This is a genomic window from Acinetobacter tandoii DSM 14970 = CIP 107469 (genome assembly GCF_000400735.1).
In the GTDB taxonomy this organism is placed as follows: domain Bacteria; phylum Pseudomonadota; class Gammaproteobacteria; order Pseudomonadales; family Moraxellaceae; genus Acinetobacter; species Acinetobacter tandoii.
Map to the genome: position 1 here is coordinate 1 of NZ_KE007366.1, position 115,343 is coordinate 115,343.

General features: G+C 39.7%; 128 protein-coding genes, 1 tRNA gene and 1 pseudogene (1 of these 130 running past the window's edge). 65 read left to right on the top strand and 65 right to left on the bottom strand.

Going from position 1 to position 115,343, the window contains the following annotated elements:
- Positions 1-120: 120 nt before the first annotated feature.
- From I593_RS06450 to I593_RS06520, 15 genes are all read right to left on the bottom strand, one after another.
- Complete coding sequence (locus I593_RS06450) at positions 121-348, bottom strand: hypothetical protein (protein ID WP_016165276.1); 228 nt, start codon at positions 346-348, stop codon at positions 121-123.
- 142 nt (positions 349-490) lie between these two features.
- The gene (locus I593_RS06455; protein WP_016165275.1) at positions 491-904 is read right to left on the bottom strand and encodes an antiterminator Q family protein; all 414 of its coding nucleotides are present in this window, start codon (positions 902-904) and stop codon (positions 491-493) included.
- A gap of 10 nt (positions 905-914) precedes the next feature.
- Positions 915-1,349: a hypothetical protein gene (locus I593_RS06460; protein WP_016165274.1), complete on the bottom strand. Its 435-nt coding sequence runs from the start codon at positions 1,347-1,349 to the stop codon at positions 915-917.
- Entirely contained in the window at positions 1,342-1,704 is a 363-nt protein-coding gene (locus tag I593_RS06465) for a hypothetical protein (protein ID WP_026440883.1), read from the bottom strand. The genes I593_RS06460 and I593_RS06465 overlap by 8 nt, the downstream gene beginning before the upstream one ends.
- A 4-nt stretch (positions 1,705-1,708) precedes the next feature.
- Positions 1,709-1,969 (bottom strand): hypothetical protein, encoded by a 261-nt coding sequence (locus I593_RS06470; RefSeq protein WP_016165272.1) that lies wholly within the window; start codon positions 1,967-1,969, stop codon positions 1,709-1,711.
- Positions 1,966-2,427, bottom strand: a complete 462-nt coding sequence (locus I593_RS06475) for a hypothetical protein (protein ID WP_016165271.1) — start codon at positions 2,425-2,427, stop codon at positions 1,966-1,968. The genes I593_RS06470 and I593_RS06475 overlap by 4 nt, the downstream gene beginning before the upstream one ends.
- Positions 2,424-2,786, bottom strand: coding sequence for a DUF7694 domain-containing protein (locus I593_RS06480; RefSeq protein WP_016165270.1), 363 nt, complete (start codon positions 2,784-2,786; stop codon positions 2,424-2,426). The genes I593_RS06475 and I593_RS06480 overlap by 4 nt, the downstream gene beginning before the upstream one ends.
- Positions 2,783-3,577: a hypothetical protein gene (locus I593_RS06485; protein WP_016166770.1), complete on the bottom strand. Its 795-nt coding sequence runs from the start codon at positions 3,575-3,577 to the stop codon at positions 2,783-2,785. The genes I593_RS06480 and I593_RS06485 overlap by 4 nt, the downstream gene beginning before the upstream one ends.
- Positions 3,574-4,449, bottom strand: coding sequence for a replication protein (locus I593_RS06490; RefSeq protein WP_016166771.1), 876 nt, complete (start codon positions 4,447-4,449; stop codon positions 3,574-3,576). The genes I593_RS06485 and I593_RS06490 overlap by 4 nt, the downstream gene beginning before the upstream one ends.
- Before the next feature lies 1 nt (position 4,450).
- On the bottom strand, positions 4,451-4,804 hold the full coding sequence (locus I593_RS06495) for a hypothetical protein (protein ID WP_016166772.1): 354 nt from the start codon (positions 4,802-4,804) through the stop codon (positions 4,451-4,453).
- On the bottom strand, positions 4,801-5,094 hold the full coding sequence (locus I593_RS06500) for a hypothetical protein (RefSeq protein ID WP_016166773.1): 294 nt from the start codon (positions 5,092-5,094) through the stop codon (positions 4,801-4,803). The genes I593_RS06495 and I593_RS06500 overlap by 4 nt, the downstream gene beginning before the upstream one ends.
- Complete coding sequence (locus I593_RS06505; RefSeq protein ID WP_016166774.1) at positions 5,091-5,387, bottom strand: hypothetical protein; 297 nt, start codon at positions 5,385-5,387, stop codon at positions 5,091-5,093. The genes I593_RS06500 and I593_RS06505 overlap by 4 nt, the downstream gene beginning before the upstream one ends.
- Positions 5,384-5,704 carry a hypothetical protein gene (locus I593_RS06510; RefSeq protein ID WP_016166775.1) on the bottom strand — a complete coding sequence of 107 codons (321 nt, stop codon included), beginning with the start codon at positions 5,702-5,704 and terminating at the stop codon, positions 5,384-5,386. The genes I593_RS06505 and I593_RS06510 overlap by 4 nt, the downstream gene beginning before the upstream one ends.
- Positions 5,705-5,755: 51 nt before the next feature.
- Entirely contained in the window at positions 5,756-6,244 is a 489-nt protein-coding gene (locus I593_RS06515; protein ID WP_016166776.1) for a phage regulatory CII family protein, read from the bottom strand.
- Positions 6,245-6,299: 55 nt separating this feature from the next.
- The gene (locus I593_RS06520) at positions 6,300-6,488 is read right to left on the bottom strand and encodes a hypothetical protein (protein ID WP_016166777.1); all 189 of its coding nucleotides are present in this window, start codon (positions 6,486-6,488) and stop codon (positions 6,300-6,302) included.
- Between the two features lie 102 nt (positions 6,489-6,590).
- Between I593_RS06520 and I593_RS06525 the strand changes: the two genes are divergently transcribed.
- The 18 genes from I593_RS06525 (at position 6,591) to I593_RS06605 (ending at position 17,750) form a co-directional block, all read left to right on the top strand.
- Positions 6,591-7,334, top strand: a complete 744-nt coding sequence (locus tag I593_RS06525; protein ID WP_016166778.1) for a S24 family peptidase — start codon at positions 6,591-6,593, stop codon at positions 7,332-7,334.
- Between the two features lie 71 nt (positions 7,335-7,405).
- Positions 7,406-8,578, top strand: a complete 1,173-nt coding sequence (locus I593_RS06530; protein WP_016166779.1) for a type I restriction endonuclease — start codon at positions 7,406-7,408, stop codon at positions 8,576-8,578.
- A gap of 54 nt (positions 8,579-8,632) precedes the next feature.
- Positions 8,633-8,971: a hypothetical protein gene (locus tag I593_RS06535; protein ID WP_016166780.1), complete on the top strand. Its 339-nt coding sequence runs from the start codon at positions 8,633-8,635 to the stop codon at positions 8,969-8,971.
- Positions 8,972-9,249: 278 nt separating this feature from the next.
- A complete protein-coding gene (locus I593_RS06540) occupies positions 9,250-9,501 on the top strand; it encodes a hypothetical protein (RefSeq protein WP_016166781.1) in 252 nt (83 codons plus the stop codon).
- Entirely contained in the window at positions 9,498-9,788 is a 291-nt protein-coding gene (locus tag I593_RS06545) for a hypothetical protein (RefSeq protein ID WP_016166782.1), read from the top strand. The genes I593_RS06540 and I593_RS06545 overlap by 4 nt, the downstream gene beginning before the upstream one ends.
- 11 nt (positions 9,789-9,799) lie before the next feature.
- Positions 9,800-10,933, top strand: coding sequence for an ATP-binding protein (locus I593_RS06550; RefSeq protein ID WP_016166783.1), 1,134 nt, complete (start codon positions 9,800-9,802; stop codon positions 10,931-10,933).
- A complete protein-coding gene (locus tag I593_RS06555) occupies positions 10,930-11,604 on the top strand; it encodes a putative quorum-sensing-regulated virulence factor (protein WP_016166784.1) in 675 nt (224 codons plus the stop codon). Before I593_RS06550 ends, I593_RS06555 begins: the two co-directional genes overlap by 4 nt.
- Before the next feature lie 4 nt (positions 11,605-11,608).
- Positions 11,609-12,658, top strand: a complete 1,050-nt coding sequence (locus I593_RS06560; RefSeq protein WP_016166785.1) for a hypothetical protein — start codon at positions 11,609-11,611, stop codon at positions 12,656-12,658.
- On the top strand, positions 12,655-12,801 hold the full coding sequence (locus I593_RS20615) for a hypothetical protein (protein WP_016166786.1): 147 nt from the start codon (positions 12,655-12,657) through the stop codon (positions 12,799-12,801). Before I593_RS06560 ends, I593_RS20615 begins: the two co-directional genes overlap by 4 nt.
- An 82-nt stretch (positions 12,802-12,883) precedes the next feature.
- A complete protein-coding gene (locus tag I593_RS19740) occupies positions 12,884-13,372 on the top strand; it encodes a hypothetical protein (protein WP_016166787.1) in 489 nt (162 codons plus the stop codon).
- Positions 13,365-13,637: a hypothetical protein gene (locus I593_RS06570; RefSeq protein ID WP_016166788.1), complete on the top strand. Its 273-nt coding sequence runs from the start codon at positions 13,365-13,367 to the stop codon at positions 13,635-13,637. Before I593_RS19740 ends, I593_RS06570 begins: the two co-directional genes overlap by 8 nt.
- Positions 13,630-13,905 carry a hypothetical protein gene (locus tag I593_RS06575; protein WP_016166789.1) on the top strand — a complete coding sequence of 92 codons (276 nt, stop codon included), beginning with the start codon at positions 13,630-13,632 and terminating at the stop codon, positions 13,903-13,905. Before I593_RS06570 ends, I593_RS06575 begins: the two co-directional genes overlap by 8 nt.
- A 2-nt stretch (positions 13,906-13,907) precedes the next feature.
- Positions 13,908-14,465, top strand: coding sequence for a hypothetical protein (locus I593_RS19745; RefSeq protein ID WP_016166790.1), 558 nt, complete (start codon positions 13,908-13,910; stop codon positions 14,463-14,465).
- Positions 14,465-14,662: a helix-turn-helix transcriptional regulator gene (locus I593_RS06585; RefSeq protein WP_016166791.1), complete on the top strand. Its 198-nt coding sequence runs from the start codon at positions 14,465-14,467 to the stop codon at positions 14,660-14,662. The genes I593_RS19745 and I593_RS06585 overlap by 1 nt, the downstream gene beginning before the upstream one ends.
- 235 nt (positions 14,663-14,897) lie before the next feature.
- On the top strand, positions 14,898-15,269 hold the full coding sequence (locus I593_RS06590) for an MCR_0457 family protein (RefSeq protein WP_016166792.1): 372 nt from the start codon (positions 14,898-14,900) through the stop codon (positions 15,267-15,269).
- Positions 15,270-15,447: 178 nt separating this feature from the next.
- Entirely contained in the window at positions 15,448-15,831 is a 384-nt protein-coding gene (locus tag I593_RS06595) for an MCR_0457 family protein (RefSeq protein ID WP_016166793.1), read from the top strand.
- Between the two features lie 118 nt (positions 15,832-15,949).
- The gene (gene dacC, locus I593_RS06600) at positions 15,950-17,098 is read left to right on the top strand and encodes a D-alanyl-D-alanine carboxypeptidase PBP5/6 (protein WP_016166794.1); all 1,149 of its coding nucleotides are present in this window, start codon (positions 15,950-15,952) and stop codon (positions 17,096-17,098) included.
- Positions 17,099-17,198: 100 nt separating this feature from the next.
- A complete protein-coding gene (locus I593_RS06605; protein ID WP_016166795.1) occupies positions 17,199-17,750 on the top strand; it encodes a gamma carbonic anhydrase family protein in 552 nt (183 codons plus the stop codon).
- 101 nt (positions 17,751-17,851) lie between these two features.
- Here I593_RS06605 and I593_RS06610 read toward each other — a convergent pair.
- A pseudogene (locus I593_RS06610) lies at positions 17,852-18,388 on the bottom strand (isochorismatase family protein).
- A 454-nt stretch (positions 18,389-18,842) separates the two neighbouring features.
- Here I593_RS06610 and I593_RS06615 point away from each other — a divergent pair.
- The 5 genes from I593_RS06615 to I593_RS06635 all read left to right on the top strand — a co-directional run bounded on the left by I593_RS06615 (position 18,843) and on the right by I593_RS06635 (position 23,389).
- Positions 18,843-19,328 carry an NUDIX hydrolase gene (locus I593_RS06615; protein ID WP_016166798.1) on the top strand — a complete coding sequence of 162 codons (486 nt, stop codon included), beginning with the start codon at positions 18,843-18,845 and terminating at the stop codon, positions 19,326-19,328.
- Positions 19,329-19,332: 4 nt separating this feature from the next.
- Positions 19,333-20,469, top strand: a complete 1,137-nt coding sequence (gene mnmA / locus I593_RS06620; protein WP_016166799.1) for a tRNA 2-thiouridine(34) synthase MnmA — start codon at positions 19,333-19,335, stop codon at positions 20,467-20,469.
- Between the two features lie 14 nt (positions 20,470-20,483).
- Positions 20,484-21,215, top strand: coding sequence for a high frequency lysogenization protein HflD (gene hflD / locus I593_RS06625; RefSeq protein WP_016166800.1), 732 nt, complete (start codon positions 20,484-20,486; stop codon positions 21,213-21,215).
- Between the two features lie 61 nt (positions 21,216-21,276).
- Complete coding sequence (gene purB / locus I593_RS06630; RefSeq protein WP_016166801.1) at positions 21,277-22,665, top strand: adenylosuccinate lyase; 1,389 nt, start codon at positions 21,277-21,279, stop codon at positions 22,663-22,665.
- Between the two features lie 73 nt (positions 22,666-22,738).
- A complete protein-coding gene (locus tag I593_RS06635; protein WP_016166802.1) occupies positions 22,739-23,389 on the top strand; it encodes a DUF2238 domain-containing protein in 651 nt (216 codons plus the stop codon).
- Between the two features lie 247 nt (positions 23,390-23,636).
- Here I593_RS06635 and sohB read toward each other — a convergent pair whose 3' ends face one another.
- The 7 genes from sohB to I593_RS06670 form a co-directional block, all read right to left on the bottom strand.
- Positions 23,637-24,599 carry a protease SohB gene (gene sohB / locus I593_RS06640; protein ID WP_016166803.1) on the bottom strand — a complete coding sequence of 321 codons (963 nt, stop codon included), beginning with the start codon at positions 24,597-24,599 and terminating at the stop codon, positions 23,637-23,639.
- Positions 24,600-24,796: 197 nt separating this feature from the next.
- On the bottom strand, positions 24,797-25,708 hold the full coding sequence (pstB, locus tag I593_RS06645; protein ID WP_016166804.1) for a phosphate ABC transporter ATP-binding protein PstB: 912 nt from the start codon (positions 25,706-25,708) through the stop codon (positions 24,797-24,799).
- Positions 25,709-25,721: 13 nt separating this feature from the next.
- Entirely contained in the window at positions 25,722-27,113 is a 1,392-nt protein-coding gene (pstA, locus tag I593_RS06650) for a phosphate ABC transporter permease PstA (RefSeq protein WP_016166805.1), read from the bottom strand.
- Positions 27,110-28,489, bottom strand: a complete 1,380-nt coding sequence (gene pstC / locus I593_RS06655) for a phosphate ABC transporter permease subunit PstC (protein ID WP_016166806.1) — start codon at positions 28,487-28,489, stop codon at positions 27,110-27,112. The genes pstA and pstC overlap by 4 nt, the downstream gene beginning before the upstream one ends.
- 99 nt (positions 28,490-28,588) lie before the next feature.
- Entirely contained in the window at positions 28,589-29,614 is a 1,026-nt protein-coding gene (locus I593_RS06660) for a substrate-binding domain-containing protein (protein WP_016166807.1), read from the bottom strand.
- Positions 29,615-30,082: 468 nt separating this feature from the next.
- Complete coding sequence (locus tag I593_RS06665; RefSeq protein WP_016166808.1) at positions 30,083-31,462, bottom strand: amino acid permease; 1,380 nt, start codon at positions 31,460-31,462, stop codon at positions 30,083-30,085.
- 133 nt (positions 31,463-31,595) lie between these two features.
- Positions 31,596-33,320, bottom strand: a complete 1,725-nt coding sequence (locus tag I593_RS06670; RefSeq protein ID WP_016166809.1) for an alpha-keto acid decarboxylase family protein — start codon at positions 33,318-33,320, stop codon at positions 31,596-31,598.
- Between the two features lie 132 nt (positions 33,321-33,452).
- Here I593_RS06670 and I593_RS06675 point away from each other — a divergent pair, with 132 nt between their 5' ends.
- Entirely contained in the window at positions 33,453-33,944 is a 492-nt protein-coding gene (locus I593_RS06675; protein WP_016166810.1) for an Lrp/AsnC family transcriptional regulator, read from the top strand.
- A gap of 65 nt (positions 33,945-34,009) precedes the next feature.
- Here the strand turns inward: I593_RS06675 and I593_RS06680 are convergent, their stop codons facing one another.
- Complete coding sequence (locus I593_RS06680) at positions 34,010-35,542, bottom strand: pyridoxal phosphate-dependent decarboxylase family protein (protein WP_016166811.1); 1,533 nt, start codon at positions 35,540-35,542, stop codon at positions 34,010-34,012.
- Positions 35,542-36,918 carry a diaminobutyrate--2-oxoglutarate transaminase gene (locus tag I593_RS06685; RefSeq protein WP_016166812.1) on the bottom strand — a complete coding sequence of 459 codons (1,377 nt, stop codon included), beginning with the start codon at positions 36,916-36,918 and terminating at the stop codon, positions 35,542-35,544. The genes I593_RS06680 and I593_RS06685 overlap by 1 nt, the downstream gene beginning before the upstream one ends.
- Before the next feature lie 470 nt (positions 36,919-37,388).
- On the opposite strand from I593_RS06685, the gene I593_RS06690 reads away from it, so the two are divergent.
- The 3 genes from I593_RS06690 (at position 37,389) to I593_RS06700 (ending at position 41,226) form a co-directional block, all read left to right on the top strand.
- Complete coding sequence (locus I593_RS06690; protein WP_016166813.1) at positions 37,389-38,093, top strand: SIMPL domain-containing protein; 705 nt, start codon at positions 37,389-37,391, stop codon at positions 38,091-38,093.
- Between the two features lie 187 nt (positions 38,094-38,280).
- Positions 38,281-40,500: a TonB-dependent receptor family protein gene (locus I593_RS06695; RefSeq protein WP_016166814.1), complete on the top strand. Its 2,220-nt coding sequence runs from the start codon at positions 38,281-38,283 to the stop codon at positions 40,498-40,500.
- A 129-nt stretch (positions 40,501-40,629) separates the two neighbouring features.
- Positions 40,630-41,226, top strand: coding sequence for a phosphatase PAP2 family protein (locus I593_RS06700; protein ID WP_016166815.1), 597 nt, complete (start codon positions 40,630-40,632; stop codon positions 41,224-41,226).
- A 52-nt stretch (positions 41,227-41,278) separates the two neighbouring features.
- Here the strand turns inward: I593_RS06700 and proB are convergent, their stop codons facing one another.
- The 9 genes from proB to uvrB all read right to left on the bottom strand — a co-directional run bounded on the left by proB (position 41,279) and on the right by uvrB (position 51,680).
- Entirely contained in the window at positions 41,279-42,412 is a 1,134-nt protein-coding gene (gene proB, locus I593_RS06705) for a glutamate 5-kinase (protein WP_016166816.1), read from the bottom strand.
- Positions 42,413-42,445: 33 nt separating this feature from the next.
- Complete coding sequence (cgtA, locus tag I593_RS06710; RefSeq protein WP_016166817.1) at positions 42,446-43,663, bottom strand: Obg family GTPase CgtA; 1,218 nt, start codon at positions 43,661-43,663, stop codon at positions 42,446-42,448.
- A gap of 265 nt (positions 43,664-43,928) precedes the next feature.
- Positions 43,929-44,303, bottom strand: coding sequence for a winged helix-turn-helix transcriptional regulator (locus tag I593_RS06715; RefSeq protein WP_016166818.1), 375 nt, complete (start codon positions 44,301-44,303; stop codon positions 43,929-43,931).
- A gap of 102 nt (positions 44,304-44,405) precedes the next feature.
- On the bottom strand, positions 44,406-45,080 hold the full coding sequence (locus tag I593_RS06720; RefSeq protein ID WP_016166819.1) for a hypothetical protein: 675 nt from the start codon (positions 45,078-45,080) through the stop codon (positions 44,406-44,408).
- A gap of 13 nt (positions 45,081-45,093) precedes the next feature.
- The gene (locus tag I593_RS06725) at positions 45,094-45,813 is read right to left on the bottom strand and encodes a hypothetical protein (protein WP_016166820.1); all 720 of its coding nucleotides are present in this window, start codon (positions 45,811-45,813) and stop codon (positions 45,094-45,096) included.
- A 289-nt stretch (positions 45,814-46,102) separates the two neighbouring features.
- On the bottom strand, positions 46,103-47,560 hold the full coding sequence (locus tag I593_RS06730; RefSeq protein ID WP_016166821.1) for a glyceraldehyde-3-phosphate dehydrogenase: 1,458 nt from the start codon (positions 47,558-47,560) through the stop codon (positions 46,103-46,105).
- 277 nt (positions 47,561-47,837) lie between these two features.
- On the bottom strand, positions 47,838-48,773 hold the full coding sequence (gene rarD, locus I593_RS06735; RefSeq protein ID WP_016166822.1) for an EamA family transporter RarD: 936 nt from the start codon (positions 48,771-48,773) through the stop codon (positions 47,838-47,840).
- Between the two features lie 141 nt (positions 48,774-48,914).
- Positions 48,915-49,511 carry a lipocalin family protein gene (locus I593_RS06740; RefSeq protein ID WP_016166823.1) on the bottom strand — a complete coding sequence of 199 codons (597 nt, stop codon included), beginning with the start codon at positions 49,509-49,511 and terminating at the stop codon, positions 48,915-48,917.
- 123 nt (positions 49,512-49,634) lie between these two features.
- Positions 49,635-51,680, bottom strand: a complete 2,046-nt coding sequence (uvrB, locus tag I593_RS06745; protein ID WP_042069012.1) for an excinuclease ABC subunit UvrB — start codon at positions 51,678-51,680, stop codon at positions 49,635-49,637.
- 222 nt (positions 51,681-51,902) lie between these two features.
- Between uvrB and I593_RS06750 the strand changes: the two genes are divergently transcribed.
- Positions 51,903-52,694, top strand: a complete 792-nt coding sequence (locus tag I593_RS06750) for an A1S_2505 family phage non-structural protein (protein ID WP_016166825.1) — start codon at positions 51,903-51,905, stop codon at positions 52,692-52,694.
- 179 nt (positions 52,695-52,873) lie between these two features.
- Positions 52,874-54,316: a sensor domain-containing diguanylate cyclase gene (locus I593_RS06755; RefSeq protein WP_016166826.1), complete on the top strand. Its 1,443-nt coding sequence runs from the start codon at positions 52,874-52,876 to the stop codon at positions 54,314-54,316.
- A gap of 40 nt (positions 54,317-54,356) precedes the next feature.
- Here the strand turns inward: I593_RS06755 and I593_RS06760 are convergent, their stop codons facing one another.
- Entirely contained in the window at positions 54,357-54,536 is a 180-nt protein-coding gene (locus I593_RS06760) for a hypothetical protein (protein WP_016166827.1), read from the bottom strand.
- A gap of 220 nt (positions 54,537-54,756) precedes the next feature.
- Here I593_RS06760 and I593_RS06765 point away from each other — a divergent pair, with 220 nt between their 5' ends.
- The gene (locus I593_RS06765; RefSeq protein ID WP_016166828.1) at positions 54,757-55,992 is read left to right on the top strand and encodes a pyridoxal phosphate-dependent aminotransferase; all 1,236 of its coding nucleotides are present in this window, start codon (positions 54,757-54,759) and stop codon (positions 55,990-55,992) included.
- 84 nt (positions 55,993-56,076) lie between these two features.
- Here the strand turns inward: I593_RS06765 and I593_RS06770 are convergent, their stop codons facing one another.
- Positions 56,077-56,484 carry a GFA family protein gene (locus I593_RS06770; protein WP_026440878.1) on the bottom strand — a complete coding sequence of 136 codons (408 nt, stop codon included), beginning with the start codon at positions 56,482-56,484 and terminating at the stop codon, positions 56,077-56,079.
- Between the two features lie 213 nt (positions 56,485-56,697).
- Between I593_RS06770 and I593_RS06775 the strand changes: the two genes are divergently transcribed.
- Complete coding sequence (locus I593_RS06775; protein ID WP_016166830.1) at positions 56,698-56,943, top strand: hypothetical protein; 246 nt, start codon at positions 56,698-56,700, stop codon at positions 56,941-56,943.
- 97 nt (positions 56,944-57,040) lie between these two features.
- Positions 57,041-57,475: a PaaI family thioesterase gene (locus I593_RS06780; RefSeq protein ID WP_016166831.1), complete on the top strand. Its 435-nt coding sequence runs from the start codon at positions 57,041-57,043 to the stop codon at positions 57,473-57,475.
- A 44-nt stretch (positions 57,476-57,519) separates the two neighbouring features.
- Here I593_RS06780 and I593_RS06785 read toward each other — a convergent pair whose 3' ends face one another.
- On the bottom strand, positions 57,520-57,966 hold the full coding sequence (locus tag I593_RS06785; RefSeq protein ID WP_016166832.1) for a hypothetical protein: 447 nt from the start codon (positions 57,964-57,966) through the stop codon (positions 57,520-57,522).
- Positions 57,967-58,213: 247 nt separating this feature from the next.
- Here I593_RS06785 and I593_RS06790 point away from each other — a divergent pair.
- Positions 58,214-58,289: transfer RNA gene (locus I593_RS06790), tRNA-Asn, on the top strand.
- 90 nt (positions 58,290-58,379) lie between these two features.
- On the top strand, positions 58,380-59,435 hold the full coding sequence (locus I593_RS06795) for a hypothetical protein (protein ID WP_016166833.1): 1,056 nt from the start codon (positions 58,380-58,382) through the stop codon (positions 59,433-59,435).
- A gap of 57 nt (positions 59,436-59,492) precedes the next feature.
- Here the strand turns inward: I593_RS06795 and miaE are convergent, their stop codons facing one another.
- The 11 genes from miaE to I593_RS06850 all read right to left on the bottom strand — a co-directional run bounded on the left by miaE (position 59,493) and on the right by I593_RS06850 (position 68,793).
- Positions 59,493-60,149, bottom strand: coding sequence for a MiaE family protein (gene miaE, locus I593_RS06800; protein WP_026440877.1), 657 nt, complete (start codon positions 60,147-60,149; stop codon positions 59,493-59,495).
- A 22-nt stretch (positions 60,150-60,171) separates the two neighbouring features.
- Positions 60,172-60,897: a pyridoxine 5'-phosphate synthase gene (gene pdxJ, locus I593_RS06805; RefSeq protein WP_016166835.1), complete on the bottom strand. Its 726-nt coding sequence runs from the start codon at positions 60,895-60,897 to the stop codon at positions 60,172-60,174.
- Between the two features lie 13 nt (positions 60,898-60,910).
- The gene (recO, locus tag I593_RS06810) at positions 60,911-61,621 is read right to left on the bottom strand and encodes a DNA repair protein RecO (protein ID WP_016166836.1); all 711 of its coding nucleotides are present in this window, start codon (positions 61,619-61,621) and stop codon (positions 60,911-60,913) included.
- 10 nt (positions 61,622-61,631) lie between these two features.
- A complete protein-coding gene (locus I593_RS06815; RefSeq protein WP_016166837.1) occupies positions 61,632-61,829 on the bottom strand; it encodes an NF038104 family lipoprotein in 198 nt (65 codons plus the stop codon).
- A gap of 34 nt (positions 61,830-61,863) precedes the next feature.
- The gene (era, locus tag I593_RS06820; RefSeq protein ID WP_016166838.1) at positions 61,864-62,892 is read right to left on the bottom strand and encodes a GTPase Era; all 1,029 of its coding nucleotides are present in this window, start codon (positions 62,890-62,892) and stop codon (positions 61,864-61,866) included.
- Between the two features lie 6 nt (positions 62,893-62,898).
- Positions 62,899-63,591 (bottom strand): ribonuclease III, encoded by a 693-nt coding sequence (rnc, locus tag I593_RS06825; protein ID WP_016166839.1) that lies wholly within the window; start codon positions 63,589-63,591, stop codon positions 62,899-62,901.
- Positions 63,563-63,937, bottom strand: a complete 375-nt coding sequence (locus tag I593_RS06830) for a DUF4845 domain-containing protein (protein ID WP_016166840.1) — start codon at positions 63,935-63,937, stop codon at positions 63,563-63,565. Before I593_RS06830 ends, rnc begins: the two co-directional genes overlap by 29 nt.
- A 23-nt stretch (positions 63,938-63,960) precedes the next feature.
- Positions 63,961-64,788 carry a signal peptidase I gene (gene lepB / locus I593_RS06835; protein ID WP_016166841.1) on the bottom strand — a complete coding sequence of 276 codons (828 nt, stop codon included), beginning with the start codon at positions 64,786-64,788 and terminating at the stop codon, positions 63,961-63,963.
- A gap of 21 nt (positions 64,789-64,809) precedes the next feature.
- Positions 64,810-66,627 (bottom strand): translation elongation factor 4, encoded by a 1,818-nt coding sequence (lepA, locus tag I593_RS06840; RefSeq protein ID WP_016166842.1) that lies wholly within the window; start codon positions 66,625-66,627, stop codon positions 64,810-64,812.
- Between the two features lie 172 nt (positions 66,628-66,799).
- Positions 66,800-67,252 carry an acyl-CoA thioesterase gene (locus tag I593_RS06845; protein ID WP_016166843.1) on the bottom strand — a complete coding sequence of 151 codons (453 nt, stop codon included), beginning with the start codon at positions 67,250-67,252 and terminating at the stop codon, positions 66,800-66,802.
- Between the two features lie 161 nt (positions 67,253-67,413).
- Entirely contained in the window at positions 67,414-68,793 is a 1,380-nt protein-coding gene (locus I593_RS06850) for a Do family serine endopeptidase (RefSeq protein WP_016166844.1), read from the bottom strand.
- Positions 68,794-69,022: 229 nt separating this feature from the next.
- On the opposite strand from I593_RS06850, the gene nadB reads away from it, so the two are divergent.
- Positions 69,023-70,663 (top strand): L-aspartate oxidase, encoded by a 1,641-nt coding sequence (nadB, locus tag I593_RS06855; protein ID WP_016166845.1) that lies wholly within the window; start codon positions 69,023-69,025, stop codon positions 70,661-70,663.
- An 83-nt stretch (positions 70,664-70,746) separates the two neighbouring features.
- Here the strand turns inward: nadB and I593_RS06860 are convergent, their stop codons facing one another.
- From I593_RS06860 to pabC, 4 genes are all read right to left on the bottom strand, one after another.
- A complete protein-coding gene (locus tag I593_RS06860; protein ID WP_026440874.1) occupies positions 70,747-71,172 on the bottom strand; it encodes a PaaI family thioesterase in 426 nt (141 codons plus the stop codon).
- An 89-nt stretch (positions 71,173-71,261) separates the two neighbouring features.
- Entirely contained in the window at positions 71,262-71,861 is a 600-nt protein-coding gene (tmk, locus tag I593_RS06865; RefSeq protein WP_016166847.1) for a dTMP kinase, read from the bottom strand.
- Between the two features lie 3 nt (positions 71,862-71,864).
- On the bottom strand, positions 71,865-72,929 hold the full coding sequence (gene mltG / locus I593_RS06870; protein WP_016166848.1) for an endolytic transglycosylase MltG: 1,065 nt from the start codon (positions 72,927-72,929) through the stop codon (positions 71,865-71,867).
- 7 nt (positions 72,930-72,936) lie between these two features.
- A complete protein-coding gene (gene pabC, locus I593_RS06875; RefSeq protein WP_016166849.1) occupies positions 72,937-73,749 on the bottom strand; it encodes an aminodeoxychorismate lyase in 813 nt (270 codons plus the stop codon).
- A gap of 159 nt (positions 73,750-73,908) precedes the next feature.
- On the opposite strand from pabC, the gene I593_RS06880 reads away from it, so the two are divergent.
- The 7 genes from I593_RS06880 (at position 73,909) to I593_RS06910 (ending at position 80,797) form a co-directional block, all read left to right on the top strand.
- Positions 73,909-74,916 (top strand): sulfate ABC transporter substrate-binding protein, encoded by a 1,008-nt coding sequence (locus I593_RS06880; protein ID WP_016166850.1) that lies wholly within the window; start codon positions 73,909-73,911, stop codon positions 74,914-74,916.
- Between the two features lie 30 nt (positions 74,917-74,946).
- A complete protein-coding gene (locus I593_RS06885) occupies positions 74,947-75,552 on the top strand; it encodes an alpha/beta hydrolase (RefSeq protein WP_016166851.1) in 606 nt (201 codons plus the stop codon).
- A gap of 75 nt (positions 75,553-75,627) precedes the next feature.
- Positions 75,628-76,461: a sulfate ABC transporter permease subunit CysT gene (gene cysT, locus I593_RS06890; RefSeq protein WP_016166852.1), complete on the top strand. Its 834-nt coding sequence runs from the start codon at positions 75,628-75,630 to the stop codon at positions 76,459-76,461.
- Entirely contained in the window at positions 76,458-77,348 is an 891-nt protein-coding gene (gene cysW / locus I593_RS06895) for a sulfate ABC transporter permease subunit CysW (RefSeq protein ID WP_016166853.1), read from the top strand. Before cysT ends, cysW begins: the two co-directional genes overlap by 4 nt.
- A 14-nt stretch (positions 77,349-77,362) precedes the next feature.
- Entirely contained in the window at positions 77,363-78,424 is a 1,062-nt protein-coding gene (locus I593_RS06900) for a sulfate/molybdate ABC transporter ATP-binding protein (RefSeq protein WP_016166854.1), read from the top strand.
- Between the two features lie 50 nt (positions 78,425-78,474).
- Positions 78,475-79,398: a CysB family HTH-type transcriptional regulator gene (locus tag I593_RS06905; RefSeq protein WP_016166855.1), complete on the top strand. Its 924-nt coding sequence runs from the start codon at positions 78,475-78,477 to the stop codon at positions 79,396-79,398.
- Positions 79,399-79,588: 190 nt separating this feature from the next.
- Complete coding sequence (locus tag I593_RS06910) at positions 79,589-80,797, top strand: OmpP1/FadL family transporter (RefSeq protein WP_016166856.1); 1,209 nt, start codon at positions 79,589-79,591, stop codon at positions 80,795-80,797.
- Between the two features lie 65 nt (positions 80,798-80,862).
- Here the strand turns inward: I593_RS06910 and carO are convergent, their stop codons facing one another.
- Positions 80,863-81,570 (bottom strand): ornithine uptake porin CarO, encoded by a 708-nt coding sequence (gene carO, locus I593_RS06915; protein WP_016166857.1) that lies wholly within the window; start codon positions 81,568-81,570, stop codon positions 80,863-80,865.
- A 290-nt stretch (positions 81,571-81,860) separates the two neighbouring features.
- On the opposite strand from carO, the gene dapD reads away from it, so the two are divergent.
- The 6 genes from dapD (at position 81,861) to I593_RS06945 (ending at position 85,833) form a co-directional block, all read left to right on the top strand.
- Positions 81,861-82,682, top strand: a complete 822-nt coding sequence (gene dapD, locus I593_RS06920; protein WP_016166858.1) for a 2,3,4,5-tetrahydropyridine-2,6-dicarboxylate N-succinyltransferase — start codon at positions 81,861-81,863, stop codon at positions 82,680-82,682.
- Positions 82,683-82,764: 82 nt separating this feature from the next.
- Positions 82,765-83,475, top strand: a complete 711-nt coding sequence (queE, locus tag I593_RS06925) for a 7-carboxy-7-deazaguanine synthase QueE (protein WP_016166859.1) — start codon at positions 82,765-82,767, stop codon at positions 83,473-83,475.
- Between the two features lie 29 nt (positions 83,476-83,504).
- Positions 83,505-84,173, top strand: coding sequence for a 7-cyano-7-deazaguanine synthase QueC (gene queC / locus I593_RS06930; protein WP_016166860.1), 669 nt, complete (start codon positions 83,505-83,507; stop codon positions 84,171-84,173).
- Between the two features lie 16 nt (positions 84,174-84,189).
- Positions 84,190-84,600, top strand: a complete 411-nt coding sequence (locus I593_RS06935; RefSeq protein ID WP_016166861.1) for a hypothetical protein — start codon at positions 84,190-84,192, stop codon at positions 84,598-84,600.
- Between the two features lie 72 nt (positions 84,601-84,672).
- Positions 84,673-85,371: a Dph6-related ATP pyrophosphatase gene (locus I593_RS06940; RefSeq protein WP_016166862.1), complete on the top strand. Its 699-nt coding sequence runs from the start codon at positions 84,673-84,675 to the stop codon at positions 85,369-85,371.
- A gap of 3 nt (positions 85,372-85,374) precedes the next feature.
- Positions 85,375-85,833, top strand: a complete 459-nt coding sequence (locus tag I593_RS06945; RefSeq protein ID WP_016166863.1) for a peroxiredoxin — start codon at positions 85,375-85,377, stop codon at positions 85,831-85,833.
- Positions 85,834-85,879: 46 nt separating this feature from the next.
- Here the strand turns inward: I593_RS06945 and I593_RS06950 are convergent, their stop codons facing one another.
- On the bottom strand, positions 85,880-86,485 hold the full coding sequence (locus I593_RS06950; RefSeq protein ID WP_016166864.1) for a LysE/ArgO family amino acid transporter: 606 nt from the start codon (positions 86,483-86,485) through the stop codon (positions 85,880-85,882).
- A gap of 141 nt (positions 86,486-86,626) precedes the next feature.
- Between I593_RS06950 and I593_RS06955 the strand changes: the two genes are divergently transcribed.
- Complete coding sequence (locus I593_RS06955) at positions 86,627-87,517, top strand: LysR family transcriptional regulator ArgP (protein ID WP_016166865.1); 891 nt, start codon at positions 86,627-86,629, stop codon at positions 87,515-87,517.
- A gap of 1 nt (position 87,518) precedes the next feature.
- Here I593_RS06955 and I593_RS06960 read toward each other — a convergent pair whose 3' ends face one another.
- The gene (locus I593_RS06960) at positions 87,519-88,115 is read right to left on the bottom strand and encodes a YceI family protein (protein WP_016166866.1); all 597 of its coding nucleotides are present in this window, start codon (positions 88,113-88,115) and stop codon (positions 87,519-87,521) included.
- A 35-nt stretch (positions 88,116-88,150) separates the two neighbouring features.
- On the bottom strand, positions 88,151-88,720 hold the full coding sequence (locus I593_RS06965) for a nicotinate-nicotinamide nucleotide adenylyltransferase (protein ID WP_016166867.1): 570 nt from the start codon (positions 88,718-88,720) through the stop codon (positions 88,151-88,153).
- 104 nt (positions 88,721-88,824) lie between these two features.
- Here I593_RS06965 and I593_RS06970 point away from each other — a divergent pair, with 104 nt between their 5' ends.
- Entirely contained in the window at positions 88,825-89,625 is an 801-nt protein-coding gene (locus I593_RS06970) for an enoyl-CoA hydratase-related protein (RefSeq protein WP_016166868.1), read from the top strand.
- A 114-nt stretch (positions 89,626-89,739) separates the two neighbouring features.
- Complete coding sequence (locus I593_RS06975) at positions 89,740-90,522, top strand: nitroreductase family protein (protein WP_016166869.1); 783 nt, start codon at positions 89,740-89,742, stop codon at positions 90,520-90,522.
- 255 nt (positions 90,523-90,777) lie between these two features.
- On the opposite strand, the gene I593_RS06980 is transcribed toward I593_RS06975, so the two are convergent.
- The gene (locus tag I593_RS06980; protein WP_016166870.1) at positions 90,778-91,089 is read right to left on the bottom strand and encodes a YqfO family protein; all 312 of its coding nucleotides are present in this window, start codon (positions 91,087-91,089) and stop codon (positions 90,778-90,780) included.
- Between the two features lie 264 nt (positions 91,090-91,353).
- On the opposite strand from I593_RS06980, the gene I593_RS06985 reads away from it, so the two are divergent.
- The 4 genes from I593_RS06985 to I593_RS07000 all read left to right on the top strand — a co-directional run bounded on the left by I593_RS06985 (position 91,354) and on the right by I593_RS07000 (position 94,325).
- Entirely contained in the window at positions 91,354-91,704 is a 351-nt protein-coding gene (locus I593_RS06985; RefSeq protein WP_016166871.1) for a hypothetical protein, read from the top strand.
- A 1-nt stretch (position 91,705) separates the two neighbouring features.
- Positions 91,706-93,391 carry a PepSY-associated TM helix domain-containing protein gene (locus I593_RS06990; protein ID WP_016166872.1) on the top strand — a complete coding sequence of 562 codons (1,686 nt, stop codon included), beginning with the start codon at positions 91,706-91,708 and terminating at the stop codon, positions 93,389-93,391.
- On the top strand, positions 93,388-93,726 hold the full coding sequence (locus I593_RS06995; protein ID WP_016166873.1) for a DUF3325 domain-containing protein: 339 nt from the start codon (positions 93,388-93,390) through the stop codon (positions 93,724-93,726). Before I593_RS06990 ends, I593_RS06995 begins: the two co-directional genes overlap by 4 nt.
- 86 nt (positions 93,727-93,812) lie before the next feature.
- Positions 93,813-94,325 carry a tetratricopeptide repeat protein gene (locus I593_RS07000; protein ID WP_016166874.1) on the top strand — a complete coding sequence of 171 codons (513 nt, stop codon included), beginning with the start codon at positions 93,813-93,815 and terminating at the stop codon, positions 94,323-94,325.
- 60 nt (positions 94,326-94,385) lie between these two features.
- Here I593_RS07000 and I593_RS07005 read toward each other — a convergent pair whose 3' ends face one another.
- From I593_RS07005 to I593_RS07020, 4 genes are all read right to left on the bottom strand, one after another.
- Positions 94,386-95,342, bottom strand: a complete 957-nt coding sequence (locus I593_RS07005; protein ID WP_016166875.1) for a DUF4424 family protein — start codon at positions 95,340-95,342, stop codon at positions 94,386-94,388.
- Between the two features lie 168 nt (positions 95,343-95,510).
- Positions 95,511-96,050 (bottom strand): cysteine peptidase family C39 domain-containing protein, encoded by a 540-nt coding sequence (locus tag I593_RS07010; protein ID WP_016166876.1) that lies wholly within the window; start codon positions 96,048-96,050, stop codon positions 95,511-95,513.
- Between the two features lie 113 nt (positions 96,051-96,163).
- Positions 96,164-96,541, bottom strand: a complete 378-nt coding sequence (locus tag I593_RS07015) for a hypothetical protein (RefSeq protein ID WP_016166877.1) — start codon at positions 96,539-96,541, stop codon at positions 96,164-96,166.
- Positions 96,542-96,547: 6 nt separating this feature from the next.
- Positions 96,548-96,991 carry a hypothetical protein gene (locus I593_RS07020; RefSeq protein WP_016166878.1) on the bottom strand — a complete coding sequence of 148 codons (444 nt, stop codon included), beginning with the start codon at positions 96,989-96,991 and terminating at the stop codon, positions 96,548-96,550.
- Positions 96,992-97,274: 283 nt separating this feature from the next.
- Here I593_RS07020 and ahcY point away from each other — a divergent pair, with 283 nt between their 5' ends.
- The 6 genes from ahcY to I593_RS07050 all read left to right on the top strand — a co-directional run bounded on the left by ahcY (position 97,275) and on the right by I593_RS07050 (position 107,152).
- Complete coding sequence (ahcY, locus tag I593_RS07025; RefSeq protein WP_016166879.1) at positions 97,275-98,657, top strand: adenosylhomocysteinase; 1,383 nt, start codon at positions 97,275-97,277, stop codon at positions 98,655-98,657.
- 138 nt (positions 98,658-98,795) lie between these two features.
- Entirely contained in the window at positions 98,796-99,632 is an 837-nt protein-coding gene (metF, locus tag I593_RS07030) for a methylenetetrahydrofolate reductase [NAD(P)H] (RefSeq protein WP_016166880.1), read from the top strand.
- 24 nt (positions 99,633-99,656) lie between these two features.
- On the top strand, positions 99,657-100,373 hold the full coding sequence (locus I593_RS07035; protein ID WP_016166881.1) for a 16S rRNA (uracil(1498)-N(3))-methyltransferase: 717 nt from the start codon (positions 99,657-99,659) through the stop codon (positions 100,371-100,373).
- 170 nt (positions 100,374-100,543) lie between these two features.
- On the top strand, positions 100,544-103,405 hold the full coding sequence (locus I593_RS07040; protein ID WP_016166882.1) for a sensor domain-containing protein: 2,862 nt from the start codon (positions 100,544-100,546) through the stop codon (positions 103,403-103,405).
- A 144-nt stretch (positions 103,406-103,549) separates the two neighbouring features.
- Positions 103,550-105,829 (top strand): NADP-dependent malic enzyme, encoded by a 2,280-nt coding sequence (locus I593_RS07045; RefSeq protein ID WP_016166883.1) that lies wholly within the window; start codon positions 103,550-103,552, stop codon positions 105,827-105,829.
- A gap of 81 nt (positions 105,830-105,910) precedes the next feature.
- Positions 105,911-107,152, top strand: a complete 1,242-nt coding sequence (locus tag I593_RS07050) for a multifunctional CCA addition/repair protein (RefSeq protein WP_016166884.1) — start codon at positions 105,911-105,913, stop codon at positions 107,150-107,152.
- A 56-nt stretch (positions 107,153-107,208) separates the two neighbouring features.
- Here the strand turns inward: I593_RS07050 and epmA are convergent, their stop codons facing one another.
- On the bottom strand, positions 107,209-108,186 hold the full coding sequence (gene epmA, locus I593_RS07055) for an EF-P lysine aminoacylase EpmA (RefSeq protein WP_016166885.1): 978 nt from the start codon (positions 108,184-108,186) through the stop codon (positions 107,209-107,211).
- The gene (locus tag I593_RS07060; protein WP_016166886.1) at positions 108,183-109,250 is read right to left on the bottom strand and encodes a 4-phosphoerythronate dehydrogenase; all 1,068 of its coding nucleotides are present in this window, start codon (positions 109,248-109,250) and stop codon (positions 108,183-108,185) included. Before I593_RS07060 ends, epmA begins: the two co-directional genes overlap by 4 nt.
- Positions 109,251-109,458: 208 nt before the next feature.
- On the opposite strand from I593_RS07060, the gene I593_RS07065 reads away from it, so the two are divergent.
- A complete protein-coding gene (locus I593_RS07065; RefSeq protein ID WP_016166887.1) occupies positions 109,459-109,776 on the top strand; it encodes a hypothetical protein in 318 nt (105 codons plus the stop codon).
- Between the two features lie 65 nt (positions 109,777-109,841).
- On the opposite strand, the gene I593_RS07070 is transcribed toward I593_RS07065, so the two are convergent.
- Complete coding sequence (locus I593_RS07070) at positions 109,842-110,435, bottom strand: 1-acyl-sn-glycerol-3-phosphate acyltransferase (protein ID WP_016166888.1); 594 nt, start codon at positions 110,433-110,435, stop codon at positions 109,842-109,844.
- A 464-nt stretch (positions 110,436-110,899) separates the two neighbouring features.
- Between I593_RS07070 and I593_RS07075 the strand changes: the two genes are divergently transcribed.
- A complete protein-coding gene (locus I593_RS07075; protein WP_026440871.1) occupies positions 110,900-111,367 on the top strand; it encodes a copper resistance protein NlpE in 468 nt (155 codons plus the stop codon).
- A 72-nt stretch (positions 111,368-111,439) separates the two neighbouring features.
- Here I593_RS07075 and I593_RS07080 read toward each other — a convergent pair whose 3' ends face one another.
- The gene (locus tag I593_RS07080) at positions 111,440-113,044 is read right to left on the bottom strand and encodes an isocitrate lyase (RefSeq protein ID WP_016166890.1); all 1,605 of its coding nucleotides are present in this window, start codon (positions 113,042-113,044) and stop codon (positions 111,440-111,442) included.
- A 657-nt stretch (positions 113,045-113,701) separates the two neighbouring features.
- Between I593_RS07080 and I593_RS07085 the strand changes: the two genes are divergently transcribed.
- Both I593_RS07085 and I593_RS07090 read left to right on the top strand, forming a co-directional pair.
- Entirely contained in the window at positions 113,702-114,691 is a 990-nt protein-coding gene (locus I593_RS07085) for a LysR family transcriptional regulator (protein ID WP_016166891.1), read from the top strand.
- Positions 114,692-114,820: 129 nt separating this feature from the next.
- Positions 114,821-115,343 carry the 5' end (the start) of a polyamine export protein PaeA gene (locus tag I593_RS07090; protein ID WP_016166892.1) on the top strand. It continues 806 nt past the right edge of the window, so the window shows 523 of its 1,329 coding nt (coding positions 1-523); the start codon lies at positions 114,821-114,823; the stop codon falls past the right edge of the window.

Below are 115,343 nucleotides of genomic sequence, written 5' to 3' on the forward strand. Positions count from 1 at the left end.
TCAGGGAACTATCTACTAAATCTGACGCGAATTTTGCAGAAAACCTAAACAGATTGCAATACCTAAAATGCATCTAAAATACATTTAATTCATATTTATTAGCCATCAACACTGCTCTCCCTATCGGGATAGTTGTAAGGGTTTAATTTTTCCATCTTGATATTCACAAACCCACAGGCTGGCGTTAAATAATGAATCAATTGCTTCTTGTTCTGATTTAAATTTTGTCGCTGACTCCAGATCTTTCACAAGGCGAATTACACCATCTGACCACACTTGAGCATATTCATAATATTTTTCATCACCTTTAATGCTACTATTTGTGATTCCAATATACTGTTTTGTCACCTGATTATTCTCTATTTTACTTTGGAGATATATTTATAACACAGGCAACAAAAAAGCCCACCTTTAGATGAGCTTTTAGATACTGGTGAAAGCATAACAACTTGCCACCATAACACGAATTTAAACCAAGTGTGCTGCACTGTCAAGATTGCAACATATCTATTTTCCCATCCAGGTATGCAAGACCTTTGTCAATTTCCGCTCTAATCGTAGCTTTACTGCATTTATGTGCAATTGCAATTGATAAATACGACCACTCATTTTCATAATAAAGTATTAAATACCATGCTCTTGAGGCTAAATACTCACGACTGTCATTGTGCATTGATGCGAGTAATTTACTTACCTGCACTGCCTCAAAATCATTAATCTCACATACCATAGATACGCGACTTGCGCGGACTCTGCTTTTGTCATTTTGGTCAATTAGTATTGCTAATGGATTGGCTGTTACATTAAATTTTACTGATCTTACCCAAAGCCCATATTGTTCTAACCACTGGTGGGCAGAACGCTTAGACCAATCCATGATTTGTTTTTTCACTACTGCATTCATGCCCTATCCCTCAAAACTTGGCAAATCTTTTAAAAACCAACATTGCTGCATCACGTGCATGCTCATTCGTACGACCAACCCAACCAGTCATACGCTTAAAATCCGTAGCTTTCTTTTTCGTTGCATTTGCTGCTGGATGAACCATTAAAAATTTAAAACCCTGCTCTTTGCACCAATCCTCCCAAATTTGCGCATCACGCTTTACTGATCCAACACCTTGAGACTTTTCACGACCTCCAGTGAACCAGGTACGCTTCCGAGCATCTTCAATGTATAAACAGACGTTACTGATTCCCCATTGTTCAATTAATTCCTTTACCTTCTCCATTGCCTGAGTAATTGATAAAGACCCCACTTGCTCCAGCTCCCCACCATTGCCACGGTCTGCAGCAACGGCGAAGCCTGTATTCACTCCTGTATCAATACCAATCAGGATTTTAGTCATTCAGTACAAACTCCCGATCATCTTTGCAGAAACATACATAGCCAACTTGTACGGTTAAATTGCGGTACCCAATGCCTTCATCAAAATCGAATAAGCGGTCGCCGTGCTGATACTTCAAGCTATTAAAGAATGGTTGCTTCGTGAAAAATGGTTCAAATTCTTTCCGTAAATCCACTTCTTGAATGACCTTCACATCTGCTTCAAGACAGCTAAACGGCGTGCCATCATTCAAGCGCCCCATTACTCGCCCATCTTCCACTCGATCTAAAACGCCGTAGCCATGAAAGCGTTTTCCAGAATAGTCAGTTGCAGACTCACTGATGAAATCTACTTCTACGCGGTCGCCTTTTTTCATGATGTCACCCCAATCCATTTAATTTCAGAGCTTCATTTACATGAAGGTCAGTAACTATTGTTGTTGGTGCAATATGATTTCTAATGTCGGATACATCGTCCGTGCGGTCATGGTCAGCAAGTGCTGCACGGATGTCTTTAAGGTGAATATCGCTACTACATCTAATAAACCCGTTTGTATACATCCCCATATGAGCGTTCCAGCACACAGCCCATTCGGGTGCACCATCCACAATTTCACGCATTCTCTCGATTGTTAAATTCATGATTTCACCTTCTCAGATTTGCGCTTTTCTCTAAGCTTCTTGGTTCTCACTATCGATGCAGCTTTATCGCATCCAACACAGCAATTGTTTGACGTATATCGCAAGGTTCCACCACACGCCTTGCAAGTGGTTCCGTGATAGCGCTTTTCCCCCTTGTTGAGCGCTTCATTTCTCGCGGTAACGCTTGGGTTGTTTCTTCTTGCACGCGCTTCTGACACAGCACTCGCCATCACTTCACGCATGGTCTTTTGAGCTTTGGGTTTTGAATTATTCCAACCCTTGTTGTATTCCCCCGAAAAGCCTTGAGGCAATTGCTCGATAGCACCACCATTTGATAAGAATGCTTCGAGCTGTGAATCAAGCTCATCTCGAAGTGATTTCTTCTGCTCCATCTGTGCAAAGGTGGTGTTTCTGCCGATCTGGACGGCTTGAATGCGTTGCTGTAGTAATTCGTTCATGCTGCACCAGCCTTACCCACCATAAAGCTTGGCGGCGTTGGTAGGGTTTGCTCAGTTGGTTTCCATAAGTGCAGGCAGAATGGATGGTTATTCACATAGTCGCTTTTAGGTGGGTGATACTGAATTACGCAATCATCTTCACCCCAAAACAGGGACTTGATGAAACACATTTCTTCCCAAGTTGGACAGCGTGTTGGAAGTGAAACACTGACATGCTCCCAACCCATTTGATCACTAGCAATGACAGTGAAAACACATTTCTTGGTCTTCACCCAAAATGCACCATTGTTCCCATAGCTCTCATTGCTCGCCAATGGTCCCGATTTAATTCTGAATTTCTCTGGAACAATAAAACTCACACCCCACCTCCTACCAAAGCAGCAATATCTCTAGGCACAGGCACACCATCACGGCGACACATTTCTGCATATGCCTCTAGGTTATCAAACGGATCTGGACCAAGCTCTTGCTTTACTTGTTGCGATTTTTCAGTTGGTTTTAATTCCTGAGGTTTAACAACATGGCGGTTACGCACGTTCAGTTTTTTCTTTAGGTTTTCCAGAGTTAATCGAGCATCTTCTTTTTCAACTGGCACATGCTCTTTCTTCTCGTTATTCCAAGTCAGTTGAGCAGGTTCCTGATACCACTCTTGCACACGACCTTTCAATTGAGCTTCGGCAAGGTATTCCTCATACAATCGAATGAATTCACGTTTAGCCTCATACATCTCGCCATCTGTGATTAACAGCATGACTTGATCCAAAGCGAACTTTGCAATCGTTGTAATTTCTTGGTATTGCTCTCTGTTATCAGCAAGCTTGGTTTTTTTATGATGCATGATCTTGGTGTACTCACATGCTTTCACCCATGCTTTTTGAGCATTCCACCAGTCTTGGCCAACACATAATTCTTTGAATTCAGCAAAGCTAGGCATGTACTTTTTGCCTGATGTGCTAAGCAAAACAATGCCACGATCAAACTGTTGTTTGGTTACCCCAGTCAATGCATTTCCTACAATCCCTTCGACCATGCTCAATGGAAATGCATTTACCCCTTCAGTAGGGAAATTCTTATTGAACTGCGATGCATACAATGCACGAAGTGTTGCAATCAGAAACCGAATATCATATTGAGTGATTTGGTTATTCATAGGTGATAAACCTCCACAGCATTTGAATCTGGTGTTACATCAATCACGGTTGATTGTGTTTGCTCGTTAAACATTTGCATGAAGTAACCAGGCTCACTTGGTGCTTGTTGAGCATGATTGTTTTGCGGGTTGGCAGAGTGATCTGGCTTTGGTGCAAATACACCTTGGTAATTTCCAATGATTGAGTTTTCAAGCGATTGGTTTGCTAATGCTCCGAATGACTCAAGTTTTTTCAGAATGAGTTTTACAGCGTTTTCAGTAAGTAGTTTTTTATTCGCTGTTCGCATTTCAACAAACTGAATCCAAAGATCACGATTCACGTTCTCAGGTAATTCAACTGGCTTTGCATCGAACAATTCTTTCTTCTGTTTTTTAGTTTTTTCAGAAGTCGAATTTGTTTTTTCGCCATTATTAATATTTGTTTTTGTATTAGTTGTTTTATAGTTGTTATTGTGGGTCGATATTTTCGACTGCGTGCTATCTAAAATATCGACTCCCCCCTCTAAAGATTCGACTGCAAAATCAGGTTTGCTATCTAAATTTTCGACGGCGTTTTTTTCGCTATCTAAAATATCGACTGCAAAAATACCGTCTGTTAAATCGTATTTTGCAGGCTGATTTGCGAACGATTTACGCACAATAATTCCGAGATCAACCAGCTTTTCACACCCCTTTAAAACTGAATCTTTGTTGTAGCCTGTACCCTCAATAAGTTGAGAAACGCTGATGCTATCCGTTGATTTATTCCAGCCACGAGTCTTGCGCACAATAAACAAATAGCAAGCCAAGGCAGGCCCTTTCATAAGAGCCATATACCCCTTATCCACCAAATCATTGGGGAGCATAAATGCGTTAGATAAAAAATTACTCATGCTATTTCCCACCCAATTTCACCAGACCGCGCTTTTCCAACTGACGAACAATTCGAGGTTCGACAAATTCGTTGTTGAGTTTGTAGCGTGTTCTGGACTTTTCTTTGACTTGAATTAATACAGCACCATCTTGCATGGCGTGACGGATTGCTACAGCAGCCCCCCCCATTTGAGTTGTGTGCTCGATAATGAAATAAGCCTCTTGTGCTGCAATGGCTTCATTCATTTTTGACAGAGGCATTGCAGCAAGTTCTTTGGCTGTGTAGATTTTCACTGGTTCTTGCAAAGGGATTGCAACTTCAATAGGTGTTTTTGAGACAGTAACGTCTTGTTTTCTTTTCGAAGAATATCTCATGACACACCACCCTGAATATTCAAGTAGAAACCAACCCTCTCACCCTCATATTTCAGCTCATCAAGTAGATCTTGTAATCCAAATTGATTTGCTCGATTAATGAGATGACGAATAAATTCATTTTTTTCATAATCACCGTCTTCATCGTCGCAATCACACTCACATTCATGGCCTTCACATTCAGTACAGTGAAAATCAACACCGCGATCAGTCAACTCAGTTGCGATTGATTCCAAATCTTCGCTGCTAGCTTGATCTATAAAATCCATTACATTTTCAAGAGTTGTCATCCCTCACCATCCTTGGGCTTAACATAGCCACCAAATGACTGAACTTTTTCTGCCTTAATCAGGCTGGTTATTACTTGGTGCGCTAACCAATTTGTAATACGGAAGCAATATGCCATCTGCTGAGCAAGCTCCTCTTTTGTCACCGCAGCGTTATCGGCTGGATAGCCACGTCGATTCAAATTTCCACACTTTGCTTGGTAGATTTTTTCCAGCATTTTCAAAGCAGGTTCATAGAAAGATTGAACCTGTTGTGACTGCTTATGCTCTGGTTGCTTTTGAAAATGTCCGTTCATGGTGCCCCCGATACAAATAATGCAACTGGAGGATCTAAACGGCGTTTGGCTTTAAGTTCAGCAGGAGTTGCAGTTCGAATTACCAAGCCAGACACACGGCCAATGCGGTGGTCTGTATGCCAAAACTCCCCGTCAAAACCTTTCAATGTGAACAAGTCTGTTACTGATAACAGGTCGAGGGTTTTAAGCACCACGACATCTCCAGGCAAGAAATCAGCCTTAGGCTCAAAGCTTACTAAGCAAGTTGAACATTGTTCGTCTTTAAATTCGGTGCATTTGCCAGCACATGGGTGTTGTGTTAAATTTGTATTATTCAATTTGATCCTCCAATCAATTTTGAGTAAGCGCAAAAAGCCTGATCTAGTCCATCAGGCTTTTTCATTTTTTAAGCCTGCAGAAAACTTCTGCATTTGTTTGTTTAAAGCCATATCTGCAGCTTTCGCGTTTTCAATGATTCGATTAAGAATTTCACTCGCTTCCGTGTACTCTTGCGGAGTTACCTTCCCATCTTCTAAAACTTCAAAAACTTTCTGATTCGCCTTGCCATTTTCGACATTCATTTGAAGTAATGCCTCAACGATAGTCATCTGGCGATGGTCGCCTTCTTCACCAGCAGGAACTAATACATACCCAAGCATGTGCGCCCACACCTTCAATACAGTCGGATTTCGTGTGAGCAACATGATTGCCTCAAACTTCTTCAGGCTTGGATCATGGTTCTCCATGTTTGGATTGCCGTAATTGCAAATTGTTTTGTGTGAATCACCCGTAACCTGAGCAATATCTTTAGGCTCATAACCTTCTGACTGGTTAATCATCTCGTGTATTGCTAATCGCGTTTCTCTTCTTAGTGTCATGTGAATCCCTGATTTTGTTCACGTTTATCTAAAACATTGACCGAGGCATAATTGGCTATGCAGTGAGTTGTTGGATATTGGCTTTAACCTTCCCTTTTGTTTTGATTTGCAACAAAGCTTGGGTTTCTAGGGATATGCCCTTGCTTCGCCATTTACTAACAGCACCCTTGCTATAGCCGATCTTCTGAGCCAACTCGGAATCTGTTTTAACTTCGTAGTGAAGCTTCAATTCATCTACAGTCATAGTTTACCTTTATAAACTTATAGTTTCCATTAGTAAACCATAAGTTTATTCATATATCAAGATGCTTGTTTACTATAGGAAACTGGAAATGAGGGATTTTGTATGACCAGTATTAGCGACCGTATAATTAAAAGAATGAAGGAGCTGGGTCTTCGACAAACCGCAATAGTTGAAGCTACAGGAGCCACGAAAGGAGCTGTATCTAAATGGGTAGCTGGAACAAACACGCCTAAGGCTGAATTTTTGCCAGCATTGGCAACCGTGCTGAAAACATCTCAAAACTGGCTACTCACTGGTGAAGAAGAAGTAAAATTCAATAATTTCAATATGCAAGACTTTATGAATAAGCATAATTTGAGTGGCAAAGGTGACGCTTCTTTCAATGTGAATGAATTGCACAAGCCAACAGTTATTGATTATGAAACAGAAAATGGGTTTATTTGGATTGATGTTGTGGAAGCTAATTTTTCTTGTGGTGTTGGCGAGTCTATAGAATTTCATTTTGATGTAATTAATGGGAAATTCCCCTTCCCGCCATCATTTTTTCAAAGAAAACATGTTGACCCAAGCTGCATGAGAATTATTAAAGCCAAGGGCGATAGCATGTCTGACTTTATCCATGATGGCGATATGGTTGGTATTGATATTTCTCAAACCGAAATTGTAGATGGTGAAATCTATGCTGTTTACTTTGAGGGAGAGGGAATGATCAAGCAGATATTCAAAGAGGAAGGCGGAAAGCTCACTTTACACAGCCTTAACTCAAAATACAGAGATCGCGAAGTATCTGAGCAAAATGGTTTGAATTTCAAAGTTATGGGGCGTCAATTTTGGCGAGCTGGGTAAATCCCAGCAACCCTATAACAATAAAATATAACTAATTAAATAAATTACTTACAAAACAAAGAGGGTAAAACATGGATAACTTTTTAATAAGACTTAAAGACCATATAGAACATGTAAAAAAAGTAGGCAGTCACTGCTCTACAGAAGAAACAACTAAGCAGGCCCTAATCTTACCCTTGCTAGATATATTGGGATTTAACCCTTACGATCCAACCAAAGTCCTTGCAGAATTTGCTGCCGACTTCCCTGGCGTCAAGGCTACCGAGCGCGTTGATTATGCTCTGTATTGTAACGGCCAGCCTGTTATGTTTATTGAAGCAAAACCTTATTCTTCAGACCTAACAAATCACGCCCCGCAGTTATCTCGGTACTTTAATAGTAGTTTAGGTGTAACTATAGGTGCTATCACAAATGGTAAGGAGTGGCGCTTCTTTACAGACCTCATAAATACAAATGTTATGGATGAAAAACCATTTCTAACAATTGATTTTACGAAAGCTCATCCTGAAGATTTAACACAGTTAGCTGAATTCAAACACGATAATTTTCACGCAGAGAAGCTAAGATTTTTTGCAGAAGAAAACCAATATATCCAGCAATTTAAGACTGTCATTAAAAAGAGTATCAATGAAGTAGATATTGATTTTGTTCGCTATGTAGCACAACAGGCAAACATTCAAAGACAGCTGAATACAAAATTCCTCGAATCAATTCAACCTTTCGTTCAGCAAGCGGTTCAGCAAGCTATAAGCGATACTGTTGTAAAAGGCTTGTCTTCTCCTACCATTATTACAGCTCAACCAGTTGAGCCAAAAGTAATAGAGGAACAACCTAAAGCAACTGAAGTTGCCCCAGAGCCTGATTTTATTGTTAACCCTGATAATGAGAAAATCATTACAACCAAAGATGAGCAAGACTTACTTCGAATTGTGACTGAACTATTTCCTGAAGTGGAACTCGAGGGTCGTGATACAGAGTCCTACTACTCTGTTCTTTATCAAAGCAAAACAAATAGATGGCTCTTTAGGTATGATGTAAATCGCAAACGTCCAACAATTCAGTTCAATGTTACTGTTGATGATTCTCGAAAAACTGAACTTGAACGGGCTGGCCTAGAGGTTCAAAACAATGGGCAAATCTTTATTGAGAAGCCTGAGCATATTTACAGAATGGTCGGTATTCTCAGGGATAGCCTTGAACACTGCATGAATGATGATAACTTTAAGCGTGCTTCTAGCCAATAATTAGAAAATTTAAAACTAGGGGTCTTCCCCTAGTTTTTTCCATCAGGTGACCCGATGAGATCCAAATTACTTTTTACGCTGGTGACACTAATTGTTTTTACTGGTTGCTCAAAACAAGAATCCGCTCCGCCAGCGACCAACTCAAATACATCAGCACAATTCGAGAAGTTAGATGCTGCTATAGATGGGTATCTTGATAAATTAGATAACTCCAAAACCCCTATGGCTGAGCGTAAACAGATCCTCTGCGTTGATTATCCAAATGTTTACAATAAAGAGTATGCACCGCTTTTACTTAAAAATTTTCCTCAAGACTACACTCAATCAAAACTTGATCAGGATCTAAAATTAGCTTTGGATTACTACAAGGGAAAAGACAATATTCAGTGTTAAGGCTCTTATTTCTTAAATCTGAAATGAAAGTTTTATAAGCTACTATCAAGGTCACTTGCACAAGACCTGTAACAACTAAGCAGCGCAAACTAGCCCATCCATGTGATGGGTTTTCTTTTGCATTTCAATCTAAAAAGTTTCCATAAATAAAAATATGTTTCTCTAGGTAAACTATTTTGTTGACTTTAAAGTTTCCTTTGGTAAACTAAATCTCGTAAACACGAAAAAGCCCTGACATCTTGGCGGACACAGGGCTTTGCAAACTTTGCGAGGTCATTATGAATCAAACAATCAAACATAGTCAAATGCCAGAGTTCGAAAAGAACCCGAGCTGTACGACTCAGCATCTTTACCAACCCCCTACTCCTGAAAACACGGTGCAGTACAAATCATCAGGTCTAGCACCTGCTGCACTAATCGCAATTGTTATCGGCACTGCAATCATTTCAGGTTTCACAAGCTGTACTGCTGATCGTCATCAAACCGCTGCTCAAACTGAACACCTTGTTAAAGCGGGAGTTAAGCCATGAATGCAAACTCTAAAGTGGAAACAATAGAAGTTATCAACTTCGGGAAGTTTAAAGGCACTGCCCTTGTTGATCTTAACCATGGATACGTTAATTGGTTGCTTAGTTTAGACAACCTTAATGAGGCTTTGCGCAAAAGCTTAGAAGCATTGTCATGGGTTCAAGAAGCTAATGAACGTGAACGTGCTTTCCAAAAGCGCAAAGCTTTAGCTATTGGCTTGCAGTCTTCACACATCCCTTTACGAGACCGTCGTGCGTATAAAAAACGTATGGGCTGGGTTGGTGCCTAAGGAGAATAATCATGGCTTTACCTATTATTACCGCTGACCAAGCTCTAAACGTAAGTGCAATTATCACTTACATCTATGCAGATCCTGGTCTTGGAAAAACATCACTTGGCTTTACTGCTGATAAAGCTATTTCATTCGACTTTGACCGTGGTGCACATCGTACTGGTGAATTGCGTCGTGGTGCAGTTGTCCCTGTTCAGTGTTGGAAGGATGTTGCAGATCTAACTCCACAAGATCTCGCTCCTTACAACACTGTCGTGATTGATACAGTTGGCGCGATGCTCGAAAGCATTAAAACCCACTTGCTACTCACGGCGAACAATCGCCAAAAAGATGGTGCTTTGAAGTTAAAGGCTCAAGGCTTGGCCAACCAAACTTTCAAGCAGTACATCAACACTCTGATCAGTCTCGGCAAAGATGTTGTTTTCATTGCCCACGCTTCTGAGGATCAAAATGGTGAGCAAATTATTTACCGCCCAGATCTTGGTGGTAAGAACCGCAATGAGCTTTATCGTATTGCCGACATCATGGGTTATCTCACCACTGTAACTACTGGTGAAGGTAAGAATGCCCGTGTAATTAGCTTTAAGCCATCACCAACACACCACGCAAAAAACTCAGGTGCATTAGGTGGTGAAACTGGTGAAGTGTGGGTTCCTGATTTAAAGGTAAACCCAACATTCCTTGCTGATGTAATTGCTCAAGCGAAATCACACATCAACACACTTACCCCTGCTCAACTTGCGACAGCTAAAGCAATTGAAGAGCTTGAAAACTGGAAACAAAGTTGTGAAGAGGTTGAGCATGCAGGTGATTTAAATCAGCTCACTGAATCATTGGAGGATCTGGTTAAAAGTAAACATATCTATGCTGAATCTATGCGCCAGTGCTTGCTACTCCGTGCCAAAGAGCTTGGCAGTAAATTCAACAAACAGACCAACAAATGGGAAAACCCATCTGAGTTTCAGGGTATTTCAGAAGCACATCGTGACCAGTTGCAAGCTTTCATTGATGAGCGTGGCTTAGATACTAAAACAGTCTGTGAATATCTTGGTATTGATTCACTTCTTCAAATCGAAGTTTCACAGATCCAAGCCGTACAACAAGAAATCGACAATCTCGCTAAACAAGGTATGACTGCATGAATGCCATTATTTTAGACACCGAAACTCACACAATTGATGGCTACCCTATCGAGATTTCTCACTCACCTTGCTCTTTTGAGCAGGGTGTTTTGGAGGTTGATCATAATCGTAACTTTGACCAGTACTTCTCATGCCCTGAACCAATTACGTTTGGTGCGATGGCTGTTCACCACATCCTTGAAGCAGATCTGGTTGGTTGTCCAAGCTATGACACTTTCCGCTTACCTGCAAATGTGACTCATATCATTGGCCACAATATCGATTACGACATTCGCGCAATTCGCTTATGTGATTCATCTATCCAGGTGAAGGCCATTTGCACCCTAGCCTTGTCTCGAATGGTTTGGCCAGATGAGTCACACACATTAAGTGCGCTGTACTACCTACTCATGGAAGACAAAGCATTAGCCCGTAGTCATCTACGTAAAGCACATAACGCGAAATGGGACATCTATTTTACTGGTGTGGTGCTCAAAGCAATCGTTGAGAAGTTGGGTATCAAGGATATGCAGTCCCTTTACCTTTTCTCAGAGCAAGCGCGCATTCCAACCAAGATTTCTTTTGGAAAACATAAAGGCATGGCGATTAAAGACCTGCCTTCAGATTACATCGTTTGGTTACTCAAACAACCTGACTTAGACCCGTATTTAGTTAAAGCTTTAAAAGGATAAGAATATGAATATTTTAAATGCTCAAGAAGCTTTCGCAGCTCTACAGAAAGGCAAAACAGTTTTATGTCGTTATGCTGGTGACGGCACACTTCGAGCTGATAAAGACTTCAGCTCTTTGGATCAAATGCCAGCAACGGTTTTTGCCTCATCAAATTACGAGTTTTGTATTCAGTTAGAAATGCTTGAATTGGCTGGAATTACATTTACCAAGCCTTTGATGCTTGAGGAAATTGAAGATGGCCAAGATGTTTATGTCACCAATACTTATGGCCAAACCATCTATATCAGTGAATTCGGCAAGATGACTTGTACTGCACTAATAGACTCTATTAATTCAGGCTTTGTACAACGTGATGAAGAGAATGCCAAACTACAATTGCAGGCACTATCAAAAGCTTTGGGTCGTGAGTTAATTGGCGAATGTCAGGTGGTCAGACTTGGCAATGAAAAACCTAAGAAACGGGCTTCATCCAAGAAAGCCGGCAATGAAGTTAATGCCATCCCTGCAACAGAACCTGAGCAAATTTCTCATGCGGAAGCACCAGAGGAAAACACCTCAAATGATGTTGAAGAAAAGACATTGGCTGAAAATGTAGAACCTCAGCCTGAGATTGACCCACCAGTAGAACATGCGACTGATACAACTGAAGTACAAGCCTCACAAGCAGAAGAAAAAGATGTGGATGCGATAGTTCAACAAGCCCAAGAAGAGCACTACCAAAAACTTTTGAGTGAACTGCTTGAGCGCGCATCAATTGCCAAGACTCCAAATGAAGCAAATGCCTTGTACAAGTACACTGTGAAATGGACTGAAGAACAACGCAAGCCATTAATGGAAGCTATTCATTCTCGCTTGGTTGAGCTTAATCCACCTGTAGAGGATTCATCTTTATCAGTCCGTATTTCGAAAGCCATGGATCTGACTGAATTAGATGCTCTTGAGATTGATGTTTCAGCATGCGATGAGTTCATTCAACCGAAGTTAATGGAAATGGTGAACAAGCGTCGTGCTGAGTTAGATCCATTCTTCAACCCATTGGGGAATGCATCATGAAATTCAAATACTCAACAAGAACCCGAACACTCACAGTGTTTGGGGCAAAGATGGACCACATTTTCCACAATGTAAGTGTTGGTGAAATTGAAGAGCTTGTGATTGATGCGAAATTTAAAGAAGCACGCTGGGTAACACGTTAAAGAAGTAGTTGCCTACTTTAATAGATAAGTAGGCTCTAGATTCGATGTAATTAACTAATTTAATAGATTATTGGGTGGAATGATGGATATTAAGAAAGAACCGTTTTTAAGTAAAGATCAGTATGAATGCCTTGAGTTTCTTAAAACTTTGGGGCTTAACAAGGTGGAATTTGATGAAAATAAGCAAATTATAGGCATTACACGTCAGTCACATTGCGACCTCTCAACTCGTGAGATTGAATTAATAATGCGCGCATGGCAAGCCAAATCCCAAGCGGTGCCTGAAGGGTTTGTTTTGGTGGAAAAGAAAAACCTTCGAGATACATATTACTTAGTTGATAGCGAACACGTCGTTGATCATCCGACTGAATATGAACTGGAATTGGAATGCGGCGAAATAGCAACCCTTGAGAAATGGCAGCGTACCAAGGAAGTAAAGGTATTTTGCGCAAACATTTATTCGGATGAAGATAATTTCGAAGTTGTTGAATTTGAATCAATTGAGGATGCTGAAAAAGCTATTGCAGAAAACAAAGTAATGCTTGAAGCACTGGAGCAATCAAATGGATAAGGTTTATAAAATTGAAACTATTGGTGACTTTCTAAAGATTCCATCTGATCGTGTTCGAGTGTGCTTCATGGAAATGGCTGATCATTTTGAGCAACTTAAGGCGGGTTTAGAGTTGTTTGATATTGAACCTACTGGTGCTGAAATTAAGACCTTTACTTGGGAAGATGATGGAAAACAAGACTTCAGCTTAACTTTAAATTGTGAAGATGGTCGTTCTACGCAAATCAAAATCACCAAAGAAGCACAGGTGCAAAGTCATGAATGAAAACAAAATGCTTGTGATCAATCATATTGAGCCTGTTGGCTTGATTGCAGAAAACGGCTCTGATTTAGCAAAAGCTTTTTGCAATCTTTATTTTGTTCAAGCTGTAAATGAAATTGCTGATCAAAATGACATTGAAGCGATTCATTTTATGGGTAGCGTTGCAGGATATGCCTTATGCCAGATGTTCAGCCAGAATATCAAACTTGATCAACTTGACTCTGTATTAGCTCAACTTCGTAGCTATGTAATTCAAACACAGGGGGCTTAGTCATGAAAGCGAATGAGTTTGTTAAAAAGCATGGTTGGGATGCTGTAATTAATGCGGTTAAAAGTACAAATGCGGAAGAAACAGCGACTTTTGAAAGCACTAATTTAGATCCAATATTATCGAAAAGTGGAGAGGTAATTAGGTTTAATGTGAAGGTTCACAGAATCAAATATGAAGAAGTAAAACGCCTTGTTGAATCATATGAGTTGATCAATGGTTTGGGTGGATACGAGAAGGCTAAAAAAGCTTTTGATGAACTTTGTGAGCATGAAAAAGATTTAATCACATGTGGTCGAGTTGTGTTAACTAAAAATGAGTTGTCTGATGCTCTCCTTGAATACCGCAGAGCAAATAATATTTTTGAGATGGATGATTACATTATCCATGATGGTGAATTAAAGGTTTTTGCGATGTGGTCAACTGCTATTGAGGGCTGTGCTTATATTGGTTATGCGTATGCGGAAGATGGAGAAATGGCTGATAAGGATGAATTCCGACACGCCACCGATGAGGAAATTGAAGCTGGCAAAAGACTGGATAGTTTGAAGGAGGCAACCTGATGAATATTGATCGTCGCGTACGAGCGAAAGAATTTATGCAGCTCCTTTCAATTAAAAAGGATGCATTTTACAATAAAGTGAAGTTGGGTGAGATTGAGCAACCGGTGCGGATCAATAAGAAAGATGTCTTTTGGCATGAGTCTTATGTGAAGCAAAAAGTTGAAGAATTTAAACCGAAAGATTTAGCCTGCTCTTAGCAGGCTTTATTTTATGTATTGATTTTTAAAAAACGGGTAACCTAGCGGGTAACATCAACAATAAAACAAATACAATTCAATATAATCAATAACTTAAATAGCAAATGTGTATTTGCAATAAGAATATTCACAAAAAACTCGCTTTAAAAAGTGACTGACTAGAACATTTCATTGAATTATATGTGAAATTATATATATTAGCGCTCAATATCTATCACTAAATGAGTGCCTTACAATGATTAAAACTTTATCATTTCGTAGTGTTTTGGGATTTGGTCTTGCAGTTTTATTTACTCAAGCAGTTAACGCAAATGATGGTTTAAGCCCAGAAGAAGCAAATAGCATTGTAAAAGAAGATATCGCTTCCACCCAAATTATGGCTGAAGTTTGCCCTGCAGTTATTGGGAAAAATGCAAAATTAGATGCAAATGTAAAATTACTCACGCAAATGTATTTAAAAGACTACACTGGCTCAATGACTTTAGATCAACTGCAAGCTGATCCAGAGTACAAATCTATTTTGCAAGAAACACGCAAAGCTGCCCAAGAAACCAGTAAAGAAGAACAACAAGCTGTATGTATGGATGTTGTTGAATATCAAGCGTAATTGCTAAAATTGCTTACGAATGACTTCAAGTCAAGTTATTCGTAAGTTCAAGCCAGCCTTTTTCAAAGTCCACAACTTCTTCACTATTTCAACCATTTATATACATTTCCCCTCTTCCATTTCTACATAATCTGTTTAACCTTAGCTCAAATAGATTGATCTTTTGAGTTTATTGTTTATGAAATTCGCCGCTTTAAAAACAACATCTTTAGCTTTACTCACCACTTTTACTTTTTCTTTCGCTCATGCTGAAGAAAGCAAAGACGAAAATATTGAAGTCACACCAAACCAAACAGTTACTCAACAAGAACTCGCTGCCATTTATGTACTTTCAGAAATCTGCCCGAGCCTAATTGACAATAAAAATGGCTTTGAACAAGGCTATGCCAAACTAGCACAGGAACATCTTCCTGAAGAAAAAGATGCTGTTTCTGCTTTGGCTGAATTAAGTAAAAATAAAAAATTTAAACCAATTTTAGCCGAGGCAAAATCTGATGCTAAAACTGCGGGCGATGATAAAAATAAAGAAATCTGTCAAGAATTGACCACCTATAGCAATTGAAACAAATTGGTTACAATACTTTTGAAATAAGCCGATTTCACAGGTAGAAGTCGGCTATGCTTTGTCCTAGAATGCTAAGTTCTTTGTGCTTACATCAAGATATTGGAACCCGCTAGAAATGATCCGTAAAAGCGCCCTTGCTGCAACATTACTATTACCAAGTTTCTCTTTCGCAGCAACTGTCTTATCTACGCCGCCAGAACTCAATAATAAATCTTATGTTTTGATGGACTATGAGACAGGGCAAATCCTCGCAGCGAAAAATGAAAATGAAAAGTTAGCACCTGCTTCAATGACAAAAATGATGACCAGTTACATCATTGAACAAAAACTGTTGAAGGGCGAGCTCACTGAAGATGAAAAAGTTCGTATGAACGAATCTGCATGGTGTCGTGGTAGTAGCACAGAATCATGTATGTATGTTCCTTTAAACGGTACTGCGACTGCCTTAGAAATGTTGCGTGGTATTATTATTCAATCGGGTAATGATGCATCTAAAGCAATGGCTGAACACATTGCTGGAAATGAAGGTACTTTCGCTTACATGATGAATGAAGAAGCGAAACGTATGGGCATGACCAATACCCACTTCATCAACTCGACTGGTATGCCAGCAGATGGCCATTACTCAACTGCAAAAGATATGGCAACGCTTGCGCAGCATATCATTCATGACAGTTCAAAATATTATCCAATCTATTCTGAAAAAGAATTTACCTATAATGGGATTAAACAAGGCAACCGTAATGCCTTGCTTTATACAGACCCTAGTGTAGACGGTTTAAAAACAGGTCATACTGAAGAAGCAGGTTACTGCGTAACCACTTCATCAAAACGTGGTCCAATGCGTTTGATCTCTGTGGTATTTGGTACGCCAACCATACAAGAGCGTGCAACACAAACACGCAGCTTACTGGCTTGGGGCTTTGCAAACTTTGAAACCGTAAAAGTACAGCCTGCAAACCAAGTTTTAGCTAAAGCAAAAGTTTACTTTGGTAAAGAAAACGAAGTTCAAATTGGCTTAGCTGAAAACTTCAACGTAACCATGCCTAAAGGCAAAGCAGACGCAATTAAAACGCAACTTGTGGTTCAACCTAAACTGACGGCTCCTTTACAAAAGGGTCAAGTGGTTGGTAAGTACGTTGCAAGCTTAGATGGCAAAGTGATTTCAGAAAAACCATTGGTTGCATTACAAGCGGTTGAAGAAGCTGGATTCTTTGCACGTTTAATCGATCATATCAAACAATTCTTCGCAAACTTATTTTAAGATTTAACAACTTAAACTAAAGTTAAAGCATTCGTATGCAAATACGGATGCTTTTTTCTTTTATACTCTGCTGTAAATTGCTGAATGATGCTGTATGAACATGAAAAAAAATATCCGTCCTTATCTAGATAGCAAACCGAAGATTGATGCAAGCTGCTATGTTGATGATGCCTCTATTGTGATTGGAGACGTCGTACTGGCAGATCATGTTTCCGTATGGCCTTTCGCTGTGATTCGTGGTGATGTAAATAGTATTCGCATTGGCAAATACAGTAATGTGCAAGATCATTGCATGCTACATGTTAGCCATAAAAATAATGCTAAACCGAATGGTTCTCCCCTTATTATTGGTGAAGATGTCACGATTGGACATCATGTCACTTTACATGGTTGTACTATTGGCAATCGTGTATTGGTCGGAATCAACAGTATCGTTTTAGACGATGTGATTATCGAAGATGATGTAATGATTGGCGCGGGTAGTTTAGTTCCACCACGTAAACGTCTAGAAAGTGGATATCTCTATGTCGGTAGCCCAGTGCAAAAATCACGCCCATTAACTGATAAAGAAAAAGAGTTTTTAACTTACTCTGCACGTCATTACGTGAAGGTCGCGAATAATTACCGAGAACAAGATCAATATTCAGCATAAATTTTATTTTAAATAGCCCCTTAAATTGGGGCTATTTTTTAATGTCTCATTTATTAAGTAATGTTACGTGACCATACGTGGTATAGATTCGCTTCGTAAGCTTAGAAATTAAACTCAGCACTTGTAGTAAGTTTAGCGAAAGCTCCATTTAACATTGAGTTATGGTGCATTATAATTTGCTGAGCTGAGAGTTGCTCAGAATCGAAAGTTGTATGTGCATCCGAAATAAGGCTTACATTAAAACCTAAATCAGCCGCAGCTCGTACAGTTGTATCAATACAATACTCTGTTTTCATTCCGGCAATGACCAACTCTTCGACCTTAAGCTCAGTCAAAATTTTATGTAAGTTTGTTTCTCTAAAACAATTTGGGTACTGCTTTTCTAAAATATGGTAATGATTGCCCATTTTAAGTTCACTAATTAACTGAGTCATTGGGCTTTATGGACTTAAAGGCGTGTGAGCTAAGCCAACATGACGCATATAAATTACAGGCACCTGAGATAGGTCTGCTTTTTCTATCAGAAGATTAATATTATTCAGTACATGATTATTATTGAATGGTGCAATAGCTTGTTTGAATAAACCGTTTTGCATATCAACTATAATTAGTGCTTTACGTGCAATTAAATTAGACATTTAGAGCTCCGTTCTTACCAATAATGAACAGAGCATTACCCTAGCCATTATTGGCTGAGGGTTAGATTATAGAATTGTAAGGGACGTTCTAAAATTTACACACAGCCTTGCAAGAAGGTTGTGGTCATCGTGAATTAGATATTAGGAAAAGCTTTTTTCATTTTTGATATGATTAAAATTAGAACTAAACCAACATATAATAAATTTCTCTGTAGAACAGCAGATCTAAACAAAAACCGTCAATTCAAAGCGTAATTAGGCTTGATATATCGTTAGATCTTTTGAAAATAACACCATACCCTAATACCATTTCACGAGTTAGTGGGGGCTTAAGAAATAAAACGGTATGATTAAAACAACAGCGGATTGATTCCCCCAAAGAAAACTGCCTGTCAACATAGCCACCGCCTTCTAAATTTTGTAGAATACTCCTTTTATTCCATGGTACTTTTTTATGACCGCTTGGGCAGCTCATGTCACTGTAGCTACTGTCGTTGAAAAAGACGGAAAGTTTTTGTTTGTCGAAGAATACAGCGAAGGTATTACACATACGGTGTTTAACCAACCCGCTGGGCATGTTGAATGTGGTGAAAGCATTATTCAAGCAGCGGTTCGTGAAACCATGGAAGAAACAGGTCATGCGGTTGAAGTAGATGCTCTACTAGGCATTTATACTTACACTCCGCCTATGTTCCCTGATCGTACTTATTTTAGATTTTGTTTTTTAGCACATGTTCTAGAGTATTTTCCTGAAGCTGAACTCGACCAAGGTATTGTCGGTCCTAAATGGATGACCTTGGACGAACTTCAAGAAACTGCTCGTGCACGTAGCCCGTTAGTGATCAAAGCCGTGAAAGATGCGCTCGCTGGGCAAAAATACCCTTTATCGCTCGTTTATGAGCACCGAAACTCTCCTCTTATCTCAAATCTGGATGCTTAATCCTATGCAACAACGTGTCATCGTCGGTATGTCTGGTGGTGTAGACTCTTCTGTATCTGCAGCACTTCTTCTTCAACAAGGATATCAAGTTGAAGGACTTTTCATGAAGAACTGGGAAGAAGATGACGGCACGGAATACTGTACGGCAATGGAAGACCTTGCCGATGCACAAGCCGTTTGCGATAAAATTGGAATTAAATTACATACCGCAAATTTTGCGATGGAATATTGGGATCGTGTGTTTGAACACTTTCTCGCTGAATATGCTGCTGGTCGTACCCCAAACCCAGACATTTTATGCAATAAAGAAATTAAATTTCGCGCCTTTCTCGACCACGCAGTGAATTTAGGTGCCGACTTTATTGCTACAGGTCATTATTGCCGTCGTGGTGAAACCATGACCAACTCTCGTGGTGAAGAATACGCTCCTTTACTACGTGGTTTAGATCAAAATAAAGATCAGACTTATTTCTTACATGCCGTACATGGTCGTGAAATTAATAAAACCTTGTTCCCTGTAGGTGAAATTGAAAAACCTGAAGTTCGCCGCATTGCAGAAGAACTAGGTTTAGTCACTGCGAAGAAAAAAGACTCAACTGGCATTTGTTTTATTGGAGAACGTCGATTTAATGACTTCTTGAAACAATACCTGCCTGCTCAGCCTGGAAAAATTGTGCTGGATAATGGGAAAGAGGTTGGTGATCATCACGGCTTAATGTACTATACGCTCGGTCAGCGTGGTGGCATTGGTATTGGCGGTATGAAAGGTGCTGAAGAAGGTGCTTGGTTCGTCTTACACAAAGATATTGAACATAATCGCCTTGTCGTTGGCCAAGGTCATGATCACCCACTCATGCAAAGTACGATGCTTTGGAGTGAAGCGATTGACTGGGTTGCAGGTGAACAAGACATCCCTGCGACAGGTTTCCGCTGTACAGCAAAAACCCGTTATCGCCAGCCCGACCAAGCTTGCGTAATATATAAAGATGACACGATGCCAAACGGTGTTCGGGTTGAATTTGATGAACCACAACGTGCTGTTACTCCAGGTCAGAGTGTCGTGTTTTATTTAGATGATATTTGTTTAGGTGGTGGTGTCATTCATCATACCAATGCGCCTAAGCCAGATTTTATTGCATAAAAGGATTGTTCGGTATGGTTGAGTTACCGTTTCAACAGCCTCAAACTTTAAGTCAACGTCAAAATCGTGCATTGGCGCTTGCGGCTGTGTTTCAGGCAACACAACTCACCCATATGACCGCTATTTCTGGGCGACAGAGCATCGGAGATAGCGGGAATTTCTATTTAGAGCAGCTCATTAAAGCCAGCCTGAATATTCGTCCGACCTCCAATCAATCCTGCCAAACCTTGGACTTTTTCAACCAACTCGCTGATATTTCGCTTGGTTTAAAAACCTTAGAAAGTAGTATTACCCAACCATTTAATCCTGCACCAAAATCCCGCTTACCCAAACTTTCAAATGCTAAGCTTCCAATGTCCTATGCTATGGCATTATTACAATTAGAAAAGAAGGTGTATAGCAATCCAAAGTTTGTAGAAATTATTGAAAAATCCCAGCAAAAAATTCTGAAACAACTCTCTTTTTTCGACAATAACTATACGCATCCGAGCATTCTTGCAAACTTAGCCCAAACCTATGTCGATACCGCAGGGCAAATTAATCCTCGCATTATGGTACGTGGCAATGCAGAAGCATTTAAGGATACAGCGCACACCAATCGAATTCGTGCTGCCCTCTTTACTGGTCTACAAATGGCACATTTGTGGCGTCAGCTTGGAGGAAGCTCTTGGAGCATGATTTTTAGCAAACGTAAATTGCTTCAAGATATTCAAGATCTCGCTCGTTTACAGTATCAGGTGGTTTGACCTAATGAATGCTGTACGAAATTTTCGTTTTACGTTTTATTCCAAAGTTTAAGGAATCACCATGAACGCTTTAACTGCACTTTCTCCATTAGATGGACGTTACGCTAGCAAATGTGATGCTTTGCGTCCTTTCCTCTCTGAGTTTGGTTTAATCCATGCTCGTGTGACTGTTGAAGTGCGCTGGTTGCAAGCGCTTGCGAACCACCCTGAAATTGTTGAAGTTCCAGCATTTACGGCTGAAACAAATGCAGCTTTAGATGCTATCGTTGCTCAATTTTCTGAAGAAGATGCAAACCGCATTAAAGAAATTGAACGTACAACCAACCATGACGTAAAAGCGGTTGAATATTTCTTAAAAGAAAAAATTGCCAATATTGATGAACTTAAAAATGCGGGTGAATTTATTCACTTTGCATGTACATCTGAAGACATCAACAACTTGTCTCATGCATTAATGTTGAAAAATGGTCGTGATGTATTGGTTGCTTCTATGCAACAAATTATTGATGCAATTGTGGTGTTGGCTGAGAAACACGCTGAACAACCAATGCTTTCTCGTACACACGGTCAAACTGCAAGCCCAACAACTTTGGGTAAAGAAATGGCAAACGTAGCTTACCGTTTAGCGCGCCAAATTAAGCAATTCCAAAATGTGGAATTACTGGGCAAAATTAATGGTGCTGTGGGTAACTACAACGCACATTTGTCTGCTTACCCAAACATTAACTGGCCTGCACATTCACAAGCATTTGTTGAATCTTTAGGTTTAGACTTTAACCCGTACACCACGCAAATTGAACCACATGACTACATGGCGGAACTTTTTGATGCTTTACGTCGTTACAACACGATTTTGATCGATTTTAACCGCGATGTATGGGGCTATATTTCTTTAGGTTTCTTCAAACAAAAACTTAAAGATGGTGAAGTCGGTTCTTCAACCATGCCACACAAAGTGAATCCTATTGACTTCGAAAACTCTGAAGGTAACTTAGGTCTTGCGAATGCTGTATTGGCACACTTAGGTGAAAAATTACCAATCTCTCGCTGGCAGCGTGACCTTACAGACTCAACTGTTCTTCGTAACATGGGTGTTGGTTTTGCTCAAAGCTTAATCGCATTTGAAGCATGCTTAAAAGGTATTGGTAAACTTGAACTCAATGCTGCGCGTATTCTTGAAGATCTAGACAACGCTCAAGAAGTACTTGCTGAACCAATTCAAACGGTTATGCGTCGTTATAACGTAGAAAAGCCATACGAAAAATTGAAAGCCCTTACACGCGGTCAAGCTATGACACGTGACATGATGGTTGACTTCGTCAATGGTAATGAACTTGAAGCTGTACCAGCAGCCGATCGTGCACGTTTAGCTGAAATGACGCCTGCAAGCTACACAGGTAATGCTGCTGAACAAGCAAAACAAATTAAAGATTTAATTGCTAAAATCTAATTTGCTGTTAATTTAAAAAGCGAAGCTTAGGCTTCGCTTTTTTTATGCTTAACTATTTATATGAATAAATTTAATGATCGAATACCAACTGACTTTAAAACACTGGCTTTGCTTAGCTTTCATTGCTACTACAATTTTAATTACCAGTATTCACCCTCTAGAATTCGAATCATATTTACTTCATCAAGCAGGAACAATTTTTATGCTTATTGTTCTGTTCATTATGATGAAAAAGATCGGACTGAGTTTTCTTACTTTTAGCCTGTACTTGGGTTTCCTATTCATTCATATTATCGGTGCGCATTATTTATATTCCTATGTGCCCTATAATGAATGGTTCAAGCAAGTTTTTCATTTTGATTTAAATCAAACCATGGGCTGGACACGCAATATGTACGATCGATGGGTACATTTAGTCTATGGACTGCTCCTCTATCCTTTTTTCTATCGTGTGTTTCAAGTTTGGTTACCTAGTCTCAAACCTTATGTACTTTTCCTTTTAGTGATCCAGTTTGTGATGGCAACCAGCCTGATTTATGAATGGGTCGAATGGTTAATTGCCATTCAACTTTCTCCAGAAGATGCTGAAAACTATAACGGTCAACAAGGTGACATCTGGGATGCTCATATGGACATGCTGTTAGCAACAATAGGTTCTTTAATTTATGGCATTTTGTACTTAATCTATCCTGCCCTTACCGCAAATTCCACATCTAAAAAATAAATATTACACAGGACAAAAATACGATTCGGATAATTCGAAAGATGAGCAACTGCCAAATAACTGTAAGTTAAAGAAGCACTCAGTCAATCTTAGCATTTGGGGTTATTGTGATGGTGCGATTCATATCACAACTTCTCATTATGAATTTATAAAGGCTTCATACCAATACAAGTTGATTTGAAAATTAAAATGCAGAAAAAATGCCCATAAAGGGCATTTTTAAATTTCATCATTTTATACATTAAAATTAAAGCTTAGGATCGCGCATTTGCACCAAATTCGCATTTGCCTTACTTAGACTTTCCATTACTTTATGCATCACAGTTGGAACCAATTGGTCTGCAATTTGTGCTGCCTGTAGGCCAATTTTTTCACCTAAAGTTGGTTTACGACGAGTTTGAATCACATAAACATCATGTTGTGGTAACAAGCTCAATAGGTATTCATCTGAAGTCTGAAGCTTATCGACCAAATTCAAATCTAGCGCATCACGCCCATACCAGTGTTCGCCTGTCGCAACCTTTTCAACATTTAACTGCGGACGGTATTTTTCGACAAAGTGCTTAAATAACTCATGGGTTTGTTGCAACTCTTCTTCAAATTTTGCTTTACCTTCAGGAGTATTTTCACCAAACATAGTCACTGTGCGTTTAAATTGTCCTGCTGTGTACAACTCAAAATCAACATGATGTTCTTTCAGCAAACGGTTAAAGTTGGGTACTTGTGCAACCACACCGATAGAACCAACCACCGCAAATGGTGCAGCAATAATCTCACTGGCAATGCATGCCATCATGTAACCGCCGCTCGCTGCAACTTTATCGACACAAATGGTTAAATGAAAACCTGCATCACGTAAACGCACCAACTGGGCAGCAGCTAGGCCATAACCATGTACCATACCACCAGGGCTTTCTAAACGAACAACAACACGGTCACGACCTGCCTTAGCAGTCGCTAAAATAAGAGTTATTTCTTCACGAATATTATCTACAGCAGATGCTGCGGTATCGCCTTTAAAGTCCAATACATAGATTTTTTGATTGTTCTTTTTACGTGCGCGTGCTTCTTTCGCCAATTGTTGTGTCAATTGTAAAAGCTCTAATTTTGAAGCAGTCGTTTGCGCAATTTTTTTTCTTTGTTCATTTACGCGTGCATTTAAGTGACTAACTCGTATTTCCGCAGGCAACTTCGGCAATTGAAATAACATATGTAAGTAATTCTCAATTTTGTTTACATTGAGTATAAGATGGGGCTTTTATAGTGAAAATTCAATATCGTTTTTGCAATAATATTGGGATAAAAATTGCCTTGTAATTATTGGCCTTTCTAACTTAAATCAGGAAAAATTTTGCAGGTAAAAAAAACCGCAAATTAAAATTTGCGGTTAGATACAAGTAGATCTGATTAACCAAAACGACCTGTAATATATGCTTCAGTAAGCTGATGATCAGGTTGCGTGAACACTTTTTCTGTCGAGTTCACTTCAATCAAATCACCCAAGTGAAAGTAAGCTGTACGGTCTGAAACACGTGCCGCTTGTTGCATTGAGTGTGTCACGATTGCAATAGTGTACTGTGTTGAAAGCTCGGAAATTAGTTCTTCCACTTTTGCTGTCGCAATTGGATCGAGTGCAGAACATGGTTCATCCATCAAAATCACTTCTGGACTCACCGCAATGGTACGTGCAATACATAAACGTTGTTGCTGACCACCTGATAAACCTGTCCCTGGTTGATTCAGACGGTCTTTAACTTCATCCCAAAGACCTGCTTTACGCAAACTGTTTTCAACAATTTCTTCCAAGTCGTATTTATCACGTGCCAAACCGTGTAGTTTTGGACCATACGCAACATTGTCAAAAATAGACTTTGGAAATGGATTTGGCTTTTGGAAGACCATACCTACTTGCGCACGCAGTAACACCACATCTAGATTTGGATCATAAATGTCCTGATTATCCAACAAGACTTTACCCGTCACACGGCATGAATCAATGGTGTCATTCATGCGGTTTAAGGTACGTAAAAAAGTCGATTTACCGCAACCTGAAGGACCAATAAAGGCAATCACTTCATTTTGATAAATTTCTAAATCAATCCCTTTAATGGCTTCAGCATCGCCATAATAAACATGAACATCAGAAGTACTGAGTTTTACTTTGGCAGTTTCATTTTCTTTTTTTGCAGACGCTTGCGTATCAAACTGCGAAATAAACGACGTTTGACGCTTTGAATCAGCTTCAGGAGATGTAAATTGAGTCTGTTGTGGATTCACTGACTTGTCCTGCTCTAAAGAGTTATTTACAACGGTATTCATATATTGCCCTCAATTACCAGCGGACTTCAAATTTCTTACGTAACCAAATTGCAAGACTGTTTAATCCAATCATTAATGCAAGAAGTACGATAATGGCTGCCGCAGTACGTCCTTCAAAGAAGTTGCGTAACTCATTGCCCTGCCATAAATAAACTTGTACAGGTAATGCTGTGGCTTGATCTAATGGTGTACTAGGAATACTGGCAACAAAGGCACTCATTCCAATTAATAGTAGTGGTGCAGTTTCACCCAGTGCATGTGCAACACCGATGATTGAACCTGTCATGATCCCTGGGAGTGCTAAAGGAAGCACATGATGGAATACAGTTTGAATGCGCGATGCACCCAAACCTAATGCAGCTTGGCGAATGGATGGCGGAACTGCTTTTAAAGATGCGCGTGTGGTAATAATTACCGTTGGCAAAGTCATTAAACTTAATACCAAACCACCAACCAATGGCGCAGACAATGGTAACTGCATCCAGCCAATAAATATTGCTGCACCCAACAAACCGAATACAATCGAAGGAACGGCTGCAAGGTTGTTAATGTTCACTTCAATAATATCGGTAACAATATTTTTGGGCGCAAATTCTTCAAGATAGATTGCTGATGCCACCCCAATTGGAATTGAGATAAAAATCACAATCAACATCATGAACAGCGAGCCCATAAATGCACCTGCTAAACCTGATGTTGCTGGCGCACTACGTGAATCTGGATTGGTGAAAATATTGGTGTTAAAGGTATTTTCAATTACACCTTTCGCTTCCATAGAATCAGCCAACTGACGAACTTCTGGGCTTAATTGCTGTTGCTCATCAGGAAGACTACGGTCAATGTTCCCCGCCAACCATACATCGACATTGGCATCAGTTAACAACTTAATATCTTCTGTTTTACCAATCAACGTTGGATCAGCCAACACCATATCACGTAAACGGTACGATTCTGAATCAGTATAAATACTGGTAAGTTCGTCACGTTGAGCTGCCAGTGACGGATCTTTTTTAATCAGACCATTCACAATCAGTGCATCCCAGTCAACCATTCCCATTTCGGTTTGCCAAGCCACATAACGCTCTTGAAACTGTGCTGGAGACTCTCCTGCACGCTGTACAGGTTTAGCACCCGCATTCACAATCGTTGGGTCAAAATACACTGGAACTGACATACTGGTTTGCCAGAAGGCAGGCAAACCTTTCGCCAAAATACTGCCAAACAGTAAAACCACGAAGAATAAGCCAGAGATTACTGCTGCAAAGCCAAATCCACGAAAGATTTTTTCCTTGCGGTGACGTTTAGATAATGAGTTTTCAATAATCTTTTTACGTTTTTCGCGCAATTCAGCAGCCGATTGCGAGTCAAATGTTTGACCCATAGAAGAAGAATTCGATGTGCTCATTCGTATTGCTCGCGATATTTACGCACGATGTAAAGTGCAATAATGTTCAGACCCAAAGTAATCACAAATAAGGTCAGACCCAATGCAAAAGCAACCAATGCTTGAGGGCTGGCAAAATCTGTATCCCCTGTTAATTGCTTCACAATCGTCACTGTTACGGTTGATACTGCTTCGAGTGGGTTTGCATGAAGTAATGGACTATTACCTGCGGCTAAAACCACAATCATGGTTTCACCAACAGCACGAGATACTGCCAGTAAGAAAGCCCCTGTAATGCCAGGTAAAGCTGCAGGCAAAACTACTTTTCTGATTGTTTCAGACTTGGTTGCACCTAAACCTAAAGAACCATCGCGTAATGCACGAGGTACCTGAGTGATAATGTCGTCTGAAAGTGAAGATACGAATGGAATAATCATGATGCCCATCACGAATCCAGCCGTCAACGCACTGGTCGCATTGATGTTCACGCCGACTTGTTCACCGAGCATTCTAAAGAATGGACCAATGATCATCATCGCAAATACACCATAAACAATGGTTGGAATACCTGCGAGAACTTCAATAGCTGGCTTTGCCCAAGAACGGAAGCCTGAAGAAGCATATTCAGCCAAGTAAATGGCAATCATGAGACCTAAAGGTACTGCAACCAGTAGTGCAATACCACTAACCATCAAGGTTCCCCAAATTAATGGGAGCAGACCATAACTGCCTTCCGCATTGCCTGAAGTACTAAAACCTGGGTTCCATTCAGTACCAAAGAAGAAATCCATTGGGCTGACAAAACGGAAGAAATGCATGGCTTCAGTAAACATCGACATCACAATACCGACGGTTGTCAGAATTGCCACGCCCGAACACAACGCCAAACCAATATTGATGATTTTTTCAACTTGGTTTCGTGCTCGGTATTGTCCTTGTACACGTTTTTTTGCCCAGACTAAACCGACTAAGGCAGCACAAATCACCACAGCTAATTTTGCAAAAGAACCAATACTTTCAACTTTTGCCAATTGTTGTGCCGCTGCGATTTCATATGGCGCAGCTTGATCACTCACCCCAAAACCTGATGCAATTGCCTGTACACGATCTAGAAGTACTTCAACACCCGCAGCATCTAAACCACTTAACACATTTGCAGGAACATTGTTCATGACAATGTGACGCAAAATATTGGGTTCAACGATATTCCAAACAATCAAAATTAAAAAAGCAGGGATACCACACCACAACGCAACCAATGCCCCATAATATCCTGGGCGTGAATGCAACATTGCTGAGTTATTTCCCTTACCTGCTAAGTTACGACTTTTTGCGAGACCAATTTGGTAAGCGATCGCAATTATGGCCAGTAACACGCCTATAAGTAGCAGATTCATGTATTCTCCACCGTTTTTTCAATTTTCATTCTTTGAAAAAACTCACTAAGTACAAAAAGCCAATGGTGGGAGATCCCACCATTTGCCTATTTCACTGAATTACTTAACCGCTTTACCTGCTTTAAAGTCAGCAAGGATTTTTGCACGCTCTTTGTCTGACATAGAAATCAAGCCTGCTTTTTCTAACTTAGAACCTTTACCTGAAACTTTCTTGTTTAAGAAATATTCCGTGTATTGTTGTAAGCCTTTGATTGATTGAAGGTGCTCACCTTTCACGTAGAAGAACAATGGACGTGAAACAGGGTAAGAGCCATTCAGAATTGTCTTCTCAGATGGCGCAACGTTGTTCACTGTCGCTACACGTAACTTGTCACGGTTTTGATCATAGAAACCTAAACCAAACACACCTACTGCACTTGGAGAAGTTTTCAAGCGAGCCAATGTTTCAGTGTAGTCGCCTGCAATTTCAATGACTTTGCCGTCTTTACGGAAAGCTGAACATGCTTTCTTCTGAGCATCTTTATCTAACTTCTTGAAGTAATCGTAAGATTCACAACCAGCTTCAACCATTTTCTCTTGGAACACTTCACGTGTACCGTGGTTTGTAGCAGGAATTACAAGAGTGATTGGTTCATTTGGAAGTGTTTTGTCAATTTGGTTCCAACGTGTATATGGGTTTGGAACTAACTTACCATTTGATGGTAATTTTTCAGCTAAAGCTGCAAATACATGGTAAGGCTTTAACTTGTATGCTGCTTTGTGTGAGTTTGACGCAAAAACAATACCGTCATAACCAATTTTGATTTCGTGAATTTTGTTTACGCCTGCTTTTTTACAAGCAGCTAATTCTGTATCTTTAATTTTACGTGATGCATTTGCTACATCAATTGTATTGTCGCCTACACCTGCACAGAACTGTTTTAAACCGCCTGAAGTACCACCAGAACCCACAACCGGAGTTTTATATTGTGGGAATGTATTACCAAACTCTTCAGCTACAATACTTGCATATGGCAATACTGTTGAAGAACCAGCAATTTGAATTGTGTCACGTGCTGCATTTGCAGTTGTTGCTACAGCTGCCCCTGTTACTGCCAATGCAAGTGCGATGTGGTTTAAGCGCATGCTCATCTCTCTTAATGTGTGCAATTTGAAGTACGTCACTTTTTTATTCAGTTTTGTACTTTTTTCGATATATGCATTTTGATTTTAAAATATGACAAATAAGTTACAGCAATATGACGCTTTTATGATATTTGGAGCTTGAATGATGATTTATTTAAAATTCTTTTAGATTCAATATGTAACATAAATTATATTCTTATTTTTATGTTTTAATTACTAGCTGTAAAGTGTAACAATTCATCTTGATGTCATTTTTACATGCTTTAAAGTGCGTCCGTTATCTCAATACCCACTTGCCCAATTCAGCCTTCCCTACCTAATTAAACAGGTTTAAAGCATGAATTTAAGAGTGTAAGAATTTTTTACCTATCTCGAATACCTCCACTTATTCTATTCAGTCATCCTTAAATACAAAAAGGGCTACCTCACGTTAGTCAGGTAACCCTAAATGTATAACTTTTAAAAACTTTAATTGGACTGTGCTTCTGGCATTACCAACATTTTTTTACGATATTTGAGTACATATGTGATTGCTAAAGCTGCCATCCAGATGGGACCTAAAATCACAGCCAAACGCATATCCGGTGTAAGTGCCATAATAATCAGAATCATACAAACAAAAGCGATGGTCAAATAGTTGGTCCATGGACTTAAAATACTTTGAAACTTGGTCTGACGTCCTTGCAGTTTCATGGCTTTACTAAATTTTAAATGTGTTACCGAAATCATGAGCCAGTTAATGACCAGAGCTGCAACCACCAACATCATAAAGAGCTGGAAAGCTTGCCCAGGAATCAGATAATTCACCAAAACACAAACTGCTGTGATTGATGCCGATACAATTGCAGCAGGCACTGGAATACCGCGACAGTTAATTTTTTTCAATATTGCAGGTGCATTACCCTGCTCTGCCAAACCATGCAACATACGAGTATTACAGTAAATACAACTGTTATAGACAGAAATTGCAGCAATCAACACAACAAAGTTTAAAACATTAGCAACACCGTTACTGTTGAGTGACTGGAAAATTAAAACGAATGGACTACCACCTTCTGCCACCATATTCCAAGGATAAAGGCACAGCAAAATACCAATTGCACCAATATAGAAAATCAAAATTCGGTAGACAATTTGATTAACTGCTTTAGGAATAGTCGTTTCTGGCTGCTTAGTTTCTGCTGCGGCAATCCCAATCAACTCTAAACCACCAAAAGCAAACATAATGACTGCCAATGCCATGACAAAACCATGCATACCATGTGGAAAAAATCCACCATGCTGCCATAAATTTGCAATACCAGCCTGTGGCCCTGCTGAACCCGAAAACAGTAAATAAGCCCCAAAGCCAATCATGCTCAAAATCGCAATAATCTTAATAAAAGAAAATATAAATTCTGATTCGCCAAAAAAGCGGACATTCACCAAGTTAATGCCATTCATTAAAATGAAGAAAAATAAAGCGGTGAGCCACGTTGGAATTTCAGGCCACCAAAACTGAACAAATGTACCGATTGCACTTAATTCAGCCATGCTGACTAGCACATACAACACCCAATAATTCCAACCAGACATAAATCCAGCCATTTTGCCCCAATACTTATTAGCGAAATGACTAAATGAGCCACTGACGGGTTCTTCGACCACCATCTCGCCCAACTGGCGCATAATTAAAAATGCAATAATACCTGCAATAGCATAGCCCAACAAAATCGAAGGCCCTGCCAGTTTAATAGTTTGTGAAAGTCCTAAAAATAGCCCTGTACCAATTGCGCCACCTAAGGCAATCAATTGAATATGCCGATTCGACAAGCCTTGTTTCAAAGCATGCTGATTATTTTCATCCATACATTTTCTCCGTTGTAAGTGTAACGTCCTGTACACCTTTATTCAGCACTAGACCGAAGACCTATAATTAATCTTCGGACTTAATATGCTTTAATTTAATTCCATTTTTTAAAAAGACGCTGCGGTCTCCAGCTTAGAACGAGCTTACATTTTTACATTCCAGCGTATTTGAACGCTGAGTTAAAATTTCATAGCCACGATCACCATAGTCAAATCGTGCAATCACGTTGGCAAATTTTTTCAAACTTAAAGGAGCATCCATGGCAGGGAGTTTTAATTCCACAAAAGTCAGTCCATCCTGTTGCTGCACGTTATCCAAAACCTGTTGCAGTTGCCCAATTGTTTCAACCACATGTGATTGATAAGCCTTACTTCCATTAAACACTGCTGGAATTTGTGCATAGTTCCAGTTTTGAATATCGTTATAAGCCGCATTTTCACCCATAATTAAACGCTCGATGGTATAGCCACCATTGTTCAACAAGAAAATTATTGGCTTGAGACCATGACGAATAATGGTCGAGAGTTCTTGTACAGTTAATTGAAATGAACCGTCTCCAATAAACAGAATTTGTCGACGCTCAGGCGCAGCTAACAGGCTTCCAAGTAAAGCGGGCAAGGTATAACCGATTGAACCCCAAAGTGGCTGAGAAATATATTTTGCAGTGGCGGGTAGCTTTAAAGCCGATAGTGCAGAGTTTGAAGTTCCAACCTCTCCAATAATGACATCATCATCCTTAAAGAAACCTGCGATAGCATTCCACAGTAGTTCTTGACTGAGTTTCTGCTGCTCATTAACTTCAGGCTTTTTTTGTGTAGAGCACTGAGTCACAATATTGTGTGGAGTTTTACGCGCTGCGACTTTTTTATTTAATTCAACCAACAATTGGCCAATTTCAATACCCGGTACATCCTGACCAAAAATATTCAAACCATAAGGCTTAATTTCAATATAATTTTCAGTCGCAATTTGATGCGTAAATACAGCTGAACCTACATCAGTAAAGCGAACACCCACCCCAATTAAACAGTCCGACTGTTCAATCACATTTTTTACGTGCGGTTGACTCGCCCCACCCACATAAGTTCCGATATAACGCGGTGAGCCCTCATCCATGATATTTTTTGCTGTATTCATACCAGCAAATGGAATCGAGCACTTATTAGATAAATCATGTAATAAAGAGGTCACCCCAAAAACGGCAGCTTCATTGTCAATTAACAATGCGGGGCTTTTTGCTTTTGCCAAAATGCCACACAGTTGATCGACTACGCTACTTAGTAAATCAGGTTCAACCGATGGATAACTGAGATCGAGTGGTCGCTCATCCACTTCAATTTTTACATGGGTAATGTCCGATGCTAGCTGAATATGCACTGGACGGCGCTCTAGAAAACACTGACGTAAAACACGATCAATTTCAAAAGCTGCATTCGCAGGTGTTAAACGTGTTTGCGCCACAGTAAATTCTTTCATGCAATTCATAATATTGTCATAGTTACCATCGACCAATGTATGGTGAACCAGAATGCCTTTTTGAACCACATGCAAAGGAGGGATACCTGAAATATGTACCATCGGTACATTTTCCGCATAGGCTCCTGCAATGCCGTTAATTGCACTTAGATCACCTACGCCATATGTAGTTGCCAATGCTGCAAAACCGTTAATTCGTGCATAGCCATCTGCTGCATAAGCCGCATTTAACTCATTACAGTTGCCAATAAATTCTAGCTGAGCATCTGCTTCAACTTGTTCTAAATAAGAAAGATTGAAATCACCAGGTACACCAAAAAGATGCTGTATACCCATTTGTTTTAAACGAAGATTTAAAAATTCACCAATTTCTATGAACATTGCTCGATATCCTTTGAGACCATTTTTATTCCATAGAAAAATAATATTTCATCTACGCCGTAAATTTCGTGCATAATGAAACGGAATTTTAATAAAAATACAAGATTTGTGTATCACAAAAGGATTTTATGCATGGATAAGTTCGACTGGCAAATCATTCAAGCACTACAAAAAAATGGACGGCTCACCAATCAGGAAATTGGCGATCTAATTGGTTTATCTGCATCACAGTGTTCGAGAAGACGACAACTCCTAGAACAAAAAGGCATTATTTTGGGCTATACCGCCCGCATACAGCAGCAGGCTTTAGGCATGGAAGTGACTGCCATGATTCATATTAACTTAAGAACACATGAAGCATCTTCTCAACAAGCCTTTCAAGAACTCATCGAAGCGGAAGACAATATTCAGGATGCTTTTTCGATTAGTGGCGATGCAGATTTTATTCTAAAAGTGGTCGCTGAAAACTTAGAGCAACTTTCCCATTTTGTGACAGAACGCTTATTAACCTATTCTTTTATTGGGCACATTAAGTCTTACATTGTTTTGAAAAAAATTAAGGAACAGAATCACTTTTTACTTAAATCAAAAAGTCACAACTATCATCCTGTGCATTTAGCTTAAACATTTTTCCTATATAACAAATAAAAAAGCCTGGAATTTTCCAGGCTTTTTGAACAACATGACGATTAGTCAATCGCTGGTGTATATGTGCCTGCTTGAATAGGACCTTTAATACGATCTGCTTCTGCAAGAACAAGAGACAGCAAGTTCTGTACGTTTTCTAATGTTGCAACAGGGCTCAGTGTCGTCATTTTCAATGATTGCACTTGACCTACTTTAGTTACACCAATATTCGCTTCACCACGCGCAAACAATTCATCTGCAACGTTTTGATTCAATGTATCCAACAATTCTACTGGGTAGCCTGCTGGTACAACACGGAATAAAACAGAGGCAAATTGTGGCTCAACCAAAAGCTCAAGACCATCAGTTGCTTTAATATAATCGGCAACATCACGTGTCAATTTAATACCGTGATCGATCATAGAACCATAAAGCTCTTCACCTAAAGCTTCTACAGTCATCCACAATTTCAACGCATCAAAACGACGAGTTGTTTGTAAGGATTTCGATACTAGGTTCGGAACACCATGTTCTTCATCATAGGCTGAGTTCAAATATTCAGCTTCGTAGTGCATGAAACGATAGTTCGCTTCATCTTTAAGCAAGAATGCACCACAAGAAATGGTTTGGAAATAGTGCTTATGGAAATCAAGCGTAATCGAGTCAGATAACTCAATCCCATCCAACATCGAACGATAATCATTCGATAAAATTAGTGCACCACCCCATGCCGCATCGATATGCATCCACGCACCAAACTTGTTAGTGATTTCACGAATTTTCTTCAATGGGTCAATTGCACCCGCATCGGTTGTGCCCGCAGTTGCAACCACACACGCCACGATTTTGCCTTCTGACTGTAAATGCTCCATGGTTTTTTCGAGAGCATCTACATCCATCTGTGCATTTTCATTCACAGGAACAGTGACCACTGATTGGAAGCCCATGCCCATCATTGCCATGTTCTTTTGCACAGAGAAATGTGCATTTTCAGAACAAATGACTTTAACGTTTTTCATAGCTTCTGCTGGAATACCATCGCGCTGTACAGACCACGGATTACCGTTTTCGTCTTTCCAGTTTTTCGAGATGCAAGCATCACGCGCAAGGAGTACACCCATCAAGTTAGACTGTGTACCACCAGAAGTGAATACACCTGCTTGACCTGCACCATAACCGACTTTTTGACGAAGCCAATCAATCAATTGAACTTCCATCAAAGAACCCGCTGGGCTTTGATCCCATGAGTCCATAGATTGGTTGGTTGCATTAATCAAAACTTCAGCAATTTGGCTTGCAACCATGGTTGGGCAATGCAAATGTGCTAAAGAATGAGGGTGATGTACTTTTAAGCTTTTATTTAAGAAAAGCTCAACCATACGATCCAATGACTTTTGTACACCTAAACCTTCTTTAGTTGGGTTAAAAGCAATCGCATCACGTAATTCTTTGATGCTGCCGCCTGTGTACATTTTGTCATTTTGCAACCATGCCGCTACCGCTTTAGTAGCTTGCTCCATTGCTGACTCATAGTCAGCAATGGATTGGGCATCATTGCAGAGTAACGCTTTACGGTGTTCTGCAAAATCAACCATTATTGAGCGCCTCGCACTGCAATAAGCGCTTCAGCAATTGCTTTCTTAAAGCGAGCAATTACTTCTACACACTCTTCTTGCGTAATGATTAATGGGCAAAGTAAACGAATCACTGTACCGTTACGACCACCTTTTTCTAACAAAAGTTTGTTATCAAAACATGCCGCTTGGATTGCTGCTGCCAATTGACCGTCTGCTGGTAAAGAACCCATATGGTCAGCTGGTTTACGCTCATCAACGATTTCAACACCGATCATTAAGCCACGGCCACGAACGTTACCAATACATGGGAATTCTTGCGCTAATTTTTTCAATTCAGCTTGTAAGAAATCACCACGCTCTTGTGCATTTTGCGCTAAGTTCTGCTCAGTAATCGTTTTTAATACGACTAAGCCAGTACCCATTGCCAACTGGTTACCACGGAAAGTACCCGTGTGACCCGCTGGTTGCCATGCATCAAACTTACGTTTAATACCTAGCACCGCAAGTGGTAAACCACCACCAACAGCTTTTGACATTACAACTACATCTGGCTCAATGCCTGCATGTTCATAGGCAAACATTTTACCTGAACGAGCAAAGCCCGCTTGAACTTCGTCAAGAATTAATACAATGTTGTGCTTTTCAGTCACTTCACGGATTTTTTTCAACCATTTGGTTGGCGCTGTCACAACACCGCCTTCACCTTGAATCGCTTCAAGAATAACTGCTGCTGGCTTAGTAACACCGCTTTCTACATCTTCAATGAAGTTTTCGAAGAAATAGGTTAACGCATCAACACCCGCTTCACCACCTAAACCAAGTGGGCAACGGTATTCATGCGGATATGGCATAAACTGTACGCCTGGCATTAAACCATTCACAGCATTTTTAGCAGACAAGTTACCTGTCATTGCCAAAGAACCGTGGGTCATACCATGATAACCACCAGAGAAACTGATTACTGAGCTACGACCTGTATAAGTCTTCGCAAGTTTAATCGCTGCTTCAGTCGCATCTGCACCAGATGGACCACAGAACTGTAAACAGTACTCTTCTTTACCGCCTGGAAGATACGAAAGCAACGCTTCCGTGAAAGCATCTTTCAACGGTGTAGTTAAATCTAAAGTATGTAATGGAATGCCACTTGTCAGTGTATCTTGAATACTTTGAACGACCGCAGGATGATTATGGCCTAATGCCAATGTTCCTGCCCCAGCTAAACAATCAAGGTACTCTGTACCTTCAACATCGGTAACCCAGCAACCTAATGCTTTGGCTATCGCTAACGGTAATTTACGTGGATAGCTACGAACATTGGATTCCATCTGACTTTGGCGAGTCAAATAGTATTCGTTAGTAGAATTAGTGGCAGGGTTTACAGAAGAAACGCTCATATCGAATTACCATCTCTGATATGGGTTGAAAGAAATAAGTCTGGTGACTTGCGGTCCTTTGACTCGGTGCTTTATAGAATCTAGTTAGACAGTATTTAATTAAATAACTAGGAGCGGCATGATACCGAATTTTTCAGGAAAATAAACAACTTTTAGCAAATATACGCCCTAATTTTTTGAAATAAACTGCACACCTAACCAGCCCTTTCATTATCATCTTACATTGTGACAAGTGAAAGAAAATATGATTTTTTTTACTTTTTAGAAATTTCATTTCCTGAGCATTTTATTTATCGTTTTTTATAAAATTAAACTCTTGATTTAAGACTATTTAATTTAAATATTTTTAGCTTGGCTCTCATGCAAAAAATTACAAACTCACCACAATTTCTGCAAAAGTTCCCCATGAACTGCCTATACCATTACCTTAATCAAATAAGTTTGAAAAATTCAAATAAAGGTTACTTTTTATGCGTCATTTTGTAGTTTCTTCCCTCCTCCTCGGTGGTTTATTCAGCAGCACTGCTTTTGCGCAGCAAACAGAAGCTTTGAATTACAATTTAGTAAACGTACAAGCAGAAGCATCACGTCAGGTTTCAAATGACGAAATGCACGCTGTACTCTATATTGAAAAAAGCAATAAACAGCCTGCTGAATTGGCAAGCCAAATCACTCAACTTATGAATCAGGCGATTGCGACTTCGCGTAAGTACCCAAATGTAAAAGTCGAAACAGGGTCTCAAACGACTTATCCAATTTATGACAATGATAGTCGTAAATTAAAAGAATGGCGTGGTCGTGCTGAAATTCAAATTGAAAGTACCGACTTTAAAGCGGCGAGTCAGTTAGTGAATGAGTTACAGCAAAACTTCCAAACTCAATCGATCAACTTTACCGTTTCAGATGCTCAACGTAAAAAAGTTGAAAATGAACTCATGGTTGAAGCCTCTAAAAACTTCCAACAACGTGCACAGTTATTGAGTCAGTCATGGAATAAATCAGGCTATAATTTAGTCAATTTAAATTTAAATACCAGTAACAACTACCCTCAACCCATCATGATGCGTAGCAGTATGGCAAAATTTGCCGATGCAGAAGCAGCACCAATGCCTGAAGTTGCAGCAGGCGAATCTAAAATTACGGTGAATGCAAACGGCACTGTACAGTTTAAATAATTTTAGATTTAACTTAAAAACCGTGTCACAGACACGGTTTTTTATTTTTTGTTGTTTTGGATCATATTCAAGATCGAAATCCAATCATAAATTTGGAAAATAATAGTAATTAATGATAACTATTATTATTCAATAATTACGAGAGTCTCGATATTATATCGTCAAATTTGCAATCTCTGTGTTCAATATGTCAAACCATTTGATTCTATCTGGTATTCACAAGCCAACTAAAATATCACCGCTAACCCGAGCAATTCAGCTTACCTTAACCTGTCTTGCCACACAAGCAACTTTCGCAGCAGATTCAGATAGCCATTCTGTGAACACATTACAGACCATTACCCTTCAAGCTGAAGGTAACTGGCTGGAAAATGCTAATGCTGAAAAAGTTCAAAAACATGCAGGGGCACGCACAATTATCGACCGTAAACGTTTAGATGAAGTTGCGGCAACGTCCATTAAAGATGCACTGAAACAAGTTCCTGGTGTCCAAGTCCAAGAAAATAATGGTACTGGCGGTAGTGACGTTTCTTTGAATATTGGTGTTCGTGGTTTAACTTCACGTTTATCCCCTCGCTCAACCGTATTACTTGATGGAGTACCGTTATCATTTGCACCTTATGGTCAACCTCAACTTTCACTTGCTCCTGTATCATTAGGCAATATTGAATCTATAGACGTTGTTCGTGGTGCTGGTTCCGTACGCTTTGGACCACAAAATGTGGGCGGTATTATCAACTTTGCTACGCGTGCAATCCCAAAAGATTTTGCAGGCAATGTAAGCTTAACCACTGAATATGCTTCTGGCACAGATCAAACCAAACTTAGCCCAAGTTTATTTATGGGTGGTACTCTCGATAATGGTTTAGGGCTTGCTTTGCTTTATTCAGGGACCAAAGGCAATGCTTACCGTGAAGCTAACAATCAAATAGACATTGATGATGTCATGTTAAAAACAGCATACCAAATTACAGATGCCGATGCTGTAGCGCTAAATTTACATCATTATGAAGGTCGTGGAGAAATGCCTGAAGGTTTAACTGCAAAACAATATGCAGAAAACCCATATCAATCCAACCAATCACAAAGCTATTTTGCAGGTCGTCGTTCAGATGTGTCTTTGCGTTATACCCATCAAGATGAACGAAATAATTTTGAATTATTAACCTATTATATTGATTCATTCCGTACGAGTAATTTGGGAACAAATCAACAACGTCAGGATGGTACTCCGTTCAAACGTTTAGACAATGCTCCTCGAGATTATTCTGTATTTGCAATTGAACCTCGTTTTTCTCGCGCTTACTCAATTGGTAATACACAGAGTGAAGTTACTATCGGCTATCGTTATATGGATGAAGATAGTACTGAGTTTGCGGGGCGTACAGATTATGCTATTGATGCTCAACCCGGGAAATTCATCGCACGCACATCGAGTAAAGGTGGCACTAAAGCACATGCCTTCTACATTGATAACCGATTCGATTTAGGCAATTGGGTAATTACCCCTGGTGTCCGCTTTGAATCTATTGATACGCACAATAATTTTAGCGCCTATAAATCTGGTAACTTACTGAATACCGTAAATCCATCCATTCAATCTGATGAATGGTTACCAAGTCTGGCAATTATGTATAAAGCCACTGATAACTGGAATATATTTGCAAATGCGGGCGTATCTTTTGGTCCTCAACAATACAATCAGTTAGCAACCACAAACTCAAAAACAGGTATAGCAATTTCTACTTTAGATGGTCTTTCACCTGAGAAATCCAATAACTATGAGATTGGTACAAAATATTTAGGTAATGGTTTAAATGCAGAATTAACTGCATTCTATTTAGACTTTAATAAAGAATTAATTCTAGAACGTGATGCCCTTCAAAATGGCTATTGGACCGATTTAGGTGCAACTAGCCATAAAGGTGTTGAACTTGGTCTGGCTTATGACTTTGCTTACCTCGCAGATGCCTTAGAGGGACTCAAAATATATAGCAATTACACCTTCACTAAAGCTGTTGCTGAAGCAGGCAACTTTAAAGATAAAGATCTTCCATTTTATTCACGTCATACAGCCAATGTGGGTTTAGGCTATAAAGTTAATCAATGGACTGTCAATGCCGATATGTTTGCACAATCGAAACAACATTCTCCAGGAAACCAAGAGTCTGGTATTTATCAAATTATAGAATCTTTGGATGGTAAGTACGGGGATATTCCAGGTTACTCAACTTTTGCAGTACGTACAGCCTATGACTTTGGTGAGCAATACTACGGTTTAAAAATTGCTGGCGGTATTAAAAATGTGTTCGATAAACAATATTTCACACGTTCTACCGATTCGACTGGCGGTAAATATGTTGGGCAACCACGTACTTTCTACCTACAAACCTCATTTGACTTCTAAGCTGAATAATACGTAAACGACGTAAGTTTCTTGAAATAAAAAAAGACTACAAATCTGTAGTCTTTTTTTATTTCAACGGGATGACAGAATTATTACACTTTACGCACTTTGCATACATAATCCGCTTTCATGTCTCTTTCTGAACTCAATCTCACGCTCTTTTCATTCATCAATGCATCTTCAGATGCTAGCGACTTAAAGATTAATTTTGCGATTTTTATTGCGAATGACCTGTTGTATTGCATGATTGCACTTTTTGCTTGGTTTTGGTTACGTGGTGACTATCAAATAAAGAAACAAATTCTTAAAGCTTTTATTTTTACCAGTATTGCGCTTTTCATCAGTCAATGTATTTCACACATCTACTATCACCCACGCCCTTTTGTGATGGATGTTGGACGTACCTTGATTTATCACTCACCGAATGGCTCTTTCCCTAGCGATCATATGCTCATTTTTAGCAGTATTGCTTTTTCTTATTTCTTTTCAACTTACCGTAAACTTGGCATTTTCTTAATTATGCTGGCTTGGTTAGTTGCATGGTCACGCATTTATGTAGGTGTTCATTTCCCTTTAGATATGCTCGGTGCCTTTGTACTGGCTTTTGCGCTGAATTTGTTTGGTTTAACGCTCTGGAATCGCTATAAAGAAAAACTGATGGAATGGGTACTGACGCTTCATTTCTATGTATTTAGACCACTGATTCAAAAAGGCTATATTAAATAACTTGGTCTTAAAATAAAAAATCCCGCTCTAAAGCGGGATTTTTTTAAATTTTTTAGTAAATTGCCATATGATCGCGATGAATCATCTCAAGTGAACGCGCTTCACCCAGAACTTGATAAACCTTGTCTGAAGACAAACCTTTAACCAATTCTGCCGAACGCGAACTGAAATTAACACGTCCAACCGCGACACGATAACCAGAAGGGTCAACACACTCTACAACATCGCCACGGTCAAAATGCCCTTCAACCGCTTTCACACCAACAGGTAATAAACTACGATGATTATCTTTAATGGCTTTAACTGCACCATCATCTAAAATTAGACGTCCTGCAGTTTGCAAATGTGCGGCCAACCATTGCTGATGCGCGGTAATACGGTCATTGTCCGTGATAAACAAAGTGCCAAGCATTTCACCTGCCATTAAACGGGCAAGTACTTGATCACTTTCACCACTCGCTATCAGGGTTGGACAACCCGACTTTGCCGCTAGTCGTGCAGCACGAACCTTGGTCAACATACCGCCACGACCAAACTTACCACCACCACCTGCCATATCAAACAAGCTTTCATCTAAAGCCCGTACGGTATGGAACAGTTTCGCATCAGGGTTTGAGCGTGGGTCAGAATCAAACATGCCTTGCTGGTCTGTTAAGATAATTAACAAATCTGCATGGACTTGACCTGCAACCATTGCTGCAAGCGTATCATTATCACCAAAACGAATTTCATCAGTTGAAACTGTGTCATTCTCATTGATAACTGGAATCACACGCCAATCAATTAAATTTTGCAAAGCATCACAAGAGTTTAAATAACGACGACGATCCGCAAGGTCATCGTGGGTTAAAAGCACTTGCGCTGTTTGAATACTGTGCTGTTCGAGTACACTTGACCATGTATGGATTAAACCCATTTGACCAATGGCAGCACATGCCTGAAGACTTGGTAGATCGGTGGGTCGATTCTCTAGCTTCATTCGAACCATACCTTCAGCCACAGCGCCAGAGGAGACAAGAATAATTTCATGTCCAGCTTGGTGTAAATCTGCAATTTGTTTCGCCCAATGCGAAATTGCATCTAAATCTAAACCTTGCCCATTCGCTGTGAGTAAAGATGATCCGATTTTAACAACGATACGTTTTAAAGCCTTGAGCTGACGTTGCCCATCTACCACTTCTATCATCTTGTCCTCAGTTACATGTTGTTCGCTTGGAAATTAACGAACGTAAAACACTTCCATATCGCCATCGTCGCCATCATCATCGTCCTCATCATCATCGCCCAATAGGCCAGCAAGACGCTGTTGACGACGCATTTCACGATAAGCTTCTTTAGCGGCAATGGTTTGTTCACGTGTTTCAGCTTCTAGCTGCTCACGGAATGCTTTCACTTCTGCTGCGTACTCAGGATCTTCAACTTCGCGTTCACGTTGTTGTTCGATTTGATCCATGAGGTAATAAACCACTGGCTTTGTCCCTTCTGCCAGCAAACCAGAAGTTTTAAATACTGGACCTTTCCATTCTAATTCTTCAAGAATGTGGTTACACCATTCTTCACTGGTGTCTGGTGCAAGTTGATCTAACTTATTAAGTACCAAAACCACTGGAAGTTTCGCCAAGGTTGGAGAAAATTTCTTTAATTCTTTGATGATCGCCTTAGCATTATATGCAGGATCCGAACCATCAATAGGCTGTACATCTACAATATGTAATAAGATACGCGTACGTGCCAAATGCTTTAAGAAACGAATACCAAGACCTGCACCTTCCGAAGCACCTTCGATTAGTCCAGGAATATCCGCCATGACAAATGAACGGTGACGATCTGCATCGACAACACCTAAGTTTGGTACCATCGTAGTAAATGGATAATCTGCAACTTTTGGTTTTGCTGCTGAAACAGCACGAATAAAGGTTGATTTACCCGCATTTGGCATACCCAATAGACCAACGTCTGCCAATACTTTCAACTCTAAACGAATTTCGCGGAATTCACCTTTAAAACCATGCGTACATTTACGCGGCGTACGGTTGGTTGATGATTTAAAGTGTGTATTTCCTAAACCACCATCACCACCAGAAGCCACTAGAATTTTCTGACCATCTTCAACCAAATCGCCAATAATATCGCCAGAGTCGGTATCTACAATGGTTGTACCAACTGGAACTTTGAGAATGACATCTTGTCCGCCACGACCAGCACAGTTTGCGCCTGAACCATTTTTACCCCGTTCTGCACGGAATTTACGGGTATAACGATAATCTACCAGTGTGCTCGTGTCGTCGTCAGCTTGAATATAAATGCTGCCACCACGACCACCATCTCCACCATCTGGTCCACCAAAAGGTACAAATTTTTCACGGCGAAAACTGGCTACGCCATTGCCACCGTCGCCAGCCTCTACGGTAATGACTGCTTCATCAACAAAGCGCATACTGCCAATCCTCTAAAATCTTTAAAACCGCTTATTCTGCCACATTTTAAAGAATTTCTCGAATAGTATTATTCAACTAAATATGAATTTCACACATTATTTTTATAGGCCTAGTTATTTTTATACTTGTTTTACATTAATTTATACACAATGAACTTAAGCATAGTTGAAACATTAAACTTTAATTTAATTAAGATTCTTAAGATAGAGACTAATCTCAATGCGGCGTAATGCCTAAAGTTAAACGACCAAGTACATCAGTTATTTAAATGTTTACTTTAGGTTTCTGCTCTAAGATTTCAGATAAATTTCGCTCTATCCAGAAAATTAACTCATTCACTTTTTCCGCAGCCTGCGAGCCTAAAATTGTCAATTGATATTCAACCTTCGGTGGCACAATCGGATAAACTGTCCGTAGAATAAAACCATCCTGCTCTAATGTTTTCAGGGTTTGAGACAGCATCTTTTCGCTAATCCCCTCAATTTTTATTTTTAATTCACTAAAGCGGTGTACACCTTCACTTAAACAATGCAACACCAACAACGACCATTTACTGGAAAGATGCTCAAGTATTTCGCGTGATGGGCAAGCAGTTGAAAGAACTTGCCCCAATAGATTACTGGTTGCATAGGTACTCATGTATTCCCCTTACTTTAATCAGCTTACTTTTCTTATACGTACTTTCAATAGGTAAGCTACCAGATTAATCTTTAACCATCAAGGAAGCGTTGCATTCTTTACTCAAGGATGAATATTCCGTACAGGCAAATGCATATTCAGTTCTAAATTGGCTGAGGTTTTTCGTACGGCATTGTACATGGTGGCATTAAAACTTGCGATGCGCTCCATCTTCATTGGATCATTCAAGTTGAGTTGTGGTGCAAAATGATGAGCGACGTGTAAACCAACAGGTTCATTAAATTCAAAATACACGGGACCATCAAATTGAATCTTCACAGGAATGGTATACTCTCGCTTTAAATGGAAAGGTACGTCCAATTTAACTGGAATATTTAATTTCAGAGGGAATTGAGGCAACAAACGATTTTGATAAATTAAATCTGTAGTCGTTTCCACAGGCATCAACTGATCAATACGGATCATGGTTTGATAGTCAAGATTCACAGTAATCGGCGTTTCGACTTCAAACTGTAAAGCGGCAAGATATTTTCCTTTTAACGGCAACTCCAATTGCCGATCAATATCAATTTTTGTATTCAACTGCCCTTTAGAATGAATATCCAAATAATTGCCCACGTGAATTTGAGTCGGCAAAGATGTTGGCAATATAATTTCGGAGCGGTGTGCTGAAATTTGCATCGATGCAATCACATTCAAGTACAACCAAAATAAAAGCGCAATCGTAGCGACCAACCCAATAAAGCTCAAACACCAAAAGCGATAAGAAAAACACACCTGCTTATCCCTCCTATTCAGCTCGAACCAACTGTGGTTGTTCGTACTGTGGAGACGAAAGTTTTACAGTATTTAAAGGGACTTTTAGTTGTCCATTCTGAATTTTTACGGGCAAGGTATTTTTCACATCTACGGTGGCATTTAGGGCTGTCTTAATGGGTACATTTAATTGCCCTTGCACTGGTATTTCGGTCTTTAACGTTGCATTTAAAGGAATATGCAGATTTTCTTTCAATACCGTTCGCACAGGCGCATCAAATTTCAGATGTACATTTTGTTCTAATGGCACATCAATCTGAATCGGCACATCAAGATTGATCGGGATTGAACCTTTTAACGGCAGACTAATATTTTTCCCCATGATCATCACATTTACCCACGTATCGATGGGTAAATTTTGCTGCACTTTCAGAGCTTCTCGCACAGGAATCATGGTTTTAATTGGCACTTGATTATCAAAATACACACGCGGGGTAAGTGTCTGCACCAGTGGAATCTCAAGCTGTTCGTTAATTGGAATTTCAGCGCGAATTCGCCCAGAGACATCCACATCTAAGGCATCATGTATTTTAACTTTGGCCTGTAATGGCTCTTGCAAGTCAATATTCACAGCTTGATTGTTCAGAGGAATATAAATACTGAAATGTTGAAAGATCCAAATTGCAAGTAAGACACCGCTGAGGGTTGCTAGACTCAAAAATGCCAAACCAGCAAGCACTTTTTTTATTTGCAATGACTTAATCCTTTAAGTTCGTTTTTTAATAGACTCAATTCATTTGAGCCGTTCTATCGACCATTGCTCTCTTTAATTCCAATCGAGTAATGATCACATTTATTTTGAGATGAAAAAGCGACACTAACATAGCGCGTTTCGCTTAATACTACTAATTTTGTCGGAATTATGGCATTGACCTAATATGAATGCATCTTATTATTTTGGTCAATTCAAAAAAGAATGTCGGGAGTTTTGATACAAAAAAAAGAGCTTCATTTCTGAAGCTCTTTTTCCTTAACCGAACAAATTATGCATTTGTTTCAGCAGGAACTTTTGGATAGCTTACGCCGCCCATTTGTTCAGCAATACGTAATACTTGGCAGCTATAACCCACTTCATTGTCATACCATACGTATGCAGTTAAGCGGTTGCCTGAAGTAATCGTTGCCTGTGCATCAAACACACCCGCAGTACGTGAACCGATGAAGTCAGAAGATACAACTTCAGTTGAGTTGGTGTAACCAATTTGACCTTGAAGGTTTGAACTGATTGAGATTTGACGGATGTATTCGTTTACTTCTTCACGATCCACTTCTTTATCTAAAGTTAAGTTCAAAATCGCAAGTGAAACATTTGGTGTTGGAACACGTACAGAGTTACCTGTTAATTTACCTTGAAGTGCTGGAAGTGCTTTCGCAACTGCTTTCGCCGCGCCAGTTTCAGTAATTACCATGTTCAAAGTAGCCGCACGACCACGACGATCCGCTTTGTGGTAGTTGTCAATTAAGTTCTGGTCGTTTGTGAACGAGTGAACTGTTTCAACGTGACCATTTAACACTGTGTATTTGTCATGTAATACTTTCAATGTTGGTGTGATTGCGTTGGTTGTACAGCTTGCAGCTGAGATGATTTGGTCTTCATCCAGAATGTCTGCTTGGTTTACACCAAACACCACGTTTTTCATCTCACCTTTACCAGGTGCAGTTAAAATTACGCGTGCAGCACCTGGGCATTTAAGGTGTTGTGCAAGACCTTCTGCATCGCGCCATTTACCCGTGTTGTCAATCACTAACGCATTGGTAATACCATAAGCAGTATAATCAACTTCAGTTGGATTAGACGCATAAATAACTTTGATGAATTGACCGTTAGCAATAATTGCTTCGTTTTCTTCATCTACAGAAATAGTGCCAGAGAATGGACCATGAATTGAGTCACGACGCAATAAAGACGCGCGTTTCTCTAAATCACCGTCAGATGACTTACGAACTACAATTGCTTTTAGGTTTAAGCCACGACCAAGACCAGACTGACCAATCATTAAACGTGCAAGGATACGACCAATACGACCAAAACCGTAAAGGACAACGTCACGACCTTCTACTGAAGTCGCACGACCTTCTACAGATTTAACAGCTGCTGCAACAAATGCATCAACATCGCCACCTTGCTCTTTAAATGCAACAGCTAATTTGCCTAGATCAATTTCAGCAGTACCGATATTTTCAATTTTAGCCAACGCTTGAAGAATTGGGAACGTGTGTACAACTGAAAGCTCAACGTCCATCATACGAGTGAAACGGTGTGCTTTTAAAATTTGCATAACTGAACGGTTAACTAAAGAACGTCCAAACACTGAAACCACAATATTTTTTTCTCGGTAAAGCTGACCGATCAAAGCGATCATTTGTTCCGCGATTTCTTCACGGTTTTTCCAGCGACCTTGGTGTTCTGCGTGTAGGGCGATGATAGTCTCTTTGCTCACAGATACGTCCTCTAATTAATTTAATCTAAGCATAAATTTTAAAACCCAACGATTGTAAAGGATTTAGCGCCAAGTTTGAATCAAAAGCTGGTTCAGTCGCTGCTATTTTCCTACATATTCATTATAAATTTACAAAATAGTTGTAATTTTTATGATGATTGTACTTTTCCTACCAAATTTTAATAAAACTGACTTTCTTTTCAACCACCAAAAGAGAACATGAGAATCCCTTCATTTTGTGGACTCTTAGCTAGCCTAAACGCCCTTAATAGAACAACTAATCTTGATCATTTAAGCGTGTTTCTGCTTTATCAATATTACGGACGAGGTTTTGTTTCTGACGCTGTTGTTTATATAGATGTAAACACCCTTCAAGCACCAATACAAAAACTGCACACCAAATTGGGATGTAAGTCAGCCATTCTTCTGGCGCAACTTGCTCACCCAAAGCAATTGATGCTGTCGCCAATAATACGGGTTCTAAATAACTAAGCAGACCAAATAAAATAAATGGTAAAAAACGGCTCGCTAGAATATAACTTCCTAGGCCAAGTGCACTTAAAAAACCCAAGCCGATAATGGCCCAGATTAGATGCGGGTAGTGCGATATGACCCTTAAAGCTTCTGCATCAGATAATAGATAAAAAGCGACTGGAAGAATTAAAAACAAATCCCACCAAAAACCACCCAAGTGATCGGATTTAAAGCGTCGGCGTAAATAAAAATATAAAGGATAAGCCAAGGCAACATACCATGTTTCCCATGCGACACTACCTATACGCCAAATCTCATGGATAACACCCAGTGCCGCAAGAATTACAGCCAACAGTTGCCAACGGGAAAGTTTCTCTTTATGCAAGACACAACCAATCAGCACCATAACCAAAGGCAGTAAAAAATATCCTAACGATACCGCTAACCCTCGCCCATTGATTGGTCCCCAGAGGAATAACCATAACTGTGAGGTACATAACAGTGAACTGATGAACAGCCAAAGGAGATAAATTGGATTTTGGAGTACTTTTTTGAATAATTCAGCAATAAGCTTGAGTTCGCCTGACCACCACATAAACAAGGTTAAAAAAGGCAATGTCGACAACATACGCCAAGCAAAAGTCTGCTCGCTATCTAAAGGTTTTAAAAATTCTGTATAGCCGTAAAGCACGCCAAATGTGACGGATGCCAATACCGACAGTGCTACGCCTTTATACATCTTTTCACCCAAACTATTCGCTGGGCTTAGTATAGCGATAAGTTAAATAAAATACGTCATGATTAGAATAACTTTCACACAAGTCACAACTTTGAATGTGTTCGGATAATGTATCTTCAAAATTTATTTTAAGTCTTAAAATTATTCTGCTTTGCCTTTAGTGTGTGCTGTTCGAATTAAATCACTCAAATCATAGCCCAAGCTTTTAGCATATTCTAAATATTCATTCATAACTTCTGGTTTTACTTCTGGTTTACGTGACAGTACCCACATATATTTACGGCGCGGCTCGCCGACTAACACTGTTTGATAGTCATCATCCAGTTTCAAAATCCAATAATTGCCTCGTGCAACAGGGATCCAACGCACAGCTTCGGGTAAAAAGCTGACTTGTAACTTCGAATTAAATGGCGGATTTTGCACAAAGGCTTCACCTAAAGCTTGCTGCAAAATCCCCTCTTTAGAATAACAACGGTTATCCACACTCACATTGCCATTTTCATTTAAGGTATAGGTCGCAGATACATCACGCGCACATTTATTTTGAAAGTACATAGGTTTCCGAGCAATCTCGTACCACACTCCCAAATAGCGGTCTAATTCGACTTTTTCAACCACAGGCATGGGTTTGGTTTGCGCATATGCCAAAGTCGCAGCCCCCAACCCCACTAAAATCGCCCCACCAATGACTATTTTTGTTATACGCCAACTTGCTTTAGGAAGATGATTTTCACTCATAACAACATCCTTTAAACGATTGATCTGGACCAAGCCCGAATGTAATTTCTTTAGAAAATAACGGGCTTTGATCCTACACACTGTAGCGTTATGTAATGATTTTGCTGCAAAAAGTTTGTGACTTTATTGCAACAGCTGTGCTTTCAAACGCACAATTTCATCACGTAAACGTGCTGCTTGCTCAAACTGCAACTCTTTCGATGCTTTCAACATTTCTTTTTCTAGTTTAGTAATATGTTTACTAAATAATTTCGGATTCGCCAAAATATGCTGTTCATCCGCCGATAAGGCTTGTGCCTGATCTGCAATATTGGCTTCAATCTGATCATCACTGAGCACTTCACCTGTGTCAATTTCTTTGACAACCTGACGCACAGCGCTTCGTGGTGTAATCCCGTGTTCTAAATTAAACTCAATTTGTTTAGCACGACGACGGTCTGTTTCGTCAATTGCCTTTTGCATAGAGTCAGTGATACGGTCAGCATACAAAATCGCTTTACCTTTTAAATTACGTGCAGCACGACCAATAGTTTGGATCAAAGAACGTTCTGAACGCAAGAAACCTTCTTTATCAGCATCCAAAATTGCCACCAAAGACACTTCCGGCATGTCTAAGCCTTCACGTAACAAGTTAATCCCGACCAACACATCATGGATACCTGAACGCAATTCGTGAATAATTTTAACGCGCTCAACCGTATCAATATCTGAATGTAAATATGCAACTTTCACACCATATTCTTTTAAATATGAGGTCAAATCTTCCGCCATTCGCTTGGTTAATGTTGTCACCAAAACACGTTCATTGAGTTCTTTACGGATATTAATCTCAGACAGTACATCATCGACTTGTGTCAATACTGGACGGATTTCAATTTCAGGATCAACTAATCCTGTTGGTCGCACCACTTGTTCAACCACTTGTTCCGATTTTTCCAATTCATACTTTGCTGGGGTTGCGCTCACATAAATGGTACTCGGAACAATGCGCTCCCATTCCTCAAATTTCATTGGACGGTTATCTAGCGCACTTGGCAAACGGAAGCCATAGTTCACCAGATTCTCTTTACGCGAACGGTCACCCTTATACATAGCGCCAATTTGTGGCACAGTCACATGTGATTCATCAATAATTAACAAGGCATCATCAGGCACATAATCAAATAAAGTGGGTGGTGCTTCCCCAGATGGTCTTCCAGATAAATGACGCGAATAGTTTTCGATGCCATTGGTATAACCCAACTGCTGCATCATTTCCAAATCATAACGGGTACGCTGTTCAATTCGCTGCGCTTCTAGCAATTTGTCGTGTTCACGGAAAAATACAAGACGATCTTTGAGTTCTTCTCGAATGGTACCAATCGCACGCTCAAGATTATCTTTGGGTGTTACATAATGGCTTTTCGGATAAATAGTGACACGTGGGACTTTTCTAATCATTTTTCCTGTTAATGGATCAAACCAACGGATGGAATCGACTTCATCATCAAACAGTTCAATTCGAATCGCATGTTGATCCGATTCGGCAGGGAAAATATCAATAATTTCACCACGGATACGATAAGTCGCACGTAAAAATTCCAATTCGTTACGGCTATATTGCATTTCAACCAGACGACGAATGATGTCATCTCGGTTCATTCGATCGCCCTGTACAATATGTAACAACATGCTCATATAGGCATTCGGATCACCCAAACCATAAATAGCAGAAACCGAAGCGACAATAATGGCATCGCGGCGCTCAAGTAAAGCCCGCGTTGCAGACAAACGCATCTGATCAATATGATCATTAATGGCAGCATCTTTCTCAATAAAAGTATCTGAAGACGGCACATAAGCTTCAGGTTGATAGTAATCGTAATAACTGACGAAATACTCAACCGCATTATTCGGGAAAAATGCTTTAAATTCGCCATAAAGCTGGGCTGCAAGTGTCTTATTATGCGCCATGATAATAGTGGGACGTTGCGTCCGAGCAATCACGTTCGCCATGGTATACGTCTTACCAGACCCTGTTACACCAAGTAATAATTGATTGCGATAACCTTGCTCAACACCATGTACCAGCTTTTCAATTGCCTGTGGCTGATCCCCAGCAGGTTGAAACTGAGTCACCAAATCAAAAGGTTGTTGGTTATCTTGCACAGGTTTTTGACGCTCTTGCATGGTTTCCATCTTCGGTACACTTATGACTTAACATAGTATGGGGGCAGTTGAGCAACATGCAATAAGCATTGTTAGACTTTTACATGAAGCATGTTCGAATATTTCACATCTACTTCAAATGATGCCTAAAAATAATCTGTTTAAAAAAGCATAGCCTGCTACTTGACCCATGCCCTATTCAGTTGCAACATGAATCAATAATGATGATTAGATAAAGTACTTATGCGCTACCATTACCACGATGAAACAATTGTAAAAAGTTTACCTGAAGATACCGTGTTTGTTTTTGGCAGTAATCTGGCGGGTACGCATGCGGGCGGTGCTGCTAAAATTGCCTTATTACATTTTGGTGCCATGAAAGGTTCAGGACGTGGCTGGGCTGGTCAAAGCTATGCCATTCCCACCATGAATGAACATTTACAACAAATGCCACTATCCCAAATTCAACATTATATTGATGATTTTAAAATTTATACCAAGCATCATCCTAAAACCAAATATTTCATTACTTCCGTAGGTTGTGGTGTTGCAGGTTATAAAGTTGAAGAAATTGCACCAATGTTTAAAGGCATTTCTCATAACGTCATTTTCCCTGTTTCATTCCGTCCTTTTGTAGAACAAGCTTTACCTAAATTACGCCAAGCATTCTTAAAAGCTGTTTTGCAAGATCACGTTATTTTCCCGAACAAACCACTTGATCAAGTGATTGAACAGCTTCCATTGGCAGAAAATGAAAAAAGTCTGGCACAAATCATTTTAAATACACCAATGTATCCAACCGACAGTAATGGGCGAGATCGTATTTTTGAAATTGAAGATATTTTGCACCGATTAGATGCACAAGGCTTCAAGGTCGATTCACCTTTAGAAAGTCGCATGGTGATTGGCGGTGTAGTGCTTGCATTACTTGAACTTTACAACATCAATGAACAGGATTTCCTCGATGTCTGGAATCATCAACGCGAAATAGCAGCACCTAAACCTGAGAATAAAGCCCGAAAAGCAGCTCACTAATTCAACTGTATTAATATGGGGTTGCACTGAAAATGAGTTCAGACAACCCCATTTTATGGCAAATTTAATGCCAAAATCATCACCAATTTAGATTTAATGCTTTTATTAATCACATGATTTAAAAATGAAAAAATTATCCCTATACTAAGTTCAACTTAAATAATAAATACGAGCAATCCATGGAATTATTAGATTCCTCAATTTTTGAATTATCCCCCATCGCCATGTGGCTAGAAGACTTTAGCGAGGTCAAAAAACAATTTGATCTCTGGCGAGCACAAGGTATCCAAGACCTCCAACACTTTTTACTCGAAGATGAATCTCGCGTATTAGACTGCGCACGTAAAATTAAAATTCTACAAGTCAACACCAAAACTTTAGAGCTCTTTCAAGCACATGACTTGGCTCACTTACAACAAAATCTGGATCTCATCTTCAAACAAGACATGGCCAAAACTCATATTCAAGAATTAATCAGTTTATGGGAAGGTCATACTGAATTTATCAGTAGTACAGTCAATTACACCATTTCAGGACAACGCTTAGATATTCAGTTACGAGGTACAGTTATTCCTGGGCATGAAAATGATTTATCACTACTATTAATCACAACAGAAGATATCACACCATATAAAACAGCCTGTCGATTAGAAGAAAAAAACCGATTACTTGCTGAATCAAGGTTTAAATATTCTCCAACCTCTTTGTGGGTCGAAGATTTCAGCCGAATCAAATATCGTCTAGATCAACTCAAGCACATGGGCATTCAGGATTTTCAAACCTTCTTAGATGTACACCATGATTTTATTCTGCAATGTATTCAGGACATTATTATCATTGATGTCAACCAAGCAACGCTTGATTTGTTTGGCGCGGCTGACAAAGATACTCTATTCAAAAATACCCATAAAATTTTTGCGAAAGAAATGGTACAAACGTTCCGTGAGCAATTAATTGAATTATGGAATGGCAACATTCATCATCAACGGGAAGCCGTAAATTATGCCCTTGATGGCAGTATCCGACATGTCTTACTACAATTTACCGTTTTCCCAGACTACAAAGATGATTGGAGCATGGTGCAAGTTGCTCTGACCGATATTACAGCAAGAAAAAAAGCCGAAAATTATCTGGAATATTTGGGCAAACATGATGTCTTGACCAAACTTTACAATCGCTCATTTTACACCGAAGAAATGAATCGCTTGGAACGTAGTCCTTTACGTCCAGTCTCCTGCATTTTTCTGGATATGAATGGCTTAAAAGAAGTAAATGACAGTTTAGGACATGACGTTGGTGATGGACTACTTCGACGCATGGGCGGTATATTAAATCAGCTCATTCAAAACACTTTATATTCTGCTTCCCGAATAGGTGGTGATGAATTAGTGGTACTTTTGCCAGGTGCAGATGAAGCAGCCTTACACAACTGCTTGCAGAGTTTACAAGAACTGCTACATGTCGATAATCAATTTTATGCCAGTCAGCCAATTAGCTTATCGATTGGACATGCAACTATCAAAGCACATGAACGTATTGAAGACATGCTTAAACGTGCAGACCAAATGATGTATCTAAATAAAGAACAGTATTATGAGCACAATGAACGTCGCACACGTTAATTTTGTTCATAAAAAAAGAAGTGCATGTGCACTTCTTTTTTTAACGTTTACCCATCGAACGTCGTGTACCACGTGGAGGCATCCAAGTTCGATCTGCATATTGCTCAGGTTTAGGACGCACCTGATTATGGGCAGCGGAGTCTGACGATTGCTCATCAGTTGCTGGCATTGGGAATGGGAGTTTCACCAATGGCTTATTCGTAGGCTGTTGCTTACTCATGACCATGACTCAAATAAAATCTGACAGTAGTTTAAAGTTTTTTACGCTCAGTTGCGAGTGACTTCCTACCACTTAATAATTTTTGCCTGCTTTCAAAGCAAAAAAGATTTATTTTACGCTTTTTTATGAATTTGTGCTTTTTTTAAACGACGCAGTCACTCTTTTTAGGCTAAGATAATATGCTTTTTATTTTTTACCCTCCATAAGAAGGAATAACGCCGTGGACGTACGTCTATCTGATCGTGTAAATGCCATCAAACCGTCCCCTACACTAGCTGTGACTAACAAAGCTGCTGAACTTAAAGCTGCTGGTAAAAATGTCATTGGTTTGGGAGCTGGTGAACCAGATTTCGACACCCCGCAACACATCAAAGATGCTGCTATTGCAGCAATTAACAACGGTTTTACTAAATATACCGCTGTAGATGGTACGCCAGGCCTTAAAAAAGCAATTATTGCAAAACTTAAACGCGACAATAATCTTGACTACCAAGCAAACCAAATTTTGGTTTCTTGTGGTGGTAAACAATCTTTCTTTAACTTAGCTTTAGCTTTGTTAAACAAAGGCGATGAAGTCATTATCCCTGCGCCTTTCTGGGTAAGCTATCCAGATATGGTAATCATCGCTGAAGGTACACCTGTCATTGTGAAATGTGGTGAAGAACAGCGTTTCAAAATTACACCAGAACAATTAGAAGCGGCGATCACTGAAAAAACTCGTTTAGTGGTACTAAACAGCCCATCTAACCCAACAGGTATGATCTACACCAAAGCTGAACTTGAAGCTTTAGCTGAAGTATTGCGTCGTCACCCACAAGTATTTGTTGCATCTGATGACATGTACGAACCAATCCGTTGGGATGACGAGTTCTACAACATCGCCACTGTTGCCCCTGACTTATATGACCGCACAATCGTATTAAACGGTGTGTCTAAAGCTTATGCAATGACTGGCTGGCGTATTGGTTATGCAGCGGGTCCTGCAAAAATCATTGGCGCAATGAAAAAAATTCAATCTCAATCAACTTCTAACCCAACTTCTATTTCGCAAGTTGCTGCTGAAGCTGCATTGAATGGGCCTCAAGATGTACTTGAGCCAATGATTGAAGCATTCAAACGTCGTCATGACTTAGTTGTGAATGGCTTAAACGAAATCAACGGTATTTCATGCTTACCTGCTGATGGCGCATTCTATGCTTATGCCAACATCCGTCCATTAATTCGTGCAAAAGGTTTAAAATCTTGCACAGAATTCTCTGAATGGTTATTGGAAGAAACTGGCGTAGCCGTAGTTCCTGGTGATGCATTCGGTCTTGGTGGTTTCATGCGCATTTCTTACGCAACTGCTGATGAAGTACTTGTAGATGCACTTGCTCGTATCAAGAAAGCAGCAGATTCAATTGAAGGCGTAGACGCTGCAATTGCATCGATTGAAGCTGAAAAAGCAGCAAAATAATTCCATCCATTATTTTGTAAAAAAAGAGCTCTACAACAGTTGAGCTCTTTTTTATTTCTATATCTTATAACTATCGACAGATATTTAGGGGTTAAACATCGCCACCACTTCAGCCTCTGTTAACTTTTTAGTTGGCTGATTCAATGAATAAAAATCGGGTTTATTATCAATGTAAATTTCCATGTCTAAACTCAGCTCTTTAGGCAATTCATCCAGTGCAAACACATTAATATTACAATAACTATGATCGTGCATACGCCAAAACAAAGTGGTCCCACATTGCTTGCAAAAACCACGTTCACCCCATTCCGATGATTTAAAAACTCCCAATTGATCCTGTTTTAAAAAAACCAAACTTTCAGGTTTTACATCAATCGTCATAAGTAAGCCACTACTTTGCCGACGACAAAGCGAGCAATGACACACATGAACTTGATAATTTGCTAAATTTACTTCAAATTGTGTTGTCCCACATAAACACTGCGCATGCATTTTTTTCATTTTTGACACCTCTTGAACTATTTTAATTTTCATCAATGTGTATTAAAAAATAATTTTACTCATTCTACTGCTTACACTTTATAAATAAATGTAAACCCTATTTATTTTTATGAATCAAACATTTCGCAACACATTAAGCATAGCAACCTTTGGCTCGATCTTCTAATATACGCTCACACACAGCTAAATGCCTATGAGTTCATCATGCGCTATAAGATTATCGATGTATACCGACAACAAAATATTAAACGTTACATTGCTAAATGCTTAAAAGCCCGTTCACCGCAGTTTATCGTTATCGAAAGTGCTTTAACCCTTTGCCGTGATTTAGATATTGTTGATGTTGACTTCAACTCTGATCAAGCCACTTGGGCAACAGGTGAACGCATTTCTCTACATATTTTAACGGGAGCAGATAGCCTCGATAAAATTTATGAGCTAGATGCCTAACCCCCCAGTCTTCATCTTCACTTGACTTCATTTTGCGCTCACTATTATCTTAACCATATAGTTCCTTTTTAGAACTTGATAAATTAAAGGATTGCAAATGAACATAAAAGAAATGACTGGATTACAGTTGCTCGAAGCCATGTGTGCTGGAAAAGTACCTGCACCAAGTATCAGTGAAACGATCCCTATGGCACCCTATGAAGTCACACTTGGCAGTATTCACTTTAAAGCCAAGGCAGATCAGCGCCATTTAAACCCATTAGGTGGCGTACATGGTGGTTTTGCAGCAACAGTACTTGATTCAGTAACAGGCTGTGCGGTTCACACCATGCTTGAAGCGGGTGTCGGCTATGGCACCATCGATCTTAATATTAAAATGTGCCGTCCAATTCCTCCAAATAAAGAACTCATTGCGATTGGAACAGTCATCAACATGAGTAAGAATTTGGGGATTTCTGAAGGAAAAATCATAGATGAAGAAGGAAAACTCTATGCGCATGCGACAGCCACATGCATGATTATTCGCGCGTAAATGCTTTTGCACAACACCCATTGGTGTTGTGCAATAATATTAAATTAAGCATGATGAAAGGTTTTTTGCACAGATTTTAATTTCGACTGTGGTGCAGTTAAAGCTTTGTAATAGCAATAATATTTCAGAGTTCGTTCTAGCTGAACAGTACATGACGCATGCTGTGATTTCAACCAAGCTTGAGCTTGTAATGACTTGGACCAGAGTTTGCCTTCTAAAGCATAAATATAAACACGTTCTTGCACTTCGGTCTGCTCAGAAAAATATGTTGCAATCCAACTTTCACGTTCAGATTCAACCAACCACTTTTCTGAAAACCACAGTTGCAATAAATCACCTAAATATAATTGCACCGTAGCAAATGGTTGTATAGATACAAAAGCTCCTTCCACAGCCGTGTAATACAATTCTGGCTGCTGAATCAAAGATAAATAGTTTTCTTGATAATATGAGAATTGAGAAAAAATTTCAGGGATGCTGAGCGTATTCATTCGCTTACTCCGATTTAGCCATTTTAGTGCTGGCAAGTTGGTTTAAATCCACACTGTTAAGGTTTATACCTCAACAACTTTCTTCAATTAATCTAACAACGCTTTTTTCAAAGTACAAGTCAAAAGTTAATTTTTTCTATAAATTCTTTTCATTTGCTCAAATATAAAACATACAACTTTAAAATCTCTCTTTTTATGTTAGTAATGCTTGACCTACTTTAAAATCTGCTTATAATCGCACTCAGATTCTCCAATAGCTCAGTCGGTAGAGCGACGGACTGTTAATCCGCAGGTCCCTGGTTCGAGCCCAGGTTGGAGAGCCAAATACAAAAAAGCCCGCAGCATTAAAGCGGGCTTTTTTATGCCTAAATAATGAAAAAAATATCTTATATTCTTTATAAAAAGTTCAGTATATGAATTCGACACACCATTCAACCTTGCGCAGGCTCAAAATTTTCAGCATTGTGCTCATCAGCTTTCTTATTCTGATCGGTCTTGTCTTAGTCAGTTGTCATCCACAAGGTAAAGTCGAACAACTGAGTAACACCCCACCAGTGTTATATGATGCTGTTAATAATCAACCCATTCCCGCCACACAACAATGGATTATTCCTATAGGTCAATTTGACTCAAATGTAATTGAAACTAATTTGAACTTGAATGAATTAACCAAAAGTTTAGGAGATCGTGCTTGGCTTAGCCCATCCACTACATTTAATAATCAAAGCAGCCAACTCCATTTTTATTTGGATTTTGGTGGTCAACAGAGCTCTCGTAAAGATGCTGAATTTTATGTCCTACCTATCTGTACCAATGGCACATTAATACAAGCCTGTACATCCTTATCATCTCAATCTACCCCTACTCCATTTTTTAACTTCAATACAGCAAATAACACTGACTATCAAGCTATCCAAACCAATCAATCTTGGTACTTTTATGGACATAGCGATGCCTATGTACTTCCTGTTGTACACGCGCAACAATTACAATTTTTAGTGAATGCCCAAATACCCAAAGGTTATCAAAATGGTTGGGTTAGATTAAGCTTTAATGAAAACCCAATTACCTCCAAGCCTTCAAGCTTCTTTTTAGGACGTAACAAGCTAACTTATTTTCCATTGTTATTACTTTTCATTCCCTTACTTGTCGCTTATTTCTATCGTATTGACAGAGGGTTTCAAAGTTATCGGAATCTTTCTATTGGATTATTGGTCTGTATATTATTTGCCGTCCATAGTGTCATTTGGGATCTGCACTACATAACTATAGGATGTTTTTTTCTTAGCTTATCTGGTGTGCTTTATGCTTTCTCTAGACCCTTATACATGCTTTTTTATGGGATTGGAGCCTTGATGATTGCAGGCTATGCACAGCAATTTTATGCAGGATTTAATACTGCCTTTTTCATGCAAACTGGTCTTATTTTTTTGATTGGTATTGGACTTTTTTTCCGCAAACCTGATTAAAAAAAAGATTCAGTAAAATCATGGTGGTTCATCCAGTTGAAACACCATGATCTAACGTTACGCTGCAACTATGGCTGGAATACCACTATGGAAGCGGAAAGTTTCATCAGGCGATAGAATCAGATTTGCTTCAACTTCACGAATATGTTCAATGCGTTGCTGTATATCTTCTTCAGGATCCTTCAATTTTCCTGTTCGTGCAACATCTAGTGCCAAAGTCAAATAATCCTCAAAATGCCGTGATTCAGATTTAAGTAAATAACGGTAATAACGCCCTAACTCATCATCCACAAGCGGAGCCAGTGCATAGAAACGCTCACAAGAACGTGCCTCTACAAAAGCTCCAATAATCAAAATATCAATTAAGGCTTCTGGTTCATAAGTGCGAACTTCCTTACGCAATCCACCCGCATAACGCCCAGCACTTAAGTTTGACCACGCTTGACCACGCTTCTTCATAAACTCAAGCACTTGCTCATAATGCAGCATTTCTTCACGCACCAATTGAGCCAGCTTCACTTGAAGATCCGTAAAGAAGCTGTAACGAAACATCAGGTTCATTGCCGTACCTGCTGCTTTTTTTTCACAATTGGCATGGTCTTGCATCAGAATCTCAAGATGATTCAATGCTTCATCCAACCAAGCTTGTGGCGTAGTACAACCCAAGAAGCCAATGACTGGCTTCATTAGTTCATCGTAATTTATATTCGACATATTTGAATCTTAAAATAGATAATTAACGTGCAGCTTTAATCACTGCTTTCATTTCTTGCACAGCTTGCGCCAAACCAACAAATACAGCATCCGCAATTAAAGAATGACCGATATTCAATTCATGAATCTCAGGAATTTGCGCAATCGGGGTAACATTTTCTAGATTTAAGCCATGACCAGCATTCACCACCAAACCCTTTTCAGCGGCATAGCGCGAAGCTTGTATAATACGCTCCAACTCATGTTGCTGTGCTTCAGGCGTTGCAGCATCTGCATAAGCCCCTGTATGAATTTCAATGGTTGGTGCACCACAAGCTACAGCAGCGTCAATTTGAGCAAAATCAGCATCAATAAACAGTGAAACATCACACCCTATCGCTGTAAGCTCCTGTGTTGCTGCTTTAACCTCTTCAAAATGACCAATCACATCCAATCCACCTTCCGTGGTTACTTCTTGACGCTTCTCTGGAACGAAACAGACATGCTGTGGCTGAATCTCTTTAGCAAAGGCAACCATTTCAGGTGTCACGGCAAGCTCTAGATTCATACGAGTTTTTAACGCTGGACGCATACGACGCACATCATCATCTTGAATGTGACGACGGTCTTCACGTAAATGCAGTGTAATTCCTTCAGCGCCTGCTTGCTCGCAAATTAAAGCAGCATTAACTGGGTCTGGATACGTTGTTCCACGTGCTTGTCGCAAAGTTGCAACATGGTCAATATTTACACCAAGCAAAGCAGCCATCATTTTTTCCTAATCATGTTTTAGATTGAGTGTTTTGAATCCAGAGCTGGCGACTTTTCAACGGTCGATCCCCCAACAAGGATGTAATCATTTGCCTATACAGCTTCGACAATAATTGTAACTGTTCTAGGTTAAATTCCCTACCACTTTCATAATCCTGCATACTCAGAATCTGCTCACCCAATAGCGTAGAAGATGAAGCCCGAACAGTGGGAATAAAGCCATCATTTAACTGAAAAGCATAATTTTGATGTACTTGAATCGCCTCTTGATTTGCATCAATTGTAAAATCAAGTGGATAACCCAATTCCTCTAATAATGCATGTTCAAATTGGCGTAGGATTTGTCTTAAAAATAGTGCTGGATTAGCGTGATTATTGAGTGTTTGTAGATGCTGAATGGTTGCGGAATATTGCCGAAAAGTTTCAGGCATTTCCACTTCGAGCGGACATAAGCGTAATAAAATTTCATTTAGATAAAAACCTGAAAAAAAGGCATCACCAAAAAAGAAAATGGGATGATGCATAATTTCCAATTTACTGAAATTTTTGAGTTCAGACTTTCCTGATGCTTGTAAACGCAACGGTTGATATTGTGGAGCTGGAGTTTGTCTTAAAATACCATCAACTCGCCCATGCTCTTGGGTAAATAAATGCACAATATGACTACGTTCACGGTATTTTCTATGGTGAATTAAATAACCATGCAGTACTTCGTTACGCATGAGAAATTAACTAATCTTTCTTATCTTTATCATTCTTTTCGCTGTCCTCATCATTCCCATCTGGGATAACAGCACCAACCACTGCTGCGGTTCCTTTCACCACGCCTTTTGTGGTTTTATAAGCAATCTTTACAGGGACAGTAACGATCTTGTAGATACAACCTTGCAAAAACAACACACAAGCTATAACTGCAAATACTTTGACCATAACACTATCCCTATAAGATTTGTTTTATGAAGACTTAGATATCACTATAACCTAAGCTTTTCAGTGCTCGCTCATCGTCAGACCAACCACCTTTCACTTTCACCCAAAGCGTTAACATGATCTTTTGTTCAAACATTTTTTCCATATCGACACGGGCATCCATACCGATTTTCTTCAATTTTGAACCTTTTTCTCCAATCACAATTGCTTTTTGTCCTGGACGATCCACAAAAATTGTCGCATCAATATAAGTACATGCAGGTTTAAGTTTGCCTGTTTTTTCATGTACAACAGCATCTTCTATACGGAATGATTCAATTTGAACCGTTAAATCATACGGAAGCTCTTCACCGAGCTGACGCATAATTTTTTCACGGATAATTTCCGAAGCCAAGAAACGCTCAGAACGATCTGTTAATTGATCCAATGAATACATTGGCGGCTGAAAAGGTAAATATTTTTCAATAGTGTCGCGTAGATGCTCTAAGTTTGCCCCACGAAGTGCAGAAACTGGAACGATCTCAGCAAAATTCATTAATTTTGCACGCTCTTGAATCAAGGGTAATGCATGATTTTTATTTTCAAGTGTATCAATTTTATTGATCACTAAAATCACTGGCATTTCTGCATTTTGAAGTTTTTCCAAAACAAGTTCATCATTTTGAGTCCACTTGTCTGCATCAAGAACAAACATGACCAAATTAACGTCACGCAATGCAGAAGAAGCCGCACGGTTCATCATTTTATTGATGGCACGGACTTCTTTTTTATGCATCCCTGGCGTATCAACAAACACCGCCTGAGATTTTTCACGCGAATCAATACCGACAATTTTATGGCGCGTAGTTTGCGGTTTACGTGAAGTAATTGAAAGTTTTTGTCCCAGTAAGTGATTCATCAATGTTGATTTACCCACATTTGGACGACCAACAATTGCAACAAAACCACTTCTGAAATCAGAAGGAATGGTAGTGCCTTGTTCACTAAAAAACTGGCTAATTAAATCATTAGTGTCGCTTTGCGACTCGTGATCAGCATCGTTGTGATCGGAAGAATTTGACATGGCAGATTACTGCTCCAAAAGTTTTAAAATATCCGCCGCTGCAGCTTGCTCTGCAAAACGACGACTTGAACCTTCACCCTTAAATAGAGGCAAACCCTCAACCGTACAATTCACCTTGAAATGTTGGTTAGGCGCATCCCCTTGTATATCGACCACTTCATAAATAGGAAGTGGTTTCTTACGTGCTTGCAAATATTCTTGCAATCTTGATTTAGGATCTTTCAGTTGGTCTGTTGGTTCGATATGATCTAGGTAAGGTTCATACCATTTTAGCACGATACGCTCTAATACAGTTAAGTCAGCGCAATCCACATAAATTGCACCGATAATCGCTTCAACCGTATCTGCCAAGATTGATTCACGATGATGCCCACCAGACTTCAACTCACCCGTACTTAAAATTAAGCTGGTGCTGAGTTTTAAATCATTTGCGATTTTACCTAATGCTTCTTGCCGAACCAAGGTCGCTCGCATACGCGTCAAACGACCTTCATTTTCATGTGGATAAGCATGGTACAAATAATTGGCAATAATCATTCCTAATAACGAGTCACCTAGAAACTCTAAGCGTTCGTAATTATATTTATGGCTTACCGAACGGTGCGTTAAAGCAAGCTGAAGTAACTCAGCTTGCTTAAACTGATAACCAATGCGATTCACCAAGCGAATATCACTTAGTTTGGGCTGACCTTTGATCAAAACTTTTCTCAAACTTTAACACTAAATCAATATTCAGTAAGAAAGGCTTTCTTACTTCATAACTCTTTTTCACTTGCAAACCATCAACATTGGTCACTTGAGCAATGTCTTCAAATTTAATATCGCGAACATTGTTCATATCTAAACGCTGCCCCATTTGACTTGAAAATTTCGATGGACTGGTATCAGCAGGGCTACTTTGCAGTAATTCTGTAATCTGAGTATCAATCACACGATCATCCCAATAGGGTCCCCAAACTGCAATTGCAACCTTTGCTAAAAAAGCAAAGCCTATAACTGCAATTAAAATACCAATATATGATGCACCTTTTTGATTTCGACGCATTTTTTATTTTCCATTTCGGTCAATTAATCAATTTTGCCGTTACGACTAAACGACGGCAGTTTAAAGCCAGGCTCTTTATGCATCCAAACATAAAATGCTCGCCCAGTTAAGTTCTCTTCAGGCACAAATCCCCAAAAACGACTGTCTGCACTTTGATCACGATTATCCCCCATCGCAAAGTAGTGCCCTTTAGGAACTTTCACTTCCCAATATAAACCATTTTCAGTTGAGTATTTACCATTTTCAATATAATTAATAAATGGTGCTTGACGAGCAACATTCACCCCTTCCAACTCACGCATGGTAAAGGTATGTTCACCCAAAGTTTCCTTATGATAAATAGAGGTTGGGGTATCTAAGGCATCTTTTTCACGACTGAACTCAACTGGAACTTTCGCAACTTTTTTCCCATTAATCGTTAATTGACCATGATCATAAATAATATGGTCACCTGGCAAACCCACAACACGCTTAATATAGCTAATAGTCGGTTGTGGTGGATAACGGAAGACAATAACATCGCCACGTGCTGGTTCACCCACTTCGAGAATTTTCTTATTCACAATGGGTAAACGCACACCGTAGTCAAACTTATTTACTAGAATAAAGTCACCTGTCTCTAAAGTTGGCACCATAGAGTCTGACGGAATATTAAATGGTTCGTACAAGAATGAGCGTAAAACCAAAACCACCGCCAATACAGGCCAGAAGTCATAAGCCCATGTAATAATGAAATTTTCATTACCCCTTCCCTTAGTTTGTCTTTGTTTTAATACAAACTTATCTAGTAACCACACCAAGAAAAAAATCAGCGTGGCAGGCACGAGTATTAAATTAAAATCAAAATCCATGAGCTAAACGACCTCTAATTCTTATCTTTCTACTTTCAACACAGCCAAGAACGCTTCTTGCGGGATTTCTACACTACCCACTTGCTTCATACGTTTCTTACCTTCTTTCTGTTTAGAAAGGAGTTTCTTCTTACGAGAAACGTCACCACCATAACATTTAGCCAATACGTTCTTACGCATCGCTTTTACAGTTGAACGAGCAATAATCTGCGCACCAATTGCAGCCTGAATTGCCACATCGTACATTTGACGTGGAATCAAATCTTTCATTTTTTCAACGAGTGCAATACCGCGATGGCGTGCATCTTGACGGTGACAAATCATGGCCAAAGCATCAACTTTTTCACCATTAATTAAGACATCAACCTTAACCAACGCTGAACTTTCAAATCGCACAAAGTTATAATCTAATGAAGCAAAACCACGTGAACATGATTTCAACTTATCAAAGAAATCCATAACAACTTCTGCCATCGGGATTTCAAAGGTAATAGAAACTTGGTTCCCTAAGAATTTCATATCTTTTTGGATACCGCGGCGCTCAATACACAATGTCATCACGTTACCCAAGTATTCTTGCGGAACAAGGATATGACACTCTGCAATTGGCTCACGTAAATCTTCTACTGTAGACCCATCAGGCATTTTCGATGGACTATCGATATAAATCGTTTCGCCTTTTTTGGTTAATGCTTCATAAATTACAGTAGGTGCAGAACTGATGAGATCAAGATCATATTCGCGTTCAAGGCGTTCTTGAACAATTTCCATATGTAACATGCCCAAGAAGCCACATCGGAAACCAAAACCCAAGGCATCTGAACTTTCTGGTTCGAAGAATAATGCAGAATCGTTGATTTGTAATTTTTGCAATGCTTCACGGAACGGTTCAAAGTCACTTGAATCAATCGGGAAAAGACCTGCATAAACCTGTGGTTTAACCTTTTTGAAACCTGGTAAAGTAGCAACTTCAGGTGTTGCCGCAAGCGTGATCGTATCACCTACTGGTGCACCAAAAATATCTTTAATCCCTGCAATTACAAAACCTACTTCACCTGCTTCAAGCATGTCAGTTTCTGTATGCTTAGGGTTAAATACACCCACAGAAGTAACTGGATGTGTTTGCCCTGTAGATTTCACCAACATTTTGTCGCCCTTACGGATACGACCTTGTTTAATACGAACTAAAGATACAACGCCTAAATAGTTATCGAACCAAGAGTCAATAATTAAAGCTTGTAAAGGCGCATCACGATCTCCAGTTGGTGCTGGAATCACGTCTACTAAGCGCTCAAGTACACCCTCGACACCCAAGCCAGTTTTTGCAGAACAGGTTGGCGCATCCGTCGCTTCAATGCCAATAATTTCTTCAATTTCGTGAATAACGCGCTCTGGTTCTGCTTGCGGTAAATCAATTTTGTTTAAAATTGGCAAAACTTCTAAACCTTGTTCAATTGCGGTATAGCAGTTTGCAACTGATTGAGCTTCAACACCTTGTGCAGCATCTACAACCAACAATGCACCTTCACAAGCCGCTAAAGAACGAGACACCTCATAAGAAAAGTCTACGTGTCCTGGGGTATCAATGAAGTTCAATTGATACTCTTGCCCGTTTGGATGCGTATAATATAAGGTCACAGAAGCCGCTTTAATGGTAATCCCACGTTCGCGTTCTAACTCCATTGAGTCCAAAACTTGGGCTTGCATTTCACGATCTTGTAAACCACCACACATTTGAATAAAACGGTCAGCCAAAGTTGACTTACCATGGTCAATGTGAGCAATAATCGAAAAATTTCGGATGTTATTGATATCAACGGATTTTTTAGCTTGCGCCATGAGTTACCTTAAGAAAAAAATAGTGCCAAGTACAAAGCTGAGGTACTAAGCGTAAGCGGTTAAACAAATTGCTGCCGATTATAGCAGATTGCAAAAATGAAAAAGTGATAAATTCGTTTAAACGTTCAGGTTTTTAAGCCTGTACATTTTTCAAACATGTGTGAATTGGCTTTTAAACCATATAGCTATGTGAAAAATCTAATGGATTAATCTGATCATTTAAGGGTTGATACGCTTGCGAAAATGTCGGCGAAATACGTTTAGGTCTTCCTGTTTCAATTTCAACACATGCCCATTTAGTCTGCCCCATAAATAGCACAGCTTGATCGGCTGGTCGGTAAAAAACATATTGACGAAATAAATACATACTATTGATGTCACTTAGCCATGTACGTAAGACAATTTGGTCGTCTAATAATACTGCTTTTCGATATTGCACATGATGCTCGACTGCAACCATGGCATGTTTGAGTTCTAAATACTGTTGAATGCCTAAACCTAGCTGATCAATATGTGCTGTTGCAACATCCTGCATCCACTGTACATAAACTACATTATTCACATGCCCCAAAACATCAATATGTTCTGGCTTTACCGTCAAATTTAAATCAAAAATCGCGCTCATTAATTTATTCGTCCTGTCCATGGTTACATTCATGTTTAAAAACCATGTATATGTTTTTCACACTTAAGCTGATTTGACTATCCGAACATCAGTCAAAAAAGCCAGTCTAAACTGAATAGACTGGCTTTTACTAGTTCATGTCATGATTTCACATAAAACAGTTAAATACGCATCCCTAAAATAGCACGCTGTCCTTCACGAATCAGTGAAACACGCACAATGCTATCTTTCTTTAAACCTGAAACTGTTTTGATGAATTCTTTCGAATTATTGATGGTCGTATTGTTCAATTGGGTAATCACATCACCTGGCAGAATTCGTGCTTGAGACGCGACCCCACCACGCATAACGTCCTGAATTAGTACACCACCTTTAATGTTCAGTTGTGCTAACTCTGAAGGCGATAAATCACGAATTGCTACCCCAATTTTTGGCCCAGCACTTTCTGCGCCCTGATCTACTTTAGCAGGTGTATCATCTGGGGCTGTAGTTAAGGTTGCAGAAATATTACGGGTTTTATCATCACGCAATATTTCAAGTTGAATAGTTTGATTTGGTACAGAACGGTTTAAATAATTGAGGAGTTCTGAGGTCCGTGAAATCGCTGCACCATTGTACTTCAACACAATATCACCCGCTTTCAGACCTGCTTTTGCTGCAGGTGAATTTGGTGTTACGTCGGTAATTAAAGCACCTTCTGGTTTCGGTAAATTGTAAGATTCTGCCAAATTACGATCAATATCCTGCATCATAACGCCCAGATAAGAACGCGTTACTTTACCATTCTTCTTCAACTGGTCGGCAATATCCATAGCAACATCAATTGGGATGGAGAAAGACAAGCCCATATAGCCACCTGTTCCACTAAAAATACGCGAGTTGACCCCAACCACTTCACCACGCTGATTAAATAATGGCCCACCTGAGTTACCAGGGTTTAAGGCAACATCCGTTTGAATAAATGGAACCGATGTCTCACCCATCATATTTCGCATTTTGGCGCTAACAATCCCTGCCGAAGCTGAATAATCAAAACCAAACGGCGAACCGATGGCCAATACAGGTTCACCTACTTTCAGTTGATCTACATTCCCTGTTGTTAATGCAGGAAATTGATTACCTTTGACTTTGAGCAATGCCACATCAGTACGTTCATCACTACCAATGACCGTTGCATCTAGTTCACGACGATCGTTCATCATAATCGTGACTTTTGAAGCATTTTCGACTACATGATGATTCGTCAACAAATAACCATCTTTACTGATAAAAAATGCACTGCCATAAGCCGTTTTTTCTTGTGGAACTTGCTGCTGTGGAATTATGACTTGATTACCAAAAAAACGACGTAAGATCTCTGGTACTTGTTGCTGCATAATTTCTTCTTGGGTCATTTTTTTGACCACATTCACGCTCACAACCGCAGGACTAACTTGCTCAACTAAATTTGAAAAATCCACTGCTGGTGCGGCTTGAGTTTGTACTGCCACCATTGTAAAAACCGCAGCATACATTCCTTTTTGTAAATAGCCACTTTTCATAAAACTCATTCACTCAATTATTGTTACGTATTAAACAAAAAATTTTTATCATAAAACTCGTTATTCTTGCGTAATAATATGTTCAATTATGTTTTAGCAAAACAAGTACTTATTTTTAGATGAAGTTATAGCAACTTGATTGCTTTTTCTGATAAGCACTCGACTATTTTACACTTGCCTTTTATCGCAAAAAGCGTTGTCATTACCAAACTTTTTTTAAAATTAGCTGATGGAAATGTCTAATTTAAGCTTAACGCATCAATTTGATGTGATTATTGTGGGCAGTGGTGGCGCAGGTTTAAGTTTAGCACTGTCATTACCTCATCATTTCAACATTGCAGTTTTAGCAAAATCAACCCTAACCGATGCCAGCACTTATTATGCACAAGGTGGAGTTGCCGCTGTTCTGGATGAAACGGATTCCATTCAACAGCATATTGATGACACCATGATTGCAGGTGCACATTTATGTGAACTTGATGCAGTCAAACAAACCGTTGAAGGCGGCAAACCTTCTGTCGATTTCCTGCTTAATAATGGCGTGCAGTTCACTTTAGATGAACAATCGCAGTTACATTTAACCCGTGAAGGTGGTCATTCACAACGTCGTATTATTCACGCAGCCGATGCAACAGGGCGTGCAATTTCGACCACGTTGGTACAACGTGCGCAAGAAAAAGACAATATTACGATTTTTGAAAACTTTATCGCGATAGATTTAATTACTTCACAAAAACTTGGTCTAGACGAAGCGCATAATCGTGCCCTTGGTCTATACGCACTCGATGAGAAAACCGAACAAGTTCATACTTTCCTCGCACCATTTACCGCTTTGGCATGTGGTGGAGCAATGAAAGCTTATCTGTATACCTCGAATCCTGACATCGCTACTGGTGATGGGATTGCCATGGCCTATCGCGCAGGATGCCGCGTGGCAAATATGGAATTTAACCAATTCCACCCTACTTGTTTATACCATCCTCAAGCCCGCTCATTCCTCATCACCGAAGCGATGCGTGGCGAAGGGGCTTATTTAAGATTGCCTGATGGTGAGCGTTTCATGCTGCGTTTTGATGAACGTGCTGAACTGGCTCCACGTGATATTGTTGCGCGTGCTATCGACTATGAAATTAAGCGTTTAGGTATCCGTCATGTCTGGTTAGACATTACACATAAGCCAGAAGCCTTCGTAAAAGAGCATTTCCCAACGTTGTATGCTCGTCTACTTGAATTGGGCATTGATATCACTAAGGAAATGATTCCTGTGGTGCCTGCTGCACATTATACTTGCGGTGGCGTGGTGGTTGATGAGCATAGTCAAACTGACATCCACGGTTTATACGCGATTGGTGAGACTTCTTATACAGGACTACATGGCGCTAACCGTATGGCGAGTAACTCTCTGCTCGAATGCTTCGTCTACGGCATGAGTGCTGCTGCACATATTCAATCACATTATGTTGAAAACTATCGCTCGCCTCAAGTTCCAGAATGGGATGATTCGCAAGTTATGAATCCCGATGAAGATGTCGTCATTTTGCAGAACTGGGATGAATTACGTCAAACCATGTGGAACTATGTAGGTATTGTCCGTACCACCAAACGCTTACAGCGCGCCTTACACCGTATTGAAATGCTCAAGCGTGAAATCACGGAATATTATGAAGACTATCAGGTCAGTAAAAACCTGATTGAACTGCGTAACTTGGTGTTAGTTTCAGAAATGATTGTTCGATGTGCTATGGAACGCAAAGAATCTCGCGGGCTACATTTCACTTTAGACTATCCTGAATTGGCACCCGAACTACGCAAAACAGTACTCACTCCTCCAAACTTTCAAGTTGAAACACCTTTAGTGAATGCTGAATAAAATACGGCAGGTACAGTTATTTTGAACTGTACCTGCCTTTTAAACCATCAAATTTAAATAAGTAGAATAAATCAAATAAGTCGTTATATCACTGTGCGCCGAGGTGGAACAGAATATGTTCCCGTCACATGTGCTACAGGTTCATCTTCATTCACTGAATAGATCCAGACCTCGCCAACAATCAGGGATTTACCAACTTTCATCAGTTTACATACACCACGCAGGTCTTGCGAAGCAGCGGGTTTTCGTAAAAAGTTAATGTTCAAATTAGTGGTAACAGTTAGCCCGACGATCCCAATTTCACCCAGTATTGCAATATACAAAGCATAATCTGCAACCGTCATCATGGTCGGTCCTGAAACCGTACCACCAGGACGTAAATCTCGATCATCAATATGATAAATGACTGTTGCTGCCCGTTCCGTAATGGATTCAATCTCACATTTTTCCAAACTTTGTGGAAAATGTTGCATCAAAAACTGAATAATTTCAGCTTGTTTACTTTGCATATTCATTGCGTATTATGATCCGTCTTCCCTATTCGATCACCACTATAAAAGATTATTCAGTGATCGACACTAGGAAAATTGATCAATGATTACACCAAATATGACAAAGCTTGGGCAAAAACTTGTTCTGGTGTCTGCGTTGCATCTAAACGTTTCATACGCTCAGGTTGTTGTTCCCAAAGCGTTTGATAACCTGCACGAACCTTTTCAAAGAAGCTGACTTTCTCTTGTTCAAAACGATCTAAAGCACCACGTTCACGCGCACGTGCCATGCCAGTTTCAATTGGAGCATCTAACCAGAAGGTAATATTCGGCATATGAGAGACAAAATGATCGTTTAATAAATTTAATTTGGTTTGATCCAAGCCACGCCCTGAACATTGATAAGCAAAACTTGCATCGGTAAAACGGTCACATAAAACAGTTTTACCTGCTTGCAAGGCTGGGACAATGACTTGTTGTAAATGCTGCGCACGTGCAGCATAAATCAACAATAACTCTGTATCATTTGACATTGATTCATCATGATTCACGGCTAGAAGTAGACTACGGATTTGCTCAGCCATTGGCGTTCCGCCTGGCTCACGCGTCAGAACGACATCTTTACCTTGCTGTTGAAAATGCTCATGAATTTTACGAATGAGAGTGGTTTTCCCGACACCTTCTGTGCCTTCAAAACTAATAAACATGCTTCACTCCTGCTTCGACTTTAATACGGATAAATATTCTTTGACAGCGCGATTATGCTCGTCCAAGGTTGCGCTAAATTTATGACCACCATTACCCGTAGCAACAAAATAAATCGTGTTGGAGTCATCTGGATGCATTGCTGCCTCAATTGCTTTTTTACTTGGTAAAGCAATAGGCGTTGGAGGTAAGCCACTCATTGTATAAGTGTTATAAGCAGTCGGTGTTCTTAAATCTTGGCGGGTAATATTGCCTTTATAGCGATCTCCCATTCCGTAAATGACGGTTGGATCTGTTTGTAAACGCATACCCTTTTGCAAACGACGCACAAAGACACCTGAAACTTGCTGTAGTTCACTGTCCAAACTGGTCTCTTTTTCAATAATCGATGCCATAATCAGCGCTTCATATTTATTGTTATAGGGTAGATTCGGAGCACGATTTTCCCAAGCTTGATCGAGATTTTTCATTTGACGACGGTACAAGTCTGTCAAAATTTTCTTGTCCGATTCACCTTTATTAAAGAAATAGGTGTCTGGTGCAAATAAACCTTCAGGATGTGAAAAAGGAATGTTCAAGGTTTGCAACATTTCAGCCTGAGGCAAGTTTGAAACCTCTTTTTTTACCAGTGGATTTTGTTGTAATTGCTCTACCAGTTGTTTAAAGGTGGTGCCTTCAATGACCAAAACACGATTCATCTGCGCATTTTCAGCGTTAGAAATAAACTCTAAAACCTGACGTACACTCATACCCTGATCAATTTCATAAACACCTGCTTTTAAGCTCTCGTGAATCATGATTTTTTGATAAAGCTTTAAAATGATAGGAAAATAAATCTTATTTTCTTTCGACAGTCGATCAATCAAACCTGAGTAACTATCCCCCTGACCAATGGCTAAAAGCTGTTTTTTCCCTTCAACTGGATAGGTCTTAAATAAACTTGACCAAAGAATACCTATGACAACAGCTAGAAATAGCCCAATAAAAATTCCCCATTTTTTAGCGGAGAATGTTGCTGTTGGTTTGCCTTTTTTAGCAGGCTTTTTTTTCGGTTTTGGTTTACTGCTCATAATAAAATTAGGCTATCTGATTCAATTCTAGGGTATTAAAAAGTTCAATGCAGGGTTCAACCATTAATGTTTGCTGATCTAACACTGTGGCAATTTTCATGGGCTGCAAGGCATTACAGAAAAATAGGCTTTGTATATTTACTATCTCTTCCGATTTCACCAAACGCTGTTCGCATGGAATATCTTGCTGCTGCATACGACGAAGAATTTCAGCACGCATGACACCATGCACGCCATTATAACGAAGTTCAGGCGTAATCCATGTGTCATTTATGCGAAAGAAACAATTACTGCTTATCCCTTCGACAACTGAGCCTTGTACATCCAACACCAAAGCCTCTAGCAACCCCTGTTGATCGGCTTCTTGTTTAAGTATGACCTGTTCTAAACGGTTTAAAGTTTTTATGCCCACCAAGTTTGGCATACTCAAGCCCATAACACGCTGCAAGATACCCGACTGAATTTTCTGGTAATGAAATGTCTCAACAGTTTGTGGATAGAAGAACACCCAGACGTCAGCAACATGATCGGGCAGACTATAGCCGCGTTGTCCATCACCACGGCTAATGACAACTTTTAAAGTCCCATTTAGACACCCAAAACCTTGTTGCATTTCTACTAAAGTTTCAGCAATCAAAGTTAAGTTTGCATGAAGTGATAAACGTTCACATGCCAACTGTAAACGCGCGTAATGTAAGCGTTCCAGCTCAATCTGATTATTCACAATTCGTGCAGTCGTAAAGCAGCCATCGCCATAATGAAAAGCACGATCAAGTAAGCTGACGTTCGTAACTTCCTGTGCATTCTTAAAACAAAGCATAACTACCCCCAAAGATCCTGTTGTAGTTTAGGGACTAGATTATCCAACTTATTTCTTTTTTATTCATATCAAATTCGTTTTTTATTATTTTTTTTGCAAAAAACACAGCGCTATTCTTTGCTCATGTTAACGAACATTTAGAATTATTGAGGTCTGAAAATGCGTTTTTCTACACTTAAACTCGGGGTGGTTGCTGCACTCATTTCAATTACAGCAGTACATGCTTCGGCAAAGGATTTCCTAAACGTGTCTTATGATCCGACACGTGAACTCTATGAAGACTTTAACAAACAGTTTGGACAATATTGGAAAAGCCGTACAGGTCAAGATATTAACTTCAAACAATCTCATGGTGGTTCAGGCAAACAAGCACGTGCCGTTATTGATGGCTTAGATGCCGACGTTGTTACGTTAGCTTTGGCAGCCGATATTGATGCGATTGCAGACAAAACCAACTTACTCCCGAAAGATTGGCAAAAGAAATTCCCACAAAACTCGACCCCTTACACATCAACTATCGTGTTTTTGGTTCGTAAAGGCAACCCTAAAGGAATCAAAGATTGGGGCGATTTGGTTAAGCCAGGTGTAGACATTATTACACCGAACCCAAAAACCTCTGGTGGTGCACGTTGGAACTATTTAGGGGCATGGGCATGGGCTAAACACAAATATGGTTCTGATGCCAAAGCACAAGAGTTTGTTCGTCAAATTTACAAACAAACGAAAGTACTCGACTCAGGTGCCCGTGGTGCCACAACAACTTTTGCTGAGCGCGGGATCGGAGATGTATTACTGGCTTGGGAAAATGAAGCTTACCTCGCTGTACGTGAACAACCAGGTAAATTCGAGATTATCACACCATCTTTATCTATTTTAGCGGAACCTCCTGTTGCGATTGTTGAAAAGAATGCGCAAAAAGATGGCAATTTAAATCTTGCGAAAGGTTATCTGAACTTCCTGTATTCACCTCAGGGACAAGAGATCGCAGCGAAGAACTATTACCGTCCACGTAATGCAAGCGTACTGAAAAAATATTCAACAACCTTCAAACCATTAAAACTGGTGACAATTGATAAGGAATTTGGTGGTTGGACCAAAGTGCAAAAACAGCATTTTGACAACGGTGGTATTTTCGATCAAATCGTGAAAATCAATAGCGCAAAATAAAACGTTATTTAATTACACAGGAGCAACGTCATGATTCATACCATAATCGTACCAGGTGTAGGTGGTAGTGAAGCACAACACTGGCAATCTTGGTTGCAACGTAACCTCATGTCTAGCTCCCGTGTAAATCAGACCGATTGGAACCAACCTGTCCTTAATCACTGGGTAGAGCAATTTACGAAAACTCTGCGCCCTCTTCAAAGTGATGTACAAATCGTCGCACATAGCTTTGGCTGTTTAACGACAGTGGCTGCATTAGCATTGCATCCTGAGCTAAACAAGCATGTGAAAAAGTTGATTTTAGTTGCGCCAGCCAATCCTGCCCGATTTGGCGAAGCGGGTTTCGCACGTGACAGTAAAACTGATTATCAAGCATTCTTTCACCAATTGAAGATTCAGGTGCCTACAACCTTGCTCATTAGTGAAAATGATCCATGGTTAAGCTTTGAAGATGCACAACAGTTGGCACGTAGCTGGAAGCTGCAACCAGTGAATTTAGGTCAAGTGGGACATATTAATGTTGCATCAGGTTTTGGACCATTTCCTGAAATTTATGACTACCTGATTCCTGAACGCTCAATGTCTCGAATGCGTCTGTCTGATGATTATCCACATTTTCTGAACTATGCACTCTAGGGTCTGCATAATTTAATTTACTGATTATTTTACTGATTTTATTTGATCAGTATTCTCACATTTTGAGGAATTGTCATGTCGCAGCGATCCCGAGTGCTGCCAGGGTTTGGACTTTCGCTAGGTTTTACCCTCGCCTATTTATCTTTAATTGTACTGATTCCACTTTCAGCAGTTTTTATTCGATCTCTAGATATTGGTTGGTCTGGTTTATGGGAAATTTTAAGTTCTGAACGTATCTTAAAAGCCTTACAACTCAGCTTTACTACTGCACTCTTAGCAGCGATCATTAATGTTGTTTTTGGCTTATTACTGGCATGGTGCTTAGTTCGTTATCGTTTTCCAGGTAAACGCATTGTTGATGCCTTGGTCGATTTACCTTTTGCCTTACCCACTGCGGTGGCTGGTATCGCGTTAACTTCACTTTATGCACCTACAGGTTGGGTTGGACAATATCTCGATCCTTTAGGTATTCAAGTGGCATATACCCCAATCGGGATTACGCTTGCGCTTATCTTTATTGGCATTCCTTTTGTAGTTCGTACTGTTCAACCTGTATTAAGTGACCTAGAAACAGAACTAGAAGAGGCAGCATCTGCATTAGGCGCGAATCGTCTGCAAATTGTGACTAAAATTATTTTACCCATTTTATTCCCTGCGCTACTCACAGGTTTTGCTTTGGCATTTGCACGTGGTGTTGGCGAATATGGCTCTGTCATTTTTATTGCTGGTAATCAACCGTTCAAAACTGAAATTGCACCCCTCATGATTATCTCTCGTTTGGAAGAATATGATTATGCTGGTGCAACCACCATTGCTGTGGTCATGCTGTTAATTTCATTTGCACTACTCTTTTTAATTAACTTATTACAAGCATGGGCAAGTCGTCGTACAGGGAGAAATGCAATATGAGCTTAGTTACCAACAGCAATGCCTTTGCTGAACGCCTACAGTCTCGTGACGCCACTCGTGAACCTGTTTGGGTCCGTTACACTTTACTGAGCATTGCCTTAATTTTTTTCTTAAGCTGTTTAATTCTTCCGCTTATTCTGGTTTTTGTAGAAGCCTTTAAGCAAGGGATTGCAGTTTATATTCAGGCTCTAGTCGATCCAGACACTTTGTCTGCGGTCAAACTTACCTTACTTACAGCGGCAATTGCAGTTCCATTAAATGTAGTGTTTGGCGTAGCGGCAGCATGGTCGATCGCTAAGTTTAATTTCCGTGGAAAATCTATTTTAACCACCTTAATTGATCTGCCATTTTCTGTTTCACCCGTTATTGCAGGTTTAATGCTGGCACTAATTTTTGGTACGCAAGGTTGGATAGGGAATTGGTTACTCGACCATGACATCAAAATTCTGTATGCAGTCCCAGCGATTGTACTTGCAACTGTCTTTATTACCGTTCCTTTTGTGGCACGTGAGCTTATTCCGCTTATGGAAGCACAAGGTACTGAGGAAGAAGAAGCTGCAATGGTTCTCGGCGCTTCAGGTTGGCAAACCTTCTGGAAAGTCACCCTGCCAAACATTAAATGGGGTCTGATTTACGGTGTAATTCTGTGTAATGCACGGGCTATGGGTGAGTTTGGCGCGGTATCTGTAGTTTCAGGACACATTCGTGGAGAAACCAACACCTTACCCTTGCATGTCGAAATTCTTTATAACGAGTACACCTTTAGTGCGGCTTTTGCAGTGTCCTCCTTATTGGCTCTATTGGCGATTGTTACCTTGATTTTGAAAACTTGGGTTGAATATCGTCAGGAAAAGCAAAACAAAAGTAACAGCAGTTCAAGTCTTTAAATAGGAATGTCCCCATGAGTATTCAAGTCAAAAACATTGAAAAGAACTTTGGTGCATTCCATGCACTTAAAAATATTTCTTTAGATTTCCCAGAAGGTCAATTGGTGGCTTTGCTTGGTCCTTCAGGTTGCGGTAAAACCACCCTGCTCCGTATTATTGCGGGTTTAGAATCGGCAGATGGTGGACAGGTGATTTTAGAAGGTCAAGATGCCACTGATGTACATGTCCGAGAGCGTCAAGTTGGCTTTGTATTCCAACACTATGCCCTATTCCGTCATATGACTGTCTTTGACAATATTGCCTTTGGTTTACGAGTTCGTCCACGTGCAACACGCCCTTCGGAAGCAGAAATTAAAAAACGTGTTACCCGTTTACTGGATTTGGTTCAGCTTGGTTTCTTATCAGACCGCTATCCTGCTCAACTTTCAGGTGGACAACGTCAACGTATTGCCTTGGCCCGTGCCTTAGCGGTTGAGCCACGAGTATTGTTGCTGGATGAACCTTTTGGTGCACTCGATGCCAAAGTACGTAAAGAACTACGTCGTTGGTTACGTACCTTACATGACGAATTGCACATTACTTCAATTTTCGTGACGCACGATCAGGAAGAGGCGCTAGAAGTTGCCGATCAAATTGTGGTAATGAACAAAGGCAATGTCGAACAGATTGGTTCGCCTCGCGAAGTCTACGAAAAACCTGCCACACCGTTTGTCTTTGACTTTTTAGGTCAAGCCAACCGATTTGAAGGTCACAATCATCAAGGCATTATTCAATTGGGTGAAGACCGTATTCAGTTAGATGCTGCTCAACATGTGCCACATGGCAATGTCATTGCCTTTGCACGTCCGAATGAATTACGCATTCATACCCAACCCCAAGACAATGCAATTCAAGCCACATTCTTACGTGAAATTTGGATTGCAGGCAAAGTCTTGGCCGAGTTACAAGACCGTCAGGGCAACCTGATTGAAATCACACTCAGCCCAGAAGAGTCAAAATTACACCAATTTAGACCAAATCAAACTGTTTGGTTGAGTGCAACTGCATTACACTTATTCGAAAATCAAGTCGCATAGAGACATAGAGGTGAGGCATCAACACCTCACCCGCTTTAAGGTATAGAGAAATGAATTTCCAACAACTCAGAATTATTCGAGAAACAGTGCGACAGAACTTCAACTTGACCGAAGCATCTGCTGCCTTATATACCTCTCAATCTGGGGTAAGTAAACATATTAAAGACTTAGAAGATGAATTAGGGGTTCAATTATTCATTCGTAAGGGTAAACGTCTACTGGGATTAACAGAACCAGGACAAGCCTTACTCGGCATTGTGGAGCGGATGTTGGTCGATGCCGATAATATTAAACGTTTAGCCGACGATTTTAATAAAGTAGATGAAGGGACTTTGACCATTGCTACTACGCACACCCAAGCGCGTTATGTCCTGCCGCCAATTGTGAACTTATTTAAAAAAGAATTTCCTAAAGTTCACCTTATTTTGCAACAAGCCAGCCCTGTTGAAATTACGGAAATGTTGTTACAAGGCGAAGCGGATATCGGTATTGCTACAGAATCTTTGACTACTGAAGATAATTTGGCCAGTGTGCCATTTTATAACTGGCAGCACTGCATTATTACCCCACAACAACATGAGCTAGCGCAAAAAGAAAACATTGAATTGGCTGATTTAGCACATTACCCATTAATTACTTATCACGGTGGTTTCACGGGTCGTTCTAAAATTGATAAAGCATTTGAAGATGCCCATATCGATGTCGATATTGTCATGTCTGCACTGGATGCCGATGTCATCAAAACCTATGTTGAACTCGGTATGGGTGTTGGTATTGTCAATAATGTTGCTTACGACGCTGAGCGTGATTATCGCTTAAAGCAAATTCAAACTGATATTTTTGGTGTAAACACCACATGGCTTGCAGTACGTAAAGGGCATTTACTGCGTGGTTATGGTTATGAGTTTATTTCACTTTGCTCACCAGAAACTGATATTAAAGCTTTGAAAAAAGTCGCATATCCTGAAGAATAACTATCAACATGGAGGTAATGCACTGTATTACCTCCATGTTATCAACTCAACACTACAATGCTCAAATGTGCTATTCACAAAAATGTGAATGACATAAACCTCTTGCTTCACTCTGTAGAATTCCACACAATAACAATCACTCGCACACCAAAACAAAACCTCTTTTTATAATAATTCAGAGTATTTTAATATGTGGGTGATCCGAACATTTACATCTATAGTTATTTTTATTCCCCCCACATTGCAAGCGGGTGGCATGGAGTTGTCTGGTCAATCCATTTGGCCTTTTTTTGAAAAAGGCAATTATGCCGAATTAACCTTCGCCCGTTTAAATGCAGATATTTCAGGTCAAGTCCAAAATCAAGCTGAATTGGCTGAAATTGGGGTCACTGACTTTTCCACTGGAAACTTTGTGGAAAACCGTAATTTTGTACAGGCTGCTTTAAAATTTCAGCCTCATCCGAAAGTTTCATTCGGTCTCATCTTTGATCAACCCTTTGGTGTCGACATCCAATACCTTTATCGCCCCAATACCGTGATTGGACCGATTGAGATTGAAGCTACAGATATCAATTTTGACAGTCACAATATAACTAGCCTATTTGGCTATCAGCCTAATCCTTCGTGGCAAATTTATGCAGGTCTCGGCATACAAAGCTTTGAAGGCAACTTAGATGTGTTTGGACAAAGTTTCTATTTTTTAAATGGATACCGCGCCGAGTTTGAAAAGGATCATGCCCTAGGTTGGCTTGCAGGTCTAAGTTATCAAATTCCAAAATACGCATTACGCAGTAGCCTAACCTATCGCTCGGCAATTAAACATCAAGTGCATGTAAATGAATCAATTCAGAACCAGCCTATTCACTTGACGACAGCAAAGAAAACTACAATAGAAACACCCTCTTCAGTCAATCTGGATTTCCAAACAGGACTTTCCCCCCAAAGTCTGCTGTATGCTTCACTGCGCTGGGTCAATTGGAGTGACTACATCATTCAGCCGACTCAGTTTGCCGCCATTATTGAAAGTGCAGCGCAATATGCCCCTGAAATTGCTTCCTTTAACATGATTCAATATCAAGAAGATCAATGGTCTGGGAAAATTGGCATTGCGCATCAATTCAGTTCGCGCTGGGTCTCTACCCTTGATATAAGCTGGGACTCAGGGAACGGCAATACAGCTTCGACCTTAAGCCCTGTCGACGGTTACTATGGAGTTGGTCTAGGCGCCCTCTATTACTGGCAACCTCAATCCTTCTTTGCTTTAGGAACACAGTATTTACGCTTTAACAAAGCCAAAACTGTACAGGATGCTGGAGCAAATACCAAACTTACTACTTTATATTCAGTGAATCAAAATGATGCATGGGTATTTGGTGGAAAAATCGGACATCACTTTTAGTTGATATTGTATGAATGTTTAAAAAAACGGGCATTTAGCCCGTTTTTCTAGAATAAGATTATCTCTTAGAAGTGATAACTTACACCGAGTTTCGCCACTGGCATCCACTCATATTTATCGTCGTTTTCGACATTACGTTCGTGTTCAGCCAATAACGCCTGATCCGCTGCTGTACCACCGACACCTGTCAGTTTAGCTTGTGGATTACCTGTGTAGTAAGCACCTACCTCACCAAACACACCAATCTTGTCATTGATTTTAGGTGCAAAACCAAGACCTAAGTAAGGTGCAATGTCATTGTTATAGCTAACTTTACCTGTCACAGACTCAAAACTGGTTGGAGTCCCATCAATCTCGATATTACCGCTACCTGCTTTAGATTTGAGCGTATATTCACTATCGACATAACCTACACCTGCTGCCATATAGAGTGAATTTGCCCACATGTTCGAACTTGTGCCCCAAGGACGTACTTCAGCATTTAAATATGTAAGGTTATTCTTCATGTCCATGTCGTATTTTACGCCATCAACAGACAAGTCATCTGACCAAGAAACATCACCACCATTGTAACCTAAGGTTACGCCAACATAAGGGTTAACGGTCCAAGTGACTGCTCCACCATAACCTGTTGTTCCTGCTTCAGCACGCACAGAAGTAGGAATAAGCTGATTAGAAACACGACCATCATTAATTACAGGTTCTTCTGCCATTGCAGTCCCTGCAAAAGCGGTCATTGTTGTTGCAATTGCAATTAAACTTAATTTTTTCATTGCTGGTCTCCTCAGAAGATTAACTTTTAATCATGAAGTTGTTTTGATGAACCCATCCTAGACCAGAACATCGGTGCTTTTTATGAACGATTTGCTTAGTTTGTGTTAACTTTTGATACATATTTCATAAAATATAGTTTGCAAACACTTATTTGTTTAACAACTTATACAATTTAACATAGGTTTTTACTGAACTACCTTAATTATTAATTCCGATGCTAAGACGATTTTTCATCTATTTTTGGGCAAATATAGTGTAAAATCTTCAAAATTTTTTTGGAAGGAAGATCATGTCTCAGCTTTCGACAATTATCGAACAAGCCTTTGAAGACCGTGCTAATTTCACAGCAGCAGACTGTTCTGCTGAAATTCGTGACGCTGTAGAACAAGCGATTGCAGGTTTAGATAATGGCTCATTACGCGTAGCTGAAAAAATCGACGGCGAATGGGTTGTTCACCAATGGCTTAAAAAAGCAGTGTTGTTATCGTTCAAATTAAACGACAACAAGCCAATTGAGTCTTGTGATCTTCGTTTCTACGACAAAGTTGACACTAAATTCTCTGGTTGGACTGAAGAACAATTCAAAGCTGCGGGCGTACGTGTTGTACCACCAGCTGTTGCACGTAAAGGCAGCTTCCAAGCAAAAAATGTGGTGTTGATGCCGTCTTATGTCAACATTGGTGCTTATGTAGATGAAGGCACAATGGTTGATACATGGGCAACTGTAGGTTCATGTGCACAAATCGGTAAAAACGTTCACTTGTCTGGTGGCGTAGGTATCGGTGGCGTACTCGAACCATTACAAGCAAACCCAACGATTATTGAAGACAACTGCTTCATCGGTGCGCGTTCTGAAATCGTTGAAGGTGTAATTGTTGAAGAAGGTTCTGTCATTTCAATGGGCGTATTCATTGGTCAATCAACCAAGATTTATGACCGTGAAACTGGTGAAATCCACTACGGCCGCGTACCAGCAGGTTCTGTGGTTGTTTCTGGTAGCCTTCCTTCTAAATGCGGTACTTACAGCTTATACGCTGCAATTATCGTGAAAAAAGTTGACGCGAAAACTCGTGCTAAAACAAGCTTGAACGAATTATTACGCGAAGACTAATTTTTCAAACTGCTTTTCGGTCTCTACGGTCAGGTATGGTCGTAGAGATTTTTATTTTTCTATCTTGTGGTTATCTTGTGCTATGAATACTCTCCGATCTTCAGCTATTCCTGTTTCTGATCCGGCTGCGGGCTTACGCATCACGGAGATTTTCTATTCATTACAAGGTGAAGCCAATACAGCAGGACTGCCAACGGTATTTATCCGTTTAACAGGTTGTCCACTACGCTGTACCTATTGTGATACCACTTACTCTTTTGAAGGTGGCGAGCGCCAATCGCTTGATCAAATTATTCAAACCACACTCGACTTTAAAACTCCGTATGTCTGCGTGACAGGTGGTGAACCCCTCGCACAGCCGAATGCTTTACCGTTAATGCAACGTCTAGCAGATCTGGGCTGTGAAGTATCTTTAGAAACCAGTGGTGCTTTAGATGTGTCTAAAGTTGACCCTCGTATTTCTAAAGTCTTAGACCTTAAAACTCCAACTTCGGGTGAAGAACAACGTAATTTAATCAGTAATCTAGATCATCTTACTCAACATGATCAGATTAAGTTCGTGATTTGCAACCGTGAAGATTATGAGTGGTCAAAACTACAGGTCGCACAATACCAACTACAAGATAAAGTCAGTACCGTTTGGTTCTCCCCTGCTTTTGCTGTAGAAAAAGGTGCTGTGCGCTTACCACAACTTGCGCGTGATTTAGCGCAATGGATTTTAGAAGACCATCTCCCTGTTCGCTTCCAATTACAGTTACATAAATTGTTATGGAACGATGAAACTGGTCGTTAATTGCTTTTAAATATTTTGGAGATTTGCATATGCGCCCTCGTGCCATAGTCTTGTTATCAGGCGGCTTAGACTCAACTACTTGTTTAGCTTGGGCGCAAGCACGTTATGAATGTATGGCTATTAGTTTTATGTATGGTCAACGCTCTACCACAGAGTTAGATGCTGCAAAAGCCCTAACACAACGTGTTGGTGTTGAACATCGTATTATTAATATTGATTTAGGTAACTTAGGTGGTTCTGCTTTAACAGACCATAGCATTGATGTACCAGAACAACTCCAAGAGGGTATTCCTGTAACTTATGTTCCAGCACGTAACACCATTTTCTTATCTTATGCTTTAGCAGCAGCAGAAGTTTTTGGTGCAGAAGCCATTGTGATTGGTATCAATGCTGTTGATTATTCAGGTTATCCTGACTGTCGACCAGAATATATTGAAGCTTTTGCCAACATGGCACGCTTGGCAACCAAGGTGGGTGTTGAAGGAAAAGCTCTTAAATTTGAAACACCTCTGTTACATTTATCCAAAGCAAATATCATTCGCTTAGGTATAGAACATGGCGTAGACTATAGTCAAACGGTGTCTTGCTACCAAGCAGATGACCAAGGACGTGCTTGTGGTAAATGCGACAGCTGCCGCTTACGCAAACAAGGCTTTGAAGATGCAGGCGTAGCAGACCCAACACGTTACATACCGTAATTACAGGGTACAGTTTATGAAAAATTTAAAATCAAACATTATTCTTTCTACATTGGTTTCTGCAGCTGCATTGTTCGCAACAGCTTCACATGCTGCTGAATCAAACAAACTACAAGAAGCCTATAAAAGCACCAATGTAAAAGCTGCATTAATTAATGTTTGTAAAGAAGAAACAGCCAAAGGTAATAAATTATCGAGCGCTGAAGTAAGCAAATACTGTACTTGTGCAGTTGAAGCAGATGGTAAATTGACCAATGCTCAAAAATGGGAAATTCAAAGCGCAATTAACCAAAAGAAAAGTCCAAGCACCTTGGCTTTTGTTCAAAAGCAGAATAAAGATTTACAAGCCTGCTTTGGCCCTCAGTTAACGACAAAATTAAAGTCATTAACTGAAGCGGCAGTGAAAAACGCGCAAGCGAAAAAATAATTCGCTCAATATGAATGAAGCCTGCTTTATGCAGGCTTTTTCTATGTCACAAAATTGATAGAACTTGAAACTATGTGCAATAAATGGAATACAAACGCTCAAGGTCAAAAATTTGTTGCGTCCTATAGTGGAGGTAAAGACAGCAGCCTCGCCCTCTATCAAGCCATGCAAATGGGTGAAGCCGTTGCACTAATAGTGATGCTTGAAGAACAAGGCTTAAAGTCACGCTCACATGGGATGTCACTCGACATTATTCATGCACAAGCCAATGCCATTGGATTACCTATTTTTACGGCTTCCGCCACTTGGCAAGATTATGAAAGTCATTTTATTCAACTGCTACAAAAAGCCCAAATCTTAGGCGCAGAAACGTTGGTTACAGGCGATATTGACTTAATGGCACATGCAGAATGGAACCAATCTGTTTGCGATAAAAGTCAGCTCAGTTTATGTATGCCACTTTGGCAACGTCCACGTTTAGACATTGTGCAGGAATTTATTTCACTAGGGTTTCAAAGCATTATTGTGACGGTCAATCTGAACTTAGGCATGAAAATTGAAGATCTGGGACAAATTCTGACACTGGACTATATACAAGAGCTTGTAGCCAGAGGGATTGACCCTTGCGGAGAAGCGGGTGAGTTTCACACGACAGTGATTAATGGCCCAATTTTTAAACATGCACTCAACATTATGAAAGGTGATATTCTCTATCACGAAAATTACGCCTTTTTACCCCTTGAACTAGAACAACACCAGATTGAAGGATGAACCATGACAGAGACAATTCAACTTCCAAATCAAATCTTTCCTACCACCACAGGTGAAATCAATTTAACCGAAGTTCCAACAGAATGGTTGATTGTCTATTTCTATCCAAAAGATTCAACACCTGGCTGTACCACACAAGCCGTTGGTTTTTCATGTTTAAAAGACCAGTTTGATGCACTGAAAACTACGATCATTGGTGTTTCACGCGATTCGGTTAAAGCCCATCAGAACTTTACCGAAAAACAGGCTTTAACCATTAATTTAATCAGTGATAAAGAAGAAGTCCTATGCAAACACTTCGATGTGATTAAAGAAAAGAATATGTATGGCAAACAAGTCATGGGCATTGAACGCTCAACCTTTATTTTCCATCAAGGCAAACTCGTAAAAGAATATCGTAAAGTCAAAGCTGCGGGACATGCAGAACAAGTTCTTGCTGATTTAAAAGCTTTACAAGCTTAATTAATAGAGCCGCTGTAATGATTACTCAACTCAGCGGCTTTTATCATTAAGTATTTAAAATTAAAGACAGTGCGATACCCCACATAATCAAAGCAATTAGACCATCCAAAACTCTCCATGCTTTAGGATTTTCAAAAACTGGTGTTAATAGTCGTGCCCCATATCCTAAACTGAAAAAGAATAACCATGATGCAGTCATAGTGCCCAGTGCAAAATAGAGTTTACTCTGTTCAAATTGGGTTGAGATTGAACCAATCAGTACCACTGTATCCAAATAAACATGTGGGTTTAGCCAAGTTAATGCTAAACATACCAACAAGATCTGACCTAAATTGGTCTCATTTTGCTGCGCTGCATGCAACCCCTGATTCGATTTGAAAGCTGCTAACAAATGTTGAAAGCCATACCAAAATAAAAATAATGCCCCAGCCCATTTCGCCATGCCCAGAACTTCAGGGTAATGCTGAAGCACCACAGAAAAACCTGTGATTCCTAATAAAATTAAAATTGAATCGGACAGCGCACAAACAAAGCAGACCCAAAATACAGATTGTTGTTTTAAGCCCTGTTTTAAAACAAAAGCATTTTGCGCCCCAATCGCCACAATCAGACTAAAACCAATCGCGATGCCCTGTAAATACGTTTGTAACATGACTTTTTCAACTCTATTTTTGCTCCATCGCATTATCAATCATTTTTTATTTAACTAAATAAAACTAAAAAAATATCAATTTAACTCAATTTATTTTAGATTATAGCCTTAGCTTATTCATGAATAAAACTGAGCCCTTCCATGCTAAATAGTAAACAATGTGATGCGTTTTTAGCTGTCGCTGAAACAGGCAGTTTTGATTTGGCCGCCGAACGCTTATGCATTACGGCTTCGGCAGTCACTATGCGCGTACAGAGTTTAGAAAAATCCTTGGGGCATTTGTTGATTGTGCGTGAGCGTCCTTGCCGACCTACTCAGGCAGGTCTATCTTTATTGCACTATTTACAGCACAGTAGATTGCTTGAACAAAATTTAATGCAAAATTTGACGGGGAAATCCGCTGAATCTGCATTTTATCAAATCAATATTGCTACCAATGCTGACTCCCTTGCCACTTGGTTATTACCCTTGCTCAAGCAAAACTTGATTGAAAACAAAATTGTGCTGCAATTTCAAGTTGATGATCAGTCACATACACATCACTTACTTGAAGCAGGGCTAGTGAATGCGTGCTTGACCACTGAACCTAAGCCAATGAAAGGATGTATCGCAGCCTATTTGGGTAAAATGCATTATCGATTTGTTGCAACACCACAATTTAAACAACAATGGTTTAAACAAGGGGTAAATCGAGAGACTTTACGTCTTGCTCCTGCCCTGATTTACAACGAAAAAGATTTCATGCATACAGGCTTTATCCAGCAAAAATTTGGACTTAACCCAACCCAATACCCCCATTTTTTTATTCCCTGTTCGACTGCATTCGTGGATGCAACTGTAATGGGTTTAGGCTATAGCTGGCTTCCAGACTATCAAGCAAATCAGTATTTACAGTCGGGCAAACTCATCGAAGTTTCAGAAGATTTAAGCATCGACTTAGCGCTCTATTGGCATCATTGGAAACAACAATCGGCTCAACTTGAGCAACTGACACAGCTCTTGACCCAAAAAGCTCAGGAGCTTCTGAATTAATTCAGTCGCTTTTTTTCCATTGTCCAATCACCTGAATCTTTACTTTTTCACCAACACCACCGAAAGCTTTTTTCATGCCAAAATCGCTACGGCGGATTAGGGTATACGCTTCGACATCTAACAGATCTGAATTATTCGAATTTGGAACTAATTTGGCATTAAACGAAATTGGATGAGTCACGCCTCTTAAGGTCAAATTGCCGAGAATCTGATAACGATGATCTCCAAGCGCTTTAAATTGAGTGCTGCTAAATGTCGCAGTTTTATATTTTTCTACATAAAATAGGTCTGGGCCCAAAACCATCTGTTTGAATGAGGGTTTATTTAAGTCGATACTGGTGATATCAAGTATCACCTCGGCTGTGGCTTGTTCAGGTTGTTGCGGATTAAACTGTAGGCTGGATTGGACTTTTTCAAACTGACCTTTCACAAAAGTCATGCCAAATGTATCTATATGAAAACTGACTTCAGAATGGGGGGTTAAATGCCACGAACTTGCCCGAACAGATTGCATAGACATAAGTATGGCAAGTACATAACCGCACCTAGAAAACCAAAATAGAAATGAAGTTCCATAAGGTTCAACATGATGTAGCATATCCATTCCCTCATACGAGGTGATGAAAATATAGTTTACTCAAGATTGGTTTTGTCTTGGGTCTGGTATTTGTGTTGTAATTGTTGATAGATCACGCTTTGCATAAAGTTTTGTAAAAATGCAATCGTGCCTTGCGGGAAAGTCTCTTCCCAAATTTCACCACGATAAAAAGCTTCGCGCATCGGTGTTGCAGACATCGCACCTTCTAAACTATCAATTTCAACCATTTCCCATTCTGGAAAAAGTTCTAAATAATAAGAAGATTCATCTTTAAAGTGCCCAATCAGCCCAACCTTATGTTCAGGCTGTACTACATTTGCCACTAAACTTTTGACCAAATTCACCCATTTTTTATCATTATAAACATCAACAACATGTACAAAACGAATTCGCGCTGCATCTTGCGCAGAGAAATTCGACAAAATCATCTGTTCACGTTCTTGGGCGGTAAATGGGTTTTTAATATTCCGTTCCATCTGCGCCGAACCTAAGGCCAAAATAACATGGTCACTCAGTTCCAATGCAATTTGAATGGTTCGCATATGTGCCAAATGAAAGGGCTGAAAACGACCAATAAATACCAGATAATCAAATGTATGTTTCATAGAGAATGAACTTTTTTATGAACTCATCAGTAGCAGCGTTATTGTTTAAGATACGACATAATGGCTCATAAAATTTAACTAAATTTTAAAGCAAGGATAGTACGATGACGCTCAGTTGTATTCAACAACCACATGAACATTTAAATGCAAATTTAGACAACGGTATTTTGACTTTAGCCATTAACCGTCCAAAAGCAAAAAATGCATTGTATGGTGAATTGTATTTATGGATTGCTCAAGCCCTTGATGAAGCAGATCAATCTAAAGATGTACGTGTGGTGATTTTACGAGGTGAAGATGCCGATTTCACTGCGGGAAATGACATGCAAGACTTTATGCAATTCATTCAATCTCCATTACAAGGCAAAGCTGGTGATGCACCGCCATTTGTGGTGTTAAAAGCAGCGGCACGTTTCTCTAAACCATTAATTGCTGCGGTGCGTGGTGTAGCGATTGGTATTGGCGTAACTATTTTGCTTCATGCTGACCTTGTGTATAGCGACCAAACTGCTTTATTCCAAATTCCATTTGTGAGTCTTGGACTTTCACCTGAAGGTGCAGCCAGCCAATTACTGATTCAACAAGCGGGTTACCACAAAGCGGCTGAATTATTATTTACTGCCCAAAAATTTAACAGCGAAAAAGCCGTTGCTGCGGGTCTAGTCAACAGCATTGAAGAAGATGTTTACGCAGCCGCACTCAAGCAATCACAAATTTTAGCTGCGCTACCTTTGGCATCTTTACGTCAAACCAAGGCACTCATGAAACATAATCTAGACAGCATTGTGGACTGTATTGACCATGAAGCCGAGATTTTCATGAAACGGGTATCTTCACCAGAAATGGCTGAAGCCGTTGCTGCATTTATGCAAAAGCGTAGACCTGATTTTTCTCAATTTAACTAATTGGGTATCAAAGGGGGCATTTTGCCCCTTTTGTTTTAGCTCACTGAAATACAACAACAGGGGCACTACACCCGATATATTCTAAAACGACAACATTTAAAATTTATAAATCTCATGACAAATACCAACCAACCTAACTTCATTACAGATGAATCAGGTAAATCTCGTTACTACGAGCCTGCCCCGCAAGATATTGATGTTGCTAATTTCCGTAAGGTCATTGAAAGTCGCCGCTCAGTACGTAAATTTACTGATCGCACAATTCCTAGCGACATTTTGGATGCCTGTTTAGATTTAGCGCTGCTCGCACCCAACTCATCCAATTTACAACCGTGGACTTTTTATGTCGTACAAAGCCCGAGCAAGAAAAAGCAATTGGTAAAAGCCTGCCTAAACCAATTGGCAGCAAAAACCGCGGCTGAACTGATTGTCTGTATTGCACGTACGGACCGTTTGGATGATATGGCAAAACGCAACATCAGTGAATTTCCGTTCCCCGAAACGCCACCCGCGGTGCAAAAATATTATCGAGTTATTCCCTACAACTACAAAACAGGCTATTTCAATGCATTAGGCAACGTCAAAAAAGTCGCATTCAAATTGGTACGAACATTTGATAAGCAATTGCCTGTTACTGCTTTTAACGCTGCCGATGCAAAATTATGGGCAAGCAAAACCACAGCGCTGGCGTGTGAAAATCTGGTTTTGGCTTTGCGTGCCTATGGTTTTGATAGCTGCATGATGGAAGGTTTTGATGAGCCAATGGTTCGAAAAATCTTAAAACTAAATGACCAGCAATATCCTGTCATGGTCATTGCAGCAGGCGAACGTGCGAAAGACGGCGTGTTTTTCCCACAATACCGTTTTGATCGTGAGTTATTTATTCAGAAGGTTTAACGATTTTTCTAGATGGAATCTTTTCAATAAGATTCTAGTTAATAGAATAACCTTCGGTTCGACCTACTTTTCTTTTGGGAAAAGTAGGCAAAACCTGAGGTGCGACTATAGCAGCGCAAGATCTGCAAAACTCGGCTAATACCGTTTGCATTTCAATGCATCGCAGAACCATTTTTTTCATAATTCGTCCTGTCTCAAACAATTGCAGATGACATTTCCGTGTATCTAATTTTCAGTTTGTAAAAGCTATTTGGGCTAAATATCCAAGATTTGAATAAACTCAAAAGCTGGTTCTTCATAAGGATGATTGGTTTTAAGCGCGTGAGCCACTGCTTTGGCATGAGCTTCTGGCACAATCGTTTCTACTCGCCATTCAGGCACTTGTTCTAAACGATTCAACTCACCAATGAATGGATTTGCCCCCTGTACAGGCTTAAACTGTCCCATACCCAGAACTTGCCATGCACAATGTTCATAATTTCCAATTCCCCCCGCACCTGCTGAAAAAATGGCTTGTTTAGTCGACTCTAGGTGACTCTCTGGAACGTAGTAAATTAATTTCAGCATGAGTTCCCTTTTTTCAAATTTATGAGTGTGTATATTGTGGAATGATTACTTCTTAAAACACAAGTGACCGTTCTTACTTCACAAACCATATGATTTCTAACATCAAATTAAAAATGACATTGCATACCTGAGAATCAAACTTCAGTAAAAATAAGTATTTTGATGTTTCATCCACATTTTCAATAAAGTACATTTATTTATTAAATAATAATTGTTATCATTTGTATTAATATTTAATCAACTTCTATCGTCAGATGCTCTCTCATGAATAATTCAAGTGCGCCAGAACAGCTGATAGCAGCCCCCACACTCAAAATTAAACCCAAATCGCAGACAGACTCGACCTTGCTCAAATATCGTTGCATGGTGTTTTATCGTTTTGTTTTAGCCATTTTCGGTGGCTATCTACTTTCAGCCCTGACCGCAATTGTTATTGCGAAAGCATTTATCGACTCTCGAGCGACTGCTGCAATCGCCGCAACCCTATTGGCTTTTTGCATTCATTGCGCCGCATTTATTTGGGTATTTATGGTGCATAAAACGATCAAAGCCAGCCTTGGCATTTTTATTCCATGCCTCGTTCTTTGGCTAACTTCGCAATTTTTAGGGGCTTGATATGCGTCCAGATGACAAAATTGAAGGTCCTCGTCAGTCCATGTCGTGGTTACACACATGGGCAAGTCTGATTTTAGGCTGGCTGCTATATGCCATTTTTGTAACGGGCACGCTCAGTTTTTTCCAGAATGAAATTACCGTATGGATGAAACCAGAACTGCATCAATCTGTCGCCAATAATACCCAAATCCAACAAACTCAAATTGCATTAAATTATCTGCAAAAGAACCATCCTCAGGCAGGCAGTTGGATGATTTCTCTGCCAAACTCTCGTCAAACCACCACTGAAATTATGGTGCGTAAACAAGGCGAAGATCCGCATGCTCGACGTGGTGGTGAACGTATTAGTTTAGACAGCCAAACTGGAGAAGTTTTACAGGCACGAGATACACCTGGCGGCAGTTTTCTCTATCGTTTCCATTTTGAACTGTACGGATTACCACGACTTTGGACTCGTTGGTTAGTAGGATTAGCCACCATGCTCATGCTGGTTGCAATTGTAAGTGGCATCATTACTCACAAAAAAATCTTCAAAGACTTTTTTACGTTCCGTTCAGGCAAGGGACAACGTTCTTGGTTAGATGCGCATAATGCAACCGCGGTCTTTGCACTGCCCTTTCATATCATGATCACCTTCAGTGGTTTATTACTCCTGATGTTCATGTTTATGCCTTGGGGAATTAATCAGATCTATTCAGATCGTCAAGAATTTCTCAAGGATTTACGTCCACAAAGTAATGCTCAACCATCAAAGCCGCCATCAGAATTACGTGGTTCTGGACGGGGTGAACAAGAGCGTGGTGAGCATGGACGTCATAAAAGAGAAGCAGAACCTCAAGCGGCACCAATGGCTGATCTGACTCCAATGTTGAACTATGCAGCATCTCAGTGGCAAAACAATCCCATTGGTTCAATTCAAATCATTGCTCCAAATACCACGGCGGCGAGTGTCGAAATTAAAGCACTGTATGCAGAAAGTGTCATTGCACGAAATATTATGCCCACGTTTACCTTTAATGGAATGACTGGTATCAACACGACAGAGCAAAATTCACCTTATCGGGCCTCAGTTCCAATGGGCATTTATAATGTCGTGACTGTTTTACATGAAGCACGTGGCCTAGATTTAACACTACGTTGGTTATTGTTCTGTTCTGGGATTCTGGGCACTTTAATGGTCGCAACAGGACTTATTTTATGGTGTGTCAAACGTGCGCCACAACAACAAAAACAAGGTTATAAATCTTTTGGTTATCGCTTAGTTGAAGTCACCAATATTACGGTAATTATTGGTTTACCTTTGGCTTGTGCAGGTTATTTTTATGCAAACCGATTATTACCAGTGCAACTCGAAACACGTTTAGATTGGGAAATTAATATTTTCTTGATTACGTGGTTATGCTGCCTTATTTATGCCATTTTCCGTACCCATCGTCAGGCTTGGTTGGAATTACTCGGGTTCGCGACCATCATGTTTGCTTTGCTGCCTATTTTAAATGCACTGACAGGTGGTCATGCGTTATGGCTCAGTATTGCAGAAGGACAATGGATGATTGCCAGTTTCGACCTCATGGCATGGGCTTTGGCATTCATCTTTGGCATGGCTTATCTTAAAGTCAAAAATCATAAAGGATTAACTGCCAAAAAAACCAAAACAGCTCCTCGACCACAGGAGCTAACATCATGATGTTCTTTTTATTGATTTGGTCATTATCTAGCTTAGCCTTTATTGCCTTAGCCAGTTCGATGTCGAAACATCAAAAACAGATTTTTGGCAATGAACTCAACGCCATACAAACGCGCTACGCCACAATCATAGGATGGCTACTACTCACCTTTAGTCTAGTGATATGTATCCTGTCAGGAAAACTCAGCAATATGCTCAGTTTCTGGGTAGGTGTCCTCAGTTTTGCTGCTTTATTTGTCGGTGTATCTTTGAGTTATTTTGAGCAGAAAATCAAAGCCTTTACACTTGCACTTTGTATGCTTAGTCTCATGAGTGCAACGATACTGTGGTTTTAATGCTGCACTCCGTCAAAGCTTTTAGGCTATAATCACTGAGCCAATCTTCGGATTGGCTTTTTTAATTGACTGCCTTTGGAATTTCTATGTCTCAACTTCCTTCTATTTCAGCAGAACTCATTAATCGTGCAATTGCTGGTAATGCAGCAGCACAGTTCGAGGTTGCCACTTTATACATGGAAAGTGAAGATGAACAGCACATTGAACTTGCCGAAGAATGGGCACTGAAAGCTGCTGCAAATGGTCATGTCGAAGCCATGTACTGGCTCGGTGAAGGCTATACCGTTTATGCAAAAGAACTGCTAGATGAAGATCCAGAAGAAGCCAAATATTATTTTGAACAAGCCTACCATTGGCTTAAGCAGGCTAGTAGCGTCAAACATGCGGCTTCTATTTTAGAACTGGCAGGTTTCTACCGTCGTGGCGATGTGGTCGAAAAAGATGTTGTAAAATCTGTAGCCTTGGTACAACAAGCCGCAGAGCTGGGTGAAGTACAAGCCATGCGCGACTTAGCTTGTATTTATGCTCATGGTTTAGGCGTTGAAATTGACGAAGCCAAAGCAGATGAATGGAACAATAAAGCGCAACAAGCTAGCTAAGCTTGAGTAATAAAAACAGAAACTCTTTTTGAAACGGGTTTCTGTTTTAATATCCTCTATTTACGAACGGACATGAACAAAAATAAGGTCTAAATCTCGCTTTGGTAGAAAATTCTTTTTCCTCATTTCAAAACGTGTTGGGCTAATTTTTTTGACTTCTCCGTCCCAACAAAATGACACCAACTCCCCTGCATCTCGCTCTACGGTCAGTTTAAAATCTGCTATCGGTTTTGCCCAATTTGCCCCTGTTGTTAAAATATAACTTAATGCTTGATAGGGCGCGTGCTGTGCCTTGGCTTTGGCGAGTCCCGCTTTAAAGTGCTTATCCATACAGTAAGTTTTTTCATCTTCTTCTGGATAAAGTGACACTGAACCGCCGACCAATGGTGCATATTGATGCTGAATACGCGTAATACTGTTGGCTTTAAAATTTTGCTGCCAACTATAAATAACCTGCGCTTCCCAATAGATTTCATCACCTGCTTGATAAGGTTTTAACAATTGCTGCACTTGAGGTTCTTTACAGCCAAGCATCCGACCACTGTAATCAACGTCTTGCTGCATACTCCACGGATACATCAAATCATGTTCAGTAAATCCACATTTCTTTAAAGCACTGGTGACATCAATAGGATCAGCTTCCCAATTCACTTCACCTTGCTTGGTCAGCGTTGGTAAAAAAGCCCGTACATGCTGCTGTGGTTGAATGCTTTTACCATTGGCTTGTATTTTAAAACTTTGCAGCAAATGTTCAGTATTCGCAAAATCGCTTTCACGTGAACTTCCGACACGAGGTAAAGGAAATAAGACCGTTTCTTGAATATCTTGATCTGTCAGATTCTTAAATTGATAATCCACGCGAATCTGCTTTTTACTCACAAATAAATCTTCACTTTGCATGGAGATTTTAGGGCTTTTCAGATATTGCACACCACCTGTTGCCACAAAGCCCGTGCTGTCATTGGCATTGACCCAACCACACAGACACAAGAGCCCTAAACCATAACCCCATTTCATCTTATTCATCCTTCTTCTATTTTTAGTTCTTCAATACTTTATACATAAGCCAATAATTGATAATCAGATCAATATTACACTTCACCCTTGATATTAAACTCTACTCAACAGCATGACTTTATCCATTCTAGAGTTTAACGAAATAGATAAAGTCAAAGTTCGAATCATTTAGTTCAGCGTAGTCGATTGAAGTTTCACCTCACGATCATCAATCACAATCGCTTGTCGGCAAATCCCTTCTGCTTTTCGTTGCTGTTCAAATACTAAGGCAGGCATTGGTTCAAAATTATCAAAGAAACAAATTTCCTGATCATCGATTGAATAGACCAAGGACTGGTTGCCCACTTCATCTAATGTGTCATAGTAGACAATCACCATTTTACCCTGCTCAATCTGGGACTGGATCTGGGTATAGCTCAGCGCAGGCTCAATTGGGATACGTAAAGCTTTCGCTTCGGCATAACTTTGTCGTTCGGTTCGGTCAATATTCGGGTCGGGATCGGTATGGAAAGAAACGTGAAATCCAATCTTCTTTAAAGCAACCGCTAATGCAATGGTAAATGTACCATCTTGACGATCATGTCGGCATAACTTAATCAGCTCATTCATATCGACTTGTGTACCATGATGCTGTAACAACATCCAAACGGCAAATACACCACAATTCGCTTCTAGATTCAGCAAAGAATCAGGAATCTCTAAAGCCATAGGTTCACTCTCAAGATAATATGAGGCGGATGATATATAAATTGATCGATAAAATTAAGATTTATTAAAACATAGTCGCTTTATAGTTCATTTTTACATAGTTTTCTTTATCGTCATGGTGCATTTTTGATATACATGAATAAAATCCAACCTGCAAACAATATTGTCCACCCTACAATAAAGAATACAGCGATAAATACATAGCGTTTAGGCTTAGACCACGTTTGAATTGTATGAGATGGATTGATGGTTTTCTTTATCATTAAGCCTAAAGCCGCCAATAAGGCAAAGATACTAATAAGCTGCAAGCCCCATAAAATTTTTGCCAACCACGAACCACGTAGGTCAAACCATTGCTGTGAATAAAAATACATAGATTTTTGTGGTTGAGCTGGGTTAACTAACACCATCGCCTGACCATTTAAAAATTGATTTTTCAACTTAGATTCAGTGAGTTGACGCAGTCCCGGTGGTTCATCTGTCAACAACATTGCATATTAACGGACTAAATCACTTTGTTCTGCTAAATAATGTTTACCTTGATATTCATATTGATAAATTACATTCATATAGGCATAACTCACACTTCTCGAACGCCGATAAACATTTGATTGTGAATCGATGAGTTGAACCTGACTGACATGCTGCCAATGAGGATGCGTCCATTCAAATTCTTTTAATTGTAATTTAGGAGAAGCACCCCAAATCATCTGAAAAAATACATAACAAATAAAAATTGAAATAAATTGAAATAGAATCCGATGTTTTGATATATATTTTCTAAGGATTAACAAATAAATAGCAAAATGAAATACGACGGCATAAACCACTATGCGTAGATTTTCTCCGTAGAAAAACATCAAATAAAGCCCAAAAACTACTGCGATTCCCCCAAATATCTGTACTACATTTTCTTTTACAGTATCCAACTTTTCATTCATCCATTCATTTCACATATTTATATTTATCAGTAGATAAGTTTAAGACATCACAATTCTGCTGAATACAGTTGATACGTTTTTATACAATCTTCATTGGAACAAAACCAAAATGTGGGTACAATACTCCGCAGTCGAGGGATGCTGCGACTTTTTCACAGGCTGATTTTCAAAAACAGTAATGTGAAATCGCTAGGCTCGACGATTCGGTTAGACATTCGTGCTAATCAACAACGGCATCCGCGAACATAATGATCAATTTTTATTTTTAATTAAGGAGATCGTAATGAACGCGGTTAATGCTTCATTTACAGATTACAAAGTTGCTGATATCACTCTAGCTGACTACGGCCGTAAAGAAATCAAACTTGCAGAAGCAGAAATGCCAGCATTGATGGGGCTACGTAAGCGTTATGCTGCTGCAAAACCACTTGCTGGCGCAAAAATCCTTGGTTGTATCCACATGACCATTCAAACTGCCGTTCTTATTGAAACATTAGTTGAATTGGGCGCAGAAGTTCGTTGGACTTCTTGTAACATCTTCTCTACTCAAGACCATGCTGCTGCTGCAATCGCTGCTTCTGGTGTACCTGTATTTGCTTGGAAAGGTGAAACAGAAGAAGAATATGTATGGTGCTTAGAGCAACAAATCAATGTGAATGGCAAACCTTGGGATGCCAACATGATTTTGGATGATGGCGGTGACTTAACTGCTCTTGTGCATGACAAGTATCCAAATGTTTTAGCTAAAATTCACGGTATTACTGAAGAAACCACGACAGGTGTTCAACGTTTGCTTGAAATGTGGAAAGATGGTTCACTTAAAGTTCCTGCAATCAACGTTAACGACTCAGTAACTAAATCTAAAAATGACAACAAATATGGTTGCCGCCATTCATTAAATGATGCAATCAAACGTGCAACTGACATGCTTCTTTCTGGTCGTCGTGCGCTAGTGATTGGTTATGGTGACGTAGGTAAGGGTTCGGCACAATCTCTTCGTCAAGAAGGCATGATTGTACGTGTAACTGAAGTTGACCCAATTTGTGCAATGCAAGCATGTATGGACGGTTACGAAGTTGTTGCTCCTTACAAAAACGGTGTTCAAACAGGTAAAAAAGAAGACATTAATCTTGACCTTCTTCAAAATACTGACCTAATTGTAACGACAACGGGTAACTACCACGTATGTGACGCTGCAATGTTAGATACATTAAAAGCGGGCGCTGTTGTATGTAATATCGGTCACTTCGATACTGAAATCGACACAGCATATTTACGTGGTTACAAGTGGGTTGAAGTTAAGCCTCAAGTTCACCAAGTTTACCGTTCTGAAAATGACAGCGATTACCTCATTCTTCTTTCAGAAGGTCGTTTAGTTAACCTTGGTAACGCGACTGGTCACCCTTCACGCGTTATGGATGGTTCATTTGCCAACCAAGTCTTGGGTCAAATGCACTTATTTGCTGAAAAATTTGCTGATCTTCCTGAAGATCAAAAACAAGCTGCGATTCGTGTAGAACTTCTACCTAAGAAATTAGATGAAGAAGTTGCTGCGGCAATGGTTGCTGGTTTTGGTGGTGTCTTGACTCAATTGACTCAAGAACAAGCAGACTACTTAGGTGTAGCGGTTGAAGGTCCATTCAAATCGGACGCTTATAAATACTAATTTTTCATCTCTGCTAAATCCTCTCCTGTCAGGAGAGGATTTTTCCCTGAATTAAATACCGCAAGGTTCCTCTCTCTAGAAGAAGTTTCAGGCTGAGGGTAAAAACTAATACAAGCATTTATAAAAAAGGATTTGAACATGTCGAAACACATTCCTATTTCTTTTGAGTTTTTTCCGACCAAAACGGATGCGGGTGCAGAGAAGCTTAAAGTCGTACACCAAGAACTACAACTCCTAAACCCTGAGTTCTTCTCAATTACTTATGGTGCTGGTGGCTCAACTCGTGAACGTACCTTAGCTGCCATTGCTGAATTTAATGGTAAAGGCACACCAGTTGCACCACACTTATCTTGTATTGGTGATGACAAAGCTCGTATCGCTGAATTACTCGACATCTATAAAGCCCAAGGTATTGACCGCATCGTGGCTTTACGTGGGGATTTGCCTTCTGGTCAGGTCGGTTTAGGTGAATTACCTTATGCAACAGATTTGGTTCGCTTTATTCGTGAACATTCAAATGATCACTTTCACATTGAAGTTGCTGCATATCCTGAAATGCATCCACAAGCAGAAAGCTTTGATTTAGATATTCAACGTTTTTGCGATAAAGCCAATGCAGGTGCTAACGCTGGTTTAACCCAATTCTTCTTTAATCCAGATGCCTACTTTTACTTTGTAGATCGTATTCAAAAAGAAGGTGTAAATATTCCAATTGCACCTGGCATTATGCCAATTACCAATGCAAGCAACTTGATTCGCTTTGCAGATGGAACGGGCGCTGAGATTCCACGCTGGATTCGCAAGCAACTGGCAACCTATGGTGATGATACGGCAAGCATTAAAGCTTTCGGCCATGAAGTTGTGGTCAAACTTTGTGAACGCCTGATTGCTGGTGGTGCTCCAAGCTTACACTTTTACACGATGAATACTACTGATCCAACTCGTCAGCTTGTCACTGACCTTGGTTTAGCTTAATCCTAACTTGACGAGTTGTATTTTATGCCACGTTTTTATATTGAAGCTGAATTAGCGGTTGATACACAGATTGAACTGACCGAAACTGTTTTTCATCATTGGTGTAAAGTACTTCGCGCTCAAGTGGGTGATCAAGCGACCTTGTTCAATGGACAGGGTGGTGAATACCATGTTGAACTCACCGAAGTTGCTAAAAAGTCAGCGACTGTTCAGGTACTGACCTTTAATCCTGCCAATCGCACTCCTGCTATTCGCACCCTACTCGGACAAGTCATGAGTAAAGGTGATCGTATGGATTACGCCATTCAGAAAGCAGTCGAACTGGGTGTATCAGAAATTCAACTGTTGACCTCTGAACGTTGTGAAATGCGGTTAAAATATGACCGCGACCAAAAGAAGTTAGATCATTGGCAAGGCATTGCGATTGCTGCCTGTGAACAATGTGGCATGAACATTGTGCCAAAAATCCTTGCACCACTCAGTTTAGAGAAATGGTTCGTGTCTGAACTGCCAGAGACGAAACTTGTGCTTGCACCCAATAAGGATGAAACAAATCCTTTGAGCAATGTGACATCAAATATTGCGCTACTAATCGGACCTGAAGGTGGTTTAAGTGAGATAGAAATTCAAACTGCAAATGAAGTAGGCTTTATTAGCTGGTGTATCGGCGAGCGAGTATTACGTACCGAAACTGCACCTGTGGTCGCATTATCCATCCTAAATTACAATGTTAGACCATAGTTTTTCTAAAAAGACAAAAATACGGATAGATAAGATTGATATTTATGGATAACCTGATTAATCTAAAAGTGATTCAATATTTTGTGATTTTATTAAACGACTAAGTAAATGAATGGAACGTATAACCTATACAGTATGTAGAACAAAACAAAAATAAGGTTATGAATGTTATGCCCGATTTTTTAGATGCGAATCTTAGATCGCAGTTACAAACTGCGCAAATTCATAATTCCATAAGGCATATCCAATTATTTTTGGTGAGTATTCTCATTATTTTTTTATACGTTTATTGTGTTTATCAGTTTAATTTTTCGCACTTTTCTCTTTATTTTAATATTTGGTTCTTGCTCACAGAGCTCTTCGTCGGCAGTTTTTGGATACTGACCACAACTCGATTTAAATTTAAACAATACACCATTTCACAAGCACATCACTGGGTACAATTCCTCTGCCTAGGAATCGGTATTCTGATTGCTACTGGAATCAGCCTAATTTATTACTATTTACCTCAGGTCAATCCAAGTTTTGAACCCGTCCATGCTTTGACATTATCCGCCTTAATGTTAATTGTAACTCAAACATTAGCACTTACCTTCTTAACCCAACGGCTTGATTATTTTTGTTTAATTTTCATTCCATCTATTGTTCCTTATTTTATATCTCAATTTATACTTACTGACCAAATTAACCAATTATTTCATCTGACCGTGAACTTCGTTCTCATCGTCATTTTATTGTGTGCCAATTCTACTGTACGAATCCATAAACGCTTATCTGCTTTATATTTACGTAATGGTCAACTCATAAAAAATGCTGAGCAACAAGTGCTTCGGACTGAAGAATTATGCGACCAACTGCAAAATGAAATGAACAAATCTAAAGAAATTGAATTACAACTACAGCAAAATAACCAGCAATTAGAGCAAAAAATTCAAGAACGTACTTTTGATATTGAACAAATGAACCGCAATCTAGAAAATCAGCAACAAAACTTGGATCTTGCCCATGAAATCGCAGGTTTAAAACCTTGGGACTGGAATATTAAAGAGCGTCACATATCAGTCAGTAACTACCAACAGCAGAAAAAGCTTAAACATTCAAAAGAACATAGTATTCAGCTTCAAAACATCATTCATCCTGATGATTTATTATGTTTTAAAACAGCGTTAAAACAGCATCTGCGCGCCGAGACTGACCGCTATGAAGCCACTTATCGTGTACAGCAATCCAATGGTGACTGGACTTGGGTACATGATATTGGACGTGTGATTGAACGTAACCCAAGCAATAAAAAACCTCTACGTATGGTGGGTATACAGCGTGATATTCATCAGGAACGTACCGACCAAGAACGGTTAAAACTGGTTGCCAGTGTTTTAGAGCAAGCCGCTGAAGGTATTTTTATCCTCGACAAACATTTAAATTATGTCAATGTAAATCCTTTTTATGAAAAGATCACAGGTTTTGATAAAGGCCAATGTTTAGGTCAGCATCTTTTTGCACTCACCTCAAACCATAAATCTGCACAGCAACAAAACCATCAGGCTATTTTGGAGCAATTGGCACGTACAGGGGAATATGATGGTGAGCTCACTGAAAAATTTAGCACAGGTAAAGAACTAACATTTTGGTTACATATCAATGCCATACAGGATGAGCATAATCGTGTCATTAACTATATTGGCATTGTTTCTGATCTGACAGAACGCAAGCTTCAAGAACAACGCTTATCCTATTTAGAAAATTACGACACATTAACGGACTTACCAAACCGTTTTTATTATAATTATCAACTACATCAATACTTAGTATCTCATCAAGATTCCATTCAACAGCTTGCTGTGATTCGACTCAATATTGACCGCTTCCGCCCTCTCAATGAATATTTAAGCAATAATGGTGGCGATGAACTGTTAAGACAAGTCGCTCAGCGTCTGCGCTTGACCAACACGGATGCACTGTTCTTAGCACATTTAAATGGCGATGATTTTGCTATTGTGTATGAGATTTCTCATATCCGCCCATCAATTCAGCAGCATTGTGAGCGTATTCAAGATGCCTTTGCTGAACCATTCGAGATTTTTGGACAAGATCATATTATTACGGTATCGATGGGTATTTCATTCTATCCTGAACATGGTCGACAACTTGATTATTTAAATAATTGCGCTGAACAAGCTTTGACTGAAGCGAAACGTTTAGGCGGTCACACCATGAAATATTATTCGAGTGATAACACCGCTTTACTTGAACAGGGTATTTATTTAGAACGTGACTTACGCCAAGCCATTCGCAATGATGAGCTGGTGGTTTATTATCAGCCTAAAATCGACTTTAAAGATCAGCATGTTTACGGTTTTGAGGCTTTGGTCCGCTGGAACCATCCAACCAAAGGCATTATTCCCCCTGCACTATTTATTCCAATGGCTGAAAAAACCAGCTTAATTTCGGATATTGGAAGAATCGTCATTCGTAAAACAGCTAAGCAAATTAGCTATTGGAATTCGATTGGTTTTAAAAATATTTGTGTATCTGTCAATGTCGTTGCTCAACAATTACAACGTGGACAACTTCTCTCCGATTTAGATGAAGCCATTGCAACGTATCAAATTTCTGGTGAAAGTTTAGAACTTGAAATTACTGAATCTTCCCTGATTGAAAATTCAAAAACTGTCAAAATATTATTGGACCAAATTAAGCAACGTCATATTAATATTGCCCTAGACGATTTTGGTACAGGCTATTCTTCTCTGGCTTATCTCGCAGATTTCCCAATTGATATTCTAAAAATAGATCGTGCCTTCATTGCCAACATTGGAGATGGCAAACAAGATGCCATTATTAGTGCCATGGTCGCCATGGGTAAAGCCATGGGCTTAACAGTCGTCGCTGAAGGAATTGAGACTGAACAGCAGCTCTGCTATCTGGAAAAACTACAATGCGACATTGCCCAAGGTTATCTTTTTTCTAAACCACTCTCTGAAAAAAATGCCACCGAATACTTGCAATTACATAAACTTATCCCTTCTTAGTCTAAGTCAATAGGCTTGAGGTCTAAGTTTGTGTAAAAAAGAAGCGTGTTCGACTGGGCTTAAAAGACAAGTAATGGTATATTCGAGCAAATTCAGCAAAACCACCAGCATACGCTGGACCACTCAGTAACAAACGAGATTCAGATGGACGATCAATCATTAAAACAGCAAGCTTTGTATTATCACGAGTTTCCAACCCCAGGTAAAATCAGTGTTACACCAAGCAAGCAGCTGGTCAACCAACATGACTTAGCACTTGCTTACTCCCCAGGTGTGGCTGCGCCTTGTTTAGAGATTGAACGCGACCCTTCAACTGCCGCCCTATATACTGCACGTGGTAACCTTGTTGCCGTTGTCAGTAATGGTACCGCAGTACTTGGACTAGGTAACATCGGTCCATTGGCGTCAAAACCAGTCATGGAAGGTAAAGGCGTCCTGTTCAAAAAATTTGCTGGTGTTGATGTCTTCGACATCGAAATCGCTGAAAATGATCCAGACAAAATCGTTGATATTGTTGCAGCATTAGAACCAACTTTTGGCGGGATTAACCTCGAAGACATTAAAGCGCCTGAATGCTTCTACATTGAGCGTAAACTTCGCGAACGCATGAATATTCCTGTGTTCCATGATGACCAACACGGTACTTCAATTATTGTAGGTTCTGCTTTACTGAATGCACTTCAGTTAAATGGCAAAAAAATTGAAGAAATCAAAATTGTTGCATCTGGTGCAGGTGCTGCTGCTCTTTCATGTTTAGACTTACTTTGTGCAATTGGTGCAAAGAAAGAAAACATTATCGTTGCTGACTCACGTGGTCTACTCACAACCAAGCGCGAAGGTCTAGATGACTCGAAAAAACGCTATGTACAAGACATTGAAGGTACACAGCTAGCTGACGTGATTGCAGATGCAGACATGTTCCTTGGTCTTTCAGCAGCTGGTATCCTAACCAAAGAAATGGTTAAGGTCATGGCAAAAGATCCTATTATTTTTGCCCTTGCTAACCCAGATCCAGAAATTTTACCTGAACATGCACATGAAGTTCGTGATGACGTGATCATGGCAACAGGTCGTTCAGACTATCCAAACCAAGTAAACAATGCACTTTGCTTCCCATATATCTTCCGTGGCGCACTTGATGTGGGTGCAACAACCATTAACGAAGAAATGAAAATTGCTTGTGTATACGCAATTGCGCGTATGGCACACATTGAAGCAGATGCTGCAACTTATGGTGAAAAATCTGCATCTTTTGGTCGTGACTATTTAATTCCACGCCCACTTGATCAACGTCTAATCCTTGAAATTGCGCCAGCAGTTGCGCAAGCAGCTATGGATTCTGGTGTTGCAACACGTCCAATCGAAGATTTCTCGGCATATCGCCAACGTTTGTCTGAGTTTGTTTATAACTCTGCATTCATTATGAAACCGATTTTCGCTCAAGCAAAAACAGATCCTAAGCGTATTGCTTATGCAGAAGGTGAAGATCTACGTGTATTACGTGCTGTACAAATTGCTGTAGATGAAGGCATGGCGAAACCAATTTTGGTGGGTCGTACTGCGGTGATCGAAGCCAACATTAAGAAATTAGGTCTACGCTTAGAAAATGGCGTAAACATTGAAATTGTTGACCAAGAGAAAAACCCGAACTACGAAAAATTTGCTGAAGACTACTACGACATCATGCAACGTAAAGGGGTAACACCTGAATACGCACATCGTGAAGCACGTCGTCGTTCTACCTTAATCGCGGGTATGTTGGTTCGCCATGGTCTAGCGGATGGTATGCTGTGTGGTACATATTCAAGCTATGACATTCATTTAGACTTCGTGAAAAATGTGATTGGCTTGAAAGAAGGTCGTACTAACTTCTTTACCTTAAATGCATTAATGCTTGAAGATCGTAACTTGTTCATTGCGGATACTTATGTAAATACGAATCCAACAGCTGAACAGTTGGCTGAAATGACCATTCTAGCAGCTGAAGAAGTGCGTCGTTTTGGTATTACTCCACGTGTTGCTCTACTTTCGCATTCTAGTTTTGGTTCAGATCAAAATGACCCAAGTGCACAAAAAATGCGTAAAGTATTTGAAATCTTGAGTGAAATTGCACCTGAACTTGAAGTTGAAGGTGAAATGCACGGTGATGCGGCAATGGATGAAACCATTCGTCATTTTGCCTTCCCGAACTCACGTTTCAAAGGTTCTGCGAACTTGTTAATTATGCCGAACTTAGATGCTGCCAACATTTCATTCAACCTATTGAAATCAACTTCTGGTAATAACGTTACTATTGGTCCTATTTTATTAGGTGCAGCGAAACCTGTTCATATCCTTACTCCAACGACTACAACACGTCGTTTAGTAAACATGACAGCATTAACTGTGGCTGAAATTCAGCAAGCTGAAACTGAAGCACTTTAATCTTTAGTGAAAAGCTCAAGTTATTGACTTGAGAAAACCTCTATTCTGTAGCATGATTGCTTGAAGAATAGAGGTTTTTTCATGCAAGTTTATTTAGTAGGCGGTGCAGTACGAGATCACTTACTCGGACACCCCTATCACGAAAAAGATTATGTTGTTGTTGGTGCTACTCCAGAGCAATTACTGGCTCTTGGCTATCAGCCTGTAGGCAAAGATTTTCCCGTTTTTCTACACCCTGAATCAAAAGAAGAATATGCTTTAGCCCGTACTGAGCGTAAGTCAGGACAGGGTTATCATGGTTTTGAGTTCTTTACCGATGTTAGCGTAACCCTTGAAGATGATTTAATTCGCCGTGACTTAACCATTAATGCGATAGCGATGGATGAAGCAGGAAAAATCTATGATCCCTATCAAGGTCAACAAGATTTAGCCAATAAAATACTCCGCCATGTTTCCGATGCATTTGTAGAAGATCCACTTCGCGTATTACGTGTAGCTCGCTTTGCTGCACGTTATAAACCTTTAGGGTTTAGTATTGCCACAGAAACGCTTGATTTAATGCGACAACTAGCTGAATCAGGTGAATTGAATGCACTCACCCCCGAACGCGTTTGGAAAGAAACTTCACGTGCACTCATGGAACCTCATGCAGATGTTTATTTCGAGGTTTTAGAAGCTTGCGGGGCTTTAAAAGTTTTATTTCCTGAAATTGATGCACTCTTCGGCATTCCGCAACGTCCTGAATATCATCCCGAAATTGACTGTGGCGTTCATACACTTATGTCTCTTCATCAAGCCTGTAAAGCGAATTATTCACTCGATGTACGTTTTGCTGTTTTGGTGCATGATTTGGGTAAAGCCCTCACCCCTGAGCATGAATTACCTCGGCATATCATGCATGAAGAGCGTGGAATTCCACCCGTAACTCAAGTCTGTGATCGATTAAAAGTACCGACTCAAACCAAACAATTGGCCTTGGCCGTTTGTAAAGAACACTTAAAGTGCCATCAAGCATTTGCATTGAAACCTGGAACACTCTGGCGTCTTCTACAGCGTCTTGATGTACTACGCCGTCCAGAACGTGTTGAAGCCTTCATACAAGCCTGTGAGTGTGATGCACGCGGACGTCTTGGACTAGAAGATCGTGAGTATCCTCAAGCCACCTATATGCGTGATGCGATGGAAATTGTGCGCACAATTAAAGCACAAGATTTACCTGAGAATGTCCAAGGTTCTGAAATTGGTGAAATGTTGATTCAACGTCGTATTCAAGCCTTGGAAGCTTATAAAGCGCTGCATGCAGTGACAAATAAGCCAGAATAATTCAAAGCCCTTGATCTCAATACATCAGGGGCTTTAAATCTTGAAGTAATTTATGATTATGAAATCTGCGCTGGGAAAGTAATCACCTGTTCCAAGCGCATTTTTTCAGTCGCCACCATCAACAGACGATCTAAGCCTAAAGCAATCCCTGCACATTCTGACATATTCGGTAAAGCAGCTAATAGATATTCATCAATAGGCATCACATGCAAGCCTAATTGCTTACGCTCTTGATTATCTGCCTCAAAACGTTGCCGCAATACATCTGCATTAATCAATTCATCATAAGCATTCGCCAATTCCAAACCTTCGATATACAGTTCGAAACGTGCTGCAACCAATTCACCGTCTTCATCATGTTTGGTTTTTGCCAGAGAGGCTAACTCAGGTGGGAAATCTGTCAAAAATACAGCTGTGTCAAAACCTAAACTAGGTTCTACAAAATGTGAAAACAGTAAATCAATATATCCCAGTCGATCATCGCCCAAATCCAGATTTAAACCGACGCGCTGACAACACTCTTTCAGTTCTTTCAAGCTGGCTTGTAAAGGATTTAACTCCAAGCGATCCATAAACGCATGTTTATAACTTAAAATGGTCGGACGGATTTCACCAAAACGCTGCGCCAAAGTCACATTTAATAGATCAGTAACTTCGAACATTAAATCTTTTAAACTAAAGTGCGGACGATACCACTCCAGCATACTAAATTCGCTGTTGTGCTTACGCCCATGCTCATCGTCACGGAAAACCTTACAAATTTGATAAATTGGTCCACTGCCCGTTGCCAATAAACGTTTCATGGCAAATTCTGGCGAAGTCTGTAAATAATGTGTTGCAAGTTTACCTTGTACATGGCGCTTTGCCTGCACCGAAGCCAAGTGCACATCGGTTACACCAGCTTGCGATAAGATTGGAGTTTCAACTTCTAAAACTTGACGCTCAGCAAAAAACTGGCGAATTTGTGCATACATTTTGGCACGTGCTTGCATTGCCGCTAAATCACAAGTCGGTTGATAATGAACTTGACTCATGCCTGTGGGCCTCCATGTGCTGCCCACTCACGTCTAAGCGGATAGTTTTTTCTTAAAGTATCAAATGCTTGTTGTTCAACTTTGCCTTGCTTTACACATGCTCTTAAATTGGCATCATCTTGAGCAATATCATAAATCTGGTTTAAATGTTGAGTCAGCACGGTTTTAAAATCAGCTTGGGCAAAATATTGCTCACAACTTGGAAGTTGAGTTTCAAACCGTTTTGTCGCAGCTTGAGCAAAGACTTGGCAGAATGCCTCATAAATCATCTGAGTACCACGTGCCTTGCCTTCTAAGCTATACCCTGCAATATGTGGTGTCGCCAGTGCCAAAAGCTCTAAAAGTTCAGATGAAATTTCTGGCTCATGCTCAAAGACATCCAATACCACGGTACGATTAGTGTTTCGAATATCTTGCATTAAATCAGCTTCTGCAATCACTGGGCCACGTGCTGAATTAATTAATATGGCATTTGGTTTCATTTGAGCCAAAGTTTCCGCATTGAATAAATGATAAGTTGGATGTTGACCTGTTTTGGTCAAAGGCACATGAATTGAAATTGCATCGGCTTGTTGTAATAACTGCTTAAATTCGACCTGAGTCACATTATCCCGATTTGCAAACGGATCATAAGCAATTACTTGCCAACCCAATAGCTTTGCCATTGTTGCTAAGCGAGAACCAACATTCCCTAATCCCGCAATGCCCAAACAAAAGTTTTGCTGAGCAGAAATCAGTTCAGGTTTTAAATGTAAAAGCGCGGTAATTACATATTCGGTCACCGCTTGTGCATTACATCCCGCAGCATTCGACCAAGCAATGCCTGCAGCATTTAAGGCTTGAATATCTAAATGATCGGTACCAATTGTAGCGCTACCCACATAACGAAGTGCTGTATTTTGTAGTAATGTTGAATTAACCTTAGTTACAGAACGAACCAAGAGTGCATCAGCATCTACAACATCAGAATGACTTAAATTGCGACCTGGGACATGTTGGATTGCACCAAATTCTGCAAAAAAATAATCGGTAAAAGCAAGATTTTCATCAGCCACAATTTTCATGATTTGGACCAGCAATTGATTCTGCTCTATCTTACTTCTTTAGAATTCTACTGACCATTCAAAAACGATTATTTGAATTTTTCTTTTTTGGTTTTACTGCACCACTGTTTACTTTACGGGCAAAGAATCAAATCTATACATTAAAAAGATTTTATATCATTTGATTGGCACGTAGAATGCTGAGCACTTTTATAAAACGCAATTCCTCATGTTACGCCTTTCCTTCATTACTTGTGCCCTGCTGTTCACAGGTTGCGCTTTTGGCACCAGCAAAGAAATAAAACAAGCTGAAAAACTACTCGAACATTTTCAATGCCACAATATTGAATCTAGCCAGATGATGCATAGCCCTATCATTAATTATTATGAATATGCATTAGGCAACTCCAGAAAAAAAGTTGAAGCTTATGTTCAAAGTTACAAAGATGGTGACATTCTGTTTCATGAACCACTGCCTGAAGTCATTTCGGCTGAATATGAACATTATAAAGAAGCTTGTCAGTCGCTTGGAGGCTTAAGCCAATAAAGTTGTGAGACAAAAAAAGCGAGGTTAGTCTTTAACTACCTCGCTTGAAAATCACTTTAAATTCATCAGGCATCTTGTTGATTCAAATAACGGGTATCAACACTGAATTTTTCTGGAAATTTAGGCTGGATTTCAGCATAGAATTGCATAATTTCTTGCATATCTTGCTCATAATTACCTGTTGGGTAAACAATCTTACCAACACCCGCTTCTTTTTTTTCATAATCCATATAGGCCAAGGCAATCGGTACACCCGCCTTAACAGCCACATGATAAAAACCCGTTTTCCATTGTTCCTGTTTTGAACGCGTACCTTCAGGTGTAACAAGCATCACTAATTTAGGATGTGTTTTAAACAAATCCGTCATTAACTCCACCATACTTGGTCGAGCTTCACCTTCATTTTTAGGACGACGATTAATGCCAATTCCACCCATTGCTCGTACAAAAGGACCAAAAGGTAATTTCATATAACTGTCTTTGATCGTTAAACGAACATTGACCCCAAGGGCTTTCAAAGCTAAACGCGCGTAAAGAGCATCCCAATTACTGGTGTGCGGTGCAGCAATCATGACACATTGATCTAAATGCTCAGGCCATTGATTATCTGTCTTCCACCCCATCAATGCCAAAGATTGTTCAGCCAATTTCTCAAACACAGCAACACCAAAACCAACAAAAAAAAGACAGCGAATTCTACCAGTCTAATCGAATAAAAAAAGTACCAATTGATTAAAAATCGCCCCATTAATATATAAATGTATAAATTGTTTGTTATGGCCTTTTAGCTCAAAATTTTAATTATTGAATGATTTTCATCATGTAATTTTTTAGACATTAAACTACGGAAAATATAGATAAATAAACAATTAATTCTTATTCACGCCATAGTACTGTTCACTGCCACAGCACATTTCATTTGTAAGCAAATGTCTCTTCAATACCATTCGATCAATGCTAGGACACCTGAATTCAACTTGGTTACTGGTGGGTAAGGCACATTACACAATGCTACTTTGTTTTACATTTTAAATATTTTAGTTATTTATCAAATAATTTATTTTACCTTTTGGTCATAAAATCAATTAACTATTTACTCTATGACAATACTGGGAATCTAATGATGAATAAAACACTGATTGCTACACTATTAACTACTTGTGCATTAGCTGCTTGCTCTAAACCCACTCAAAATGCTGAAGTAAACACTGCAACACCTGAAGCTAAAGTTGCCTCTTCAGCCGAAATTGATTCTGCACATAATGCCCAAAATTCTTTAGACTGGGCTGGAGATTATCAGGGTATATTGCCTTGCGCGGACTGTGAAGGCATTAAGACCTTATTAGTTTTAAATGCCGATTCAACCTATCACTTAACTGAAACATACTTGGGTAAAGGTGATAACAATCCATTTAATGCTAAAGGTCAATTCAGTTTTGACAATAGTGGTAGTGTCATTACATTGGATAAAAATGGTGATCAGCGCAAATACTTTATTGCAGAAAATCGACTTTATGCACTTGACCAAGATGGTAAGAAAATTGAAGGGAACTTGGCTGAACATTACATCTTAAATAAAGCAATCAACTAAAGTAATTTTTATTTAAAAATTCTCCATAAAAAAAACCCTGCGTATGCAGGGTTTTTTGAATCAGATCGCGACTTAGTGAGCAGCGAATTGGTTCATTGTGTTTTTAGCATCATCATGCGCTTTAAGAGCGTTGTCACCAGAGAAGATTTCTTTGTGATCATCACCGATGTCAGAACCCGCCATTGCTTGGTGTTTAACACAAGCGATACCACCACGGATTTCTTTACGTTGTACGCCAGCAACATAAGCCAACATACCTTCAGAACCGAAGTAACCTTGTGCAAGCTCATGAGTAGAAAGAGCAGCAGTATGGTAAGTCGGAAGTGTGATCAAGTGATGGAACACACCTGCTTCACGAGAAGCATCAGCCTGGAATGTACGTACTTTTTCATCAGCTTCAGCAGCCAATTCAGAGTTGTCATACTCAGCGCTCATTAATTTAGCACGGTCGTATGCAGATACGTCTTTACCTTCAGCAACCCAACGATCGTAAGCTTGTTGACGGAAGTTTAAAGTCCAGTTGAAAGATGGCGAGTTGTTGTAAACAAGTTTCGCATTTGGAATTGTTTCTTTAACACGGTTCACCATGTGAGCGATTTCTTCAACGTTTGGAGTTGCAGTCTCAATCCAAAGAAGGTCAGCACCGTTTTGTAAGCTAGTTACACAGTCAAGCACAACACGGTCAATTTGAGTACCTTCACGGAATTGATATAAACCAGAAGCTAAACGCTTAGGACGGTGTAATTTACCATCACGTTTGATCAAGATTTCATCTTCTTGAGCATCAGCAATATCAATTTCAACAGTATCTAAATAGCTGATATATTGAGAAGCGATGTCGCCTGGCTCTTTAACCACTGGGATTTTTTGAGTCAAGTCAGCGCCTTCAGAGTCAGTACGTGCAACGATGATACCGTCGTCAAGACCCATTTCTAAGAATGCATAACGTAATGCGTGGATTTTAGCGATGAAGTCTTCGTGTGGAACAGTTACTTTACCAGCTTGGTGACCACATTGTTTCGCATCAGATACTTGGTTTTCAATTTGAAGCGCACAAGCACCAGCTTCGATCATTTTCTTAGCAAGTAAGTAAGTTGCTTCTTCGTTACCAAAACCAGCGTCGATGTCAGCAATAATTGGCACAACGTGAGTTTCAAAGTTGTCGATTTGAGCAGTGATTTCAGCAGCTTTAGCAGTATCACCAGCTTCTTGAGCTTTTTTAAGTGCGCGGAATAAATCGTTTAATTCTTTCGCGTCAGCTTGACGTAAGAAAGTATAGATTTCTTCGATCAATGCAGGAACAGAAGTTTTTTCGTGCATAGATTGGTCAGGAAGTGGACCGAATTCTGAACGAAGAGCAGCAACCATCCAACCAGAAAGGTAGATGTAGCGACGTTCAGTTGTACCGAAGTATTTTTTGTTCGCAATCATTTTTTGTTGTGCGATGAAACCATGCCAGCAACCTAATGATTGAGTGTATTTGCTAGAATCGGCATCATAAGCAGCCATATCACGACGCATAATCGCCGCTGTGTATTTAGCAATGTCTAAACCAGTTTTGAAACGGTTTTGTAATTGCATACGCGCAGCATCTTCAGGACTGATGTCTGCCCATGTGTTACCGAATTTTGCTTTTAATTCGCGGATTGCATCAATCGCTGTTTGGTATGTAGTCATGATATTTTCCTGTAATAATATTAGGATTTCATCAATTGAAGCATTAGAATCCGAATAATGATTTTTGTTCAGATTTACTACACTTCATTACGATGAATACAGATTAGATTGAGTTATAAAATTAATCCAATATCCTCAAGTAATTTTCGGTATTTTTTAAAAAAATATGTAGATCAAAGTCGTATTATAAGCAATCAAACATTAAGCAAAGTATTGTTATTTAAATATTTATTTAATTTCAAAAAAAATATTATTTCTTACAAATTGCGAAATTGGATTAAAAAACAATCATTAGACTTAAGTCTTGCACCCCTTTTATTTAAGATTTTGAGCTTAGTTTTGGCGACTTTATTCAATAGTTTTCCGCCCAATCATTTAAATACATATGTATAAAATATAAACTCGATGATTCCCATTTTGGACACCGATTTAAGCCATAAAATCATAATTTTTAGCTTATTTAAACTCTTCAATCATAATTGCTATTTCTTGATCTTTTTAAGGCTTTTAACTTTCATTTTTAGTCGGTTTACTTTACTATTCATTCCCAATCCGTTCTCCTCCCTCCAGCTTTTTTTCATCATATTTTCTACACAAGCCTTATCGCTTATGGCATAATCAACATAATTTCATAAGTTTATTCTTGGTATTTATTTTATGAATCTGGAGCGGGTCGACCTTAATTTACTCATTTATCTTGATGTATTATTGCGTGAGAAAAATGTCACACGCGCAGCAGAACAATTGGGCGTTACCCAACCTGCAATGAGTAACATCTTACGTCGTCTTCGTAATCTCTTTAATGACCCTCTATTGATTCGTTCTTCTGAAGGCATGACACCGACTGAACGTGCGCTTGAATTACAGCCGCGAATTCGCGATGCGTTGTCTGACCTTTCCATGATTTTAGAACCGCGTACAGAGTTCCGTCCTTATACATCTAATCGTGTTTTTCGCATCATGACTTCGGACTATGCCGAAGCGACCTTAGTTCCTCGTTTAGTTAAAGCTTTGCGTTCAGAAGCGCCGAATGTTGTTTTAGACTTTCTTACCCCAAGTGACGTTTCCTATCGTGACATGGAACAAGGTAAAGTTGATTTAGCGATTAACCGATTCAACGAAATTCCGCAAAGCTTCCACCAAGTTTTAGTATGGCGTGACAGTTTTTCTTGTTTACTGAATGGTAAACATCCAGCTGCATCAAACTTAAACTTAAAAAGTTATCTTGATGCGCAACATATTTGGGTGTCAAAAACTGGGATGGGCGTAGGTTTTGGGGTAAATCCTGAAAAACAAGCTGGGTTAGGTTGGATTGATCAAGCCTTAGAACGTATCGGACAAAAACGTAAAATTTCTGTATTTACGCGCCATTATCAAATGCCAGCGCTATTAGCATCAAATGTAGATTTGATTGCGACTTTGCCCACACGTATTGCTCGCCTTCAGGCCAAGAGCCAGCATTTATTAATCAAAGATCCTCCGTTCTATATTCCCGAATTCGAGTTAAAAATGGCATGGTGCCCGCTGTTACACCATCATCCAGCACATCGTTGGTTACGCCAATTGATTTTGTATGTTGCACGCCAAATGATCGAAGAAGAAAATCGTGAATTTTTATTAAATAACTCACAATTTTCACATTATTAATTAGATTTTTCTTAAATTCTTCTTTTTTAAGATTATACTGTTAGCACTTCGGGCATAATTCAATTATTCCCCTAGTGCTTTTTTGTGTTAAAAATATTTCATAATAATGATGATCCGCAGGTGGATTTCGTGAGTCTGTTCCAGAATATTATAATCATTGCCCTTCTGATTGCGGGAGCGGGATTTCTGTCTCTGACAGAAATTGCACTTGCAGGTGCGCGCAAAGTCAAATTAAAAATTCTGGCTGAAGCAGGCGAAGAACGAGCACAGAAAGTTTTAGACTTACAGGAAAATTCTGCTGACTTTTTTGCAGCGTCTCAAATTGGTCTAAATGCAGTCGCGATTTTGGGTGGTATTTTAGGTGAAGGGGCTTTTCGACCTTATTTTCTAAATTTTGTTTCGCGTTTTTACTCTGGTGCTTGGGCAGAGAGCATCAGCTTTGCACTTTCATTTACCTTAGTCACATCATTATTCATCCTATTTGCCGATTTAATGCCAAAACGTTTGGCGATGATTGCACCTGAAAAAATCTCCATAGCAGTCATTAATCCAATTCAAGTTTTTATTAAAGTTTGCAAACCTTTGGCTTGGATCATTAATACCCTTGCAAATCTGCTCTTCCGCTTATTTAAGGTGAATACTATCCGTGATG

What these genes read in the sequence shown, in the direction of transcription:
- I593_RS06455 (WP_016165275.1), bottom strand. Translation starts at nt 904, where the DNA reads ATGAATGCAGTAGTGAAAAAACAAATCATGGATTGGTCTAAGCGTTCT.
- I593_RS06460 (WP_016165274.1), bottom strand. Translation starts at nt 1,349, where the DNA reads ATGACTAAAATCCTGATTGGTATTGATACAGGAGTGAATACAGGCTTC.
- I593_RS06465 (WP_026440883.1), bottom strand. Translation starts at nt 1,704, where the DNA reads ATGAAAAAAGGCGACCGCGTAGAAGTAGATTTCATCAGTGAGTCTGCA.
- I593_RS06470 (WP_016165272.1), bottom strand. Translation starts at nt 1,969, where the DNA reads ATGAATTTAACAATCGAGAGAATGCGTGAAATTGTGGATGGTGCACCC.
- I593_RS06475 (WP_016165271.1), bottom strand. Translation starts at nt 2,427, where the DNA reads ATGAACGAATTACTACAGCAACGCATTCAAGCCGTCCAGATCGGCAGA.
- I593_RS06485 (WP_016166770.1), bottom strand. Translation starts at nt 3,577, where the DNA reads ATGAATAACCAAATCACTCAATATGATATTCGGTTTCTGATTGCAACA.
- I593_RS06490 (WP_016166771.1), bottom strand. Translation starts at nt 4,449, where the DNA reads ATGAGTAATTTTTTATCTAACGCATTTATGCTCCCCAATGATTTGGTG.
- I593_RS06495 (WP_016166772.1), bottom strand. Translation starts at nt 4,804, where the DNA reads ATGAGATATTCTTCGAAAAGAAAACAAGACGTTACTGTCTCAAAAACA.
- I593_RS06500 (WP_016166773.1), bottom strand. Translation starts at nt 5,094, where the DNA reads ATGACAACTCTTGAAAATGTAATGGATTTTATAGATCAAGCTAGCAGC.
- I593_RS06505 (WP_016166774.1), bottom strand. Translation starts at nt 5,387, where the DNA reads ATGAACGGACATTTTCAAAAGCAACCAGAGCATAAGCAGTCACAACAG.
- I593_RS06515 (WP_016166776.1), bottom strand. Translation starts at nt 6,244, where the DNA reads ATGACACTAAGAAGAGAAACGCGATTAGCAATACACGAGATGATTAAC.
- I593_RS06520 (WP_016166777.1), bottom strand. Translation starts at nt 6,488, where the DNA reads ATGACTGTAGATGAATTGAAGCTTCACTACGAAGTTAAAACAGATTCC.
- I593_RS06525 (WP_016166778.1), top strand. Translation starts at nt 6,591, where the DNA reads ATGACCAGTATTAGCGACCGTATAATTAAAAGAATGAAGGAGCTGGGT.
- I593_RS06530 (WP_016166779.1), top strand. Translation starts at nt 7,406, where the DNA reads ATGGATAACTTTTTAATAAGACTTAAAGACCATATAGAACATGTAAAA.
- I593_RS06535 (WP_016166780.1), top strand. Translation starts at nt 8,633, where the DNA reads ATGAGATCCAAATTACTTTTTACGCTGGTGACACTAATTGTTTTTACT.
- I593_RS06540 (WP_016166781.1), top strand. Translation starts at nt 9,250, where the DNA reads ATGAATCAAACAATCAAACATAGTCAAATGCCAGAGTTCGAAAAGAAC.
- I593_RS06545 (WP_016166782.1), top strand. Translation starts at nt 9,498, where the DNA reads ATGAATGCAAACTCTAAAGTGGAAACAATAGAAGTTATCAACTTCGGG.
- I593_RS06550 (WP_016166783.1), top strand. Translation starts at nt 9,800, where the DNA reads ATGGCTTTACCTATTATTACCGCTGACCAAGCTCTAAACGTAAGTGCA.
- I593_RS06555 (WP_016166784.1), top strand. Translation starts at nt 10,930, where the DNA reads ATGAATGCCATTATTTTAGACACCGAAACTCACACAATTGATGGCTAC.
- I593_RS06560 (WP_016166785.1), top strand. Translation starts at nt 11,609, where the DNA reads ATGAATATTTTAAATGCTCAAGAAGCTTTCGCAGCTCTACAGAAAGGC.
- I593_RS20615 (WP_016166786.1), top strand. Translation starts at nt 12,655, where the DNA reads ATGAAATTCAAATACTCAACAAGAACCCGAACACTCACAGTGTTTGGG.
- I593_RS19740 (WP_016166787.1), top strand. Translation starts at nt 12,884, where the DNA reads ATGGATATTAAGAAAGAACCGTTTTTAAGTAAAGATCAGTATGAATGC.
- I593_RS06570 (WP_016166788.1), top strand. Translation starts at nt 13,365, where the DNA reads ATGGATAAGGTTTATAAAATTGAAACTATTGGTGACTTTCTAAAGATT.
- I593_RS06575 (WP_016166789.1), top strand. Translation starts at nt 13,630, where the DNA reads ATGAATGAAAACAAAATGCTTGTGATCAATCATATTGAGCCTGTTGGC.
- I593_RS19745 (WP_016166790.1), top strand. Translation starts at nt 13,908, where the DNA reads ATGAAAGCGAATGAGTTTGTTAAAAAGCATGGTTGGGATGCTGTAATT.
- I593_RS06585 (WP_016166791.1), top strand. Translation starts at nt 14,465, where the DNA reads ATGAATATTGATCGTCGCGTACGAGCGAAAGAATTTATGCAGCTCCTT.
- I593_RS06590 (WP_016166792.1), top strand. Translation starts at nt 14,898, where the DNA reads ATGATTAAAACTTTATCATTTCGTAGTGTTTTGGGATTTGGTCTTGCA.
- I593_RS06595 (WP_016166793.1), top strand. Translation starts at nt 15,448, where the DNA reads ATGAAATTCGCCGCTTTAAAAACAACATCTTTAGCTTTACTCACCACT.
- dacC (WP_016166794.1), top strand. Translation starts at nt 15,950, where the DNA reads ATGATCCGTAAAAGCGCCCTTGCTGCAACATTACTATTACCAAGTTTC.
- I593_RS06605 (WP_016166795.1), top strand. Translation starts at nt 17,199, where the DNA reads ATGAAAAAAAATATCCGTCCTTATCTAGATAGCAAACCGAAGATTGAT.
- I593_RS06615 (WP_016166798.1), top strand. Translation starts at nt 18,843, where the DNA reads ATGACCGCTTGGGCAGCTCATGTCACTGTAGCTACTGTCGTTGAAAAA.
- mnmA (WP_016166799.1), top strand. Translation starts at nt 19,333, where the DNA reads ATGCAACAACGTGTCATCGTCGGTATGTCTGGTGGTGTAGACTCTTCT.
- hflD (WP_016166800.1), top strand. Translation starts at nt 20,484, where the DNA reads ATGGTTGAGTTACCGTTTCAACAGCCTCAAACTTTAAGTCAACGTCAA.
- purB (WP_016166801.1), top strand. Translation starts at nt 21,277, where the DNA reads ATGAACGCTTTAACTGCACTTTCTCCATTAGATGGACGTTACGCTAGC.
- I593_RS06635 (WP_016166802.1), top strand. Translation starts at nt 22,739, where the DNA reads ATGATCGAATACCAACTGACTTTAAAACACTGGCTTTGCTTAGCTTTC.
- sohB (WP_016166803.1), bottom strand. Translation starts at nt 24,599, where the DNA reads ATGTTATTTCAATTGCCGAAGTTGCCTGCGGAAATACGAGTTAGTCAC.
- pstB (WP_016166804.1), bottom strand. Translation starts at nt 25,708, where the DNA reads ATGAATACCGTTGTAAATAACTCTTTAGAGCAGGACAAGTCAGTGAAT.
- pstA (WP_016166805.1), bottom strand. Translation starts at nt 27,113, where the DNA reads ATGAGCACATCGAATTCTTCTTCTATGGGTCAAACATTTGACTCGCAA.
- pstC (WP_016166806.1), bottom strand. Translation starts at nt 28,489, where the DNA reads ATGAATCTGCTACTTATAGGCGTGTTACTGGCCATAATTGCGATCGCT.
- I593_RS06660 (WP_016166807.1), bottom strand. Translation starts at nt 29,614, where the DNA reads ATGCGCTTAAACCACATCGCACTTGCATTGGCAGTAACAGGGGCAGCT.
- I593_RS06665 (WP_016166808.1), bottom strand. Translation starts at nt 31,462, where the DNA reads ATGGATGAAAATAATCAGCATGCTTTGAAACAAGGCTTGTCGAATCGG.
- I593_RS06670 (WP_016166809.1), bottom strand. Translation starts at nt 33,320, where the DNA reads ATGTTCATAGAAATTGGTGAATTTTTAAATCTTCGTTTAAAACAAATG.
- I593_RS06675 (WP_016166810.1), top strand. Translation starts at nt 33,453, where the DNA reads ATGGATAAGTTCGACTGGCAAATCATTCAAGCACTACAAAAAAATGGA.
- I593_RS06680 (WP_016166811.1), bottom strand. Translation starts at nt 35,542, where the DNA reads ATGGTTGATTTTGCAGAACACCGTAAAGCGTTACTCTGCAATGATGCC.
- I593_RS06685 (WP_016166812.1), bottom strand. Translation starts at nt 36,918, where the DNA reads ATGAGCGTTTCTTCTGTAAACCCTGCCACTAATTCTACTAACGAATAC.
- I593_RS06690 (WP_016166813.1), top strand. Translation starts at nt 37,389, where the DNA reads ATGCGTCATTTTGTAGTTTCTTCCCTCCTCCTCGGTGGTTTATTCAGC.
- I593_RS06695 (WP_016166814.1), top strand. Translation starts at nt 38,281, where the DNA reads ATGTCAAACCATTTGATTCTATCTGGTATTCACAAGCCAACTAAAATA.
- I593_RS06700 (WP_016166815.1), top strand. Translation starts at nt 40,630, where the DNA reads ATGTCTCTTTCTGAACTCAATCTCACGCTCTTTTCATTCATCAATGCA.
- proB (WP_016166816.1), bottom strand. Translation starts at nt 42,412, where the DNA reads ATGATAGAAGTGGTAGATGGGCAACGTCAGCTCAAGGCTTTAAAACGT.
- cgtA (WP_016166817.1), bottom strand. Translation starts at nt 43,663, where the DNA reads ATGCGCTTTGTTGATGAAGCAGTCATTACCGTAGAGGCTGGCGACGGT.
- I593_RS06715 (WP_016166818.1), bottom strand. Translation starts at nt 44,303, where the DNA reads ATGAGTACCTATGCAACCAGTAATCTATTGGGGCAAGTTCTTTCAACT.
- rarD (WP_016166822.1), bottom strand. Translation starts at nt 48,773, where the DNA reads ATGTATAAAGGCGTAGCACTGTCGGTATTGGCATCCGTCACATTTGGC.
- I593_RS06740 (WP_016166823.1), bottom strand. Translation starts at nt 49,511, where the DNA reads ATGAGTGAAAATCATCTTCCTAAAGCAAGTTGGCGTATAACAAAAATA.
- uvrB (WP_042069012.1), bottom strand. Translation starts at nt 51,680, where the DNA reads ATGCAAGAGCGTCAAAAACCTGTGCAAGATAACCAACAACCTTTTGAT.
- I593_RS06750 (WP_016166825.1), top strand. Translation starts at nt 51,903, where the DNA reads ATGCGCTACCATTACCACGATGAAACAATTGTAAAAAGTTTACCTGAA.
- I593_RS06755 (WP_016166826.1), top strand. Translation starts at nt 52,874, where the DNA reads ATGGAATTATTAGATTCCTCAATTTTTGAATTATCCCCCATCGCCATG.
- I593_RS06760 (WP_016166827.1), bottom strand. Translation starts at nt 54,536, where the DNA reads ATGAGTAAGCAACAGCCTACGAATAAGCCATTGGTGAAACTCCCATTC.
- I593_RS06770 (WP_026440878.1), bottom strand. Translation starts at nt 56,484, where the DNA reads ATGCATGCGCAGTGTTTATGTGGGACAACACAATTTGAAGTAAATTTA.
- I593_RS06775 (WP_016166830.1), top strand. Translation starts at nt 56,698, where the DNA reads ATGCGCTATAAGATTATCGATGTATACCGACAACAAAATATTAAACGT.
- I593_RS06780 (WP_016166831.1), top strand. Translation starts at nt 57,041, where the DNA reads ATGAACATAAAAGAAATGACTGGATTACAGTTGCTCGAAGCCATGTGT.
- I593_RS06785 (WP_016166832.1), bottom strand. Translation starts at nt 57,966, where the DNA reads ATGAATACGCTCAGCATCCCTGAAATTTTTTCTCAATTCTCATATTAT.
- I593_RS06795 (WP_016166833.1), top strand. Translation starts at nt 58,380, where the DNA reads ATGAATTCGACACACCATTCAACCTTGCGCAGGCTCAAAATTTTCAGC.
- miaE (WP_026440877.1), bottom strand. Translation starts at nt 60,149, where the DNA reads ATGTCGAATATAAATTACGATGAACTAATGAAGCCAGTCATTGGCTTC.
- pdxJ (WP_016166835.1), bottom strand. Translation starts at nt 60,897, where the DNA reads ATGGCTGCTTTGCTTGGTGTAAATATTGACCATGTTGCAACTTTGCGA.
- recO (WP_016166836.1), bottom strand. Translation starts at nt 61,621, where the DNA reads ATGCGTAACGAAGTACTGCATGGTTATTTAATTCACCATAGAAAATAC.
- I593_RS06815 (WP_016166837.1), bottom strand. Translation starts at nt 61,829, where the DNA reads ATGGTCAAAGTATTTGCAGTTATAGCTTGTGTGTTGTTTTTGCAAGGT.
- era (WP_016166838.1), bottom strand. Translation starts at nt 62,892, where the DNA reads ATGTCAAATTCTTCCGATCACAACGATGCTGATCACGAGTCGCAAAGC.
- I593_RS06830 (WP_016166840.1), bottom strand. Translation starts at nt 63,937, where the DNA reads ATGCGTCGAAATCAAAAAGGTGCATCATATATTGGTATTTTAATTGCA.
- lepB (WP_016166841.1), bottom strand. Translation starts at nt 64,788, where the DNA reads ATGGATTTTGATTTTAATTTAATACTCGTGCCTGCCACGCTGATTTTT.
- lepA (WP_016166842.1), bottom strand. Translation starts at nt 66,627, where the DNA reads ATGGCGCAAGCTAAAAAATCCGTTGATATCAATAACATCCGAAATTTT.
- I593_RS06845 (WP_016166843.1), bottom strand. Translation starts at nt 67,252, where the DNA reads ATGAGCGCGATTTTTGATTTAAATTTGACGGTAAAGCCAGAACATATT.
- I593_RS06850 (WP_016166844.1), bottom strand. Translation starts at nt 68,793, where the DNA reads ATGAAAAGTGGCTATTTACAAAAAGGAATGTATGCTGCGGTTTTTACA.
- nadB (WP_016166845.1), top strand. Translation starts at nt 69,023, where the DNA reads ATGGAAATGTCTAATTTAAGCTTAACGCATCAATTTGATGTGATTATT.
- I593_RS06860 (WP_026440874.1), bottom strand. Translation starts at nt 71,172, where the DNA reads ATGCAAAGTAAACAAGCTGAAATTATTCAGTTTTTGATGCAACATTTT.
- tmk (WP_016166847.1), bottom strand. Translation starts at nt 71,861, where the DNA reads ATGTTTATTAGTTTTGAAGGCACAGAAGGTGTCGGGAAAACCACTCTC.
- mltG (WP_016166848.1), bottom strand. Translation starts at nt 72,929, where the DNA reads ATGAGCAGTAAACCAAAACCGAAAAAAAAGCCTGCTAAAAAAGGCAAA.
- pabC (WP_016166849.1), bottom strand. Translation starts at nt 73,749, where the DNA reads ATGCTTTGTTTTAAGAATGCACAGGAAGTTACGAACGTCAGCTTACTT.
- I593_RS06880 (WP_016166850.1), top strand. Translation starts at nt 73,909, where the DNA reads ATGCGTTTTTCTACACTTAAACTCGGGGTGGTTGCTGCACTCATTTCA.
- I593_RS06885 (WP_016166851.1), top strand. Translation starts at nt 74,947, where the DNA reads ATGATTCATACCATAATCGTACCAGGTGTAGGTGGTAGTGAAGCACAA.
- cysT (WP_016166852.1), top strand. Translation starts at nt 75,628, where the DNA reads ATGTCGCAGCGATCCCGAGTGCTGCCAGGGTTTGGACTTTCGCTAGGT.
- cysW (WP_016166853.1), top strand. Translation starts at nt 76,458, where the DNA reads ATGAGCTTAGTTACCAACAGCAATGCCTTTGCTGAACGCCTACAGTCT.
- I593_RS06900 (WP_016166854.1), top strand. Translation starts at nt 77,363, where the DNA reads ATGAGTATTCAAGTCAAAAACATTGAAAAGAACTTTGGTGCATTCCAT.
- I593_RS06905 (WP_016166855.1), top strand. Translation starts at nt 78,475, where the DNA reads ATGAATTTCCAACAACTCAGAATTATTCGAGAAACAGTGCGACAGAAC.
- I593_RS06910 (WP_016166856.1), top strand. Translation starts at nt 79,589, where the DNA reads ATGTGGGTGATCCGAACATTTACATCTATAGTTATTTTTATTCCCCCC.
- carO (WP_016166857.1), bottom strand. Translation starts at nt 81,570, where the DNA reads ATGAAAAAATTAAGTTTAATTGCAATTGCAACAACAATGACCGCTTTT.
- dapD (WP_016166858.1), top strand. Translation starts at nt 81,861, where the DNA reads ATGTCTCAGCTTTCGACAATTATCGAACAAGCCTTTGAAGACCGTGCT.
- queE (WP_016166859.1), top strand. Translation starts at nt 82,765, where the DNA reads ATGAATACTCTCCGATCTTCAGCTATTCCTGTTTCTGATCCGGCTGCG.
- queC (WP_016166860.1), top strand. Translation starts at nt 83,505, where the DNA reads ATGCGCCCTCGTGCCATAGTCTTGTTATCAGGCGGCTTAGACTCAACT.
- I593_RS06935 (WP_016166861.1), top strand. Translation starts at nt 84,190, where the DNA reads ATGAAAAATTTAAAATCAAACATTATTCTTTCTACATTGGTTTCTGCA.
- I593_RS06940 (WP_016166862.1), top strand. Translation starts at nt 84,673, where the DNA reads ATGTGCAATAAATGGAATACAAACGCTCAAGGTCAAAAATTTGTTGCG.
- I593_RS06945 (WP_016166863.1), top strand. Translation starts at nt 85,375, where the DNA reads ATGACAGAGACAATTCAACTTCCAAATCAAATCTTTCCTACCACCACA.
- I593_RS06950 (WP_016166864.1), bottom strand. Translation starts at nt 86,485, where the DNA reads ATGTTACAAACGTATTTACAGGGCATCGCGATTGGTTTTAGTCTGATT.
- I593_RS06955 (WP_016166865.1), top strand. Translation starts at nt 86,627, where the DNA reads ATGCTAAATAGTAAACAATGTGATGCGTTTTTAGCTGTCGCTGAAACA.
- I593_RS06960 (WP_016166866.1), bottom strand. Translation starts at nt 88,115, where the DNA reads ATGCTACATCATGTTGAACCTTATGGAACTTCATTTCTATTTTGGTTT.
- I593_RS06965 (WP_016166867.1), bottom strand. Translation starts at nt 88,720, where the DNA reads ATGAAACATACATTTGATTATCTGGTATTTATTGGTCGTTTTCAGCCC.
- I593_RS06970 (WP_016166868.1), top strand. Translation starts at nt 88,825, where the DNA reads ATGACGCTCAGTTGTATTCAACAACCACATGAACATTTAAATGCAAAT.
- I593_RS06975 (WP_016166869.1), top strand. Translation starts at nt 89,740, where the DNA reads ATGACAAATACCAACCAACCTAACTTCATTACAGATGAATCAGGTAAA.
- I593_RS06980 (WP_016166870.1), bottom strand. Translation starts at nt 91,089, where the DNA reads ATGCTGAAATTAATTTACTACGTTCCAGAGAGTCACCTAGAGTCGACT.
- I593_RS06985 (WP_016166871.1), top strand. Translation starts at nt 91,354, where the DNA reads ATGAATAATTCAAGTGCGCCAGAACAGCTGATAGCAGCCCCCACACTC.
- I593_RS06990 (WP_016166872.1), top strand. Translation starts at nt 91,706, where the DNA reads ATGCGTCCAGATGACAAAATTGAAGGTCCTCGTCAGTCCATGTCGTGG.
- I593_RS06995 (WP_016166873.1), top strand. Translation starts at nt 93,388, where the DNA reads ATGATGTTCTTTTTATTGATTTGGTCATTATCTAGCTTAGCCTTTATT.
- I593_RS07000 (WP_016166874.1), top strand. Translation starts at nt 93,813, where the DNA reads ATGTCTCAACTTCCTTCTATTTCAGCAGAACTCATTAATCGTGCAATT.
- I593_RS07005 (WP_016166875.1), bottom strand. Translation starts at nt 95,342, where the DNA reads ATGAAATGGGGTTATGGTTTAGGGCTCTTGTGTCTGTGTGGTTGGGTC.
- I593_RS07010 (WP_016166876.1), bottom strand. Translation starts at nt 96,050, where the DNA reads ATGGCTTTAGAGATTCCTGATTCTTTGCTGAATCTAGAAGCGAATTGT.
- I593_RS07015 (WP_016166877.1), bottom strand. Translation starts at nt 96,541, where the DNA reads ATGTTGTTGACAGATGAACCACCGGGACTGCGTCAACTCACTGAATCT.
- I593_RS07020 (WP_016166878.1), bottom strand. Translation starts at nt 96,991, where the DNA reads ATGAATGAAAAGTTGGATACTGTAAAAGAAAATGTAGTACAGATATTT.
- ahcY (WP_016166879.1), top strand. Translation starts at nt 97,275, where the DNA reads ATGAACGCGGTTAATGCTTCATTTACAGATTACAAAGTTGCTGATATC.
- metF (WP_016166880.1), top strand. Translation starts at nt 98,796, where the DNA reads ATGTCGAAACACATTCCTATTTCTTTTGAGTTTTTTCCGACCAAAACG.
- I593_RS07035 (WP_016166881.1), top strand. Translation starts at nt 99,657, where the DNA reads ATGCCACGTTTTTATATTGAAGCTGAATTAGCGGTTGATACACAGATT.
- I593_RS07040 (WP_016166882.1), top strand. Translation starts at nt 100,544, where the DNA reads ATGCCCGATTTTTTAGATGCGAATCTTAGATCGCAGTTACAAACTGCG.
- I593_RS07045 (WP_016166883.1), top strand. Translation starts at nt 103,550, where the DNA reads ATGGACGATCAATCATTAAAACAGCAAGCTTTGTATTATCACGAGTTT.
- I593_RS07050 (WP_016166884.1), top strand. Translation starts at nt 105,911, where the DNA reads ATGCAAGTTTATTTAGTAGGCGGTGCAGTACGAGATCACTTACTCGGA.
- epmA (WP_016166885.1), bottom strand. Translation starts at nt 108,186, where the DNA reads ATGAGTCAAGTTCATTATCAACCGACTTGTGATTTAGCGGCAATGCAA.
- I593_RS07060 (WP_016166886.1), bottom strand. Translation starts at nt 109,250, where the DNA reads ATGAAAATTGTGGCTGATGAAAATCTTGCTTTTACCGATTATTTTTTT.
- I593_RS07065 (WP_016166887.1), top strand. Translation starts at nt 109,459, where the DNA reads ATGTTACGCCTTTCCTTCATTACTTGTGCCCTGCTGTTCACAGGTTGC.
- I593_RS07075 (WP_026440871.1), top strand. Translation starts at nt 110,900, where the DNA reads ATGAATAAAACACTGATTGCTACACTATTAACTACTTGTGCATTAGCT.
- I593_RS07080 (WP_016166890.1), bottom strand. Translation starts at nt 113,044, where the DNA reads ATGACTACATACCAAACAGCGATTGATGCAATCCGCGAATTAAAAGCA.
- I593_RS07085 (WP_016166891.1), top strand. Translation starts at nt 113,702, where the DNA reads ATGAATCTGGAGCGGGTCGACCTTAATTTACTCATTTATCTTGATGTA.